Origin of the sequence: Pseudoalteromonas sp. BSi20439, from assembly GCF_000241165.1 — a bacterium.
In the GTDB taxonomy this organism is placed as follows: domain Bacteria; phylum Pseudomonadota; class Gammaproteobacteria; order Enterobacterales; family Alteromonadaceae; genus Pseudoalteromonas.
The window spans coordinates 1-81632 of record NZ_BADW01000174.1; the positions used below are offsets into that span (position 1 = coordinate 1).

Genomic DNA, 81632 nt, shown 5'->3' on the forward strand with positions numbered 1-81632 from the left:
ATAGTTTTATGCAACAAATTGAAATATTTGATATTCCTAGCCCTTGTAAAGGTATTTGCTTGGTTAATAATCGGGGTTACTGCAAAGGATGCTATCGCAGTCGCGATGAGCGATTTTCGTGGAATTCGTTAACCAATGCGCAAAAAAAGAAAGTGTTGAGCTTATGCCAACAACGCTATAAACGTTATTTACAGCAAAAAAATAAAGCTGCGCAAGCCGCTTCGCCAGCACAGCAGCAAGGCTTTGATTTTTAAAACTGTAGCTTGTATTTTGATCTGAGTTTAGCGACTGTGCCGTTGTTGTGTAACTTCTCAAGTGTAGCCTCTAGCTGCTGGACAATACTCGCATGGCTGTTATGTAAATAATGATATAGCGGGTAGGTAGCAACCACTTGCTTTTCATAGCAGCCTAAAGCGGGAGGAATAGTTTTATTGGCCATTGCAAAATCAATCAGTAATGCGGCTTGTACTTTTTGCTGGATCAGTAAATTTAGCTGAGTGGTATTATTTTTTACTTCAATAACCTCGCCTTGAAAATCAATGCTGTCTAAATATCGCTGTTGTACAGGGTAGCTGGCTATAATGGCAACGCTATCGATTGTTTTAGTAGAGCTGGGCTCACAGTGTTTATAAAGCTCAAGGTTAAATTTAAATAACGGATAATTAACTCGAATTAAATTTTTGTAGGCACTTTCAATACTAATATCCCGAGCAAGCTGCCCAGCTAACATGCCATTATTTGCTGCAAATAATGCATTCTGGCGATTAAAATCGATAATATTTAATTTAAAGCCCATATCTGCATACGCTATTTGTAAAAGTTCAATAGTATAATTTGCTTGCTGGGTGTTCTGTGGGCGATTAAATGTATAGCTGTAACTATGACCAAATGACGGATTGCTAAACACTAAACATATTAATACCAGCAATCCTTTACAGTATTTAAACACGTCAGCACTTCCTGTCTTTTGGGGCAAATGGATAGGCGAGTATAATAACAAATTGGCTGTCTTTTGCCCAGTTTCTAGTCATAATCTAGCAGAGCCTATCATTAACAATTATTGATACCCTTAGATTATTTAAAGTAGATTCTTTTTATTCATTATAGAGTTAGTTTATTATAAGTTTAAACGTATAATCAGAGTTTTATCAGGCCAGTAAAGGAGGGAATATGAGTTATAACCTGTGTGATTTACCGCGAGAGCAAAAGTATCAAATTCAGCTAGATTACGAAGCTTCATTTTGGGCATATCAAATTAAGCGCGGCAAGAAAACGCGTGAGCAAGTTTATGACACCCTGCATAGCCGCCCGGTTGCAGAGCAAGGGTTTTTAAAGCAAAAGTTTGAGCAATATTTGGCACTTATGCTTAGTTAGAGTCTGCTTGCTATGATTGTTATTAAACAATTAGAACCAGTTAAAACTCCCTTAGTAAATAAGTTTTATACTTTGTATAAAGTTCGCGGTCGCGCCAATAAACAAGATCAACTGTGGGTCGCCTACGATAACCACACAATCATTGCGGCGTGCCGGTTACAACACAAACCGACTTTTTTATTTTTATCGACAGTTTTTGTGGCTCCTGCATACCGTTCCACTGGTGTAGCAACAAAGCTGTTAAGCACGCTTTTAAGTCAGCAAACCGACGCTGTTTTCACCTTCGCTTATCAACATATTACTGATTTTTATCAGACACTTGGTTTTAACCAGGTGTTAACATATACTCCTGCATTATTAACGCTATTTGATGCATATAAGCACCGAAATATTATCGCATTAAAATATCAGCAACCCTAAATCAGTAATAGGAAACACATGGGCATCAGTATTAATAGGTTTATCACAGCCATGTTTGTGCTATTTATGCTCATAAGCGTTGCTGCAACAGCGCAAGTAAAACGGCTATCCCCAAGCGAAGGGTTATCTCAAAGCTACGTCAATACTATGCTTATCGATAATAATGGCTATTTATGGCTCTCTACTGAAGGGGGGCTAAATCGCTACGATGGCTATCAGGTTATTCCAATTAACGGCCCGAATGGTGAGTTAGAAGAAGCTATTATTGATCGCATATACCAAGATCCAGAAGGGCAAATTTGGATTGCTTCCTTATTAGCGGGGTTGTTCAGGTATGACCCGCAAACAGATACCTATCAGCAGTATTTAAAAAAACCAGTGACAGAAGAGCAAATTCTTCAGCAGTCTGTTTTTACCATGTTAGCCACAGATGACAAAAGCTTGTGGGTTGGACAAGGGCGAGTGTTTGCACAACTCGATATAGCCAGTGGCTTAATTACTCCTTTATTTAAGCTACCTGAGCAATTTGAAAATGCGTTTGTGCGTACCTTGTTTCATTACAATGGCTATATCTTTATTGGTAGCACAGACGGTGCTTATGTATTTAACATTGCAACGCAACAAGTACGTCCGCTAGATCATTTAAGCGAAACCGATGTGCATATTTATCAAAACAATGTGAAGTCATTTGCACTAGGTGGTAATAACCAGTTATTGGTTGGAGCGGTTAAGGGCTTATACGCTGTTGATATTAGCAATCTAGAGGCACTATTTAAGAATAGTGAGCAGGCATTTACAAATGAAAAGCTACTGGCTGATTTGAATGTTTGGGACATAGATAATCAGCAGGGGGTTGTTGATTTAGCAACAGACAAAGGCCTTCTCAGCTTTAATTTAACCACCAAAACGGTGGTTAAAAATAAACGTATTCAACAAAGTAAATACACCCTTGCCGATACCAGTATTATTGATATGGTAAAAGATAAATCAGGTGGTATGTGGCTTGCGACTAAAACTGATGGTGCTTTTTATTTATCGGGTGATAACTATAAATTTTATAATGTAGAGGGCAGTGCTCTGGGAGGAGATGGATTTTCACATCATTCAGTCTGGGCAATTAAACAATTCCAAGATAAGTTATGGCTGGGTACACATAATGGTTTAACAGCGGTTGATATAAAAAATAACACCTCAACGGTGTATTTAAAAGATTATAAAGTAGATTTACTAACCACTGAATTTACCGTTTTCAAAATTATGCCTTACAAAAATAAACTCTGGTTACATTCAAACCGAGGACTATTTATTTTTGACCCAGAAACTCAGCAGCTTACCAAGCCTGAAACTGTCAGCCCCGAGAACCAAGTTTTTTTAAATGACTGGATGCATGGCATTACCTTGCTGGCAAATGGCGATTTATATTTTGTTCACCCTGATCATGGCATGTTTAAATATAATATTGATAGCCGGATTTTAACCTCATTAAAAGGCGAGTTTTCCCAATTTGACCCATTTTTAGCGCATGGCTTTTTACCGCCATTACCCTCACAGCCGCAGTGGCCGTTATTTTTTAGCGGTGGAGTGTTATACCAATTTAACCCTGATGAGCGCAGTTTAAACACCCTTTATAAAGTCCCCAAGCATCATGACAATGTTGCTGTGAGTATTCTTTCTTACGTTGAAGATAAGCAAGGGATACTGTGGCTTTCTTTATCTAACTTTGGTTTGATTGGAATTGATGCCAGCACTTATGAATTAGTACACACTATTGATTTAGATAAAAATAAACTAGGTACTCTATTATACGATATGGTGCTTGATGAAGAGGGAATGATTTGGATGAGTAGCCATAAGGGAATATGGCGATTAAACCCGAGCACCATTCATTTTCAGCAATTCACTACATCAGATGGGGTGCTTTCTGCTGAATTTAATAGTGGTGCTATGGCTAAATTAAATGATGGACGAATTGCCTATGGTAGCCTTAAAGGCTTTACCTATTTTGATCCTAAAGATAATAAAAATAGCCAAGGTTTATTAGATCAGGTCAATATCACGCGCATCAACTTAATGTCTCGGGACTTGTCTATAAATTTACAGCAGCCATTAAAAAATATTATTTTAAATCATGATGATATAGGGCTTGAAATTGCGTTTTCAGCGATGTCATTTAGTTTTCAAGAACGTATTATTTACGAGTATCAGCTCGACAAGGGTAAAAAAAGTTATACCCGTAATAATCGCGTGGTGTTTCCTAAATTAAATCCCGGTAGCTACCAGTTAAAGGTCTGGGCAAAGGATCCGCTGACGGGGGAGTATACCCCACCAGCAACGTTAAACATTAAAGTGAAATACCCGTTATGGCGCGCCCCTTACTTTTTAGCACTGTATGCTATTTTATTGATCACTGTAGTGACTGCATGGGTGATGAGACGTAATAAAATACAGCGTATTTTATTAGCTGCACACAAAGAAAGCCAAAACAGTGAGGCGCGTTTAAAGCTTGCACTAGAGGGAAGTGAGTCCGGGGTATGGGATTGGCAGGCGAGCCAGTTAAATATTTATCAGCCTAGATTAGTCAACGAATTAGGTTATGAGGACGACTCAGTCAGTTTAGATGACTACTTAGACAAAGTTCATCCACAAGAGCGTGCCATTTTTAGGTTGGAGTGGTTAGAATTTTTATCAACCGACAAAGGATACTTTAACTGTACTTACAGACTACGTCATGCCAAAGGTCATTGGCGCTGGTACAAAGACTTTGGCAAAGTGGTTGAATGGGATGAAACAACACCGCAAAAAGTAGCGGGTACGTATACTAATATGACACGCGAAAGGGTGTTTGAAGAGCATGCGCGGTTATTTACCGCCGCGTTTGAACAAACCCGAGATTGGGTGTTTATCTTAGATAAAAACTTTAATATACGTGCTTCAAATAAATCGCTGCAAAGCGCTTTTGGCTTATCAGCAGAGCCTCGTTCAACCCGTGCGCTTAATTTGGGAATGTCCCGCAGTAGCTATTTTGATTATTTACGAATTATGCAAAAGCTTGAAGTGGGCGAACATTTTTCATGTGAAGACACTGTCGTTCTGGCAAACAAAGAGCAACGCCATGTACTGGTTAAAATAAGCGCCGTAGCTGATGAAAGCCAAAGGCTGAGTAGTTTCGTGATTATTTTAACGGATATTCATGCACAAAAGTCAGCTGAGAGCGAACTGCATATACTGGCTAATTACGATTCACTTACTGGGCTGCCAAACAGAACCTTGTTTAACGACAGAGCTATACATGCCATCGATCAGGCGCGCCGCCATCAGTGTAAAGTGGCTTTGTTACACGTTAATATAAAACGGTTTAAGTATTTTAATGATTCATTTGGCACAGAAAACGCCAATGAGATAATAAAGCTGGTGGCGAACCGCTTGAAAACAGCATTACGTCCTTGTGATAGCGTCGCGCGTTTAGGCGGTGATGAATTTGTAATTCTAGTTGAAGATATTCAGCAAATAGAAGAAGTATTACTTATATGCACCAAACTAATGGATTGCGTGAGTAAAGACATTGTTATGAATCAGCAAAGCGTCAATGTACACCTAAGTATTGGTGTGGCTATTTTCCCTGATGATGCCGTGCATTATAAAGCACTATTGAAAGCATCAAATGTGGCGCTTTATTATGCTAAAGATGGCTTAGAAGGGTGTTATAAGTTTTACAAACAAGAAATGAATCAACGTGTTGAAAGAGCGATGCATTTAGAATCACAGTTGATCAAAGCTTATCATGAACATGAATTTTGTAATTATTATCAACCCATTATTAATGCGTCTACGCAAAAAACAGTGGGCTTTGAGGTGTTACTACGCTGGCCTTATAATCAGTTAGCGAGTACACAAGAGTTTGCAAACGTAGCTGAAAATATAGGTTTAATCACTAAAATAATGCTACAAACATTTAAGCGTGCTTTGGTGCAGTTAGCTCGTTGGCGTAAAGTGTGTCCTGATCTATACCTATCAATTAACCTCTCAGCACTGGATTTTGAATTTATCGGACTCGTCCCTGAAATATCCCAAGCACTAAACAATGCAGCACTGCCGCCCGAGGCTATTGTATTTGAAATAACAGAGTCTATTTTAATGCGAGACTCAGAACGTGCGCTTAAAAATATGGACTTATTAAAGCAACTAGGCTGTAAGTTGTACATGGATGATTTTGGAACAGGGTATGCCTCGTTAACTTATTTGAAGCGCTTTCCGATTGATGTATTAAAAATAGATCGCAGCTTTGTGCAAGATATTGGTATTGATTCGGATAACGAAGCGATTATTCAATCAACACTAACTTTAGCAAGCAGTTTAGGTAAAGAGTGTATTGCTGAAGGGGTTGAAAGCGCACATCAGTTGGCTTTTTTAAAAGCGCAAGGTTGTAGCTACTTTCAAGGTTACTTGTTTAGTAAAGCGGTGCCTAAAGAGCAGGTGCTTGAGCTTATTGAGCACGATTGGCATCCTGTATTCTCACAAGCTTAAAGCGCCGCTTAGTACATTATTTTATTAAGGAACCTGAACTCTGGATAATAAATCAATCTCAAGCAGCTATTTTCAGCGCTAACTGCGTTGAATTTACTTGCAATAGGCTAGCTATTGACGCGTAATTTCGCCTTGTTTTCACTGGAAATCTCTGGCTAGAGAAAAATAAACATAAATATCATTTTTGATTCAATACGTTAGTAAATCTCTTAACCAGAGTTCAGGTTAAGGACGCTTACCACAGTGACGGCAAAATAAGTGTGAGCTGCGTTTATTTAGCTCCGCTTTTATTGCTTTATTGGCCTCTAGTTTACTTAGCCCTAGTTTGTAGCGTAACTCCTCAAGGTGATGCATCTGCTCATCAGTGAGCTTACCATCGGTTATTTTCTCGTGGGTGGCATCTTCAAATAGCTGGCGACGTTTGCGTACTTGCTCTGAGAAACTCGACGCTAATAAACCGGTTGGTATGGCAACCATCCCCATACTCACCAAAGTGATTACGCCACCAAATAGTTTACCAATAGGCGTTATAGGTACAACATCGCCATAACCAACCGTAGTTAGGGTTGCCATTGCCCACCACATGGCTGCAGGAATAGAGCCGAACTTGTCTGGTTGAATGTCGTGCTCTAATAAATAAATACCGCAAGAGGCTAAAATAAGTACTACTGCCATAATAAAAAATGCAGCCAGTAATGAACTCGATTCATCAATAAACGCCTGCAATAACAATTGCATTGCTCGAGAATAACGGGTGAGCTTAAATACCCGCAACAACCGCAGTACCCGTAAAAACGTAAATCGATAGCAAAGACAAACATTAATAAACTAGGCAAAATGGCAATTAAATCGATAATTGCCAGTGGTGATAAAATATATCGAATCCGCTTTTGCGTATTGGAGCAATTCATAGAGGCATACTTTACTCTATCTACACAGGTCCAAGCGCGTATTAGGTATTCAGCACTAAATATGGCAACCGATACCAGTTCTAACATCAAAAACTCGTTATAGTATGCGGTAGCAATGCTGTGAACTGATTCGAGTACGATGGCCACTACATTTATCATAATAATAGTGATTAGTAGGGCATCTAAAAAATGACCGGCCCGTTGGTACTTTCCTGACGCTTCAAATACTTGATTGATGGTTTGTCTGAGTTTTTGCATAATAATTATTACAATGTGAGCAGCATGTTGATACTGCCTTCTTCAAAATCACGACTAATTTTAAACCCGAGTTTACGAGCTAGCTCAATCATGCCGGTGTTTTCAGGGAGGGTGATCCCCTCAACAGTTTTCACCCCTTGGCGTTTACAATGAGAAATTGCTGCATTCATTAAAATACGCCCTAATCCAAGCCCTTGGCAATCAGAACGTACTACAATAGCAAACTCTGCTTGTAAGTTATCAGGATCCATAATCACTCGCGAAACCCCTAATGTCTGTTGTTGCTCGTCTTGTGTTTGGGTAACAATAAACGCCATTTCGCGGTCGTAATCAATTTGTGTCATTTTAGCGAGTTGATCGTGGTTAAACTGAGGTAACTCACCAAAAAAGCGCTTATACCTATCTTCTTTGGTTAATGACTGATCAAACGCTTGATGTGCTTGCTCATCTTCAGGTTTAATTGGTCTGAGCGTTGCTAAGGTGTCATTTTTTAGGGTAACCGTTTCAACCAGCTCAATAGGGTAAGGGCGAATAGATAAACGTTTTCGGTGTGCTTGAATTTGATATTGGCTCAAATTCATGGTGGCATCAAGTACTAAAAACTGGCCATTACTAGCTAGAATAGGGTTTAGCTCTAATGAGGTGATATCCGGTTGATCTACAACCAATTGAGAAATTCGGGTTAGTAGTGAACACAAACGATATTTATCAACTTTTTCAGGTAGTACGCGATCTTTAAGCACGCCTTTATCATGGGCGGCGGCAATTAAATACTTGGCTAGGTTCATATTCAGTGGTGGCAAAGCGACTGCAGCCTGCGCATATTCCAGCCCTGTACCGGCTTCACCTAATAAAATAACCGGCCCAAAATTAGGCTCTGTTTTAATGGCTATACGCAGCTCGTTGGCGCCTGCTCGAGGTGCCATTTTTTGTAATGAAAAACCATCTATAATGGCATCAGGGTAGGTGTTTTTTATTCTTAACAGCATGGCAAATGCGGTTTGTTCTACCTCTTGCGCATCATTGAGGTTTAGTACGACACCCCCGACTTCAGACTTAGAGGGAATACTGGGACTCATCAGCTTTAATGCCACCGGAAAACCTAGCTCTATTGCTTGTTCTTTGGCCTCAGTTGGAGTGTAGGCAACTTCAGTTTGAATACAGTCAATGCCGTAACTACTTAAAATATGACTCGCCTGATGGGTCGATAAGTAATGCTGCTCATCAGCTAAAAACTCTTTTATAGTCGCTTTCGCTGCCGCTTTATTAATAGTGGCATCGTCAGTATTTGATTCTGGTGTTTGAGTTAAATGCTTTTGGTTACGACGGTAGCTTACTAGGTGCATAAAGGCACCTACCGCACCTTCTGGGGTGCGGTAGGTAGGGATGGCATTATTAGCGCAGATGCGTCTGGCTGCGAAGGCGGCATCTTCGCCCATAAAGTTAGTAATCACATAGGGGCGTGCCATTTTCGGTAATTTATTTAGCGCCTCAACAATAACCTGAGCGTAACTTTCACTTGGGGCCAATGCCGATGGAGTGTGGATGATCAGTAAGTTTTTAACTTCTTTAGCATTTAGTAATATTTCCAACGCATGCTTGTAACGCACTGGCGCCGAATCACCAAATATATCAACCGGATTGGCTGCAGTGTCTGAATGCGGGATCACTTTATTGAGTGCTTCGCGAGTTTCATCACTAAGTTGAGCAAGTTTACCTGAGCTTTGAATAAGTTCATCAACGGCCATTACTCCAGGGCCGCCACCATTGGTTAATATGGTAAGTTGCTCTACTTGCAGCAACTTAGGATGCATGGCCAAGGTTTGAGTGGCGGCAAAAAGCTCACGTAAGTCGTTTACTCTTAGCATCCCCGCGCGTTGAAACATGGCATCATATACTGCATCGGAGCTTTGTTTTCCGCCAGTATGTATTTCAGCAGCGAGAGCCCCTGCACTGGTTCTGCCGGTTTTAATAGCAATAACCGGTTTAGAAAATGCGGCTGCACGAGCCGCAGAAATAAAGCTGCGAATATCATTAATATTATCGATGTACAGTAAGATAGCTTTGGTTTTAGCATCACGGCCTAAAAAGTCGAGTATTTCGTCAAACTCAATATCTAAACAATCCCCCATAGATACAAAGTATGAAAAGCCAATTTCTTTATTTTTAGCCCAATCAAGAATCGTTGAGCAAACAGCCGCTGATTGCGACACAAAAGCCAGTTTACCTGGCGTGGCAACGGTGTGCGAAAAACTCGCGTTTAAGCCTATATGCGGAATAAGTAACCCCAAGCAATTTGAGCCAAGTAGGGTAACTTTATGCTTCGCCGCGCTCTCTTTAAGTGCCTGTTTTTGAATTGTAGTTAAGCCATCCGCAATAATAATGGCGCTATGACAGCCAAGCGTTCCTAGTTGCTCAATAATTTTCATTAAGGTGTTTTTATTGGTACAGATAACCGCTAAATCAGGCACTTTAGGTAAGGCTTCAATACTAGGATAAGCCAGCACGCCATGCACAGCTGTATGATTGGGTGTAACGGGCATAATTGGCCCTTTAAAGCCACCTTGAAGTAAGTTTCGCATAACCACATTACCTGCACGAGTGGCGGTGTTTGATGCCCCAATAACAGCGACAGAGCTTGGGTTAAAAAACTGGCTAATACGTTTTAGACTCATTGCGTTTCCTTGGCTGATTAAGTTTTGCGTTCTGTACTGCCTCAATGTAACCTGTTTATAGTGTTTTTTCGAGCGTGAACGTGCTTATTATTGATATCGGTCAAGGAGAGTGAAGTGAATAAAATATCGAATGTAACCGTTGTTATGGCAGCGGCGTGTTTAAGCATTGGCCTAATTGCATTGGGTTTTATTATAAAAGGGGCTGCGCTTGATATTAAAGGGATGGAGCGCACGGTGCAGGTAAAAGGGTTAGCTGAACGTGAAGTTGTGGCTGATACCGTTATTTGGCCTTTGCAGTTTAACGATGCCGACAATAATCTTGAAAAGCTTGTTGAGCGAGTTGAGCAAAAAAATGATGCGGTGATTGCTTTTTTAAAGCTACACGGCTTTGATGATCAAGAAATATCGACAGGTACTCAATCTATTATTGATAAGCAAGCCCGTGAATACGCGAATGATAACCAAAAGTTTAGGTATGTTATTAGCTCAAATATTATTGTTTACTCCAATGCTCCTGATAAAGTTAAAAACGCACTGAGCAAAGTGAGTCAGCTAGCTAAACAAAATATAGCTATTGTGCAAGACAACTATCAAACCCGTATTGAGTATATTTTTACTGGGCTTAACGATATAAAACCAGCCATGGTGCAAGAAGCCACAGAAAAAGCTCGTGAAGTGGCAGATAAGTTTGCTAAAGATTCAAATTCACGCTTAGGTAAAATTAAAACCGCTCGCCAAGGGCAGTTTAGTATTAGCGATCGGGATTCAAACACGCCGCAAATTAAAAACGTACGTGTTGTTACCAGCGTAGAATATTACTTATCAGATTAGAGCCGCCACTTGTTCAGTAGAGCGCTGTAAATAAGCGGCGCTCAGTAGCAAGGTTATCTCGCTTGGGGGATTATTTTTTAATGCCTCAAGTATTTGTAATTTTGCTGCAGGATTTTGTTTTTGCTCTATTTCTATTAATGCGAGCAAGGCCGAAAATTCATGTTTTACCGGAATGTTTGGCTTATGTGCATAAGCGATATAATTGGCCACCGGAGTCAGCCCGTGCTGATTGGTTTGCGCCAATGCATGCAGTAACTCTTCATTCGATTCAAATAACATTAACGAGCGAACATAGTTAAAAGGCAATTGGCTCGGCGCTGCGTGCTTAAACACATTATGCAACACGTTATTGCCGTGCTTATCTGTACTGATAAAGCCTTTATTTAATTTAAGCGCAGGGGTAAAAAAGCTCAATGCATCTAAACTGGTTAGCTGTTCAATAAACAGCGCTGGTGGCGTATTGCTCGCTAAAATTCGCACGGCAATGTTTTGCATAAAATCGTATTTAATACTCATGCGTAACGCGCTCTCAAACAAGTAATTAAGCTGCATCACTTGTTGTGCGTCAGTGAGCTTTTTAAAGTCGTTATCAAGCTCATCAAACTGTTGTTGTTTAATACGCGCATTGAGTAGCTGTATGCTTAGATCCATTCTGTTCTCCTTGAATACCTACTTTATCCTAGCTTAATTCTTTGCTTTATAAAACAAAAGGCCGCAATTGCGACCTTTTATATGTTTAAGTAGTTACTAGGGTCTGTTTACCTTTGTGGATTAAAATTTGTTCAAACTAGTGGCGGTTTAATCGCGGCGCGAGGTTTGTAACCTAGTGGGCTAAGTAAAAACCGAGCAACAAAGAGTAAATTGCCCCTAGGCAGAACCCTTCGGGCAGCGCATGTTTGGCATTGATGCTGCGTTATCGCCTATTTATGGGGAATAACCACACCACATAGGCGCTGCCTTGCCTAAATACCAAACAGACTGCTGCAAATTTAACCTTAAAAGGTCAACAGACCCTAGATAATTAAGCTTGTTTGCTAGCAACCCACTCATCAACAAAGTTTTCTAGTACGTTCAATGGTACAGGGCCATTTTTAAGCACTACGTCGTGGAACTGACGAATATCAAACTTGTCGCCAAGCTGCTTTTTAGCTGCTTCACGTAGTTCTAAAATTTTCAGCATACCCACTTTGTAAGCCGTTGCTTGTGATGGCATTACAATATGACGTTCAACCATTTTCACACCGTCAGAAGTGGCGTTAGGAGTATTGTTAACGTAGTAATCAATACCTTCTTGGCGAGTCCACTTCATTGCGTGAATACCGGTATCAACCACTAGACGACAGGCGCGCCATAACTCCATAGCTAAACGACCAAAATCTGAATACGGGTCTTCGTAAAGGCCCATTTCTTTTGGTAGTAACTCTGAGTATAAACCCCAACCTTCAATGTAGGCTGTGTAACCACCAAACTTACGGAACTTAGGCACGCCTTCTAATTCTTGTGAAATAGCAATTTGCATGTGATGACCCGGAATACCCTCATGATAAGCGAGAGCTTCCATTTGGTAAGTTGGCATTGCTTCCATGTCATAGAGGTTGGCGTAGTAAATACCTGGGCGTGAACCATCTGGCGCAGGTTGTTGATAAAACGCTTTACCCGCCGCTTTTTCACGGAAAGCTTCAACACGTTTTACTATCATGTCGGCTTTTGGCTTTACAATAAACAGCTCATCTAAGCGTGTTTTCATGTTATCAATTAAGCCTTTAGCTTCACTTAGGTACTGCGCTTTACCCGCTTCAGTATTAGCAAGGTAAAATTGCTTGTCGGTTTTCATAAACTGCATAAAGGCGTTTAAGTCGCCCTCAAAGCCAACTTTATCTTTAATGGCACGCATTTCATCATGAATACGTGACACTTCGGCAAGGCCAATGGCATGAATTTCTTTTGCAGTCAGGTCTGTCGTTGTCGTACGTTTAAGCGCGTTATTGTAAAACGCTTCGCCATCAGGGTATTTCCAAGCACCGTCACGGTTATCAGCACGTTTTTCTAGCTGTGCAATGTAGTTAATTAACTTAGAGTAAGCAGGTTTAACTGCCGTTTTTAATGCTTCAGTCGCTTTACTAATAAGTGCATCTTTTTCAGCTTGGTCGATTTTTAATGCATTTACTTTGCGTTTAAAGTCAGCTAAAAGCGTAGAATCTTCACCTTGTTCAAACGGCGCACCTTTAATGATGTTTTTGCTTGAATCAATCACGTGTGGAAATACAAATTTAGGCGCGATGATGTTTTTATCGGCGCGAATTTCTAAGCCGGTAATAAGTTGATCAAATACACCCGGCACGCCATTTAAACGAGCAATATAATCGTTTGCTTCTTTTACGTTGCTAATTTGATGCTGGTTAATTAAAAAAGCCGGCACCATAGAGTGCGTACCAAACATTTGGTTTACTGGGTAGTTATGGTAACGCCATTTAAAATCAGCAATGCTAGCTTCTAAATCTTGTTTTTTAAATCATAACTTACTTGAGTAGCTGCATCTAATTGCGCACGGTCAATGCTGTTGAGCGTGACCAAATCGGCTTTAGTTTGTGCCAAGTCTTTAAGCGCTTTTTCTTCGCTGTTGTCATCCCATTTATCGTAATCTTTTTTGATGCCCATGTAGGTTTGATAGACTGGGCTGCTCATTACATCACGATTAAAAGTGTCTTCAAAAAAAGCATTCGCTTTATCAATTTCACTTTGTACAGGTTGAGCTTGAACCGCAGGTGCAGGCGTTGATTGTTGTGTTGCTTGTTGGCAACCTGCAAGCAGTGCCACGCTTACCGTGGCAGCAATTAGAGTAAGTTTACGCATTCGTTTCCCTTTTGTTGTTAGAAACCCATTAGGGTATTTTAATTTTTCATGTATTTACTTTACATGCGCATAACGCCAAAAGCGTTATACGAACAATTCTAGCAGGTCATTTAAAAAGCGATGGCCTTTAAGGCTTACTTGCCAATGGCCGTCTTTTTCTATTAATAAACCTGTGTTAATAGCTTTATTTAAAGCCGCTTGTTGGCTTTGTAATGGCTGATTAGTCAGTGCACTGTAGTCTTCAATCGGACATGGCTCTGTTAAACGAAAGCGATTCATAAAAAACTCAAACGCTAAGTCGTCTTGTTCTACTTGCCAGCTTTTGTACAAGTAGGGCTTAATAATGTCCATGTAGCCCCGTGGGTGTTTAACCTTTTCAGTGCGTGTTATCACCCCCGTTTTCGCATCAGTAACCTTACCATGGGCGCCACAGCCAATACCAAGATAATCGCCAAACCGCCAATAATTCAAGTTATGTTGGCATTGAAAGCCCGGTTTTGCATATCCTGAGATTTCGTATTGCTGATAGCCTGCTTGTGCCAATAATGCTTGGCCTTGTTCTTGAATATCCCATAAGGTTTCATCTTGTGGCAACGTGGGCGGTTTTGAAGCAAATTGCGTATTAGGCTCAATGGTGAGCTGATACCAAGAAATATGTGGAGGGTTGAGGGCAATGATTTGTTTTAAATCACTGAGTGCGTCATCGAGTGACTGCCCTGGTAAGCCATGCATTAAATCAAGGTTAAAGCTATTCAACCCTGCTTCACTAGCTTGTTGTGCTGCATAACTGGCTTCATCGGCACCATGAATTCGGCCTAAGGCTTTTAATTTATCGTTTTGCATGCTTTGCACGCCGATAGAGATACGGTTAATGCCTGCTTTTACATAATCTTTGAAACGGCCAGTTTCGACTGTGCCGGGGTTTGCTTCAAGGGTTATTTCACATTTATCGGCTAGGCCTATGAGGCTATCTACTTCATTGAGTAAACGGGTGTATGCCGCGCCGGTTAATAGGCTTGGCGTGCCGCCGCCAATAAAAATGCTGTGAATTTTTCGCCCCTGCACTAAGTGTAAATCAGCTTTTAAATCGTCAATTAAATGCTGCACATATTCAGCTTCAGGGATGTCACCTTTTTGTCCGTGGCTGTTAAAGTCGCAGTAAGGGCATTTTTGCACGCACCAAGGTACGTGCACATATAAACTCAGTGGAGGAAGGTTCACAGGCCGCCTTTGTGTTGTAGCTCTTGTAATAATTTATTAAGTGCTTGCCCACGATGACTCAGAGCATTTTTCTGCTCTTTAGTCAGTGCGGCACTGGTGCAATTTTCTGATGGTACAAAAAAGATAGGATCGTAGCCAAAGCCGCCTTCACCATGTTGGCTAAGGGTAATCTCACCTTCCCAGCTAGCACTGCATATTAGCGGGGTAGGGTCGTCGGCGTGACGCATTAGTACCAATACGCACCAAAAACGGGCAGTGCGATTAGGGTTGTCGCCTAAGTCAGCCAGTAATTTATCGATATTATCTTGATCACTTGCGCCTTTACCTGCAAAGCGGGCTGAGTAAACACCGGGTGCGCCATTCAAGCCATCAACCTCTAAACCTGAATCATCTGCAATAGCGGGCAGTCCGGTGATTTTAGCTGCATGACGCGCTTTAATTATCGCATTTTCTACAAACGTGGTGCCTGTTTCGGCAACGTCACTGACATTAAAGTCGCTTTGCGGTACAACATTAATATTAAGTGAGCTGAGCATGTTAGCCAGCTCGTTTACTTTTCCGGGGTTGCCGGTTGCAAGTACTAAGGTGTTGGTCATATTTAATCTACGTAAAATTTTTGCTTAAACTTTAATGTTTGAAACTGATTACCTTGTTGGATTTCAATTTCAAAACGTAAAATCTCTTCGTTGGTGTAATCTACTTGTGCTAGGTAATAAACAGAATCGCCTTCAACGACTTCCTTAAAGTTAAGGGTTTGCTTGTTACCTAATAAGTTTTTAGCGGTGCCTTGTAATGTCGCTTTTTGAGCGGTTTTATCGGCATCATTTTTTAATATTGAAATATTAACAATGCCTTTATAGCCACTACGCTCAAGGTCATACGCTTTAGCTATTTGAGGTTGAATAAACGTAGATGGGAAAGCAATATAGTGAACTTGCCAAGCGCCTAGTTCTTTGTATTGGGCACCTTGTTCTTGAGCGCTGTGTGCATTAAATGCTAAAGCGAGACAAGCAATAAAACAAAACTTGATTAAATGTTGCATGGTTAACTCCTGAATATGTAAAAAGAGGCGCTAGGCCTCTTTTATATTACGTTATGCTTAAGCTAAAAGGTCCATTAGCAGCATTTGTAAAAACTGAATGCCGATAATCAGTACCAATACCGATAAATCTAATCCCCCCAATGGCGGTAAAATTTTACGGATTGGCTTTAACATTGGCTCAGTTAGCTGATGGAATACCGCTTCAATAGGGTTATAGCCTTGGCTTACCCAGCTTAAAATAGCGCGAATGATTAACACCCAAAAAACTAAGTTTAAACCTTCTTTTAAAACAGTTATTAGCGCCTGTATAAGTACAGGTTGAATAGCCCAAGAGCTATAAATAAGCCACATTAATGTACTTATTTTTGCAGCCGCTACTATAAATGCCAGTAACAAAGAGGCTAAATCAAGCCCGCCCAGCCCTGGAATGATTTTTCGCAGTGGATTAACTGCAAACGAAGTGGCTTTGACCACAAATTGGCTCATTGGGTTGTAAAAGTCGGCTTTTGCCCACTGTAGCCAAAAACGCAGTAGTACCACCATCAAGAATAGATCAAACAAGGTGCTAATTAAAAATTGCATGGCATTCATAGTATAACCTTCAATAAAAAATGGTTTTAAAGTTCTTGTTCCATTTGCACTGCGCGCGCAATACACGCATCCATTGCATCACCCACAGTTTGGGTTAAGCCTTGCGCTTTTAAATGCTCAACAGCTGCATGCGTGGTGCCACCTTTTGAGGTTACATTAGCGCGCAGTTGCGAAATGCTAATATCTGGTTGGCTAAGTGCCATTTCAGCTGCGCCTAGCGCTGTTTGCTGTACTAAGCGACGCGCGTCTTCATCATTAAAGCCCAATGCTTTCGCTTTTTCTTCAATCGCTTCCATAAATAAGAAAAAGTAAGCTGGCGAAGAGCCGGTAACAGCAATCACGTCATTTATTTGTGACTCTTGCTCTACCCATACTACAATGCCGGTACACTCAAATACTTGTTGTACAAATTCATGTTCGCTTTGCGTTTCGCCAGCGCCATACAAGCCCGATACGCCACGGCCAAGTAACGACGGTGTATTTGGCATACAACGCACCATTTTCACATCTTGGCCAAGCATTTCACGTAAGCGTTTAACGGTTAGGCCCGCAGCAACTGAGATAAATAATTTATCACTAAAGTCGATGCCTGAATCTTGAAATGATTGGCATAAGTCGCCCATCATTTGTGGTTTAACAGACAGAACAATGACATCTGCATCGCGCATAGCTTCGTTATTGTCACTGGTGGTTTGCACTTTGAAATCCGCGGCTACCTTAGCTAGTTTTTCTTGGTTGCGGTTAGTTGCAATAATATTGTTTGCGTTAAAGCCGTTTTTTACCATGCCACCAATGATGGCGTAGCTCATATTACCTGTGCCTATAAATGCGATTTTTTTATCTGACATATGTCTGTTATCACCTTTTAAGTTCGTGTTCCAAAAATATCTGTGCCGATCCTCACCATGGTTGAACCTGCCGCTATGGCAGCTTCTACATCGTTACTCATCCCCATCGACAACGTATCTATATGAGGATATTGGGTCTGTAGTTTATCAAAGCAAGTTTGTAATTGCTCAAAATATTGAGTTTGCGTGTTTTCATCGTCACTTTTTGCAGGAATAGCCATTAGTCCGCGCAGTTTTAATTGCGAGCATTGACTTATAAATTGTGCTAATTGGTCAATTTCTTCTACTGCACAGCCCGACTTTGCTTCTTCTGCGCTAATATTAACTTGTATTAGCACATTAAGTGCGGGTAGTTCCTGCGGACGTTGAGCATTTAAGCGTTTTGCTATTTTGAGCCTATCAACACTTTGCACCCAGTCAAAGTGGTTAGCCACTAAGGCGCTCTTATTTGACTGAATGGGGCCAATGAAATGCCAAACAATATCGCTAAATGTGCCTAGTTGCGCTATTTTATCTACAGCTTCTTGAACATAAGATTCACCAAATTGGCGTTGCCCTTGCTCATAAGCTGCCATAATATCAGAGACGGGTTTGGTTTTAGATACTGCAAGTAACGTAATGTCGTTACTGTTACGCTGCGCATTTTGCGCTGCCTCTGCAATTCTAGCGTAGGCGGATGTGAGTCGTTCTGCTATTGTAACCATATATTTATCAGTTAGTTGTGGAGTCATAAATGGATATCACCGAATTATTGGCATTTAGTGTGCAACATAAAGCATCAGATTTGCACTTATCATCAGGGGTGTCACCTATGATACGTGTTGATGGTGATGTGCGACGTATTAATATACCAGCACTTGGAGATAAAGAAGTCAGCAGTCTGGTTTATGACATTATGAACGATAACCAGCGTAAGGACTATGAGCAAAATCTCGAAGTGGATTTTTCTTTTGAAGTCCCTAATTTAGCACGTTTTCGTGTAAATGCCTTTAACTCTAATCGTGGTCCTGCTGCCGTATTCCGTACCATACCTAGTGACGTACTGACACTTGAAGATTTGGGCGCGCCGGAAATATTCAAACAAATTTCAGATAATCCACGAGGTCTGGTATTAGTCACGGGTCCTACGGGTTCAGGTAAGTCGACTACACTTGCAGCCATGGTTGATTATATAAATCAAACTAAACATCATCATGTACTGACCATTGAAGATCCTATCGAATTTGTGCACGACAATAAACTCAGCTTAATTAACCAGCGTGAAGTTCACCGCGATACACATAGTTTTTCTAACGCCCTGCGAAGTGCGTTGCGTGAAGATCCCGATGTTATTTTGGTCGGTGAATTACGAGATTTAGAAACTATTCGCCTTGCTATGACTGCCGCTGAAACTGGTCACTTAGTGTTTGGCACTTTGCATACCACCTCGGCACCTAAAACCATTGACCGTATCATTGACGTATTCCCAGGTGAAGAAAAAGACATGATCCGCTCTATGCTCTCAGAATCATTGCGTGCGGTTATCTCACAAACACTGATCAAGAAGGTCGGTGGAGGGCGAGTGGCTGCACACGAAATCATGTTGGCAACGCCTGCTATTCGTAACTTAATTCGTGAAGATAAAATTGCTCAAATGTACTCATCAATTCAAACCGGTGCGTCGCAGGGCATGCAAACTATGGATCAATGTTTAACAAACCTTGTTAACCGTGGCATCATCACTCATATTGCGGCGCATGCAAAAGCGCAAGATAAGACGCAGTTTAGCGCTTAAGGAATTATTATGACTTTATCTTTGAATCATTTTTTACAAATAATGATCGACAAAAAAGGCTCTGATCTATTTGTATCAAGCCAGCTGCCTATTAGCGCCAAAATTAATGGCGAGCTCACCCCTCTTAATGATGACAAACTAACCGATGAGCAAGCGCTGGCGTTGGTTGAGTCGGCAATGAGTGAAAAACAAAAAGCTGAGTTTCATAACACTAAAGAGTGTAACTTTGCGATTGCGACCAGCGAAGGGCGCTTTCGTATTTCGGCATTTTGGCAACGTGATAGAGCGGGGATGGTTATTCGCCGGATTGTGACCAAAATACCCGATGTAAAAGAGCTGGGGTTACCCTCGGCACTAACCGATGTCATTATGTCAAAGCGAGGCCTGGTATTATTTGTAGGTGGTACGGGAACCGGTAAATCAACATCACTGGCGGCACTGGTTGGTTATAGAAATCGCCATCAGCGCGGGCATATTCTAACCATAGAAGATCCAATCGAATTTGTGCATGAGCACCAAAAAAGTATTATTACCCAACGTGAAGTGGGCTTAGATACAGAAAGCTTTGAGTCAGCACTAAAAAGCTCTTTACGCCAAGCGCCAGATGTTATTTTAATTGGTGAGATTCGTTCGCAAGAAACCATGGAATATGCGTTAAGCTTTGCCGAAACTGGTCACTTATGTGTTGCCACTTTGCACGCTAATAATGCTAACCAAGCGATTGACCGTATTATGCACTTAGTGCCAAAAGAAAAGCACGACAAGCTTAAATATGACTTAGCATTAAACTTACGCGCTATTATTGCCCAGCAGCTGATCCCGACCTCTGACGGTGAAGGGCGCGTTGCAGCTATTGAGGTGTTATTGAATACGCCAATGGTGAGTGAGCTGATTAAAAACGGCAATATTGGTGGCATTAAAGAGACTATGGCCAAATCAACTGAAGTGGGCATGCAGACCTTCGACCAAGCTTTATTTGAGCTATATAGACAGCAACGGATTAACTATGCCGATGCACTGCATCATGCAGACTCACCAAATGATTTACGCTTAATGATAAAACTGCGTAATAACGAGCAGCAGGGAGCAGGCTTTTTACAAGGTGTAACCATTGATGGCCTTGATGATAAAGGTAATATGACCTGATTTTTTGCCTACATGGATGTAGGTAAGGGGCGAGAGCAGGGCGCAAGCTTTACTTATTCTTACAGTAGAATAACGCAGGAGCAGTTATCGAGCCCACTAGGTTGCAAAGCTCGCTCAGTGATTAAATTGCCCCTAGTGTAAATCCACGCATAAAAAAAGCGCCCAAGGCGCTTTTTTTGTTAAAGCAATTTATTCACCATAACTGGCTTCAAAAAAACTCTCTAAAATGATCACCGCAGACATATTATCTACGTTGCCTTTACCTAAGTTTTTATAACCGCCACGTTCAAACAACCGTGCTTTAGCATCAGCGGTCGTGAGGCGCTCATCTTGAGTATGAACCGCAATACCGTAATGGTTATGCAAACGGTTGGCGAACTTCTTAGCCTTAAATGTAACCTCTTGTGAGGTGCCATCCATATTAAGCGGTAGGCCAACCACCATTAAATCAGGTTGCCACTCTTTTACCTGCACAGCAATGTCATCCCAATTAGGGATGCCATCTTGAGCTTTCACCGCTTTTAAGCTGGTGGCGCTGCCTGTCAATTCTTGACCAATTGCAATACCAATACTTTTGGTACCAAAGTCAAATCCCATTACAGTGCGTTCACCCTGCGGTTTTAGAGTTTTTTTAGTCATGTTTATCTTTTATGTTATTAGGGTCTGTTTTTACTTAGTCCACAAGGTTAAAAACTTCGCGCCGCGATTAAACCGCCCCTAGTTTGAACAAATTTTAATCCGCAAAGGTCAACAGACCCTAAGCATGTCCAGCTTCTGGGCTTAGTTGGCCAATATCAAAACCAAGCATAGAAACTGCCATTTCCCAGCGTTTTTCTACGGGAGTATCAAAAATTATTTTAGGGTCGGCTTTTATAATCAGCCAACTATTATCAAGTAGTTCTTGCTCTAATTGGCCTTGCTCCCAACCAGAGTAACCTAAGGTAATTATAAATTGTTCGGGTGCTTGGGCGGTAGTTAACGTGGCTAACACATCTTTTGAGGTGGTGATCATAATATCACTGCTCAGCTTTTGGCTTGCCGAGTACCCAGGTTTTGGTGAATGTAGCACAAAACCACGATCAGTTTTAACTGGGCCACCAGCATACACTGTGACTTGCGCAGCTTGTTGAGACTTATCGTTGTCAATATCAATCTTGTCGAGTAATTCACCTACGGTAACATCAATCGGTTGATTGATAACAAGTCCCATAGCGCCTTCTTCATTGTGTTCACAAATATAAGTGACAGCACGTTTAAAAAAAGGGTCTTGCATTGATGGCATTGCGATTAAAAAGTGATTTTCTAATGACTGCATAATTTTTACCCTTTTAGTTATTGAATCTTGAGTATGGCATAGTCCCATGTTTTAACACTAAAAATTTATTCAACTTTAAGCGGTGATTATAGAAGCGCCACCGCTTAAAGTTCGGTATGGCTTTAATATTATTTGCTAAGCTTTCTCTCTATGGCATCAAATAAAATACCGGTAATAGAAATATCGTAAGCGGCTTCAATTTCTTTAACACAGGTTGGGGCTGTTACGTTAATTTCAGTTAACTTATCGCCAATAATATCTAAACCAACAAATATTAAGCCTTTTTCTTTCAATGTAGGGGCAACTGCTTGAGCAATTTTAAAATCTGACTCACTAATTGGCCGTGCCTCACCACGTCCGCCGGCGGCTAAGTTACCGCGCGTTTCGCCGTTTTGTGGAATACGCGCTAAGCAATAAGGAATAACTTCACCATCAACAACCAATACGCGCTTATCACCTTGAGTGATCTCTTCAATGTAATTTTGCGCCATAGCAAAGCGACTGCCATGCTCAGTTAAGGTTTCGCATATTACCCCAATATTGGCATCATCTGCTTTCACTCTAAAAATAGAAGCACCGCCCATACCATCCAATGGTTTTAAAATAATATCTTTGTGCTGGGCTAAAAATTCACGGATTTGCTTTTGGCTGCGCGTAACTAATGTATCAGGTGTGTGCTCACTAAACCAAGCTGTAAATAGTTTTTCATTGGCATCACGCAAGCTCTGCGGCTTATTAATAACTAAAGTACCGGCTTGCTCTGCACGTTCTAAAATATAGGTTGCGTAAATATATTCAGTATCAAAAGGCGGATCTTTACGCATTAAAATAACGTCTAAATCAGCCAACGCAATGCTGGTTTTTTCTTCAAGCTCATACCATTTTTCTGTGTTATCAAAAACCTGTGCTTTGGCTGCTGTGGCGTAGGCATTACCTTTACGCAGCGATAAATCATCCATTTCCATATAGTAAATTTCGTAGCCACGGGTTTGCGCTTGCAGCATCATTGCAAAACCGGTGTCTTTTTTAATGTTAAATCCACTAATAGGATCTGAAATAATACCTAACTTAATTGCCATGCGCTGTGCCTTAATTTATGTGTTTTTTACAACTGTAACCTTGATATGTGGGTGCTTTTAGTTATTTCAATTAGCTAAATCGCCAAATTGTAATTGTAGTGCGCTTAAAACGGTTAATGCCGCTGTTTCTGTACGAAGAACGCGCGGGCCTAAGCGAATATCTACAAACGCTTGTTGTTTTGTTTGCGCTATTTCATCGTCGGTAAATCCGCCTTCAGGACCCACTAAAAAGCGCACGCCGTCATCGGGAACGGTAATGGTTTTAATGCTGTGTTCGGCGCGTGGGTGTAAGGTTAATTTAATGGCAGCTGTTTGCTGTTCAAGCCAGCTTTTTAAATCAACGGGAGAGTGTACTGTTGGCACAAAGTTGCGCCCAGATTGCTCTGCTGCGGCAATCGCTATTTTTTGCCATTGCTGGTGTTTTTTTTCTAAGCGGTCGCCACTTAGTTTTACGCCACAGCGCTGGCTAAAAATAGGGGTGATTTCAGTGATCCCTAATTCAACCGACTTTTGAATGGTAAAGTCCATTTTATCACCACGAGATACGCACTGGCCTAAATGAATTTTTAATGGTGATTCAACGTCATGAGAGTTAAATTCAAGCGGCATAACAACCACGCTCTTTTTACTTACCTCAATAATTTCACTGAGGAATTCTCCGCCTTCACCGTTAAAAATAGAAACCTGTTCGCCCACTTTCATGCGTAACACACGACCTATATGCCCTGCAGCATCATCGTCAAGGCTTAAAGGGGTATTAACAGTAATCGCAGATGATTGATAAATATGAGGCACTCGCATGGCAAATCACTTTTTTACATAGAAGTTATATCCCTCTATGGTAAGTAAGCAAAGGCTTGGGTGCAATTATTTATTTTTCAGATTCAGGGGGAGCAAGCTCAGCTAGCGCTTGTGCGGTTTGAGCTATATCGGTATGACAGGACAAATGATTTGAATGACACTCTTCATTTATAGGCTTAATGTCATAACCATGATTGGTTTGACTGATAATATAGCGTTTTTCATGTAATGAATTATAAATAAAGCGTTGTTTATCATCGGCGAGCAAATAATCTGTTTGATTAAATAACACGCCTTGAACATTGTGGTGTTCGTGGAGATAGCTGGCGAGCTCTGAAATACTGATTTCGTTCTCAATATCGCAATAGCAATAATCTTTAACGAGTTCATCAAACATCATTTTAACTAGCTTTTGCGTATTCGCACCGGCGATTACAATGTCTTTTTTAGCAGCATCATTGGTATTAATATACTGATTTACAAATGATCGGCTGAACTCGTTATCTATATCAATTAATAGATAACTTCCTGTTTTAATTGCCATATGCCTAAAGTCCCTGTTAATTTTACCAAACTATTAAATAGGGACGTTTAGCAACGGCTAAATTTAACGTGTTTGGTACTAAATTGAAAACATACTTATCAATAAGTAACCAATAGCACAAAATACAGCAAATTCAATACAGGCAATGCCAATATTATCCTGATGATCGACTTCAAGTGCGGTATCGATATTTGGCATTGAGATAATTTTTATTATATACGTTAAACAGTATAGTAATAGCCACATCACACCGCAATGCATTACCAAAGTAAATAAGTTTTCGACCATTTTACCGTTTTGAAACGCCGCACTTGATAAACCAGCATACGCGGCAAGTGCCAAGCCTATTGACTTACCCGCATAGCGAATACCAATTGAGGTATTTTCTAAACCAAAGTTACTTTGCAACGAAGCCCCTTGATTGGCTTTAGCAAAGCGGTTTTCGCGTATTTTACTGTCTAGGGCAAATAGGCCTTGTAAAACAAAAAAGCTTACTGAGGCTATTAATAAATTACTAAAGCCCTGAGTGTGTGTCCACGTATACAAACCCAGTACTAAAATACAGTTAGCAATCAGCATCCCTGAATCAACCAGCGCCGCACAAACGTTTTGTTTTAATATGGCAGCTTCTTCATTAAAGCGGCGTAATATCCATTTACGATGGATTAAATGCCCCATTTTTATAAACGAAAATAACAGCACAATTAACAAAATTACTTTTAGTGGATTTGATTGAGCCGTGCTAATACTTATTTCATCAAACAAAAATGCCATCGTGGCGATCACTACTGATATTTCAGAGGCAAAACTAATCCCCATTGCAAAGTTATCATGTTGCGCTAATTCTTCTTTAAGTGCTTGTTTTGCTTTTATTTGAGTAACAATTCTTAAACTAATGATAATGATACAAATAACCACAAAACTAATAGCAATCGCAACTAAACTAGTGTTAGATAATGACAAATATGACATGGTGTTCCTAAATAGATTTACCTTGATAGGTTTTTAACCATTCTAGTATGGTTATTGGTGAGATAAAAGAGGGTATTGATGAGTAACGACACGCAGCTTCCTATTGAATTACAAAAACTGGGTGAAACGCGTTTTGCCGCGCTGTATCCCGAACAACAAATCCAGCAGCAAATCGTGCGTTTATTAGCGTTAAGTGATTTTGCTTGGCGCAGCTTAAGCTCTCAACCTTCGCTGTTATCTTGGTTGCTGTGCGACGTTGAAATTAACAATAGAGAAATTTCAGATCCCTTTGCAACGCTTAATATAAATGAAGTAGAAGAGCAGCAATGTCATCAATTACTGCGCCAATATCGCGAAAAATACTGGCTAAAAGTCGCATTTTTAGACTTATGTTGTGAAAACTCAATCGCGGATAGTATTGAATACATTAGTGAACTTGCCAATAAACTAATAGACAGTGCTAATCAATGGGCCTACAAAAATGTTGCTAAAACTAATGGTGAACCATTAGATGAAGACAAAAATTCTTTACCATTAATGGTACTAGGCATGGGGAAGTTAGGTGGGCAAGAACTCAATTACTCATCTGATATAGACCTTATTTTTGCATACCCCCGCAACGTTAAAACCCAAGGGGGACGTCGCTCGCTCGAAGCATCTGTTTTTTATACTAAAGTGGCTCAAAAGTTAATTACAGCCCTGAACCAATGCACCGTAGATGGCCAAGTATTTCGGGTTGATATGCGCCTGCGCCCATTTGGTGAAAGTGGCCCGTTGGTGATGAGCTTTAATGCCATTGAAGATTACTACCAAGAGCAAGGACGTGATTGGGAGCGCTACGCGATGTTAAAAGGGCGCTTAATTGGCACGCCTAACATTTATTGGCAGGAGTTTAATACCTTGCTGAGGCCTTTTGTATATCGCCGTTATATTGATTTTTCAGTGATTGAATCGCTTAGAAAAATGAAACTCATGATTGCCCAAGAAGTGCGTCGTAAGCGCTTAACTAATAATATTAAACTAGGCGGTGGCGGCATTCGCGAGGTTGAATTTATTGTCCAAGCATTGCAAATGGTCAGAGGCGGCAGAGAAGCTAACTTACAAACACAATCTTTATTAACTGCATTAGAGCAGCTAACAGTTAGCCAAGTGATTGATGAATATGAGGCCAGCGGGCTTAAAAATAACTACCTTTATTTACGTAGGGTAGAGCAATACTTGCAAATTTTTGATGATCAGCAAACACAAACTCTGCCTGATGATGAGCTAAATCAGCAACGGTTGAATGTGTTATTGAACCAAGGTGATTTTGGCTCAGCGATTGAGAAAATAGAGCAGGTAATGGCGCAAATTCATAATGAGTTTATTCAGGTAATTGGTGAAGAAACCGAACCACTTGATACCTGTGAAGGCGCGTTTATAAGCACTTGGGATCATGGCGATGTTAGCTTTTTAAATGATCCCAGAGATGAGTGGCAAACACCATTAAATGACTTTAAACAACGGCTATCTAAAGCCAAAGTGGGTAATCGTGGACGCGATATTCTTGATAAATTAATGCCTGCATTGCTCAAACAATTAAACGACTTTAATGCCAGTGCCAGTGCATTTACAACGGTATGCCAAATATTAAATAAAATTATTTCGCGCACCGCATATTTAGAGCTGTTGTATGAAAATCCTGGAACGTTAAAACAGTTAGTTTTACTCTGCTGCCATAGCAAGTGGATTGGTGAGCATATTTCATTGTACCCCATTTTGCTCGATGAACTTATTGACCCTGCAGTACTATATAAACCGACCCCATTAACAGCGTACAAAGATGAAATAAGACAGTATTTTTTACGTATTGAACATGACGATCTTGAACAACAAATGGAAGCATTACGTCAGTTTAAACAAACCCATCAGTTACGGATTGCCGCCGCAGATGCCACTGGTGTTATTGATGTGATGAAAGTAAGCGATCACTTAACTGCACTTGCAGAAGCAATAGTTGATCAGGCTGTTAATATTGCTTGGTATCATTGTGTTAAACGTTTTGGCATGCCACCTAATACTGACGATGAGCATAAAGGCTTTGCCGTTATTGCGTATGGAAAAACCGGTGGTTTTGAGGTGGGCTATGACTCTGATCTCGATTTAGTTTTTGTCCATAACCATGACGGTACCAGCTATACCAGCGGCGACAAGGCAATTGACTCAAGGCAGTTTTATTTAAAGTTAGCGCAGCGGTTAATGCATTTATTTAATACTCGTACTGCCTCAGGTATTTTATATGAATTAGACACTCGCCTTCGTCCAGAGGGCGCATCAGGGTTATTAGCGATTAACTTAGAGAGTTTTAATCATTATCAACAAACCCAAGCTTGGACGTGGGAACATCAAGCTTTAGTAAGGGCGAGGTTAATTTTAGGCCAAACTGAACTAGTGACGCGCTTTGCACAAATTCGCGCCGAGATATTGTGTCAAAAACGTGATGTTGAGCTGTTAAAAACCGACGTAATTAAAATGCGCGAAAAAATGCGTGGTCATTTAGCCAAAGGCAACGAGCAGCAGTTTGATTTAAAACAAGACGTGGGGGCGATGACCGATATTGAGTTTATGACTCAATATTTAGTATTAAAGCACGCTCATGAGTTTACCCATTTATGCGATAATTCTGACAATGTCAGAATTTTAACGGACGCGGCTAAAATTGGGTGCATTACAGATACACAAAAACAGCAACTTATTAAAGCCTATATAGATTATCGTTCACGCTATCATGTGTTGAGCCTAGATCAGCAAGGTCGCTGCGTAAAACGTGAAGAGTTTAGTGAAGATATTAAAAATGTAACGTCGATATGGCAGGCTATTTTTGAATTAAATTGAATTAAATTGAATAAATACGTAGGCGCTCGATTATTATTGAGCGCCTATGTATCCTAGTTAATTACTTAGCTTTAAACAGTTTGTACGTACAAATTCAGACGGTAGCTCGGTAATGACCGCTGCACGTTGTTTAGGGCAAAAAAACGCATACACTTCATTTGAAAAATCATCATTTATAGAGCGGCTAACGCGGTATAAAGCGGAGTTAAAACTGCTATCTATTCGAAAGTGATCTTTAACAACGTAATCTTTGTCTAAGTACCACATTAAAGTAATACCTTCGTTATTAGCATATTGGGTTAGTACGGTACGTAAGGTTGAGTCACGTTGGAAGCGACGCGGGCCTACTTCTCCACTCCAATTTAAAGGCATAGGCTCTACTACAAAAGAGCGTTGGTTCAGTGCTCTATCGAGACTAAGATCGGGTTTCTCAAGTTCAATTACAAACTTTTCGTTATCTTTATTAACGCTAATTTTATCGCGAATTGACGCATAAAAACGAGACAACCCTTCAGCTGCCGCGTTAGTGGTTTGTTGATAATTAAGTGACGACGTACCATTTAGTAAAAAGTAAATGGCTGCACCAATTAACAATAAGGCTAAAAGTATGTATCTAATCCAAAACCACATGGCTGTCACTCATCTTTGTTATTTTAATAACCCATCTTTAATAAAAAGACGGGGCGTCTTTATTGGGGCGCGTTTTAAAACGTCTATGTAGCCACATATACTGTTCAGGGGCAGCATTTATTGATTGTTCCATGCGCTGATTAACACGTGTTACATCGGCTTTATCATCACCGCTTGGAAAGTGCTCAAGCTCAGGCACGATTTCTAAATGATATTGGCCTTTCTCATCACGACGAGTAATTAGGCTCATTGTTTCGCAGTTTTTACTACCCGCAAACATCAGTGTGCCAGTGGTCGTTGCTGTGTCGGGAACTGCGTAAAAAGGCACAAATTCACAACGGTTACGGCCATAATCTTGATCAGGTAAGTAATAACAAACTTTTTTGTTCTTTAATGCTTTTAATAGACCTTTGACGTCTTTTTTACCAATTAAATATTCATTCGAGCGCAGGCGTCCGTTAGTGGTAAAGTATTCCATCAGCGGATTATTGTGTGGGCGATAAAAACCTATACCTTTACACCCAGTCCCCATTAAACGGCCAGCCATTTCAAGGTGAAGCACATGAGGAACGAGTAATAAAACGCCTTTTCCTGATTGTTGCACGCGTTCAAAATGCTCAAGCCCTTTTAGTGACCCGAGTACCTTTTCTACCCGCCACTGTGGCCACCACCAAGCCATGCCGGTTTCGACCATAGCAATACCGGTATTTTCCATATTCTTAAGTACTAGCTGTTGTTGCTCGGCTTCGCTCATTGTTGGAAAGCAGTGCTTAATATTAACCTCAGCAATGTGCCTTCTGCGTTTCATATACTTATAAACCAAGCGTCCGAGCTGCTTACCCATGGCTAATTGTAGTTTTTGTGGTAACCATGAAATAAGATATAAAAACAAAACACCAATCCAGGTTAGCCAATAACGAGGACCTAAAAAAGAGGCTTTAAAAGGGGATGAGTTAACCACAAAAATTTTTCTCTAAAAATAAAAGGCAAGGGTCTGTTGACCTTTGCGGATTAATATTTGTTCAAACTAGGGGCGGTTTAATCGCGGCGCGAGGTTTGTAACCTAGTGGACTAAGTAAAAACCGAGCAACAAAGAGTTAATTGCCCCTAGGCAGAACCCTTCGGGCAGCGCCTGTTTGGCATTGATGCTGCGTTATCGCCTATTTATGGGGAATAACCACATTATACCCAAATTGCCTCAATATGCAGAATTCAGCGTTTCACAGGGACTTAATATCAAGGCGTTCCCTTTGCAATAATGGTCGTCCCTTTTAAAAAGGAACAACAAAGGGAGTAAGTTTCTGTGAAACGCCCTGCGGGTTGGTTTAAAAGCTATTTATACTGCGTTATTGATTTTAACAAGGGAATAACCATTATTTTCAATCAATGCCTTGTCAAAATAGCTTTTAATTCCAACTGAAACTCGCAGATTAAGGCAACTTGGGTATAGATAAGCTCTGTCTTGCCTAAATACCAAACAGACTGCTGCAAATTTAACCTTGAAAGGTCAACAGACCCTAGTTTAACGCTATGTGTTAAAAAATACAAAAAGCCAGCAAAAAGCTGGCTTTAGTGATTATTTATATGAAGTCGTTTGCTTAGTTAACGGTATTTAAACCTTGGTTTATACCCACTAAATCTTCACGGCTCAATGTTCCTGTTGCTTGTTTTAAGCGAAGCGTTGATACAACATAACGATAGCGTACATCGGCAAGGTTACGCTTTGCATTGTACAAGTTTTGCGTACTGATCAGTACATCAACGATTGTACGTGTACCTACTTCAAAACCCGCTTCAGTGGCTTTTAATGCACTTTCTGCTGAAATAACAGCTTGTTCAAGCGCTTTAAATGTCGCAATGTCAGATACCACTTGATTGTAAGAAGTAATGACAGAGCGAGTTACTGCACGATAATCGGTTTCAAAATCTTGGCTTGCAGCAACGTAAAATGCACGTGCTTGATCAGTTGCAGCAACTGTTGCACCCCCTGAATAAAGTGGGACGCTAAAGTTTAGTCCAATAGAGGTTGAATCTGAACGAGGCTGGTCGTCAAAACTAGCGCCATTTAACTCACTATCTGTTAATGAGTCGCCGTAGCTAGCATTTAACGTTAGTTTTGGGTAATGACCTGCTTTTGCGAGTTCAATTTGTTCTTTAGCTATATCAACCGTTATTTTTGATACTTGCAGATTTAAGTTTTTGTCTTTAGCTATTTTAACTAAATCAGTTGCAGGCGTACTTGGCTTAACAGTAGAAAATGTTTTAGTGTTTAACATATCTAGTTTTGCGTGGTACTTACCGGTGATCTCACGTAGCTGCTCACGGGCTGTTTCTACCGCATTATTAGCAATGATCTCTTGCGCTACTGAGTTATCAAATTGTGCTTGTGCTTCATGTACATCGGTAATAGCCGTTAAACCTACAGCGTAACGCTGTTTAGTTTGTTCAAGTTGGCGCTCAATAGCACGTTTTTCAGCTTGTACAAATTCAAGGTTATCAATAGCGCTTAATACGTTAAAATAGCCTTCAGCCACACGTACTATTAAATCTTGTTTAGCAAAATCGTACTGGCCACTAGCTTGCAGTGCTTGTTTGTCAGCAATGCCGAGTGAATTCCACGCGCCCAAATCAAATAGCGTTTGGCTTAAGCTAATACCACGTCTGAATTGGTCCGTTTCACTTTCGACTTTAACTTGGTTTGATAAATCGCCTATGCTTTGAAAAGAGGTCGAGTCACTTTTTTCATAACTCATGCTTAAACCAATTTGCGGTAATAGTGCGCTCATAGCGCGATCGCTTTGGTATGATTGTGCATCAGCTTGGGCTTTTGCTTTTAAAACGGTAGGATCGTTGGCTGTTGCGATTTCAAAAACTTGAAGTAAATCTTCTGCATTGGCTACGGTTGAGCCCAATGCGCATGATAAACTAACCAGTGCAGCAAGGATGTTCTTTTTCATGTGATGTTCGGTCCTTAGACAATTTTTGTACTAGTAGCATGTTAACCTGTTTTAACTAATAACTAAAAAAAAATTAGTAAAACAGCGTTCTCAAGTGTAACAGAATATATACCTAAATGACGTTGATGTATTTGCACCCTCAAAAAGGAAAGAATAGATGGCGAATAAAAGTCGTATTAAATTTACCCATGACGATGTGAGATTAAAACCAATTGAAAATTTGTATGATGGTTTTTTTAAAATAAACCTTTATCAATTTAAGCATGCCTTATTTGCGGGTGGAGAGTCTGAGGTAATTCGTCGAGAAATTCTTGAACGCGGAGATGCGGTCGCAGTTTTACCTTATGACCCAGTAACTGAGCAAGTGCTGCTAATTGAACAAATTCGAATTGGCGCAATTAAAAGCAAACACACGCCTTGGCTGTTAGAATGTATAGCGGGCATGACCGATGGCAGTGAAGATTACGAGTCGGTTGTTAAAAAAGAAGCGTTTGAAGAAGCCGGACTTAATTTAACAGAACTTGAGTTTATGTTGTCTTACCTTTCAAGCCCCGGCGGTACTACAGAGCGTTTATATTTATATTTAGCTCACGCCGATTTAAGCCAAATGACTACTGGTATATACGGCTTAGACACCGAAGGTGAAGATATTAAAACCCATATTATGCACGTAGACGAAGCACTACAGCGACTTAATAGTGGTGAAATAGATAATGCGGCTACGGTAATTTGCTTGCAATGGTTAGCACTAAATCGCGACAGAATACGTAAGAAGTGGGCATAGTTTTTAATTTTTTAATAGTAATGGCGGTATTTTGACAGCACTTTTAACCACTAATCGATACATTCAAAGCCTTCCAAAGTATTTAACACTTTGTGAGCATAATTACGTACGCCTTTTAAAATTACTACCTCGTGAACGAGCGATTGGCAGTGTTAGAGAAATCAAACTGGGCCACAGTGAATTTGCCATCAACATAGATGACAATGCCAAGTACACCCTTGATGTATCTATTAAACAGTTATCAGGAATGGTACGTGGTATTTCGCCTTTGTATTTAACAGTGCGCTTATATAATGATGCTAAAGTAGCCGAAATTGTCCATCATGATTACCACCAACGAATCAAACCTTCCTATGGCTACCCTAATCCTAAGATGCATCAAAAAGATGAAAAGTATCAGTTGAATGCTTTTTTATATGATTGGTTGGTTGCCTGTGTAGAGCGAGGTCAATCAACACTTAATTGGGATGTAAATAATGGCTTGGTTTGATGATACGTATTATTTTGAGCAAGCCCAGCTTCGTATAGCCCATATAACGGATTGTCACCTTTTTAGCGATAAGCAGGGCGAGTATTTTGGGGTTAACACCGCAGAACATTTTACTAGGGCACTTACAGATATAGCAAAACAGCAGCCTGATGCCTTGATATTTGGTGGCGATTTAACCCAAGATCACAGCTTTAATTCCTATTTATTATTTGCTGAACTGATTCATAATAGTGACCTTGATTGCCCCGTATTTTGGGTTCCCGGCAATCATGATGAAATTGATCAGCTCAATTTAATTAGTGGCGGGCAAATACAACGCGCTAAACATATTGTGGCCCAAGGGTTTGAGCTTTTATTACTTAATTCTAAAGGAAATACCCCTGCTGGGTGGGTGACGCCCTCGCATTTAGAGGAAATTATGGCGTGTTTAGTCGATTCAGATAATCGTCATATTGTATTTTGCCATCATAACCCATTGCCTATTAATGGCTACCTAGATAAACACATACTAGAAAATGGGCCGCAGCTATTAAATTTATTAGTTAATAATGGCTGCGTTGATGCGCTGTTTCATGGGCATGTTCACAATGACTACCAACAGCAATTTAGAGAGCTTGATATTTACGCGACACCGGCCAGTTCCGTGCAGTTTACAAAGCACAGTGCTACTTGGCAGCAAGAAGATAAAGGGGCGGCTTATCGTATGCTGCACTTAAATGCTGAGCAACAAAAGGTGCATATACGCACGGACGTGGTATGGTTAAACGAGTAATTTATATTCACGGTTTTAATAGCTCTGAAAAATCATATAAAGCTGTGCGCTTTGGTGAGCTTATGGCACACTATGATGTTGATTATTGTGTGCCACGCTTAAATCATGAACCTATAGAGGCGATTATAGCGCTTGAACAACTATTAACACCGAATACCGTATTATTGGGCAGCTCGTTAGGTGGTTTTTTTGCCACGTATTTATCGCAGCGTTATCAAATTCCTGCGGTGGTAATTAATCCTGCCGTTGCCCCATATACATTATTAGAGCCTATACTTGGGCCTAATTATAATCCGTATCAAGATTATAATTACCAATTACAATCTCGTCATATAGATGCGTTAAAAGCATTAACGGTGACAGAGTTAAAACACCCTGAACTGTTGTATTTATTACAGCAAACAGGGGATGAAGTGTTAAATTTTCAGCACGCAATAAAGTATTACTCACAATGTAAACAGTTAATTGAATTTGGCGGCGATCATAGCTTTAATGGCTTTGAGCGAGCTTTTTCAAGCATTGTCGATTTTCTTAAAATCAGATATTAGCGTATATAAAGATAAAAACTATGACTCAACAAAATTATAACGCCGAAGCTATTGAAGTACTTAATGGATTAGAGCCGGTAAAACGCCGCCCAGGCATGTATACAGACACATCGCGCCCCAATCATTTAGGCCAAGAGGTTATTGATAACAGTGTTGATGAAGCAATGGCCGGGCATGCGACGCGTATTGATGTCATTTTGCATGAAGATAACTCACTTGAAGTGAGCGATGATGGTCGGGGGATGCCGATAGATATTCACCCTGAAGAAGGTATTCCTGGGGTTGAACTAATATTCACCAAATTACACGCAGGTGGTAAATTTTCAAATAAAAATTACCAGTTCTCTGGTGGTTTGCATGGGGTAGGTATCTCGGTCGTTAATGCGCTATCTACCCGCGTGGAAGTAACGGTTCGCCGTGACGCACAGCAATTTAGAATGGCTTTTGAGCATGGCGATAAAGTTGAAGATTTAAATATTATTGGCTCAGTGGGTAAACGCAATACCGGTACTACCGTGCGCTTTTGGCCAGATACCAGCTATTTTGATTCTGCTAACTTTTCACTGACTAAGCTTAATCATTTATTAAAAGCCAAAGCGGTACTATGCCCAGGTTTGCGTATTAAGTTTGTAAATAAACAAACGAAAGAAACCCAAGAGTGGTTTTATGAAACCGGCTTAAAAGATTACTTAGTAGAAGCAGTTAAAGGCTATGAGATACTGCCTAAAGACCCATTTGTAGGTGAGTTTTCAAGCTCTATTGAAGGCGCTGATTGGGCGGTAGTATGGATGCCAGAAGGTGGTGAGTCGATAGCCGAAAGTTATGTAAACTTAATTCCTACCGCGCAAGGGGGCACCCATGTAAATGGTCTGCGCCAAGGACTTTTAGAGGCGATGCGTGAATTTTGTGAGTTTAGAAATTTATTACCACGTGGCGTAAAGCTTACACCAGATGATATTTGGGAGCGTTGTAGCTATGTGTTGTCGGTTAAAATGCAAGACCCACAATTTGCAGGGCAAACCAAAGAAAAACTCTCATCACGTTCATGTGCTGCGTTTGTATCGGGTGTCGTAAAAGATGCCTTTAGCTTATGGCTAAATGAGCACACTGACACCGCAGAGTTACTTTCTGAATTATGTATTTCAAATGCACAGCGTCGCTTACGCGCGGCTAAAAAAGTAGTTCGTAAACGTGTTACTTCAGGCCCTGCATTACCAGGCAAACTGACCGATTGTAGTGCTGCTGATAATGACCGCACAGAATTGTTTTTAGTAGAGGGTGATTCAGCGGGTGGCTCAGCTAAACAAGCGCGAGATCGTGAGTTCCAAGCAATCATGCCACTAAGAGGTAAAATTTTAAATACTTGGGAAGTAGAATCAGGGCAAATTTTGGCCTCTCAAGAGGTGCATGATATTTCAGTGGCATTGGGTATTGACCCCGATTCAAGTGATTTATCAGGGCTGCGTTACAATAAAATATGTATATTAGCGGATGCTGACTCGGATGGACTGCACATTGCCACTTTATTGTGTGCCTTATTTGTGCGCCACTTCCCACAATTGGTAAAAACTGGGCATGTGTATGTTGCTATGCCACCGCTGTTTAGAATTGATATTGGTAAAGATGTTTATTACGCGCTTGATGAAGATGAAAAAACGGGCATTTTAGCGCGTATAGAAGCAGAGAAAAAACGCGGTAAGGTAAACGTGCAACGCTTTAAAGGCTTGGGTGAAATGAACCCGCTACAATTGCGTGAAACAACCATGGACCCTAATACTCGTCGTTTAGTGCAGCTAACACTTGATGAAGAAGAACAAACAATGGAAATGATGGATATGTTACTTGCTAAAAAGCGATCATCAGATCGCCGCCAATGGCTTGAAGATCACGGTAACAAAGCACAAGTTTGATAAGCCTTTGGGCTACAGGAGAGGCAAATGAAAAGACTATTTAGCACACTGTTGTTACTCTGCTTTATGTCATCGCCAGTGATGGCGAAAAATATACTCGACAAGCTGACCGCTGCACCGGGTTTTGAAATCAGCTTATTTGCTGATGATGTTGAAAATGCACGGCAAATTGCAGTATCAAGCAGAGGTATAGTGTATGCAGGGTCGCGTAATGCGGGTAATGTGTATGCATTGATTGATCATAACAGCGATGGTGTGGCAGATAAAAAAATAGTGATTGCAGAGGGACTGAATATGCCCTCGGGTTTAGCAATTAAAGGCGGTGACTTATATGTTGGTGAAGTGCACCGTATTATTCGTTTTAAAAATATCGATAAGCACCTCAAAAACCCTGAGTATGAAGTGTTTTATAGCGATTTACCGTCAGAGCGCCACCATGGCTGGAAGTTTTTACGCTTTGCGCCAAACGGCGAGCTGATTATTCCGGTGGGTGTTCCCTGTAATATTTGCGAAGAAGATCCTCGGTTTGGTCGTATTTTTTCGTTAAACACCGACACCAAAGAAATAACCACTTTAGCCAAAGGTGTGCGCAATACTGTAGGCTTTGACTTTCACCCTAGCACGCAAATGCTATGGTTTAGCGATAATGGCCGCGACATGATGGGGGATGATATTCCACCCGATGAGCTAAACCGCATCACTAAAGAAGAAGAACATTTTGGTTTTCCATACGTGCATGGTGGCGTTATTGTTGATCCGGAGTTTGGTGAAGGCAAAAAGATTGCTGACTACACTCAACCTGCATTGGCATTAGGTGCGCATGTTGCGCCATTAGGTATTCATTTTTATACCGGCAAGCAGTTCCCTGATAGCTATAAACAACAGTTATTTGTAGCTGAGCATGGTTCATGGAACCGCTCTAAAAAGGTTGGTTATAAAGTGGCTGTGGCAACCATAGAAAATGCCAAGGTAACAAAGTATACGCCACTGATCACCGGCTTTATGCAAGACGAAACGACATTTGGACGCCCTGTTGCATTTGCACAATTAAATGATGGCAGTCTATTGGTAAGCGATGATTACGCAAACGTAATTTACCGCGTAAGCTATAAGAAAAACTAGGTAAGCTTTAATGAGTGATACAGATACCTTGCTAATGCAAGGAATTGAACAGCAAACAATGGGGCGTTTTACCGAAGACGCCTATTTAAATTATTCAATGTACGTGATCATGGATCGTGCCTTACCGCACGTTGGTGACGGCCTAAAACCCGTTCAGCGTCGTATTATTTATGCGATGAGTGAACTGGGGTTATCGGCAAGTGCTAAATACAAAAAATCAGCCCGTACCGTGGGTGATGTATTAGGTAAATACCATCCTCACGGTGATAGTGCCTGTTATGAAGCCATGGTACTTATGGCGCAGCCGTTTTCTTATCGCTACCCCTTGGTTGATGGTCAAGGTAACTGGGGTGCTGCAGATGATCCGAAGTCGTTTGCGGCAATGCGTTATACCGAAGCGCGTTTATCTAAATTCTCTGAAGTATTACTTAAAGAGTTAGGCCAAGGGACTGTTGATTGGACGCCAAACTTCGACGGCACCATGGATGAACCATTAGTATTGCCATCGCGCTTACCGCATATATTACTTAATGGTGTCACCGGTATTGCGGTAGGTATGGCAACCGATATACCACCCCATAATGTGCGTGAAGTAGCCAGTGCCTGTTGTTTATTACTTGATAAACCAAAAACAGAACTCGAAGAGTTATTGGATTTAGTGCATGCGCCAGATTACCCAACTGATGCTGAAATAATTACGCCTAAAGCTGATATTCACAAAATTTATAAAACTGGCCGTGGCTCAATTAAAATGCGCGCTGTGTATTGTGAAGAGCAGGGCGATATAGTTATTACTGCGCTACCGCATCAATGTTCGGGTGCAAAAGTACTTGAGCAAATTGCAGCGCAAATGAACGCTAAAAAGCTGCCGATGGTGGCTGATTTACGTGACGAGTCTGATCACGAAAACCCGACCCGTATTGTGATTGTGCCGCGTTCAAACCGAATTAAAGCTGAGCCATTAATGGCGCACTTATTTGCCACCACCGATCTTGAAAAAAATTACCGCGTAAACTTAAACATGCTCGGCTTAGATGGCCGTCCACAAGTTAAAGATTTACGCAGTATTTTAACCGAGTGGTTAACCTTTAGACGCGAAACGGTACGTCGTCGCTTGCAATATCGACTTGATAAAGTGCTGGCACGATTACATATTTTAGAAGGTTTACTGGCTGCCTTTTTAAATATTGATGAAGTTATAGAAATCATCCGCTCTGAAGATAAGCCCAAACCTTTATTAATGGAGCGCTTTGATTTAACCGATATTCAAGCAGAAGCCATTTTAGAATTAAAACTTCGTCATTTAGCAAAACTTGAAGAGTTTAAAATTCGTGGTGAGCAAGATGAATTGGCGAAAGAGCGTGACAAATTAGAGCAAACACTGGGCTCAGACCGTCGCATGTCGACCTTATTGAAAAAAGAAATTCAAGAAGCCGCAGAAATGTATGGTGATGATCGCCGTTCGCCAGTGATTGAGCGTGTAGAAGCTAAAGCACTAAGCGAAAAAGATTTAATACCATCAGAGTCAGTCACCGTGGTGTTATCAGACAAAGGCTGGGCACGGGTTGGTAAAGGTCATGACCTTGATGTAGAAGGATTAAGTTATCGCGCTGGTGACGGCTATAGGGCATCTGCTCGAGGTAAAAGTAATCAACCTGCGGTATTTTTAGATTCAGCAGGGCGTGCATTTGCCACTGATGCTCATAGCCTACCTTCAGCGCGAAGCCAAGGCGAGCCAATGACAGGGCGCTTTAACTTAACCTCGGGAGCAAGCTTTGAGCACGTAGTTATGGGTGAAGACGCTCAAGTGTTGTTAATGGCCTCCGACGCTGGTTATGGCTTTATTACAGACTTTAAAGATTTAGTGAGTAAAAACAAAAACGGTAAAGCGTTGGTGAGTGTACCAAAAGGTGGGGTATTACTTTCGCCAATTCGCGTTAACGAAGTGGCTACTGACTACTGTATGGCGATTTCCAATGAAGGACGGATGTTGTTATTCCCACTGCGTGACTTACCTAAGCTTGGTAAAGGTAAAGGCAATAAAATTATTTCTATTCCGGGTGCGAAAGTGCAAGCCCGCGAAGAGTTTGTAAAAGTATTAGCCGTTGTACCGCAAGGCAGTAGTGTAACGCTGCATGCAGGTAAGCGTAAATTGACGCTTAAGCCGAGTGACCTTGAACATTATCATGGTGAGCGAGGCCGAAGAGGCAATAAGTTACCTCGTGGCTTGCAGCGCGTTGATGAAGCCGTTGTAGAGTTAACACCTCAGCAAGTAGATGAGCCAAGCTCAGACGCAGAGCAAAGTTAATACACTCGAAAAATTAGACTAAACTAGACAACGGCTTACTCAGGTAAGCCGTTTTTTTATGACTGTTTTATTTCAGCGCACGCTTGTGCGCTATTTTCTCGTCTGCGCAATAAAATAACGTTATAATAAAGCAATACATAATTGTGGTTATATTGGAGAGGCGCACTTGCTAGCTGTTATACGTATTTTAATAATGCTGTTGTTTATATTATTAAGTTGTTTTTTGGTTTGTTATTATCAATATTTAGACCATTTCACCCTAATAATGTGCATGTTATTGCAAGTTGGTTTGGCTCAATGGCTAAAATGCTTGGGGTTAAATTAGAACTAAAATATCATCCCGATGCGCTTAAGGTGGGGCCCGCTGTGTATGTAGCGAATCATCAAAATAGCTATGATTTATTTACTGTTCCAGCTATGGTGCCAAAAAACTGTGTGAGTGTTGGCAAAAAAAGTCTGAAGTGGATCCCATTTTTTGGTCAGCTGTATTGGTTGTCGGGTAATATTTTAATCGACAGGGCGAATCGTTCAAAAGCGGCAGGCACTATTTCTAAAGCAGCGGCTAAAATACGACAAAAAGGCTTATCGGTGTGGATGTTCCCTGAGGGGACGCGCAGTTATGGTCGAGGTTTACTTCCCTTTAAAACTGGTGCGTTTCATACGGCAATGAGTGCAGAGGTGCCTATTGTGCCAGTATGTATGAACACAACCGATAAAACCATTAAACTAAATCGTTGGGATAATGGTACAATTTACATCGAAATGTTAGCCCCCATAGCACTTGATAAAAGTATCAGTGCCCGTGAACATGCTAAAAATGTGCACAGCATTATGGCTGCTAAAATAACAGAATTAGATGCTCAAGTGAGAGAGAAATAATGGAAAACTGGCGTGAAATAAGCGAAGACATCGTAACTTCATTACTTGAAGATGGGTCCGATCCGGAAATTCTTTATGAAGTAGAACACCACTTTGTATGTGAAGACTTTACTAAGTTAGAACAAGCTGCACTTGCTGCGTTTAAACTAGGTTACGATGTAGAAGAGCCAGCAGAACTTGAGCTTGAAGACGGCGAAAAAATTTGGAGCTTTGACATTGTTGTTGAAGCCGAATTAGATGTTGACGTTATAATGGAAGACGTTGATAAGCTTGCGCAGCTTGCGGTTGAATGCGATGTAGAATACGACGGTTGGGGCACTTACTTTCAAGAGTAAGGGTGTCCAATGCAAAAGGCGAACAATAATGTTCGCCTTTTTTGTGTCTTGTTGGAGCTATGCTGCAATTACAGCCACTTTTTATTTTTAAAGTAAATACTAATGCTACCAGTCAAAACAACCAAAAAAACGACAAATGCAGTGAATGCATAGGGGCTGTCTGTCCCTGGTATACCGCCGACGTTGACACCTAATAATCCAGTTAAAAACCCCAGCGGTAAAAATAAAGCTGCCACTACCGACATCACATACATACGCTGATTTAATTGCTCAGACACTTGGTTAGTAATGGTTTGTTGAATAACTTGCGCGCGCTCTATTGAGCTATCGAGCTCTTCTAAATAGCGAATAAGTAAGTTGGTGGTTTCATTTAGCTTGGCTTTATTTTCGTCAAAAAGCCATGGGTAATGATGATTAACCATGTTGCTTAACGCTTCTTTTTGTGGTTTTAAGTACCGTTTTAGCGCGATTGTTTGACGGCGAAGTTGCGACAAGCCTTGGTTATCAAACTTTTTACTGGGTTCATCAATTTCTTCTTCAAACTCATCTAAGCTTTCATCTAGTTCATCTATTACCGTTTGCATACGTGAAGTGAGTTTCTGCGCTAATGTACACACCAGTTCAGAAATACTGCTTGGCCCCTCATTATTATTTAATGAGGTTAGAATATCTTGCACTGATAATAATCGGCGCTTGCGGGTAGTGATCACCACATCTTTATTAATAAATAAGCGAATAGACACCATGTCTTCAGGGCTTTGTGCTGGATTTAAATTAATTCCACGTAAAAACAGCATATGGCCATTCGTTGTAGGAGTAATACGAGGGCGTGTTTCATCTGCGGTCAGTGATTCAAGTTCGTAGTCGTTTAACAGCCCGCAATTTTTTAACCAGTCAACGGCTTCTTTTTGACTGTAGTCCATATGCACCCACAGCTTTCCATCAGTGGGTTGCCATTGGCGTAATTGTTTACTGTTTTCTATCGGGCGAGCACCGCCTTGTTCATCAAGAATAAGCGCATGAAGTAAGCCGTTAATCATAATAATTTCTCATAAATGGTATATTTTTAATACAGTTGACTGTAATGTATTTAATTAAGTAAATAAAATTTAGCTTTACTTTGCGTATGTTAAATTGAGTTAAGCAACAAAAAATTGTTTTTTAGCCTATGGTTAAGTGCATCCGCTAAGGGTGCATTGTTAAACGAGTTAACTTAAAAGGTCAATCAAATCGGCTTATCGAGTAGATGAATTTATTTTGTTGGTATTTTGTTGGCTGTAGCGTATAAAACACTTTTTTTACTAAGGGCACATTTATGACGACAAAAATAACAGTTGGTTGGCGTGAGTGGTTAAGTTTACCCGAGCTAGGCATCGAGCAAATTAAAGCAAAAATAGACACTGGTGCGCGTACTTCCTGTATTCATGCAATTAATATTGAAGAGTACGAAGTAGATGGCGAAAAATGGGTTAAATTTACAGCCCAACCATTGCAAGAAGACGAGCAAACGCAAATTACCTGCAATGCTAAAGTTAAAAAGATGAAGTACGTCACCAGTTCTAGTGGCCAGAGAGAATTACGTTATTTTATTGAGACCACATTACATGCAGGCGAATATAGCTGGCCAATAGAAATAACATTAACAAGTCGTGCGTCAATGAAGTTTAGAATGTTGTTAGGGCGCACAGCAATGGAAAATCGTATAGTCGTTGATCCGGCTTTATCACATTTATTATAAGAATTCGTTGAGCAGCGTTAAGTGTTAACGTCATGCTTAACATCATTTAGTTAAGGCTTTAATGATGAAAATTGGTATTTTATCTCGTAACAAAAAATTATATTCAACGCGTCGTCTAATCGAAGCTGCTGAGGCGCGCGGACATGAAGTGAAAGTAATTGATGCGTTACGCTCTTACATGAACATAAACTCAGAACAACCTGAAATTCATTATCGTGGTGAAAACCTAAAAGATTTCGATGCTATCGTGCCACGTATTGGTGCATCGGTTACATTTTATGGTTGTGCTGTATTACGCCAATTTGAAATGATGGGGGTGTTCCCTGTTAATGAATCTGTGGCTATTTCTCGCTCTCGCGATAAATTACGTTCTTTGCAGTTACTATCACGTAAAGGTGTGGGTATGCCGGTTACAGGCTTTGCCAGCAAGCCAGATGACGTAAAAGATTTATTAGAAATGGTAGGCGGCGCACCGGTTGTTATTAAGCTACTTGAAGGCACGCAAGGTATTGGTGTGGTATTGGCCGAAACACGTAAAGCAGCTGAAAGTGTTATTGAGGCATTCATGGGTTTAAAAGCCAATATCATGGTGCAAGAGTACATTAAAGAAGCAGGCGGTGCAGACATTCGTTGTTTTGTATTGGGTGATAAAGTAATTGCTGCGATGAAACGCCAAGCGCAAGAAGGCGAGTTCCGCTCTAATCTTCACCGTGGTGGTAGTGCTACACTGGTGCGTATTACTCCAGAAGAGCGTAAAACAGCAGTTGCAGCGGCAAAAGCAATGGGCTTAAACGTTGCTGGCGTTGACCTACTTCGCTCATCTCGTGGTCCTTTGGTTATGGAAGTAAACTCATCGCCAGGCCTTGAGGGAATTGAAGTGGCAACAGGTAAAGATATAGCGGGTATGGTGATTGATTTCATCGAAAAAACGGCCTCAGTGAAAGGAACAGCAACACGTGGCAAAGGTTAAAATTAACCGTCCTTTTACCTTATTAGGTGAAAGTATTGGCGTAGGTGAGCGAAAAACACTGGCGCTGGAAGCTGCAAAGCTTTATACCCATTCTCCGCTTAATATCCCTATTGAAGTGGTCAATGGTGTAATGGAAGGTCCTGTCTTGATGGTTTGCGCCGCAATACATGGTGATGAGCTAAATGGTGTTGAAGTGGTGCGCCAATTACTGGCTAAAATCGACCCTAGCCAGCTACGTGGAACCCTTATCGCAGTGCCGATTGTGAATGTGTTTGGTTTTATTCATAAGTCGCGTTACTTGCCTGATCGCCGCGATATGAACCGAAGTTTTCCTGGGTCTGAGCGTGGCTCGTTAGCGGGTCGCATGGCGTATATGTTTTTTAACCAAGTCGCTGTGCACTGTACGCATATTATAGATTTGCATACGGGTGCGATTCACCGTACTAACTTACCGCAAATACGCGCTAATTTAGCCGATGAAGCAACAGCGCAAATGGCTAAAGCCTTTGGCACACCAGCAGTAATTAACGCGTCGTTGCGCAATGGTTCACTGCGAAGCGAAGCGGCCAATTTGGGTATACCCGTTATTACCTACGAAGCAGGTGAAGCGTTGCGCTTTGACCCGATTGCGATTGCAGCGGGTGTACAAGGGGTTGATTATGTTATGCGACATTTAAAAATGATACGCGGTAAACGCCCTAAAAAACTGCCTGATCCTGTGATTGCAAGTTCAACTAGTTGGGTGCGTGCTGAAGTAGACGGCATAGTGAGAGCGCAAGTATCGTTAGGTGAGCGAGTAATGAAAGGCCAAGTGCTTGCTTATATTAGCAGTCCGCTTGGCGATTCAGAACTTGAACTCCTTGCTCCTCGAAGCGGTATTATTATTGGCCAGCAAACTATGCCACTGGTAAATGAAGGCGATGCCGTATTCCATATTGCTTACTTTGCCCACTCAAATAGTTTGGTAGAGCAACAGCTTGAAAGTTTTATTGGTGAAATAAGCGATTTAGACGATGAGCTGAAAACAGCTGAGCTAAATAACTAACTTATTAACAGCTACTAAAAAGCCGTTTTAGTTAATAAAACGGCTTTTTTTATGCAAAATTTATGATTTTTTAGGGCCAATAATGCGTTTGATTTTAGGTGCTTTTGTTGGTTTTGGCTCTGTATTGAGTACTAACACGGGGCGGGTAACAAATAAGTTATTAGGGTAAATCACTCTGTGACCATCAACGTGTTCGAGTAAGACATTCATCAGCCCCATTTCAATAATACGCCCTTCAATGGCGTTAGCTCCATCCACAATTCTCACCCAATAACCTACACGGCAGTCATTTTGAATAAACATCAGTAAAAAAGCAGTTAAGTTGCTCAATAATGACCAAGCCGCAAACAGCGCAACACCTAACATGGCAAATAAGGAAGAGCCTAATACTAGTAAACCACGCAGCTCTATTCCCCAAAAAACTAACACTAAACACAACATAACAAAGGCGAGTATTATTTTTAATAGTAACTCTGCTCGGTATTTTCGGTGTAAATCGATTTTACCTCTAATGGCTTTTTCGAGTAACTTTTTAGTGAGCTTTAACAATAACGGAAAGCTCAACAGCGCAATCACGGTTACGATTAGCTTATATTGTGTGCCCACAAGCTCTAAAAGAGAGATTAATTCCAAAACGTATTCTCACAATAATGATAGGCGTAAAGTGTAACGCGTTAACTTTGTGCGCAGTAGTGATTTAAAAAGAATTTTTAACGCTCAGTAGCCACTGTACCGAGTCAACATCGTTGTATTTATTTAGTGGCGCAGCAATATCAAGGTGGATCATGGTACCTGCATTGGCGCGACTTGGCGCAAGGCGCAAACCTAAGCCCACATTTTTTAGCACTGGGGTGTTCTCAACTTGATACTGAGTGTTCGAGTCGCTGTTATACCAAGCTCGACCGATATCTAAAAAGGCCGCCCCTCCCACTTTAAACAGCTGTAGTAAGTCATATTCCCAGTAATAGCGCTTTTCTAAACTGACTAAAAAACTCCGATCCCCATGTTGAAATTCCATAGGATAGCCACGAAGTCCAGTTTCGCCCCCTAGGGTGAGCTGTTTATCATTAGTGAGGTTTTTTGCGTATTGCAGCCTTGCTTTTACATACCAAGATTGATCAATACTGGTATTTAAATAATATTGAATTTGGCTAGTAGTGAGCAAGTTTTCGAGCTGTTTTTTCTCGTTATTCCAATAGCCTTGAATATCTGCATGAAAACGCCAAAGGGTATGGTTAGTGCTAAAATGGGCTTTGTTAAAATTAAACGAGTACACAGCGCGGCTATCGTCGTTACTTATTGATTCATCGGAGTAGCCCAGGGTGGCTTTGATATTCCAGCCTAAATTTAAATCCTCAGTACGATAAATACTGTCAAAGTTACGTACTTTTATAAAGTTATCTTCAAACCAATGGCCGCTGATGTAGGGGTAACTTAAGCTTCTGTTTTCAGCCACTGCTGTAGTGGTAGAATCAATCGCTTTGAAAGTGTGTTGCTCATCAATATAACCAAGGCTCAAGCGCTGGGTCCAGTTATGACTAAGGGCTTTAGAGTGGCCAAAAAACACCTGGTTTAGGTCGGTTTTTTGTTCAAACTCACTAAACTTTTCACCTCTGATGTATAAGGCTTCTTCTCGTTGGGTTGAGTAACTCAGGACGCCATAACTATAGGGCGTATCGATGGCATAAAACGGGTAGGTTAGTTCAACTAAATGACTTTTGCCGTCGCTGTTGTCGGCATACTCTAAACGCCCTCGGTAGCGAGTTGATAAGATATTAGGATCATCGTAAACAAATAAATAACCATTTCGGTCACTGTCGGTTTTGCGAGCAAACGATAATCGTTTGCCCCAACCAAATAAGTTAGACTCGCGAAAGCCGATACTTGATTTATTTTCGCCACCACTGCGGCTAAAGCTAAGCTCGGGTAGCAAAGTCCACAAATCGCGAGTCACCACGGTTACATCAATATCGCCATCGCAGTTTTCGTTGGCAACAATTTGTGCGTCATATAAATAGTTTTGTTTACGCAGTAGCCGCTCAGATTCAGCCAAGGTTTTTTGATTAAAAGTATCACCCGCTTTAAACAATAAAATGCTTTTAATAACCTCAGGCTCAGTTTGTATATGTGCACGATTAGCAAAGCGAAACAGTGCGTTGTTTTCAGCTTCGAGTTCGGTATTAAAAACATTAAGTTGTTTAAGATTAATTGAGGCAATTTTAGTGTTACTATTTATCGTAAGCGGTGGAGGTTGAGACTCGATTTGTCGACGCAAATTACTTTCATGAGTTTGTGATGAGTCGTCACTAGGGCAGCTTTGGGCTAGTGGCGCTTCTTGCGCGCAAACGCTGAGCATAAACATACTCGAAATAGAAAGGCTAAAACAACTACGTGCAATCCATTTTCTATTTAACATTGACCCTCTTTAGCGCTATTTTGCAAAATAAAACACTTACTTTTAGCTTACATCATTGTTATTGATATGTAAGTAAAAGACAGATTTAGTTTTATTTTTATAGCGATTATAAGGTATTAGCTATGCATTTAAGTTAAATAAAATGTTAACGCTGCCAATAGGTTGTCGGCATCTTGCCCTTCACCATTAATCCACACACTTTGGCTGTAATGCTCAAAATTTAAATTAAATGTGTGGTTAGCATAGTTAAAACGCAGTTGATGACGATCTGCCCCAGCGGCATACTCATTAATGCTAATTTCATCGCTGTGCAAAAATAACGTTCCCCACAATTCAAAGTCTTCATCGTGCGGCAGCTCTGTCGGTTTAATAATAATACATTGATGTGTGTGATCGTATTCAAGTTCGGTCATAAGGGGCTTATTGCGTTGCTAGGTAATGTCGAATTGCGGTTAAAAACTCACCGCCATACTTGTTTAATTTAGTAAAACCAACCCCCGACACTTTTAAAAATTCACTGTCGTTGGTAGGCATAAGCTGCGCCATTTCGGCTAGCGTTTTATCGTTAAATACTACATAAGGCGGCACATCATCGGCATCGGCTAACTCTTTACGCAATGCACGCAGGCGAGCGAATAGTTTTTTATCGTAATTAAACTGCGCTAACTTATCCTGATAAACGTGTTTAGCTTGTAAGCGAGGCTCGGCCAATTGCAGCGCATATTCACCTTTTAAAATAGCGCGTGCAGCTTCCGTTAAACGCAATGAAGCGCCTTGGGTTATATCTTGGCTTAATAGCCCTTGATGAATAAGTTGGCGTAAAATACTAAGCCAAAATTCACTGCTTTTATCTTTACCTATGCCATAGGTACTAAGTTCATGATGATTGTTATCACGAATGCGGCTAGTATTCGCGCCGCGTAATAACTCTACAATGTAACCCAACCCAAATCGTTGTTGCGCGCGATACACACATGAAAGCGCTTGCTGTGCGACTAATGTGCCATCAAAACTTTTAGGTGGATTTAAGCAAATGTCACAATTCCCACACGGCTCTCGTTGGTATTCACTAAAGTAGTTTAATAATATTTGACGTCTGCAGGTCTGCGCTTCGGCAAAACTGGCCATGGCATTAAAGCGTTGCTCTTCTACACGACGGCGTTGTTCATCGTCAATATCTTCAAAAAAGCGTCTAACCCGCCCTATATCGGCAGGGTCAAAATACATAATGGCTTCTGCAGCCAGTCCATCACGCCCAGCGCGACCGGTTTCCTGATAATACGCTTCAATACTTTTTGGAATGTCGTAATGTAATACAAAACGTACGTTAGGCTTGTTAATTCCCATACCAAAGGCAACGGTGGCAACCACAATTTGAATATCGTCGCGGGCAAACCCGGTTTGCACAAATTGACGCTGTTCGTTACTCATTCCCGCATGATAAGCAGCCGCATTAAGGCCTGCATCGGCAAGCTTTTCAGCAATATCATCAACCCGCTTTCGACTGGTGCAATAAATAATGCCACTTTGATTTTTTTGCTCTTTCAAATAGCGCAGTAATTGCACCATAGGTTTAAATTTCTCTTCTATGGTGTAACGAATATTAGGGCGGTCAAAGCTGCCGGTATGAATATAAGGCTGCTGTAGCTTGAGTTGCTCAACAATATCAAAGCGGGTGGCTTTATCAGCGGTGGCAGTGAGTGCCATCATAGGTACATGTGTAAAACGTTGCTTTAATTCATTTAACCTAAAATAGTGAGGTCTAAAGTCATGTCCCCAATGAGAAACACAGTGTGCTTCATCAATAGCAAACAAACTGACATTTAAATGCGATAAGCGCTCTAAAAATTCCCTTTGTAGTACTTTCTCTGGGGCAACATAAAGTAATTTTATTAGCCCCTGATGCAACTGCTGATAGACTAACTGCTGTTCTTCACGGGCTAAGCTGTTATTTATATAAGCGGCTTTTACGCCTAGAGCTTGTAACTGAGTTACTTGATCTTGCATTAAAGAAATGAGCGGAGAGATAACAATGGTTACCCCCTCTAATACTAGTGCGGGTATTTGGTAACACACCGATTTACCACCACCGGTAGGCAATAATACTAACGAGTCTTGGCCGTTAATCGCAGCATCGATTACTGCACTTTGACCGTCGCGAAATTCGCTGTAACCAAACACTTGTTTGAGTACAGTTTCAGGTTTACGCACCAGCGTATTTGGAGAGGGAGTTAGTGTATTCATCGGCGCTATTTTAGTGGTTTTTTATCAGGATGTCTTTAGCTTTCATTATTTGGTGTAAACATCGGTAATGATAATTGAGGAGGTTACAACAGCTTTAAGTTGTGCTTTACTCATCGTACCACCTTAAAACATAGAGAATAATAATGAATAAAGAAATGTTGATTGAACAAGTTGGGGCGTTGTTTGTTAATAATATGCCTTTTAACCAATTTTTAAAAATAGCGGTGGAGTCACTTAGTACTGAACAAGCTAAAATCTCCTTTCCTTGGCAAGATGTATTAATAGGCAACCCCGCGCAAAAAATTCTCCATGGCGGAGTTATTTCGGCGGTACTTGATAATGTCGGTGGAATGCTTGCTGCTGCCAGTGTAATCGGAAAACTAGACGATGCAGATTTACCCAGTGTACATAAAAGGCTAGCCACACTGGGTACTATCGATTTACGCACCGACTATTTACGCCCAGGCAAAGGCGAGGTTTTTATTGCTAGCGCTAAGCTGATTCGCTCAGGAAATAAAGTATGTGTGTGCCGAATGGAGTTACACAATGAGCAGTCAGTACAAATTGCTTTTGGAACGGGCACGTATTTAGTTGGCTAAAAAGTGAGAGGGGGGTAAACTGACGGCCTTTTAAATCACCAAGTGGTTACTATGTCGATTGATACCGAGCAGCGAAAGGGCGCTATTTTTGCCTGCCTCGCTTTTTTTATGTGGGGCCTCGCACCCATTTATTTTAAGATGATCCAACATGTGTCAGCATTTGAAATTTTAATGCACCGTGTTATTTGGTCAGTGGTGTTTCTTATTGTGGTGGTGAGTGTGCTCAGCTACTGGGATAAAATTAAACGCATTTTAATCCAACCTAAACTTATTTTGATGTTAGTTGTTACCTCGACCTTACTAGGGTTTAACTGGGGATTGTTTATTTGGGCCATCAATAACAATCACATGTTGGATGCCAGCCTAGGTTACTACATTAATCCTTTATTAAATGTGTTGCTTGGTATGGTGTTTTTAAACGAGCGATTACGTAAGTTGCAAGGTGCTGCTGTTGCTTTAGCTTTTACAGGCGTGCTGTTACAGCTAATTAGTTTTGGCTCATTCCCCGTGGTAGCGTTTTCATTAGCAACATCTTTCGCACTATATGGCCTATTACGTAAAAAGCTACAAGTTGATGCTCTGCCTGGGATTTTAATTGAGGCATTAATATTGTTACCCGTGGCGCTTACCTATTGGTGGCTAATGGTACCGACTGAAACGTCAAATTTACCAGGGAATGATTGGCTAACCAATGTATTATTGGTGAGCGCGGGCATAGTAACTACGCTGCCACTGCTGTGTTTTACCGGCGCGGCTAAGCGTTTGCAATATACAACGTTAGGGTTTTTTCAGTATATAGGGCCTAGCCTAATGTTTATTTTAGCGGTGGTATTTTATGGTGAGGTGTTTGATGCTGAGCGCGTAATTACCTTTGCGTGTATTTGGAGTGCATTGGCTATTTTTAGTTGGGACTCATACCATCAATCGCGAAAACGCAGAAAAGCGGCCATTGTAGCCTCTGGTGTGGTTTAAAAACTAAACAACTTTATTACGACCCGACTCTTTGGCTTTGTAGAGCTTTAAGTCGGCTTGTTTTAATAGCTCGTCAATTTGATAGGTTTCACTGTGGCTGAAGCCTATCGATAACGTAAATTTGATGTTTGCTTGACTGAATTCATGACTGTTAAGCTCAATAAAAAGCCTGAAGCTCTCTAGTCGTTTTAGCGCTTCCTGTTCGGTTAGCTCAGTAAAAAATACCGCGAATTCTTCTCCGCCTAAACGGGCAACCAATTGGTTTTCAAAATATTTATTAAAGCATATCGCAAGCCCTTTAAGAACTTCATCTCCGGCATCATGGCCATAGGTATCATTAATAGCTTTAAAATGGTCAATATCAAGCATAGCTAACATGGCTGGTGCTTTTGCTTTTTTAAACTGCTTTAATGACTTATTAGCCTCTTCAAAAAAGTAACGGCGATTAGGGAGTTTAGTTAAATAGTCAGTATTGGCTTGGCGCTTTATAGTTTCGATATGCTCTAGCATATCGACGTTTTGGCTTAACCTGCAGTAAAATTCTTCACTATTAAAAGGTTTATACAAGTAGTCATTTGCCCCATTTTTTAAAAATAAGGCAGACAAATTAGACGATGTAGCGCCTGAGATACCAATAATAGCCTTTTCGTCATTACTATAAATGCGCCTAATTTCATTACACAGTTCAATACCGCCCATATTAGGCATTTCTTTATCTATGATAATCACAGAGATGTCAGGGGTATTTTCAAGCTCTTTAAGTGCCTCTAGGCCATCGGCTGCTTGTAATATTTGGTATTTATGACGCGTTAATAAATTACAAATATATTGGCGTGTAGACGCTGAGTCATCAACAACCAGTACTTTAACTTGCTTATTGCGAGGTAGGCGATAAAGCTGCTTTTCTAAATATTCGTAAGCTTGTTTATTGCCTTTGATAATGTAATCAATAATAGGGTACTTTTCGACGGTGTCGCGAGTTTGATTATCGATATTGCCAGTCATAACAATGGTAGGGATATCTGCTGCAATCGTGCAGGGAACCGCTTCCCCTTTCGGGGCATCAGGCAATATAAAATCAACGACTGCGCAAAAATAAGCATGTTTACTTATTAGCTCTTTAGTCTCAGCCAGCGACTGGGCAATATCAACTTCATAGCCAATTTTTTGCGCGATATGCTTTTGCACTCGCGCAATAGTGGGGGTGTCTTCAACAATAAGTATTCTGTGCGTCACGTGGCAGCCTGTTTAAATTTTGCAAAAATGTTTGCTTATACAAGTTGTAACTGCTAAAACGCCAAAAAGCAACTATTGTAATGACTTATAGATTGTCTGCCTCAGAGTAATAATCTTGACTGATTGGTGTTGGCCCTGAAATTTTTGAGCGACCAAATAATGTATGAAATTTTGTTTTGCAGGTTGTTAACTTTAAGTATTTAACCCATGCTCGCTCAATTGGGTTACTTGGCTCAATTATGCCACTGACCGCATTTACAAATTGTTGCTGATATTCGTTTTGTGGCTCAATTGTTTTGTTATACAGACTTTTTAAAACAACACCGTGCTGTTCTAAAATACTTGCCTCTAACAGGGTAAAATGCCCGCTGCGGCTAAATCCGCGTGGAAAGTTTTGATCATCATAAAACTGACGTTGACTAACAAATGCTTGACGAAGTAGTGAAATATCATTGCTCATAGCTGTACCCTCATACCAATTATTAGCTGGAGTATGGGACATAATTGCTATTTTTTTAAACAAAAAATTTTTATCGTGAGGATAAAAAATTGGACATAGATTTATTAAAAACATTTGTCGAAGTGGTGCGTACTCGCCATTTTGGTAAAGCGGCAGAAAACCTATACATAACGCAGTCTGCGGTGAGTTTTCGAATTCGTCAATTAGAGCAGGGCTTAGGCGTAAATTTATTTATTCGCCAGCGCAATAATATTCAACTCACCGCCCCTGGTGAGCGCTTGTTGCCGCATGCTCAAATGATTATTACTGGAATGCAAAGGGCCAAAGTGGATGTTGCACTTGCAGATAATATGCATAAGCAAATCAGCTTGGCTGGGACTCCTAATATTTGGGATGCGTTTTTACAGTTTGGTATTACAAATATAGTATCGGCTATGCCCGGTGTATCTTTGGTGGCAGAGGTAAAAGCACAACAAGAGAGCACTCGATTACTATTAGAGCGCACCCTTGATCTAGCCATTTTATTTGATCCACCAAAAGTAGACGAACTCGTTGTTGAACGAATTTGTGAACTACCTATTATTCCGGTTAGTGGCTACGACACCGCAACAGGCGATAACTTTTTTGATAATCAATATGTTTATGTTGATTGGGGAACTACGTTTTCTCTTTGGCATGCCCGTCAATTTACCGGTAAAACGCCGCCTTATTTTAGAACCAGTACCGGACGCATAGCGCTTGATTTAATACTGCAATGTGGCGGTAGTGCGTTTATTCCACAGGTATTAGTTAAAGATCATTTAGAAAAAGGCGAACTTTTTCATGTAAAAGGGGTAGAAAATACCTCAAGAGATGTATTTGTTGCCTACCATAGAGATAACGAACAGAAAGAGTTAATAGAAACTCTGGTTAATTTGCTGTCGCAAATGACACCGAGTTTATTGAAACAAAGTAAGTAGTCGTTAAGCGGTATATTTTAGATGTTATTTTGATTTCAGATTTAATGCAGTTTTATTAACTTAAAAAGACAAAAATGTGTCCTTTGTAATATTTTTGTCATTTAGTGGTGACACACTGCTGCTGTTTTAAAAATTAGTCTATTGTGATTATCGAGGAAATAACATGAAATTTGCAAAATCGAGCTTATGCTTAGCCTTACTTAGTGGTTTATCTTTTAATGCGCTTGCAGAAGTAGACATTTACGGTAAAGCGAATGTAACTGTTCAATCATCTGACGATGGTGAAGGGTCGTTTACTGAAATTAAAAGTAATGCATCTCGTTTCGGACTTAAAGGGTCTGAAAAAATTTCAGACGGTTTAGAAGCTGTTTATAAGTTTGAATTTCAGGTTGATGTGTCGGATGCTGACTCAAAAGGCGATAAAGATAATATTTCAGCACGTAATCAATATGTAGGTTTTAAAGGTTCATTTGGTCAGGTAGTAATAGGCCGTAACGATACAGCGTTAAAGCAGGCGCAAGGTAAACTTGATTTATTTAATGACCTTGAAGGTGATATTAAAAACACTTTTAAAGGTGAAAACCGCTTAGGTAACTCAGTATCTTACGCTTCAAACAGCTATGAAGGCTTTAAAGTATTAGCTTCATTTATTGCAGAAGATGATAAAGATGCCAAAAATGGTTACTCAGTGGCGTTAACTTATGGTGATGCTGGCCTTAAAAAGAGCGCTGTATATGCTGCTGTTGCTGCTGATAGTGAAGTAAATGGTTACGACGTAGTACGTGCAACAGTTCAAGGTAAAATTGAAGACTTTAGACTTGGTGCAATGTACCAAACACAAGAAAAAGTAGACGGTAGCGCTGAAGCTGACGGTTACTTAGTGAATGCAGCTTACCTAATGGGTAGCAACACTTTTAAAGTGCAATATCAAACAATGGATTTTGATGACAGCGATGATAAAAGTGCAGTATCGGTAGGTGTTGACCACAAGCTAAACAAAAATCTTAAGGTGTTTGGCTTTTACTCAAGTTTTGATATGGACAACAACGTTGACCAAGATTACCTAGCTTTAGGTATGGAATATAAGTTTTAACTAAACCTCAGTTAAAACACTCCCTTTTAACCGCACTCAGCTGAGTGCGGTTTTTTTTGCTTTAAATTATTTACTTATCTGCGCATAATAGCCAAGCATTTGGAATGAGGTGAAACTCCTCAACTATACCCGTAACTGTAATCAGTTTTACTGTAAGTCAGATACAAGTGCCTTAAAACTTCATATAACGAGCGGGTTAACTCATTTTCTTTTTGGTACTTGTGGTACTGAGTGTGGGTTTTCCCTGCCTAGGATAATTTTTTGCACACTCAAACCTCTAAACAAACAACGCTTTTAACCGTAAATAATGTCTCTTGGCGAGTGGGTAATACCTTAATCCTTAAGCATATTAATGTGAGTATTGAGCGTGGCAAGTTTGTTGGCTTAATTGGTCCTAATGGTGCGGGAAAATCGAGTTTACTGCGTTGCTTGTATCGATTTAATCAGCCGTCAGCGGGAGAGGTTAAATTTAATAACACCGATATTTGGCAACTAAAAAGCGAAGACTACGCCAAGCAAGTTGCCGTTGTGCTACAAGAAACACCGTCGCAATTTAACCTCTCGTTATTCGATGTTGTGGCTCTAGGGCTTACGCCACATAAAACGCTATTCAGTTCGACCACCCAAGCAGATAAACAAAAAATAGCTCAGGCTATTAGCCATGTGGGGCTTGAATCTCATAGTACTCAATTATTTGATTCGTTGTCAGGCGGTGAAAAGCAACGAGCCTTTATTGCCCGCGCTATTGTGCAGCAACCACAACTTCTTATTATGGATGAACCGACCAGTCACCTTGATGTGAAATATCAAATTCAACTTATGGAGTTGGCTAAATCTTTAGGGATTACGGTATTTGCGTCATTTCATGACTTAAATTTAGCCGCAGCAATGTGCGATGAGTTAGTGGTTATTAAAAATGGAAAAGTTGTTGATGCAGGTAAGCCAAGTAGCGTGGTCACTGAGCAGATGCTGGATGAGGTGTTTGGTGTTTGTGCTCAAGTGAGCACTCACCCTCAAGCAACAATTAAAGGTGAGGCTATTCCTCATATTACTTATTATTATGGATACCAATAATATGACGGCCTTTTCTAACCATGCCGTTGCATTAATCGCTGCGCTATTATGCGCACTATTGAGTTTATTTATCGCACTAAGTTTTGGTGCGGTACCTACGTCGCTCGCAGATGTATACCAAAGCTTAACCTTTTCAAACGAGGCTTCATTTACCAGCCGCATTATTATTGAATTAAGAATGCCACGTACTTTGTTGGCTTTTTTAGCCGGTAGTGGCTTAGCGATTGCAGGTTTAATACTACAAACAGTCACCCGTAATCCCTTAGCTGATCCTTATTTATTTGGTATTTCGTCTGGTGCTTCATTAGGGGTGGTTATATTAATGTCCTTGGTAGGAGCTGGGGCGGGTATTGCACTATCTGGGGCGGCATTAACCGGCAGTTTAGTTGCGATGGGGTTATTAATTTTAATTGCAGGTAGCCAGCGCAACGCTCAAGTTGAGTCGATGTTATTGGCAGGGGTGGCCTTATCATTTTTATTTAGTGCTTTTACTAGTTTGTTACTTTATTGGAGCGATCCACAAGCAGTCGCGGCTATTTTATTTTGGACTTTAGGTAGTTTTGCTAGAGCACAGTGGCAGTCGCTGCTGTTACCTGCCTTAGTCATTATGGCATGTACAATAATCATGTTGGGTTTTAGGCGCCAGCTTAATGCGATGTTGTTAGGCGATGAAAGCGCGACAACGCTTGGTGTTAGGGTGCATCGCTTTAGAATTTTAATGCTTATTTTAAGCTCGTTGATCACGGCCGTATTGGTTGCTAACTGTGGCGGAATTGGCTTTGTTGGCTTAATGGTGCCGCACATAGTGCGCTTTTTTATCTCTCAAGGTAGCCGTGTTGGGTTATTAATGACCGGATTAGTCGGGGGCATATTTATGGTATGGGTCGATGTGCTTGCTCGTTCACTATTAAGCAACCAAGAGCTGCCAATCGGGGTGATCACGGCGGCTATTGGCAGTCTATTCTTTTTAAGTATATTGTATTTTCGTAAGCGCCAGCTGGTGGGTAAATAATGAAAACATTAATGGTACAAGGCACTACTTCCGATGCGGGTAAAAGTACCTTGGTTGCAGCGCTTTGCAGAGTGTTTGCTAATCAAGGCGTTAATGTTGCGCCATTTAAACCGCAAAACATGGCGCTTAATAGTGCCGTAACGCATGATGGCGGTGAAATTGGTAGAGCACAAGCATTACAAGCCGTTGCAGCAAAAGTAGCACCTGAAATAGACTTCAATCCCATATTACTCAAACCCAATAGTGATACCGGCGCACAAGTAATTATTCATGGCAAAGTTATTAGCAATATGGAAGCCGACTCTTACCATGACTATAAAAAAGTGGCTATGGATGCGGTATTAACCTCACATAATCGTTTAGCTAAACGCTTTGATTTATTGCTGGTTGAAGGGGCTGGTAGCCCAGCTGAAATTAACCTAAGGGCAAACGATATTGCCAATATGGGCTACGCCGAAAAGGTCGATTGTCCGGTTATTATTATTGCCGATATTGATAAAGGGGGCGTGTTTGCTCACCTAGTAGGAACTTTGGCGCTATTAAGCGAGTCAGAGCAAGCACGGGTAAAAGGCTTTGTTATTAATCGTTTTCGTGGTGACATTAGCCTATTACAAGGCGGGTTAGATTGGCTTGAAGAGTACACAGGTAAACCTGTGTTAGGGGTGTTACCCTACCTACACGATTTAGCTCTTGATGCCGAAGATGCCGTTGCCATAGATAATAATGTGACCGAAGCCAGCATTAATATTGCGGTACTGCTGGTGCCTCATATTAGTAACCACACTGATTTTGATGCACTGCGATTGCACCCAAATATAAATATAAACTATGTGCGTCATACTCAAGCGATTCCATCCGTTGACTTAATCATTATGCCTGGCAGTAAAAATGTACTTAGTGATTTGGTATTTTTAAAAAATGAAGGCTGGGATCAGCAAATTAAACGCCACTTACGTTATGGTGGCAAAGTACTGGGTATTTGCGGCGGTATGCAAATGTTAGGTAATACTATTAGCGACCCCAATGCGGTGGAATCATCATTAGGGCAAATGGCTGGGTTAGCACTTAGTGATTTTGATACCACATTAGGTGAACAAAAAGTGCTAAGCCAAGTAAACGCCACTATTAGTTTAAACCAGCAGCAGGTTGCTTGTCAGGGTTATGAAATACATGCTGGGATCAGTAAAGGTAAGGCGCTCAATAAACCACTTATTCACTTTAATAAACACCCCAATGGCTTTACTACGGATGGTTTTATTAGTGACGATAATGCCATTGCCGGTACTTATTTACATGGCTTGTTCGACAACGCAGCTACTACGGAGCTGCTATTAAAGTGGCTAAAACCAGACAGTGACATTAATGCCATCAGCATTAATGAGCATCGCGAACGCCAGTTAGAACGGCTCGCTGAAATGTGCCAAACACATTTAAATATTGAACAAATTATTAAAATTTACCAAGGACATAACAATGACTGAATCAACAAACGACAAGCACCAACAGCGCCAGCAAAAAGTAAAAGAACAGGTTGATGCTCGTGTAGCAGCAGCACAGCAAGAAAAAGGTATTTTTCAGGTTATTACCGGTAATGGCAAAGGTAAATCAACCTCTGGTTTTGGTGTGGTTGCACGTTGTATTGGTCACGGTAAAAAGGCGGCCGTGTGTCAGTTTATTAAAGGTACGTGGGAATGTGGTGAACGTAATTTACTGCAAGGTGCAGGGGTCGAATTTGCTGTTATGAACACTGGTTTTACTTGGGATACGCAAAATAAAGAGGCTGATACCGCGGCAGCGCAAGCAACATGGCAAGAGTCAAAGAGGATGCTAAGCGACAGCAGTATCGACGTGGTATTACTTGATGAGCTCACCTATATGGTTACTTATGGCTATGTCGACCTCGATGAGGTTGTTGCTGCAATTAGCAACCGACCTGCAATGCAGTCGGTGATAGTGACTGGTCGTGCTGCGCACCGCACCTTAATTGAACTGGCCGATACGGTAAGTGAAGTACGAAATGTAAAACATGCATTTGAGTCGGGCGTAAAAGCACTAAAGGGCTTTGATTACTAATGTTAAAACGCATTGTTGTTGGGCTGTTATTGTTTGCAGTTAGTGCACCCCAAGCCTTAGCCGACAAGCCGCTTCGTATTGTGGCTCTAGCGCCACACATAGTCGAAAATTTATATGCCATTGGGGCGGGTGATCTAATAGTGGGCACGCTGGATTACGCAGATTACCCACAAGAGGCGACTAAAATTGAGCGTATCGGCGGCTATAATGGCATTTCTATCGAAAAGTTACTCATGCTCAAGCCTGACATGGTGATTGCGTGGAAAAGCGGTAATCAGGCAGAAGATTTGGCACAAATTAAGCGACTAGGGATTGAATTGCATTTAAGTAATCCACGCTCTATTGAAGGCGTTGCTAAGGAAATACTAAAATTAGGTCAATTAACCGGTCATATTGAGCAAAGTAAAAAAGTAGCTGAGGCATTTACAGCTAAGCTCAACGCAATTAAAGCCGCGCAGCATAATAAAACCACGCTTTCTGGGTTTTATCAGCTGTGGCCAGAGCCTATGATGACGGTATCAAAAAATACATGGATAAATCAGTTAATCGAAACCTGCCAAGTAACCAATGTATTTGCTGACAGCGACACAGATTACCCACAAATCAGCATTGAAAACGTAATAGTCACCAAGCCACAAATTATTATTATTCCCGATGAAAAATCCAAACAGGTAATACCTACAGTTAATTGGCAGCAATGGCCTGAAATTCCGGCGGTTAAATATAAGCAATTTATTAGCGTTAACGCGGATTTATTACATCGTTTTTCTCCTAGAATGCTTGATGGATTAGCACAAATGTGTGACAAAGTTGAGGTATCTAGAAAACTTATTAAGAGTCAATTATGAGCAACTGGTCATCTTTTTTAAACCATGAACTTAGCCAAGCATATATGCAGCAAACCCTTGAATATGTTACGAATAAACGAGCTGAAGGCATTGCTGTATACCCACCAGAACCGCAGGTGTTTAGCGCATTTGATGCAACTCCACTTAGCGACATTAAAGTGGTTATATTAGGTCAAGACCCTTACCATGGAGAAGGGCAAGCGCATGGCTTGTGTTTTTCTGTATTGCCTGAAGTTAAAAAGCTCCCGCCTTCACTTAAAAATATTTATAAAGAGTTAGTGACTGACATTAATGGTTTTATTACGCCAGAGCATGGCTATTTACAAAGCTGGGCAGATCAAGGTGTGTTTTTGCTTAATACCGTACTAACAGTAGAGCAAGGGCAAGCCCATTCCCATAAACATTTAGGTTGGGAGCAATTTACCGATAACGTAATTACTCATATAAATGAGCATTGCCAAGGAGTGGTGTTTATTTTGTGGGGCGCACATGCACAAAAAAAAGGTAAAAGCATTGATCGCCAGCGCCATCATGTATTGTCTGGGCCGCACCCTTCACCGCTTTCTGCGCATCGCGGATTTTTTGGCTGTCAGCACTTTTCAAAAACCAATGAACTGTTAATAGCGCAAGGAGCACAGCCCATTAATTGGCAAGTATAGGGTAATTGGTATTAAAAAAGGCTTTCATAAATGAAAGCCTTTTTAGTTGCTGTTGTTGATTAAAACTCTAATTCATCAATAGCAACACTATCAGCAAAATAGTCGAGCTCCTGTAGTTCTTTGCGCAAACGTTGCTTATCTTTTATTGCTTCTATTTCGCGCCATTTTCTTTTTTTATTTTTTTGAGAGGTTTTTTTCGATGTATCAGAACCTTCTAATATCTCTATTATTTCGTTTAGGCTATCCATTGATTATCTCCTATTGACCACTTTTTGAACCTCGGCAGTATCTATACCACAGCTATTAATAAAATAGAATATAAATGTGACGAAACTGTTACTGATGGGTGGTATTTTGATGAAGATCAATACAAAAAGAACGTAAATGGGGACAAGTCGAGTATTTAAAGTAAATCGCAGACATAAAAAAACGCCGCTAAAAGCGACGTTTTTAAACTCATTAAACAGCGATTAGTTACATCGCTTTAAAGCGTGCTTCTAGTTGCTCTTGCGCATCTGCAAATGAGCGAATACCTTCAGCTAGTTTTTCAGTCGCCATAGCGTCTTGGTTATGTAACCAACGGAACTGTGCTTCGCTAAGTGGCTCAGGTTTTGGCTCTTTAGCAATATCGCTCTCTAGTAAGTACTCTTGTGCGTCTTCTAAATTACCTAGCTCTTCTAAAAGATTAGGGCTAATTGTTAGCTTATCGCAGCCTGTAAGGGCAATGATTTCACCGGTGTTACGAAAGCTTGCGCCCATAACAACAGTTTTGTAATCGTGACGCTTATAAAACTCAAAAATACTACGCACCGATTGTACACCCGGGTCTTGAAGCGGGTCGGTTGGTTTTTCCATACCGTTTGCTACGTGCCAATCTAAAATTCGGCCAACAAATGGCGAAATTAAAAATACGTTTGCATCAGCACAGGCGCGCGCTTGGGCATCGCTAAATAAAAGCGTTAAGTTACACTTAGTGCCTTCTTTTTCTAACTGTTCTGCGGCTTTAATGCCTTCCCACGTTGACGCTACTTTAATTAAAATCTTGTCTTTGCTTACGCCTTCTTTTTCGTAAAGGCTCAATAGCGTGTGTGCTTTATTAATTGTTGCTTGGGTATCAAATGATAAACGTGCATCAACTTCAGTAGAAATATAACCCGGTACAATTTCACTAATTTCTTTACCAAGTAATACTGCAAAATAATCACAAGCCAGCTCTAGCTGTTTTGCAGGCTGCTGCTCGGTTTCTTTTGCATACTGCCATGCTTTATCTAGATAAGGTTTGTAAGCTTCAATCTCACTCGCTTTTAAAAGTAGCGATGGATTGGTAGTCGCATCTTCAGGTTGATGTTTTTTTATGGCTTCTATATCGCCCGTGTCGGCCACGATAGAAGAGTGTTGTTTAAGCCTTTGTAGAGCGCTAGTCATTTGCTTTTCCTCATTCCAAGCAAGTTAAAAGAAAATCTAAACTACCTTAATATAGCTATACTGCAACAGTGTGACAATGCTTGATAGGTCTTATGTCCTTATCAATAAAAAAACGGTAACGGTTGAGTTTTAGGTAGGATAATTTTAAACAAAACGTGCTTTTCGTTTCATTTAATGTTGAAATTGACATTAAATAATTTACAAGTCAATAGCTAACTATGATCACTGTTATTTCACCAGCAAAGAATCTTGATTACGACACGCCACCCGCAACAGATAAGTTCACTCAACCTGAATTACTTGAGCACAGCGAAGCGCTCATGAAAGTATGCCGTGAACTAACTCCTGCGCAAATTGGCAGTTTAATGAAAATTAGCGATAAACTCGCAGGCCTCAACGCAGCGCGTTTCAGTGAGTGGGCACAACCATTCACTACCGATAATGCTAAACAGGCCGTGCTTGCCTTTAACGGCGATGTATACGGCGGGTTAGATGCTAATACCCTCACTACTAAGCAGCTTGATTACGCTCAAGACCATTTACGTATACTTTCGGGATTATACGGAGTATTAAAGCCGCTTGATTTAATGCAGGCTTATCGCTTAGAAATGGGTACAAAACTTGAAAATAGTCGGGGTAAAAACTTATATGAGTTTTGGGGCAGTGTTATTGCTAATAAACTTAACGACGTATTAGCGGCACAAGATGCACAATACTTAGTAAATCTAGCCTCTAACGAATACTTTAAAGCAGTAGATAAAAAAACGCTTAACGCACACATTATTACACCACACTTTAAAGACTGTAAAAACGGCCAATATAAAGTGATTAGCTTTTACGCTAAAAAAGCGCGCGGCATGATGGCACGCTACATCATTGAAAATCAAGTGACTCAATTAAGCCAACTCAAAGAGTTTACTGTGGCCGGCTATTACTTTAGCTCAGAAGCAACCACTAAAGAACTTGAACCGGTATTTTTGCGCGAAGAGCAAAGCTAAATTTAGCGCTATTTGCAGCTAAACACATACCCAAAAAGCTATGCATTGCATGGCTTTTTTTATACTGGCGCTATTTTTGCAAACCTTAGATTACTAACCCTAACTAAGGTATAAAATAAATGCTCTCAATTCCCTCAATTACAGAAGCCGAAAAACTAATAGAAGAGAAGCTCGGCGGTTGGTTTGATGTTGTTATAAGTCATATCCCTAACTTTATAGTCGCGGTGATTATTGCGATTATATTTTCATTTATTGCCCGCCTTGCAGGCAAAGGAATGAAAAAAGTATTGCGTCGCTCGCTCGATTCTACTCAAATTGCTGACTTAATGGCCTCCATTTTTAAAGTTATTGTACTGAGTGTGGGGGTCTTTATTGCCCTTGATTTTATGGGCTTAAAAAGTACCGTTACGTCACTGCTTGCGGGTGCAGGTATTGTTGGTCTTGCCATTGGTTTTGCTTTTCAAGATATGACCGAAAACCTAATTGCGGGTATTGCTATGGGTATTCGTAAACCGTTCAAAGCGGGTGATGTTATCGAGACCGATAACGTATTTGGTTCAGTGCATTCAATAAACTTGCGCAACACACTAATAGAGAGCTTTTACGGGCAATTGATACTGGTACCTAATAAAATACTATTTAGAAATGTACTGCGTAATTACAGCACCTTAGGGGTAAGACGAATAGAAGTGCCGGTGGGTATTTCTTACGCTGACGACATAGAAAAAGCCGGTGAGGTCATCGTCGACAAAATTAACCAATTTGACTTTGTGATCCGCAAAAATGAAACCGCGGTATACGCAGAAGGCTTTGGTGATAGCAGTATAAACTTACTGGTATGGTTTTGGATTAAATACCCTGGCGAGCCCGATTTTATGACGGTGCGTCACAAAGGGGTTGTGGCTGTTAAGCAAGCGCTCGATGCGGCAGATATAAGTATTCCGTTTCCGATTCGTACCCTTGATTTTGGTATTAAAGGCGGTGAAAAACTCGATGCCATGATCAGCGATAAAATAAGCCACCACTCGGCTAAAAAGTGAAAGCAAGGACAACAATAGATCAAACTAGATTGAGTAAATTGAGTGGGAAATAATTTCCCACTTGCAGCGCGTTTTTACATTGCCTGCTGCGCTGCACTCTTTTATGTAAGCCATTATTTAAATTTATTTTTATGCAGATATTTATTTTGCACAATAAAAAACGCAGCGTGTTTAAGCAACACGCTGCGCTTACTAAAAATTTAATTCACAAAGGTCAACAGACCTTAAATAATAGCGATATTATTTTTAATGCGTTTAACCCCATCCATATTTTCTAAAAACTTTTGTGCAAGAGCACGTTCAAAACCGTTTTTAGCTTCGCCTTTGAGTTCAACGTCACCGTTATTAACGCGTACGTTTAAATTTTCTAATTCTAAATTTGGATTAGTACGTAACTCATGAGTAATAGATTGTTGTAAATTAGGTTGTGTGGCCACACTACTCACTACTGCTAAATGCGTTGCTGCACTGACGTTAAAAGCAGAGGCTAATAAAAATAAACAACAAAACGAAATAAAACCGATAGTAAATTTAATGCGACTCATAACTATATCCTTAGTGTGTTACTAAAAAGCAACGCCGTTACTCGGCGTTTTAATACTCATATACTGTTAGGGGTTACAAGTTTCATTCCAAATTTAACCAATTGAAATTATTGGTTATTTTGTTAAGTGGTTATTCAGCTAAGTAGTTTTTACATATTACTTTGAATTGCTTACTCACTGTTTTAATAAAATTAATATAAGTCATAAAAAAGCCGACAGACGTCGGCTAAATTAAACAAGTTAGAAAACAAAGGTTACTTTTTCTTTTTAACCTTGGCTTTTTTCTTTGCTTTCATTTTTACTGGATCTTTACGCTTTTTAACCGGTGGCTTAGCTTCTTTATGCTTCGGCTCTAATCCTTTAAATACACGGCGTTTAAGCTTCTGCTCTATGTAACGTTCTACTTTGTAAAGAATACCAATGTCGTGCGCTTCAATTAGTGAAATCGCTATGCCTTTTTTACCTGCACGACCTGTACGGCCAATACGGTGTACGTAAACATCTGCAGTGCGCGGCATATCAAAGTTAATTACATGGCTTATGTCCGCTACATCAATACCGCGCGCAGCGACATCGGTCGCGACTAAAATGCGAGTTTTGCCACTGTGGAAATTTTCCATCGCTTTCATGCGTTTATCTTGTGGCATTTCACCACGCAGCCACGCAGCTTTAACGCCGTTATTGGTTAGTTCACCAATAAGGATTTCAAGACGCTCACGGGTTTTTACAAACACAATCGCTTTACTAACATCAGGGCCATTTAAGGTGTTAACTAACAGCTCAAGTTTATGATGGTAATCGTCGGCTAAATGAACCCATTGGTGTATTTTAGCTTTTTCTTTGCGTGATGATTCGGCTTCAAGTAGAGCAGGGTCGTTTAAAATACGCTCTGCAAACAACTCTACGCTGTCACCTTCAAGGGTGGCTGAGAATAAAAAGCACTGACGGCGATTTTTAGCTTCATCACAAATACGCAGCATTTCTTTACGAAAACCCATGTCGAGCATGCGGTCGGCTTCATCAAGAATAAGCATTTCTACGTTTTCTGCGTGGAAGTTTTCAGTTTCCAAATACTCCATTAAACGCCCAGGTGTGGCGATTAAAATGTCGTTATTATTTTCAAAAATTTCTTTGTGTGTACCGTAGTTAATACCGCCGGTAACCACCCCAATTTTTAACTGGGTTTGTTTTGCAAGTAACTCACATTGTTCATGAATTTGATAAGCAAGCTCGCGCGTTGGGGTCATAATTAATACCCGTGCAAAGCCCGGATCACGACGCGGAAAATCCATTAAATATTGAATTGCCGGAATTAAAAATGCCGCCGTTTTACCTGTACCTGTTGGTGCCGACGCTAAAATATCGCGTCCTTGCAACGCCTCAGGAATGGCTTGTTGTTGAATGCTAGTGGGGGTTTCATAGCCCATTTTATTAATAGCATTGAGTAGCTTATCATCAAGATCAAATTCAGAAAATTGCATAGAGTGTCAAAAATAGGGGACAATTGCCGTTAATTATACGCACTTAAACCTGCTTGGTGAATGAAAAGGTGAAAAAATGTCTGGTTTTGCATTTAAACAATTTAAGGTTGAGCACGACCAGTGCGCCATGAAGGTCTCTACCGATGGTATTTTACTGGGCGCATGGGCTGATTTAAGCCACGCAAATACGTTACTTGATATAGGAACAGGTACAGGGTTACTGGCTCTAATGTGTAAGCAACGAGCGCCACATTTAAAGGTGAGCGCGGTTGAAGTTGATGAAGCCGCCTATCAGCAGGCTTTACAAAATTGCCAGCAAAGTCCTTGGCGAGATATTAGTATTTACCATCAGGCTATTCAGCAGTTTGAGGCTGCAGGTTTATTTGATTGTGTTATAGCTAATCCGCCTTATTTTAATCACAGTTTAAAAGGTGATAATGCAGCGCGAAATACCGCTCGCCATACCGATGGTTTAAGTTTTGCAGAACTGCTTGGTGCGTTTAGGCATCTAAGTCATCAACATTCGCGTTTTAATCTTATTTTACCCACCACTGAGGCGCAGTTATTTATAACATTAGCACAGCAGCAAGGGCTGTATTTAAATCGTCACTGCCAAGTACAAGCTATGCCAAATAAGCCCTTTAGCCGCAGTTTGATGACTTTTAGTTATGAGCAGAGTGAGATAAGTACAACTAAGTTATGTATTAGAGCCAATGATAATAGCTATACCACAGAGTATCAGGCGCTATGCCGCGCATTTTATTTAAAAATGTAGCGCGTTCTGGGTGTTTAAACAGTTTTGCATCTGGTTGTTTATTGTTACTATGGCTTAATTAATCGCTAATATAGTAACGCAATGAATTTATTGAATAAAAAAAGAGCTAACTCGCTGTTGATGGGATTTTTGGTCGGCAGTATTTTTGCCTCATTTAAGTTATTAGCTAACCCCACACCGGTTGGGCTTTGGAAAACTATTAACGAAGAGACCAACGAGGCTAAGTCGTACGTGCGCATTACTGAGCAAGATGGCGTGCTGACTGGTAAAATTGAAAAAATACTCAATAAAGCCAAGCAAGATGCACTTTGCACCGAGTGTGATGGTGATAAAAAGAATCAGCCTATGTTGGGGATGACCATTATTGAAGATGTGACCTATGCGGGTGACGGTAGTTGGGAAGACGGTGAAATACTCGACCCAAATAACGGTAAAACCTACAGCGTGCGTTTAACACCGCAGCAAAATGGCGAAAAACTTGAAGTGCGTGGTTATGTGGGCTTTTTTTACCGTAACCAATACTGGTTAAAAGTAGAATAGTTAAGAATTAAAAAGCGCTGCATGGCAGCGCTCTTTGCAATAGTGAGTTATAGGGTTTCAGCGTACTCTGTCATCACTTGTTCTACCCACGTGGCAATACGCTCGTCGCTTAGCTCGTACTGACTGTCTTCGTCTAATGCTAAACCTACAAACTGTTTACCGTCTTCGGTAAGTGCTTTTGATGCTTCAAATTCGTAATTACTGTCGTTCGGCCAAAAGCCTAATTGAGTAATGGCTTGGGCATTTATTTCGTCGTGAAGCATGCCTAATGCGTCTTGAAACCACTGGCCATACCCTTGCTGATCGCCCATGCCAAATAAGGCTATAGTTTTACCATTTAGGTCAACGTCTTTTATGTCGTCCCACTTTGATTCCCAATCTTCTTGAATTTCGCCAAAGTCCCACGTAGAAATACCAAAAATGATAAAGTCATATTGCTCAGCGTTTTTAAGCGGCTCGTCTTTAATATTATGTAAGCTGACGATATCGGCGCCAATAATGTCGCGTATTTTTTCTGCCGCCATTTCGGTATAGCAGGTAGTAGAACCAAAAAATAAACCAATCTGCATCGTATTTATCACTGTGTAATTGCCTGTTATGATAGGCTCAAGTTTACCGTAAGGTATTTTTAATTGATACCTTCTCCCGTGGTATTACCAACATGAGATCACAACGTGACAACGCTATCTGACGATTTACCTGAACAAAATACTGAGCTAAGCAGCAATAGCGACTTTTTAGAAACCTTTTTAGATAGCCTCTATTTAGAGCAAGGCGTAAGTGAAAACACACTGAGCGCTTATCGCAGTGACTTAGATAAGTTTTGCCAATTTTTAAAAGGCGAAAGCTTAATGACGGTAACCAGTCTAGATGTTGAAAGTTACCTAGCACACCGCGTTGATTTAGGGCTAAAACCACGCAGCACTGCGCGAAGTATCAGTGCATTAAAACGTTTTTATCAGTACTTTGTACGCGAAAAAATAATTAGCGACTCACCTATGGTCAATATTGCTCAGCCAAAGGCAGGGCAGTCGTTACCAAAAACGCTATCTGAGGCCGAAGTAGAAGCGCTATTAAGTGCGCCCAACATTGAAGAGCCAATGGGGCTGCGCGATAAAGCCATGCTGGAGTTACTGTATGCAACAGGCCTGCGGGTAACTGAGCTGGTGGGGCTTAGAATGGAGCAAATAAATTTGCGCCAAGCTGTGGTGTTTGTAAAAGGTAAGGGAAACAAAGAGCGGCTAGTGCCTTTAGGTGAAGAAGCTATGTATTGGCTCGAGCAGTTTTTAAAGCTCGGGCGCGCACAAATGATAAAACATGCCACCGATTTTGTATTTCCTTCTAAACGAGGGGTAGGCATGACACGACAAACTTTTTGGCATCGGATTAAACACTATGCTATTTTGGCATCCGTTGAGTCGCCGTTATCACCCCATACCTTGCGACATGCATTTGCAACGCATTTATTAAATCATGGGGCTGACTTGCGTGTGGTGCAGATGATGCTTGGCCACAGCGACCTATCAACTACCCAAATTTATACGCATGTAGCGAATGAGCGATTAAAATCGGTGCATGCTGAGCATCACCCTCGTGCTTAAGCGAATTTTTTTGTCACTAAGCCGGTCATATAGACACGATAAGATAAGTATTTTTAGGATAGAGAACCCGTTATGAAAAAATTAATGTTAGCAGGTGCCATGTTGTGCACTAGTTTGAGCGCTTTTGCTAATAGCGTTGCAGTCACTCCGGATGCTACAGATCCTATCGTGACGAAATTTGCCGCGCTAGGGGTGACCGTTAAACAAATTAATCCAAGCCCAGTTGCAGGCTTAAAAGAATTGATCACCAATAAAGGTGTGCTGTATGCAAGTCCTGACGGTCAATTTTTAATGCAAGGTACGCTAATCGATTTAAACAACCGTAGTAACTTAACCGAGCAAGCACTTAATGGTGTTCGCCAATCAGGGTTAAAAGAATACGAAGACTCAATGATTGTTTACAAAGCGCCTGAAGAAAAACACAGCATTACTGTATTTACCGATATTAGCTGTGGTTACTGTCGTAAATTACACCGTGAACTAGATGACTTACTTGATGCGGGTATTACCGTTAAGTATTTAGCATTTCCACGCGGCGGTCTGCAAGGTTCTGGTTATGCTGATTTAATGAATGTATGGTGTGCGAAAGATCAGCAAGAAGCATTAACTGAAGCTAAATCAGGTGCAGATACCCAAATTGTTAAAGGCTGTAGCGCACCTGTTGCTGAGCATTACCAATTAGGCCAGAGTTTTGGTATTAGTGGTACACCGGCTATTATTTTAGAAGATGGCACGATGATCCCAGGTTATCAGCCTGCTGCGGCATTAAGCGCAGCGCTTGAGGCTAACAAAGCGGGCTAAGCAATACCGCGAGTATGTGTTTAAAAAGGCCTTAATGGCCTTTTTTTGTCTTATATCATGAACATCATAAGTTAAAAACTAGCATGAAAAAAATGATCATTGCGCGAGAACCCGTTGACGACTCTCATCTGCCGAGCCATCTTCACCCTGTTATTAAGCAAATTTATGCCACGCGAAATGTGTCCCATGCCGATGAGCTAAACAATAGCGCAGCTACACTCCACGACTTCAAACTTTTTAAAGATATAGACAAAGCCAGCCAACTGTTAATTGAAGCCCTACACGCACAAAGCAAAATACTTATTGTGGGCGACTTTGACGCCGATGGCGCAACCAGCACCGCCACCTTAATGCAAGGGCTGGCCATGTTTGGCTTTACCCACTTAGATTACTTAGTACCAGACCGCTTTAGTTTAGGGTACGGTTTAAGCCCAGCATTGGCTGAGCAAATAGTGACGATGCAGCCCGATTTAGTGATCACCGTCGATAATGGCATATCGTGTATCGCAGGCATTGATATTGTTAAAGCCGCAGGCATTAAAGTGCTGGTAACAGATCACCACTTGCAGGGTGAACAACTGCCTAACGCCGATGCTATTGTTAACCCTAACCGCCACGATTGTGATTTTCCCTCTAAGTCGATAGCCGGTGTTGGGGTGGCATTTTATTTACTCATTGCCCTGAGAAGCGCATTGCGTGAACAAGGTTATTTTGAGCAGCATCCCATGCCAAATATTGCTGATTTGCTGGATATTGTAGCGCTAGGTACGGTGGCCGATGTGGTGGCACTTGATGCGAACAACCGCACGTTAGTGCACCAAGGCTTGGCACGTATTCGCAGTGGTAAAACTCGTCCGGGTATTACCGCACTGATTGAAGTGGCTAATCGCAATGCCGCGCGCTTGAGCGCCAGTGACTTTGGTTTTTCGCTTGCACCACGCTTAAATGCAGCAGGGCGCTTAGACGACATGAGTCTAGGCATAGCGTGTTTACTTAGCAACGACATAAATCAAGCAAGGCGCATAGCTGGCGAGCTTGATAGTTTAAACTTTGCCAGACGTGAAATAGAGCAAGGCATGCAAGTAGAAGCGCAAGCGGTGCTCGATAGGCTCGCCTTTAAAGAAGACAGTGTGCCCGATGCTATTTGTTTGTACCAAGACGATTGGCACCAAGGGGTAATTGGTATTTTAGCCGGGCGCTTAAAAGAAAAGTACCACCGCCCAACGGTGATATTTGCCGGTGGTGAAAACGGTGAAATAAAAGGCTCATGTCGCTCAATTGAAGGCTTGCATATGCGCGACCTACTTGAGGGATTAAACACCGCGCAGCCTGGTTTAATTAATAAATTTGGCGGCCACGCAATGGCGGCAGGATTAAGTATTAACGAGCAGCAATTTACTGAGTTTAAACGTGCGTTTGATAGTGCGGTCAGCGCGCAACTCAGTGAAGAAAGTAAACGCTGCATTGTATTTACTGATGGTGAACTACCTAACGACTGCTTTAGCATGGATTTTGCGCAATTATTAAAGCAATCAGGCCCGTGGGGGCAGCAATTTCCTGAGCCGATATTTGAACACACCTTTGAAGTGATACAGCAGCGCATTGTGGGTGAAAAACACCTAAAGTTAGTCCTTAAACACCAATCTGCACGTTTAGTTGACGCCATAGCTTTTGGCATTGATGTAAAAGCGTGGCCAGATACCGAGGCGCAGTTTGTTAAAGTAGCGTACCAGCTCGATATAAATGAATTTAGAGGTAAATTTAGCTTACAACTGATTGTAAGAGAGCTTGAAAAAGTGGGCTAAAAAATATCTTCAAACCATGCATAAAAGGCTAATAAAACGCGCGGTTTTTTGTTAAAATCGGGCGTTTTTATTATTTGATGATTTTTAATTGCGCTCAGTCTCTTTTTTAAGTGCGCAATAACCTAGCCATTTTGGAGTAATGTACATGTTTGAAGTGAATCCTGTGATTAATCAAATCAAGGAAATTCGCGAACGTACTGAACTGCTTCGGGGGTACCTTTGACTACGCTCTTAAACAAGAACGTTTAGAAGAAGTTAACGCCGAACTTGAAGATTCAGCCGTATGGAATGAACCTGAGCGCGCACAAGCCCTTGGTCGTGAAAAGTCAGCACTAGAGGCTGTTGTTGAAACCATTGACACCTTAGTGGCGGGTACTGACGACGTTGAAGGGTTAGTAGAGCTTGCTGTTGAAGCCGAAGATCAAGACACCTTTGATGAAGCACAAAGCGAACTGGCTGATTTAAATCAGCAGCTTGAAGGGCTTGAGTTTCGCCGTATGTTTTCAGGTTCTCACGATTCAAACGATGCTTACCTTGATTTACAGTCAGGCTCTGGCGGTACTGAAGCACAAGACTGGTGTAATATTTTACTGCGTATGTACTTACGCTGGGGTGAAGCAAAAGGCTTTAAAGTAGAGCTAGTTGAAGCGACCGATGGTGATGTTGCTGGTATTAAAGGCGCAACGGTGCGTTTTTCTGGCGAATACGCTTATGGTTGGTTACGCACTGAAACAGGCGTACACCGCCTCGTTCGTAAAAGTCCATTTGATTCAAGTGGCCGCCGTCATACCTCGTTTGCTTCTGCGTTTGTTTACCCAGAAGTTGATGACAACATTGAGATTGATATTAATCCGTCTGACTTACGTATAGACGTTTACCGTGCATCAGGCGCGGGTGGTCAGCACGTAAATACAACTGAATCAGCGGTACGTATTACTCACGTGCCAACTAATACTGTGGTGCAGTGTCAAAACGAGCGCTCGCAGCATAAAAATAAAGCCCAAGCAATGAAGCAGTTAAAAGCGAAATTATTTGAGCTTGAGCTACAACAGCAAAATGCAGAAAAGCAAAGCCAAGAAGACAACAAGTCTGATATTGGCTGGGGAAGTCAAATTCGTTCTTACGTACTTGATGACTCGCGTATTAAAGATTTACGTACCGGCGTTGAAAACCGTAATACTCAAGCGGTACTCGATGGCGACTTAGACAAATTTATTGAAGCCAGCTTAAAATCTGGTTTATAACCACCAAGCTAAAAAAGAGCTAAAAAATGACTGATCAAATCCAAGACGAAAATAAGTTAATCGCTGAGCGTCGCGGCAAATTAGACGCTATTCGCGCAAATTGCCCAGCCAACGGTCATCCAAACCAATTCCGTCGTGAGCATTACACGGCAGATTTGCAGGCTGAGTTTGGTGATAAGAGTAAAGAAGAATTAATCGAATTACAGCACGTAGTATCGATTGCAGGTCGTATTCTTGCTAAGCGTGGTCCGTTTATGTCTATTCAAGATATGAAAGGCCGTGTACAAGTTTATGCATCAAAAGACGTACAAAAAGATTTAAAAGCAAAATATGGCCAGCTTGATATTGGCGATATTATTGGTGTTAAAGGGCCGCTTAATAAATCGGGTAAAGGCGATTTATACGTAGACATGGCTGAGTACGAACTACTGACTAAGTCACTTCGTCCACTTCCTGAAAAATTCCATGGCCTATCGGATCAAGAAACGAAATACCGTCAGCGTTATGTTGATTTAATTACTAACGAAGCAACGCGTGAAACATTCCGTATTCGCTCACAAGTGGTTGAAGGTATTCGTCGCTTTTTAGCCGACCGCGACTTTATGGAAGTAGAAACGCCAATGCTACAGGTTATTCCTGGTGGTGCATCTGCGCGTCCATTCGTAACTCATCATAATGCGCTTGATATCGACATGTACTTACGTATTGCGCCTGAGCTTTACTTAAAGCGTTTAGTAGTAGGTGGTTTTGACCGTGTATTCGAAATTAACCGTAACTTCCGTAACGAAGGGTTATCAACGCGTCACAACCCAGAATTCACCATGATTGAGTTCTACCAAGCATACGCTGACTACATTGATTTAATGAACATCACCGAAGACATGTTACGTACAGTTGCAACTAACGTACTGGGCAGCCCAATTGTGGTTAACACCACTAAAGATGAAAACGGTGAAGTGATTGATTCAGTAGAGTATGACTTTGGTCAACCGTTCACACGTTTAAGCATGAGCGACGCAATCTTAAAATATAACCCTGAGTTTGATGCTGCGGTATTTAACGACCCAGAAAACCACTTTGAAGAATTAAAAGCGTACGCTAAACAAGTGCATGTTAAAATTCCTGAAAACTGCGTATGGGGCCCGGGTAAGTTTTTATGTGAAATATTTGAAGAAACGGCTGAGCATATGCTTATCCAACCTACATTTATCACAGGGTATCCGTGGGAAGTGTCTCCACTTGCACGTCGTAACGACGAAAACCCATTTGTAACTGACCGTTTTGAATTCTTTGTTGGTGGCCGTGAGCTTGCAAATGGTTTCTCTGAGCTTAATGATGCACAAGACCAAGCTGAGCGTTTTTCTCGCCAAGTTGAAGAAAAAGACGCAGGTGATGATGAAGCAATGCACTACGACGAAGACTACATTCGCGCGTTAGAGTATGGTTTACCACCAACAGCGGGTGAAGGGATTGGTATTGACCGTTTAGTCATGTTGTTTACTGACTCATCAACAATTAAAGATGTTATTTTATTCCCGCATATGCGCCCACAAGCAGACTAAGCTTGAAGGAATAAACTAAAAATTATCAACGCCGCTAACTAGCGGCGTTTTTTTTGCCCTATTGTTTGTGAGACATTGCCTAAACTTCACATTAGGGCTTTTAATTAATAAGTACTACACTGATAATGAAGTGTAAGTATAAAAGTAAATTAATCTTTAATTCAGCTTCATTATCATAAAGTTGCTTGACTGCTTAGCAACATTACAGCAGTGCTATAACTTTTTGGTATGATTGTTTTTTAAACATTATGTTGTATTTATGTGAATTTTTTAGCTAAAATGTGGCCGAAATTTATACACGGTCATTCTTAGTCGTAAAAAATAAAAATTTCTAAAGGACTTAGAGAAATAATATGAAAGCTAAACGAGTAGAATCTTTACCTGATGAGAACACTACAGAGCAACAGCGACAAGCGTATTACCGCGCGTGTATTGCCGAGTTTCAGAAGTTAGGCTATCAAGAGCAATACCTTGCTGAACTTACGGACGAACTAGTGCCAGTGATGGGTGTAAATTCAAGCACCCCAAACACCTAACCTGATTATTTTTCAAACTAATTACACTTTAAAACTAGGCATGTGTGCAATCTATAGCCATATAGTCACTTTTGTCAGAAAAGTGTTTGACATATTTTCTGAAATCTTTATTATACGCCCCACAAGACGGAGAGGTGTCCGAGTGGCCGAAGGAGCTCCCCTGCTAAGGGAGTATAGAGTTTGTAGCTCTATCGAGGGTTCGAATCCCTCCCTCTCCACCATTTTTTAAATGGCGCATCTTGTAAAATAAAGTATGGGCGCATAGCTCAGCTGGATAGAGTACCTGGCTACGAACCAGGCGGTCGGAGGTTCGAATCCTCCTGCGCCCACCATACTTTACTCTCTTTTAGAGAACGCTCTGCTTAGAGTTAAAAAAGCAAATATAGAAAGTGGGCGCATAGCTCAGCTGGATAGAGTACCTGGCTACGAACCAGGCGGTCGGAGGTTCGAATCCTCCTGCGCCCACCACTTTCATACATAAGCCGACACTGAGTCGGTTTTTTTGTGCCTGAAATAAAGTGAATATGGGAAAGTAGCAAGCTACGAACCAAGCGGTCGGAGGTTCACGCTTAGGAGATACGTCCTGCGCCCACCACTTTCATAAATAAGCCGACATTAAGTCGGTTTTTTTGTGCCTGGAATTTGAGAAAGCTTTCAGGTATTAGTTAAACCCAATTATGCACACCGCTAAATTTTACATTCAGCCACTTCTCTAAAAGCGCAGCGGCTCTTAACCTCTTTGTGAATAACGGCTTTAAAAACTTAAATATACAAAGAACTTGCTTATATTAGCAGCGCAGCTTCTCATTCCTAAAACCTAAAACCTAAAACCTAAAACCTAAAACCTAAAAGCTAAAAGCTAAAACCTAAAACCTAAGCTGCTCTTTAAACTCGGCTGTGTTATTTTGAACGTCTTGTTTAAAAGGATCTTGCTGTATGTTTAAAACCGTATTTTTTATATTCTTATTTATTTTAAGCGCACTTTTTACTGTTACCGCACACGTAAATGAGGCTAAACATTCAATAACTGTAGGTGCAGAGCAGTTTGCCATGTACTTACCGCAATTAAAAAACAAACGTGTCGGGCTGGTGGTCAATCAAACTTCTGTAGTGGGGCAAACACATCTGGTTGATAGCCTGCTTACTAAAAATATTAACATTACTAAAATTTTTGCACCTGAGCATGGCTTTCGAGGCGATCATGATGCGGGAGCGCATGTTAAAAACGCCGTTGATAGCAAAACCGGTATTCCACTAATTTCTATTTACGGAAAAAACAAAAAACCAAGCGCCAAGGTGCTAAGCGATATTGATATCATTATTTTTGATATTCAAGATGTGGGCGTACGTTTTTATACTTACATTAGCTCTATGCATTACATGATGGAGGCTGCGGCTGAGCAAGGCGTTGAATTTATTGTACTTGATAGACCAAATCCTAATATTAGCCACATTGACGGGCCAATTTTAGAGCCGCAGTTTAAATCGTTTGTGGGTATGCACCCAATCCCTGTATTACACGGTATGACGGTAGGCGAGCTAGCTAAAATGATCAAAGGCGAGGGCTGGATCAATCAAGCGGCTGAGTTACAGCTGAGCGTCATTGCTGTTGATCATTACACCCGCACAACACCATATAGTTTGCCAGTAAAACCAAGCCCTAATTTACCCAACGATCAGTCAATAGCGCTGTATCCCTCGTTGTGCTTTTTTGAGGCAACGCCCATTAGTATTGGTAGAGGTACCGACTTTGCATTTCAGGTTATTGGTTATTCACCGATAGCACTTGGGGACTTTAGCTTTACCCCTCGCTCAATAAAAGGCGCAGCGCTTAATCCTAAATTTAAAAACCAGCTAGTGAAAGGGATTGATTTACGCCATAGTGATACCACTGGCTTAAACTTAAATTATTTAATTAATGCTTACCAGCAACTGACTGAGGCTAAAAAGCTGTTTTTTGAGCGTGCCGACTTTATGGATAAGCTCGCAGGAACTGATCAGTTCAGACTTGCCATAGAAGCGGGGCGAACAGCTGAGGAAATTAAACAAAGCTGGCAAGCGGGGCTTGAGCAATTTAAACAGCAAAGAGCGCCTTATTTGCTGTATTAATAAAGGAATAAGTGTGTATTTAAATTTTTCCGTGTTAGCAAAGCGTACTTTTTTTAACGCGCTGACTATTGCGCTTTGTTTTATTATTACCGGTTGCAGTGGCGCAAGCAGTGCAATTAAATCTCAGCGCCCGTTTATTCCTAATCAAATACAGAGCCTCGCTAATGCGCAAGTTATTGCCACCTTTCCTGAGCCCAACCCCAGTAGCCGAGAATACGTAAATAATCGTGGCACCTTTAAAGCGTATAAAGGGCGCGGGCAATTATTACTACAAAATGAAAGCGCCTTAAGTGCCGATATTTATATTAATAATAAAAAGTTAGCGCTTGATACCCTGCAAAAAAATACTGAGTATGCCTTTAATTTAGGGCAGTACACTCACAACGGTGTTAACACTTTTAAGGTTGATAATATTCAACCTGCTGGCGGCAGTTTAACTCTGCGATTTGCCTTTGCTACTCTAAATAGCTCTGCGGCTAAAACTATTGATTTTAGTGCGGTAGATAAGCTAATAGAAAAAGATGTAAGTGCGGGCTTTCCTGGTGCGGTATTAGCGGTAATTAAAGCGGGTAAGGTATTAAAATTAACCGCTTATGGTGATGCCAAGCAATATCAGCAAAATGACTTAATGTTATTACGCCCAGAGCCCATGCAAACAAATACACTCTTTGATTTAGCCTCAAACACCAAAATATTTGCCACTAACTTTGCGCTAATGAAGCTTGTGAGCGAAGGGCGATTAAATATAAATAATAGGGTGAGTGATTACCTAACAGAATACCAAGGCGATGGACGAGAGCTGCGCCAAGTTAAAGATTTACTCACTCATAAAGCCGGTTATCCGCCAGTGTTCGATTTTCATCGAAAAGACACCCGCTATGGCGAAGCGTTTTTTTCACAAGCCAGCGACACCACTAAACAATTACTGCTCACCAGCGTGCCACTAGCCAGCGAGCCAAGCGCCCAGCATGTTTACTCTGATATTGATTACATGATTTTAGGGGTTTTAATTGAGCGCATTAGCGGCCAACCACTCGACGAATACCTAGAGCAGCATATTTACGCGCCTTTAAAGCTTAACAACACTTTATTTAACCCTCTTAAAAAAGGCTTTAATCGTCAGCAGTTTGCCGCTACAGAGCTTAGTGGCAATACCCGCGATGGGCGTATTCATTTTGATAATATTCGTACCAATGTGCTACAAGGGCAGGTGCATGACGAGCGTGCTTTTTATTCACTTGATGGTGTATCAGGTCATGCCGGACTATTTAGTAATGCCCCCGACTTAGCTATTTTATGCCAAGTGTTACTCAATAAAGGTGGTTATGGTGATACACAAATTTTTAATGCCAGCAGTTTGGCGCAATTTTTAACCCCACAAAGTACCGATGAAACCTACGGCTTAGGTTTTCGTCTTGCTGGAAATAATCAGGCGCGGCGCTGGCACTTTGGCCCGTATGCAAGTGCTCAAGCTTATGGGCACACAGGCTGGACAGGCACAGTGACTGTGATTGATCCCGCTTACGATTTAGCCATCATGTTACTTACCAATGCACGCCATTCACCAATTAAAGGTAGTGAAAAACGTTATCAGTTTGTAGGTAAAAACTATGAAACAGCTCAATACGGTTCTATTGTTTCATTAATTTATGAGGCGCTGTTAAATCAGTAAACTCAGTGAGTGACTTAATGGTGTAAATCTATTAAGTTAACTGCTTACTATTAACTAACCAAGGCTGTTAAAGCCGCGTTTATTATAAAAATTAAAAAGGTTTGTTTATGCATTGGTATTCTATTTTGCCACCGCTGATTGCCATTATTATTGTGTTTTGGCGCAAAGAAGTCATTATGGCGCTGCTTGTTGCGGTAATTTCATCGGAATTTTTACTTGCCCTACAAGGTGAAGGAAATAGCGTATTTACTACGTTTTTAAATAGCATTGAGCGCATAGTTGCTGTGGCCAGTTCTCCTGGTAATACCCGTATACTCATCTTTAGTATTTTAATAGGCGCATTACTGGCCTATATTCGCGAGTCTGGCGGTGTTGCTGCTACCGTTAATTTACTGATGAACAAAGGCGTTGCTAAAAGTAAGCGCCAAGTGGGATTTTTAACTATGTTTACCGGCGTAGCGGTATTTATAGAGTCAAACTTGAGTGTGCTTACCTCGGGTATTTTATCTCGCGGCCTGTTCGACAAATTTAAAATGAGCCGCGCGCGCTTAGCCTACATAATCGATAGCACCAGTGCCCCTGTGTGTATTTTAATATTACTAAACGGCTGGGGTGCATTTGTACTGGGCTTGTTAGGTAATTATGAATTAGGTGAGTCGGCCGTATCGGTGCTGTGGGGCAGTGTAGGCTATAACTTTTACGCCATAATCACCTTGGTTATTGTTTTTTACACTATTGCCTTTGATAAAGTTCATGGCCCAATGAAAGTGGCTGAACAAAAACTAGAGCTACAAACAACTGAACTAAAAGAAGAAGTAAAAGGCTCTAAAGCACGTTTTATGCTAGTGCCACTGTTAACGCTAATTGTTAGCATGGTTGGCTTTATGTTTTACACCGGTAACGGGGTACTTGCCGAGGGTAGCGGTTCAAAATCAGTATTGTACGCCACGGTTTTAGCTATTGTTGTAGCCTATTGTTTAATGATTAGTTCGCGCCAATTTACCCATCACCAACTTGTTGATACCGGCTTTAAAGGCATGGGCGAATTAATGCCGTTAGTGGCCATAGTGCTGTTGTCGCTTACACTGGGTGCAAGCTTAAAAGAGCTAGGTACAGGCGTGTTTGTCGCATCTTTGGTTGGCGATTACTTACCAATATATCTAATTCTGCCAGTGCTGTTTTTAACTGGCGCGGTTATGTCGTTTACTACAGGCACCTCGTGGGGCACGTTTGCCATCCTCATCCCCATTGGCGTACCGCTTATTCAAGCACTTGGTTTACCGCCATCGCTGGTGGTGGGCGCTATTTTAGGTGGCGGCATATTTGGCGATCACTGCTCCCCTATATCCGACACCAGCGCGGTATCGGCCATTGCATCAGGCTGCGACCTACTCACCCACGTTAAAACCCAGTTACCCTATGCATTAGTAGGCGGCGGTTTAACGTTTGTAGCTTACTTAGTAACGAGCTTAATTGTGTTGTAGGTTGGGTAGAGCGTAGCGAAACCCAAAAAAGTGAGTGAATTAAAAGCCTGCAAATCTGCAGGCTTTTTTGTTTAAGATTGATCACCACCGAGAACACCGAGGCGCTACGCGCTACACAGAGATAAATAATAATAGCTTTTTATTAATAGGTTACGTTTATTGAATGTTGTATGGCACTATATGAAAAAGAATGGTTTAAAGGGAAATTAAATGCACGATATTAAAGACTTCAACTGGAACAAGCCAACCAACCGTTCACTGGGGGAGTATTTTCCTGCTGATAAATTAGATCGTGCTCGTTATGCCACATTCTTATCAAGGCTATTGGCTCAAGAAGGTTTTGACGAAACCAGACCTGATGAAGACCAAAAGAAAAACTATGTATTAAATCTCAATGCTGAATGGGGGGCAGGTAAAACTTACTTCCTTAAGCGTTGGTCAAAAGAACTAATTGTAAATTATCCTGTTGTTTATATTGATGCATGGCAGCAAGACTATTCAGACGATCCGTTTTTAACTGTAATTGCCGGAATCATAAAGCAGCTACAGCTTCAGGCTAAGTTTAATATAACTATTCCTAAAAGCGCAGTTTCGATGTTTAAGGCAGTTGCACCGGCTATTGCACAAGGTTTAACTAAAAAAATATCAGGCATAGATTTAGATCAGCTACACACATTACTATTCTCTGATGAAGAAATTGAAGATGATCAAAAGCAAAATTCTAACAAGTTAACTGGGAGTGACTTTTCGCCTGCAGTAAAGGCGCTTGCGCAAAACTTAATTAAAGATCATGAGGCTAAAAATAAAAGCGTTGAAGTAATCAAATCTAAGTTAGCTGATTGGGTCAGTAAGTTTGAAAAGCAGGAAGATAAGTCGCTACCAATATTTATTTTTATTGATGAATTAGATCGCTGCCGTCCGAGTTATGCAGTTGAGATGCTTGAGACTATTAAACATATTTTTGACGTAAAAGGTATCGTGTTTGTTGTGGCTACAGATACTGAGCAACTGCAACATACAATTAAATCAATATACGGCGAAGGGTTTGATGCTAAGATTTACCTAGGCCGTTTTTTTAATAGTCGCTACAGCTTAAAGCGGCCTGTTTTAAAAGATTTTTTATCGGTACATAGCGATACAACTAAATTTGAGTCTGCGTATTTAAAAAGTAAAAATATTGAGCTACTCCCCCGCACAGAAACACCCGAAACTGCTTTAGCTAATATTTCTGTTGTATTAGATGCTTTTCACGTATCAGCAAGAACAGCCATTCAAATTACTGAGCGTATTACTGCCATTATTGCAAATTTACCAAGTGGTAAAAAAGTAGATGTACTCGTTCTCGCTGTTTTGTTTTGTATCTATGAAAAAGATCATCCTCTTTATGAAGAAATTATAAATGGTAGGTTTAAGAGAACAAAATTAAATAAGAAAGGTGAAACACAAAATATAAGGTTATCTGATTATTTATCAGAAAAAATACTACCCGGAGATTTAGAAAGAGATGTTATATTTTTTATTGATTCAAAATTATATAGCAAGGAGCCGAACTGTATAGTTAACCGCTACAAAGATACGGAGAACATAATTAAACTAAAACAGTATATTGAAAGTTTTTTTGTAAAATTTTTATTGAGGAAATTCCACTTATTTTCAGTGTATTCGGAAACACAGATACAAGGAAGTTAACTGAACTAGAGCAAGCTGAGAAAGAATTACGGGAAGGCAGTGATTCTAATCAGTATGAAGTGACTAAGTCTTTGATTAAATATATTTATGTGAAAGATGCATATAATCAAATTACCAAAGAGCACTACCGTGATTTTAT

General features: G+C 40.9%; 73 protein-coding genes, 3 tRNA genes, 3 pseudogenes and 1 riboswitch. Of the genes and pseudogenes, 47 read left to right on the forward strand and 32 right to left on the reverse strand.

Annotation, left to right across the window (positions count from 1 at the left end):
• Positions 1-8: 8 nt before the first annotated feature.
• Positions 9-254, forward strand: coding sequence for a DUF1289 domain-containing protein (locus P20439_RS13570; protein WP_036934167.1), 246 nt, complete (start codon positions 9-11; stop codon positions 252-254).
• Here the strand turns inward: P20439_RS13570 and P20439_RS13575 are convergent.
• Positions 251-949 carry a transporter substrate-binding domain-containing protein gene (locus tag P20439_RS13575; protein ID WP_008467701.1) on the reverse strand — a complete coding sequence of 233 codons (699 nt, stop codon included), beginning with the start codon at positions 947-949 and terminating at the stop codon, positions 251-253. The genes P20439_RS13570 and P20439_RS13575 overlap by 4 nt on opposite strands.
• Before the next feature lie 221 nt (positions 950-1170).
• Between P20439_RS13575 and P20439_RS13580 the strand changes: the two genes are divergently transcribed.
• The 3 genes from P20439_RS13580 to P20439_RS13590 are packed head-to-tail and all read left to right on the forward strand — an operon-like array spanning position 1171 to position 6318.
• Positions 1171-1374, forward strand: coding sequence for a DUF3283 family protein (locus P20439_RS13580; RefSeq protein ID WP_008113353.1), 204 nt, complete (start codon positions 1171-1173; stop codon positions 1372-1374).
• A gap of 12 nt (positions 1375-1386) precedes the next feature.
• Entirely contained in the window at positions 1387-1794 is a 408-nt protein-coding gene (locus P20439_RS13585; protein ID WP_008467703.1) for a GNAT family N-acetyltransferase, read from the forward strand.
• Positions 1795-1812: 18 nt separating this feature from the next.
• Complete coding sequence (locus tag P20439_RS13590) at positions 1813-6318, forward strand: EAL domain-containing protein (RefSeq protein WP_008467705.1); 4506 nt, start codon at positions 1813-1815, stop codon at positions 6316-6318.
• A 225-nt stretch (positions 6319-6543) separates the two neighbouring features.
• Here the strand turns inward: P20439_RS13590 and P20439_RS13595 are convergent.
• Together P20439_RS13595 and P20439_RS13600 are read right to left on the reverse strand one after the other, a co-directional pair.
• A pseudogene (locus tag P20439_RS13595) lies at positions 6544-7487 on the reverse strand (ion transporter).
• 8 nt (positions 7488-7495) lie between these two features.
• The gene (locus P20439_RS13600) at positions 7496-10162 is read right to left on the reverse strand and encodes a bifunctional acetate--CoA ligase family protein/GNAT family N-acetyltransferase (protein ID WP_008467708.1); all 2667 of its coding nucleotides are present in this window, start codon (positions 10160-10162) and stop codon (positions 7496-7498) included.
• A gap of 114 nt (positions 10163-10276) precedes the next feature.
• Between P20439_RS13600 and P20439_RS13605 the strand changes: the two genes are divergently transcribed.
• Complete coding sequence (locus P20439_RS13605) at positions 10277-10993, forward strand: SIMPL domain-containing protein (RefSeq protein WP_008467710.1); 717 nt, start codon at positions 10277-10279, stop codon at positions 10991-10993.
• On the opposite strand, the gene P20439_RS13610 is transcribed toward P20439_RS13605, so the two are convergent.
• The 8 genes and pseudogenes from P20439_RS13610 to P20439_RS13645 all read right to left on the reverse strand — a co-directional run bounded on the left by P20439_RS13610 (position 10985) and on the right by P20439_RS13645 (position 18279).
• On the reverse strand, positions 10985-11644 hold the full coding sequence (locus tag P20439_RS13610) for a hypothetical protein (RefSeq protein ID WP_008467711.1): 660 nt from the start codon (positions 11642-11644) through the stop codon (positions 10985-10987). The genes P20439_RS13605 and P20439_RS13610 overlap by 9 nt on opposite strands.
• Before the next feature lie 370 nt (positions 11645-12014).
• Positions 12015-13846: pseudogene (locus P20439_RS13615) on the reverse strand (DUF885 family protein).
• Between the two features lie 84 nt (positions 13847-13930).
• Positions 13931-15067: a radical SAM family heme chaperone HemW gene (gene hemW / locus P20439_RS13620; RefSeq protein WP_008467715.1), complete on the reverse strand. Its 1137-nt coding sequence runs from the start codon at positions 15065-15067 to the stop codon at positions 13931-13933.
• The gene (locus P20439_RS13625; RefSeq protein ID WP_008467717.1) at positions 15064-15663 is read right to left on the reverse strand and encodes an XTP/dITP diphosphatase; all 600 of its coding nucleotides are present in this window, start codon (positions 15661-15663) and stop codon (positions 15064-15066) included. The genes hemW and P20439_RS13625 overlap by 4 nt, the downstream gene beginning before the upstream one ends.
• Before the next feature lie 2 nt (positions 15664-15665).
• A complete protein-coding gene (locus tag P20439_RS13630) occupies positions 15666-16109 on the reverse strand; it encodes a DUF4426 domain-containing protein (protein WP_008467719.1) in 444 nt (147 codons plus the stop codon).
• A 57-nt stretch (positions 16110-16166) separates the two neighbouring features.
• Entirely contained in the window at positions 16167-16700 is a 534-nt protein-coding gene (locus P20439_RS13635; RefSeq protein WP_008113334.1) for a YggT family protein, read from the reverse strand.
• Positions 16701-16726: 26 nt separating this feature from the next.
• The gene (proC, locus tag P20439_RS13640; RefSeq protein WP_008113330.1) at positions 16727-17548 is read right to left on the reverse strand and encodes a pyrroline-5-carboxylate reductase; all 822 of its coding nucleotides are present in this window, start codon (positions 17546-17548) and stop codon (positions 16727-16729) included.
• A 17-nt stretch (positions 17549-17565) separates the two neighbouring features.
• On the reverse strand, positions 17566-18279 hold the full coding sequence (locus tag P20439_RS13645; protein WP_008113328.1) for a YggS family pyridoxal phosphate-dependent enzyme: 714 nt from the start codon (positions 18277-18279) through the stop codon (positions 17566-17568).
• A 2-nt stretch (positions 18280-18281) separates the two neighbouring features.
• Here P20439_RS13645 and P20439_RS13650 point away from each other — a divergent pair, with 2 nt between their 5' ends.
• On the forward strand, positions 18282-19322 hold the full coding sequence (locus P20439_RS13650) for a type IV pilus twitching motility protein PilT (protein WP_008113326.1): 1041 nt from the start codon (positions 18282-18284) through the stop codon (positions 19320-19322).
• A gap of 9 nt (positions 19323-19331) precedes the next feature.
• Positions 19332-20468, forward strand: coding sequence for a PilT/PilU family type 4a pilus ATPase (locus P20439_RS13655; RefSeq protein WP_008113325.1), 1137 nt, complete (start codon positions 19332-19334; stop codon positions 20466-20468).
• Between the two features lie 189 nt (positions 20469-20657).
• On the opposite strand, the gene ruvX is transcribed toward P20439_RS13655, so the two are convergent.
• The 6 genes from ruvX to P20439_RS13685 form a co-directional block, all read right to left on the reverse strand.
• Positions 20658-21107 carry a Holliday junction resolvase RuvX gene (gene ruvX, locus P20439_RS13660; protein ID WP_008113324.1) on the reverse strand — a complete coding sequence of 150 codons (450 nt, stop codon included), beginning with the start codon at positions 21105-21107 and terminating at the stop codon, positions 20658-20660.
• Between the two features lie 118 nt (positions 21108-21225).
• Positions 21226-21783: a YqgE/AlgH family protein gene (locus P20439_RS13665; protein WP_008467722.1), complete on the reverse strand. Its 558-nt coding sequence runs from the start codon at positions 21781-21783 to the stop codon at positions 21226-21228.
• A 128-nt stretch (positions 21784-21911) separates the two neighbouring features.
• Positions 21912-22862 carry a glutathione synthase gene (gene gshB, locus P20439_RS13670; RefSeq protein ID WP_008467724.1) on the reverse strand — a complete coding sequence of 317 codons (951 nt, stop codon included), beginning with the start codon at positions 22860-22862 and terminating at the stop codon, positions 21912-21914.
• Positions 22863-22928: 66 nt separating this feature from the next.
• Positions 22929-23663 carry a 16S rRNA (uracil(1498)-N(3))-methyltransferase gene (gene rsmE / locus P20439_RS13675; RefSeq protein WP_008467726.1) on the reverse strand — a complete coding sequence of 245 codons (735 nt, stop codon included), beginning with the start codon at positions 23661-23663 and terminating at the stop codon, positions 22929-22931.
• A gap of 70 nt (positions 23664-23733) precedes the next feature.
• Complete coding sequence (locus tag P20439_RS13680; protein WP_008467728.1) at positions 23734-24207, reverse strand: hypothetical protein; 474 nt, start codon at positions 24205-24207, stop codon at positions 23734-23736.
• Positions 24208-24285: 78 nt separating this feature from the next.
• Positions 24286-25179: a hypothetical protein gene (locus P20439_RS13685; RefSeq protein WP_008110578.1), complete on the reverse strand. Its 894-nt coding sequence runs from the start codon at positions 25177-25179 to the stop codon at positions 24286-24288.
• A 78-nt stretch (positions 25180-25257) separates the two neighbouring features.
• On the opposite strand from P20439_RS13685, the gene glnE reads away from it, so the two are divergent.
• On the forward strand, positions 25258-28053 hold the full coding sequence (gene glnE / locus P20439_RS13690; protein WP_008467730.1) for a bifunctional [glutamate--ammonia ligase]-adenylyl-L-tyrosine phosphorylase/[glutamate--ammonia-ligase] adenylyltransferase: 2796 nt from the start codon (positions 25258-25260) through the stop codon (positions 28051-28053).
• A 57-nt stretch (positions 28054-28110) separates the two neighbouring features.
• Here glnE and P20439_RS13695 read toward each other — a convergent pair whose 3' ends face one another.
• The 3 genes from P20439_RS13695 to tolC all read right to left on the reverse strand — a co-directional run bounded on the left by P20439_RS13695 (position 28111) and on the right by tolC (position 31640).
• Complete coding sequence (locus P20439_RS13695; protein ID WP_008467732.1) at positions 28111-28683, reverse strand: toxin co-regulated pilus biosynthesis Q family protein; 573 nt, start codon at positions 28681-28683, stop codon at positions 28111-28113.
• Between the two features lie 37 nt (positions 28684-28720).
• The gene (gene lpxL, locus P20439_RS13700; RefSeq protein WP_008467734.1) at positions 28721-29644 is read right to left on the reverse strand and encodes an LpxL/LpxP family Kdo(2)-lipid IV(A) lauroyl/palmitoleoyl acyltransferase; all 924 of its coding nucleotides are present in this window, start codon (positions 29642-29644) and stop codon (positions 28721-28723) included.
• Between the two features lie 637 nt (positions 29645-30281).
• Complete coding sequence (tolC, locus tag P20439_RS13705; protein ID WP_008467735.1) at positions 30282-31640, reverse strand: outer membrane channel protein TolC; 1359 nt, start codon at positions 31638-31640, stop codon at positions 30282-30284.
• A gap of 157 nt (positions 31641-31797) precedes the next feature.
• Between tolC and P20439_RS13710 the strand changes: the two genes are divergently transcribed.
• From P20439_RS13710 to rraB, 9 genes and pseudogenes are all read left to right on the forward strand, one after another.
• Positions 31798-32424, forward strand: coding sequence for an NUDIX domain-containing protein (locus P20439_RS13710; protein ID WP_008467736.1), 627 nt, complete (start codon positions 31798-31800; stop codon positions 32422-32424).
• A 31-nt stretch (positions 32425-32455) separates the two neighbouring features.
• A complete protein-coding gene (locus tag P20439_RS13715; RefSeq protein WP_008467737.1) occupies positions 32456-32914 on the forward strand; it encodes a DUF1249 domain-containing protein in 459 nt (152 codons plus the stop codon).
• Positions 32901-33686 carry a metallophosphoesterase gene (locus P20439_RS13720; RefSeq protein ID WP_008110590.1) on the forward strand — a complete coding sequence of 262 codons (786 nt, stop codon included), beginning with the start codon at positions 32901-32903 and terminating at the stop codon, positions 33684-33686. Before P20439_RS13715 ends, P20439_RS13720 begins: the two co-directional genes overlap by 14 nt.
• A complete protein-coding gene (locus P20439_RS13725; protein ID WP_008110593.1) occupies positions 33671-34234 on the forward strand; it encodes a YqiA/YcfP family alpha/beta fold hydrolase in 564 nt (187 codons plus the stop codon). The genes P20439_RS13720 and P20439_RS13725 overlap by 16 nt, the downstream gene beginning before the upstream one ends.
• 20 nt (positions 34235-34254) lie before the next feature.
• On the forward strand, positions 34255-36144 hold the full coding sequence (gene parE, locus P20439_RS13730; protein ID WP_008467739.1) for a DNA topoisomerase IV subunit B: 1890 nt from the start codon (positions 34255-34257) through the stop codon (positions 36142-36144).
• 27 nt (positions 36145-36171) lie between these two features.
• Positions 36172-37266: a sorbosone dehydrogenase family protein gene (locus tag P20439_RS13735; RefSeq protein WP_008110596.1), complete on the forward strand. Its 1095-nt coding sequence runs from the start codon at positions 36172-36174 to the stop codon at positions 37264-37266.
• A gap of 10 nt (positions 37267-37276) precedes the next feature.
• Positions 37277-39574 carry a DNA topoisomerase IV subunit A gene (gene parC, locus P20439_RS13740; RefSeq protein ID WP_008467742.1) on the forward strand — a complete coding sequence of 766 codons (2298 nt, stop codon included), beginning with the start codon at positions 37277-37279 and terminating at the stop codon, positions 39572-39574.
• Between the two features lie 166 nt (positions 39575-39740).
• A pseudogene (locus P20439_RS13745) lies at positions 39741-40453 on the forward strand (1-acylglycerol-3-phosphate O-acyltransferase).
• Entirely contained in the window at positions 40453-40788 is a 336-nt protein-coding gene (rraB, locus tag P20439_RS13750) for a ribonuclease E inhibitor RraB (RefSeq protein WP_008110603.1), read from the forward strand. Before P20439_RS13745 ends, rraB begins: the two are co-directional and overlap by 1 nt.
• A 68-nt stretch (positions 40789-40856) precedes the next feature.
• Here rraB and P20439_RS13755 read toward each other — a convergent pair whose 3' ends face one another.
• A complete protein-coding gene (locus P20439_RS13755) occupies positions 40857-41828 on the reverse strand; it encodes a zinc transporter ZntB (RefSeq protein ID WP_008467746.1) in 972 nt (323 codons plus the stop codon).
• A gap of 275 nt (positions 41829-42103) precedes the next feature.
• On the opposite strand from P20439_RS13755, the gene P20439_RS13760 reads away from it, so the two are divergent.
• The 3 genes from P20439_RS13760 to P20439_RS13770 all read left to right on the forward strand — a co-directional run bounded on the left by P20439_RS13760 (position 42104) and on the right by P20439_RS13770 (position 44541).
• On the forward strand, positions 42104-42526 hold the full coding sequence (locus P20439_RS13760) for an ATP-dependent zinc protease (RefSeq protein WP_008467748.1): 423 nt from the start codon (positions 42104-42106) through the stop codon (positions 42524-42526).
• 64 nt (positions 42527-42590) lie between these two features.
• Positions 42591-43496, forward strand: a complete 906-nt coding sequence (rimK, locus tag P20439_RS13765; RefSeq protein WP_008467750.1) for a 30S ribosomal protein S6--L-glutamate ligase — start codon at positions 42591-42593, stop codon at positions 43494-43496.
• On the forward strand, positions 43483-44541 hold the full coding sequence (locus tag P20439_RS13770) for a succinylglutamate desuccinylase/aspartoacylase family protein (RefSeq protein WP_008467751.1): 1059 nt from the start codon (positions 43483-43485) through the stop codon (positions 44539-44541). The genes rimK and P20439_RS13770 overlap by 14 nt, the downstream gene beginning before the upstream one ends.
• A 60-nt stretch (positions 44542-44601) precedes the next feature.
• Here the strand turns inward: P20439_RS13770 and P20439_RS13775 are convergent, their stop codons facing one another.
• The 4 genes from P20439_RS13775 to recQ all read right to left on the reverse strand — a co-directional run bounded on the left by P20439_RS13775 (position 44602) and on the right by recQ (position 49201).
• Complete coding sequence (locus P20439_RS13775; RefSeq protein ID WP_008467753.1) at positions 44602-45174, reverse strand: mechanosensitive ion channel domain-containing protein; 573 nt, start codon at positions 45172-45174, stop codon at positions 44602-44604.
• Between the two features lie 64 nt (positions 45175-45238).
• Positions 45239-46957 (reverse strand): POTRA domain-containing protein, encoded by a 1719-nt coding sequence (locus P20439_RS13780; protein WP_008467755.1) that lies wholly within the window; start codon positions 46955-46957, stop codon positions 45239-45241.
• A gap of 128 nt (positions 46958-47085) precedes the next feature.
• On the reverse strand, positions 47086-47370 hold the full coding sequence (locus tag P20439_RS13785; RefSeq protein WP_008110618.1) for a DUF3630 family protein: 285 nt from the start codon (positions 47368-47370) through the stop codon (positions 47086-47088).
• Positions 47371-47377: 7 nt separating this feature from the next.
• A complete protein-coding gene (gene recQ, locus P20439_RS13790) occupies positions 47378-49201 on the reverse strand; it encodes a DNA helicase RecQ (RefSeq protein WP_008467757.1) in 1824 nt (607 codons plus the stop codon).
• A gap of 143 nt (positions 49202-49344) precedes the next feature.
• On the opposite strand from recQ, the gene P20439_RS13795 reads away from it, so the two are divergent.
• Both P20439_RS13795 and rarD read left to right on the forward strand, forming a co-directional pair.
• Positions 49345-49800 (forward strand): thioesterase family protein, encoded by a 456-nt coding sequence (locus P20439_RS13795; RefSeq protein WP_008467759.1) that lies wholly within the window; start codon positions 49345-49347, stop codon positions 49798-49800.
• Between the two features lie 51 nt (positions 49801-49851).
• Positions 49852-50772, forward strand: a complete 921-nt coding sequence (rarD, locus tag P20439_RS13800) for an EamA family transporter RarD (protein WP_008467760.1) — start codon at positions 49852-49854, stop codon at positions 50770-50772.
• A gap of 3 nt (positions 50773-50775) precedes the next feature.
• On the opposite strand, the gene P20439_RS13805 is transcribed toward rarD, so the two are convergent.
• Together P20439_RS13805 and P20439_RS13810 are read right to left on the reverse strand one after the other, a co-directional pair.
• Entirely contained in the window at positions 50776-52008 is a 1233-nt protein-coding gene (locus P20439_RS13805; RefSeq protein ID WP_008467761.1) for a response regulator, read from the reverse strand.
• Between the two features lie 85 nt (positions 52009-52093).
• Positions 52094-52468, reverse strand: coding sequence for a DUF413 domain-containing protein (locus P20439_RS13810; RefSeq protein WP_008467764.1), 375 nt, complete (start codon positions 52466-52468; stop codon positions 52094-52096).
• 89 nt (positions 52469-52557) lie between these two features.
• On the opposite strand from P20439_RS13810, the gene P20439_RS13815 reads away from it, so the two are divergent.
• The 8 genes from P20439_RS13815 (at position 52558) to ung (ending at position 60186) form a co-directional block, all read left to right on the forward strand.
• Positions 52558-53427 (forward strand): LysR family transcriptional regulator, encoded by an 870-nt coding sequence (locus tag P20439_RS13815; protein ID WP_008467766.1) that lies wholly within the window; start codon positions 52558-52560, stop codon positions 53425-53427.
• A gap of 163 nt (positions 53428-53590) precedes the next feature.
• Positions 53591-54520 carry a porin gene (locus P20439_RS13820; RefSeq protein WP_008467768.1) on the forward strand — a complete coding sequence of 310 codons (930 nt, stop codon included), beginning with the start codon at positions 53591-53593 and terminating at the stop codon, positions 54518-54520.
• 57 nt (positions 54521-54577) lie between these two features.
• Positions 54578-54708: riboswitch (cobalamin riboswitch) on the forward strand.
• Positions 54709-54781: 73 nt separating this feature from the next.
• Positions 54782-55594 carry an ABC transporter ATP-binding protein gene (locus P20439_RS13825; protein ID WP_008467770.1) on the forward strand — a complete coding sequence of 271 codons (813 nt, stop codon included), beginning with the start codon at positions 54782-54784 and terminating at the stop codon, positions 55592-55594.
• Between the two features lies 1 nt (position 55595).
• Positions 55596-56606: an iron ABC transporter permease gene (locus P20439_RS13830; RefSeq protein ID WP_008467771.1), complete on the forward strand. Its 1011-nt coding sequence runs from the start codon at positions 55596-55598 to the stop codon at positions 56604-56606.
• Positions 56606-58087, forward strand: coding sequence for a cobyric acid synthase (locus tag P20439_RS13835; protein ID WP_008467773.1), 1482 nt, complete (start codon positions 56606-56608; stop codon positions 58085-58087). The genes P20439_RS13830 and P20439_RS13835 overlap by 1 nt, the downstream gene beginning before the upstream one ends.
• Positions 58080-58679 carry a cob(I)yrinic acid a,c-diamide adenosyltransferase gene (gene cobO, locus P20439_RS13840; protein ID WP_008467774.1) on the forward strand — a complete coding sequence of 200 codons (600 nt, stop codon included), beginning with the start codon at positions 58080-58082 and terminating at the stop codon, positions 58677-58679. Before P20439_RS13835 ends, cobO begins: the two co-directional genes overlap by 8 nt.
• Positions 58679-59527 carry a cobalamin-binding protein gene (locus tag P20439_RS13845; RefSeq protein ID WP_008467777.1) on the forward strand — a complete coding sequence of 283 codons (849 nt, stop codon included), beginning with the start codon at positions 58679-58681 and terminating at the stop codon, positions 59525-59527. Before cobO ends, P20439_RS13845 begins: the two co-directional genes overlap by 1 nt.
• Positions 59524-60186: a uracil-DNA glycosylase gene (gene ung / locus P20439_RS13850; protein WP_008467778.1), complete on the forward strand. Its 663-nt coding sequence runs from the start codon at positions 59524-59526 to the stop codon at positions 60184-60186. The genes P20439_RS13845 and ung overlap by 4 nt, the downstream gene beginning before the upstream one ends.
• 59 nt (positions 60187-60245) lie before the next feature.
• Here ung and P20439_RS13855 read toward each other — a convergent pair whose 3' ends face one another.
• Together P20439_RS13855 and tal are read right to left on the reverse strand one after the other, a co-directional pair.
• Positions 60246-60434 (reverse strand): DUF3545 family protein, encoded by a 189-nt coding sequence (locus P20439_RS13855; protein WP_008467780.1) that lies wholly within the window; start codon positions 60432-60434, stop codon positions 60246-60248.
• A gap of 226 nt (positions 60435-60660) precedes the next feature.
• The gene (tal, locus tag P20439_RS13860) at positions 60661-61611 is read right to left on the reverse strand and encodes a transaldolase (RefSeq protein ID WP_008110647.1); all 951 of its coding nucleotides are present in this window, start codon (positions 61609-61611) and stop codon (positions 60661-60663) included.
• 218 nt (positions 61612-61829) lie between these two features.
• Here tal and yaaA point away from each other — a divergent pair, with 218 nt between their 5' ends.
• Both yaaA and P20439_RS13870 read left to right on the forward strand, forming a co-directional pair.
• A complete protein-coding gene (yaaA, locus tag P20439_RS13865; protein WP_008110649.1) occupies positions 61830-62609 on the forward strand; it encodes a peroxide stress protein YaaA in 780 nt (259 codons plus the stop codon).
• Positions 62610-62728: 119 nt separating this feature from the next.
• Complete coding sequence (locus P20439_RS13870) at positions 62729-63649, forward strand: mechanosensitive ion channel family protein (RefSeq protein WP_008467782.1); 921 nt, start codon at positions 62729-62731, stop codon at positions 63647-63649.
• A gap of 224 nt (positions 63650-63873) precedes the next feature.
• Here P20439_RS13870 and P20439_RS13875 read toward each other — a convergent pair whose 3' ends face one another.
• Both P20439_RS13875 and srmB read right to left on the reverse strand, forming a co-directional pair.
• Positions 63874-64194, reverse strand: coding sequence for a BON domain-containing protein (locus tag P20439_RS13875; RefSeq protein ID WP_008467785.1), 321 nt, complete (start codon positions 64192-64194; stop codon positions 63874-63876).
• A 254-nt stretch (positions 64195-64448) separates the two neighbouring features.
• Entirely contained in the window at positions 64449-65675 is a 1227-nt protein-coding gene (srmB, locus tag P20439_RS13880) for an ATP-dependent RNA helicase SrmB (protein ID WP_008467787.1), read from the reverse strand.
• A gap of 76 nt (positions 65676-65751) precedes the next feature.
• Between srmB and P20439_RS13885 the strand changes: the two genes are divergently transcribed.
• Complete coding sequence (locus tag P20439_RS13885; RefSeq protein WP_008467789.1) at positions 65752-66450, forward strand: tRNA1(Val) (adenine(37)-N6)-methyltransferase; 699 nt, start codon at positions 65752-65754, stop codon at positions 66448-66450.
• An 81-nt stretch (positions 66451-66531) separates the two neighbouring features.
• Positions 66532-66990 carry a DUF2147 domain-containing protein gene (locus P20439_RS13890; protein WP_008467790.1) on the forward strand — a complete coding sequence of 153 codons (459 nt, stop codon included), beginning with the start codon at positions 66532-66534 and terminating at the stop codon, positions 66988-66990.
• A 47-nt stretch (positions 66991-67037) separates the two neighbouring features.
• Here the strand turns inward: P20439_RS13890 and fldB are convergent, their stop codons facing one another.
• Positions 67038-67559: a flavodoxin FldB gene (gene fldB / locus P20439_RS13895; RefSeq protein WP_008467792.1), complete on the reverse strand. Its 522-nt coding sequence runs from the start codon at positions 67557-67559 to the stop codon at positions 67038-67040.
• A gap of 105 nt (positions 67560-67664) precedes the next feature.
• On the opposite strand from fldB, the gene xerD reads away from it, so the two are divergent.
• The 13 genes from xerD (at position 67665) to P20439_RS13960 (ending at position 81493) form a co-directional block, all read left to right on the forward strand.
• A complete protein-coding gene (xerD, locus tag P20439_RS13900) occupies positions 67665-68591 on the forward strand; it encodes a site-specific tyrosine recombinase XerD (protein WP_008467794.1) in 927 nt (308 codons plus the stop codon).
• Positions 68592-68663: 72 nt separating this feature from the next.
• Positions 68664-69392, forward strand: a complete 729-nt coding sequence (dsbC, locus tag P20439_RS13905; protein ID WP_008467797.1) for a bifunctional protein-disulfide isomerase/oxidoreductase DsbC — start codon at positions 68664-68666, stop codon at positions 69390-69392.
• Positions 69393-69475: 83 nt separating this feature from the next.
• On the forward strand, positions 69476-71197 hold the full coding sequence (gene recJ, locus P20439_RS13910; protein WP_008467799.1) for a single-stranded-DNA-specific exonuclease RecJ: 1722 nt from the start codon (positions 69476-69478) through the stop codon (positions 71195-71197).
• Positions 71198-71342: 145 nt separating this feature from the next.
• A protein-coding gene (gene prfB / locus P20439_RS13915) for a peptide chain release factor 2 (RefSeq protein ID WP_096038752.1) occupies positions 71343-72441 on the forward strand; the annotation gives its coding sequence in 2 pieces (ribosomal slippage) (positions 71343-71417 and positions 71419-72441; 1098 coding nt in all).
• Positions 72442-72467: 26 nt separating this feature from the next.
• A complete protein-coding gene (lysS, locus tag P20439_RS13920; RefSeq protein ID WP_008467803.1) occupies positions 72468-74003 on the forward strand; it encodes a lysine--tRNA ligase in 1536 nt (511 codons plus the stop codon).
• A 353-nt stretch (positions 74004-74356) separates the two neighbouring features.
• Positions 74357-74539 (forward strand): hypothetical protein, encoded by a 183-nt coding sequence (locus P20439_RS13925; RefSeq protein ID WP_008467805.1) that lies wholly within the window; start codon positions 74357-74359, stop codon positions 74537-74539.
• A gap of 128 nt (positions 74540-74667) precedes the next feature.
• Positions 74668-74760 (forward strand) — tRNA-Ser (locus tag P20439_RS13930).
• Between the two features lie 34 nt (positions 74761-74794).
• Positions 74795-74871, forward strand: a tRNA-Arg gene (locus P20439_RS13935).
• Between the two features lie 59 nt (positions 74872-74930).
• Positions 74931-75007: transfer RNA gene (locus P20439_RS13940), tRNA-Arg, on the forward strand.
• Between the two features lie 468 nt (positions 75008-75475).
• Positions 75476-76648: an exo-beta-N-acetylmuramidase NamZ domain-containing protein gene (locus P20439_RS13945; RefSeq protein ID WP_008467807.1), complete on the forward strand. Its 1173-nt coding sequence runs from the start codon at positions 75476-75478 to the stop codon at positions 76646-76648.
• Positions 76649-76661: 13 nt separating this feature from the next.
• The gene (gene pbp4b / locus P20439_RS13950) at positions 76662-78320 is read left to right on the forward strand and encodes a penicillin binding protein PBP4B (RefSeq protein ID WP_008467809.1); all 1659 of its coding nucleotides are present in this window, start codon (positions 76662-76664) and stop codon (positions 78318-78320) included.
• A 107-nt stretch (positions 78321-78427) separates the two neighbouring features.
• Positions 78428-79804 carry a Na+/H+ antiporter NhaC family protein gene (locus P20439_RS13955; protein ID WP_008467812.1) on the forward strand — a complete coding sequence of 459 codons (1377 nt, stop codon included), beginning with the start codon at positions 78428-78430 and terminating at the stop codon, positions 79802-79804.
• Between the two features lie 210 nt (positions 79805-80014).
• On the forward strand, positions 80015-81493 hold the full coding sequence (locus P20439_RS13960) for a P-loop NTPase fold protein (protein WP_008467815.1): 1479 nt from the start codon (positions 80015-80017) through the stop codon (positions 81491-81493).
• The last annotated feature ends 139 nt before the right edge of the window (positions 81494-81632 follow it).

Bases quoted from the DNA above. Each gene is read 5' to 3' on its own strand.
- P20439_RS13810 (WP_008467764.1), bottom strand. From the start codon at position 52,468: ATGAGCAATGATATTTCACTACTTCGTCAAGCATTTGTTAGTCAACGT.
- P20439_RS13870 (WP_008467782.1), top strand. From the start codon at position 62,729: ATGCTCTCAATTCCCTCAATTACAGAAGCCGAAAAACTAATAGAAGAG.
- P20439_RS13725 (WP_008110593.1), top strand. From the start codon at position 33,671: ATGGTTAAACGAGTAATTTATATTCACGGTTTTAATAGCTCTGAAAAA.
- rimK (WP_008467750.1), top strand. From the start codon at position 42,591: ATGAAAATTGGTATTTTATCTCGTAACAAAAAATTATATTCAACGCGT.
- P20439_RS13855 (WP_008467780.1), bottom strand. From the start codon at position 60,434: ATGGATAGCCTAAACGAAATAATAGAGATATTAGAAGGTTCTGATACA.
- fldB (WP_008467792.1), bottom strand. From the start codon at position 67,559: ATGCAGATTGGTTTATTTTTTGGTTCTACTACCTGCTATACCGAAATG.
- parE (WP_008467739.1), top strand. From the start codon at position 34,255: ATGACTCAACAAAATTATAACGCCGAAGCTATTGAAGTACTTAATGGA.
- P20439_RS13655 (WP_008113325.1), top strand. From the start codon at position 19,332: ATGACTTTATCTTTGAATCATTTTTTACAAATAATGATCGACAAAAAA.
- glnE (WP_008467730.1), top strand. From the start codon at position 25,258: ATGAGTAACGACACGCAGCTTCCTATTGAATTACAAAAACTGGGTGAA.
- P20439_RS13650 (WP_008113326.1), top strand. From the start codon at position 18,282: ATGGATATCACCGAATTATTGGCATTTAGTGTGCAACATAAAGCATCA.
- tolC (WP_008467735.1), bottom strand. From the start codon at position 31,640: ATGAAAAAGAACATCCTTGCTGCACTGGTTAGTTTATCATGCGCATTG.
- P20439_RS13600 (WP_008467708.1), bottom strand. From the start codon at position 10,162: ATGAGTCTAAAACGTATTAGCCAGTTTTTTAACCCAAGCTCTGTCGCT.
- P20439_RS13665 (WP_008467722.1), bottom strand. From the start codon at position 21,783: ATGCAGTCATTAGAAAATCACTTTTTAATCGCAATGCCATCAATGCAA.
- dsbC (WP_008467797.1), top strand. From the start codon at position 68,664: ATGAAAAAATTAATGTTAGCAGGTGCCATGTTGTGCACTAGTTTGAGC.
- P20439_RS13685 (WP_008110578.1), bottom strand. From the start codon at position 25,179: ATGTCATATTTGTCATTATCTAACACTAGTTTAGTTGCGATTGCTATT.
- rraB (WP_008110603.1), top strand. From the start codon at position 40,453: ATGGAAAACTGGCGTGAAATAAGCGAAGACATCGTAACTTCATTACTT.
- parC (WP_008467742.1), top strand. From the start codon at position 37,277: ATGAGTGATACAGATACCTTGCTAATGCAAGGAATTGAACAGCAAACA.
- P20439_RS13735 (WP_008110596.1), top strand. From the start codon at position 36,172: ATGAAAAGACTATTTAGCACACTGTTGTTACTCTGCTTTATGTCATCG.
- srmB (WP_008467787.1), bottom strand. From the start codon at position 65,675: ATGCAATTTTCTGAATTTGATCTTGATGATAAGCTACTCAATGCTATT.
- P20439_RS13830 (WP_008467771.1), top strand. From the start codon at position 55,596: ATGACGGCCTTTTCTAACCATGCCGTTGCATTAATCGCTGCGCTATTA.
- P20439_RS13960 (WP_008467815.1), top strand. From the start codon at position 80,015: ATGCACGATATTAAAGACTTCAACTGGAACAAGCCAACCAACCGTTCA.
- P20439_RS13755 (WP_008467746.1), bottom strand. From the start codon at position 41,828: ATGATTAACGGCTTACTTCATGCGCTTATTCTTGATGAACAAGGCGGT.
- P20439_RS13590 (WP_008467705.1), top strand. From the start codon at position 1,813: ATGGGCATCAGTATTAATAGGTTTATCACAGCCATGTTTGTGCTATTT.
- proC (WP_008113330.1), bottom strand. From the start codon at position 17,548: ATGTCAGATAAAAAAATCGCATTTATAGGCACAGGTAATATGAGCTAC.
- P20439_RS13625 (WP_008467717.1), bottom strand. From the start codon at position 15,663: ATGACCAACACCTTAGTACTTGCAACCGGCAACCCCGGAAAAGTAAAC.
- P20439_RS13795 (WP_008467759.1), top strand. From the start codon at position 49,345: ATGAATAAAGAAATGTTGATTGAACAAGTTGGGGCGTTGTTTGTTAAT.
- P20439_RS13570 (WP_036934167.1), top strand. From the start codon at position 9: ATGCAACAAATTGAAATATTTGATATTCCTAGCCCTTGTAAAGGTATT.
- P20439_RS13820 (WP_008467768.1), top strand. From the start codon at position 53,591: ATGAAATTTGCAAAATCGAGCTTATGCTTAGCCTTACTTAGTGGTTTA.
- P20439_RS13885 (WP_008467789.1), top strand. From the start codon at position 65,752: ATGTCTGGTTTTGCATTTAAACAATTTAAGGTTGAGCACGACCAGTGC.
- recJ (WP_008467799.1), top strand. From the start codon at position 69,476: ATGAAAAAAATGATCATTGCGCGAGAACCCGTTGACGACTCTCATCTG.
- P20439_RS13955 (WP_008467812.1), top strand. From the start codon at position 78,428: ATGCATTGGTATTCTATTTTGCCACCGCTGATTGCCATTATTATTGTG.
- rsmE (WP_008467726.1), bottom strand. From the start codon at position 23,663: ATGCGAGTGCCTCATATTTATCAATCATCTGCGATTACTGTTAATACC.
- ung (WP_008467778.1), top strand. From the start codon at position 59,524: ATGAGCAACTGGTCATCTTTTTTAAACCATGAACTTAGCCAAGCATAT.
- P20439_RS13925 (WP_008467805.1), top strand. From the start codon at position 74,357: ATGAAAGCTAAACGAGTAGAATCTTTACCTGATGAGAACACTACAGAG.
- P20439_RS13845 (WP_008467777.1), top strand. From the start codon at position 58,679: ATGTTAAAACGCATTGTTGTTGGGCTGTTATTGTTTGCAGTTAGTGCA.
- cobO (WP_008467774.1), top strand. From the start codon at position 58,080: ATGACTGAATCAACAAACGACAAGCACCAACAGCGCCAGCAAAAAGTA.
- yaaA (WP_008110649.1), top strand. From the start codon at position 61,830: ATGATCACTGTTATTTCACCAGCAAAGAATCTTGATTACGACACGCCA.
- ruvX (WP_008113324.1), bottom strand. From the start codon at position 21,107: ATGACTAAAAAAACTCTAAAACCGCAGGGTGAACGCACTGTAATGGGA.
- tal (WP_008110647.1), bottom strand. From the start codon at position 61,611: ATGACTAGCGCTCTACAAAGGCTTAAACAACACTCTTCTATCGTGGCC.
- P20439_RS13710 (WP_008467736.1), top strand. From the start codon at position 31,798: ATGGCGAATAAAAGTCGTATTAAATTTACCCATGACGATGTGAGATTA.
- P20439_RS13580 (WP_008113353.1), top strand. From the start codon at position 1,171: ATGAGTTATAACCTGTGTGATTTACCGCGAGAGCAAAAGTATCAAATT.
- lysS (WP_008467803.1), top strand. From the start codon at position 72,468: ATGACTGATCAAATCCAAGACGAAAATAAGTTAATCGCTGAGCGTCGC.
- gshB (WP_008467724.1), bottom strand. From the start codon at position 22,862: ATGGCAATTAAGTTAGGTATTATTTCAGATCCTATTAGTGGATTTAAC.
- P20439_RS13645 (WP_008113328.1), bottom strand. From the start codon at position 18,279: ATGACTCCACAACTAACTGATAAATATATGGTTACAATAGCAGAACGA.
- recQ (WP_008467757.1), bottom strand. From the start codon at position 49,201: ATGAATACACTAACTCCCTCTCCAAATACGCTGGTGCGTAAACCTGAA.
- P20439_RS13835 (WP_008467773.1), top strand. From the start codon at position 56,606: ATGAAAACATTAATGGTACAAGGCACTACTTCCGATGCGGGTAAAAGT.
- P20439_RS13695 (WP_008467732.1), bottom strand. From the start codon at position 28,683: ATGTGGTTTTGGATTAGATACATACTTTTAGCCTTATTGTTAATTGGT.
- P20439_RS13890 (WP_008467790.1), top strand. From the start codon at position 66,532: ATGAATTTATTGAATAAAAAAAGAGCTAACTCGCTGTTGATGGGATTT.
- P20439_RS13785 (WP_008110618.1), bottom strand. From the start codon at position 47,370: ATGACCGAACTTGAATACGATCACACACATCAATGTATTATTATTAAA.
- rarD (WP_008467760.1), top strand. From the start codon at position 49,852: ATGTCGATTGATACCGAGCAGCGAAAGGGCGCTATTTTTGCCTGCCTC.
- P20439_RS13630 (WP_008467719.1), bottom strand. From the start codon at position 16,109: ATGCAACATTTAATCAAGTTTTGTTTTATTGCTTGTCTCGCTTTAGCA.
- P20439_RS13635 (WP_008113334.1), bottom strand. From the start codon at position 16,700: ATGAATGCCATGCAATTTTTAATTAGCACCTTGTTTGATCTATTCTTG.
- P20439_RS13875 (WP_008467785.1), bottom strand. From the start codon at position 64,194: ATGAGTCGCATTAAATTTACTATCGGTTTTATTTCGTTTTGTTGTTTA.
- P20439_RS13945 (WP_008467807.1), top strand. From the start codon at position 75,476: ATGTTTAAAACCGTATTTTTTATATTCTTATTTATTTTAAGCGCACTT.
- P20439_RS13720 (WP_008110590.1), top strand. From the start codon at position 32,901: ATGGCTTGGTTTGATGATACGTATTATTTTGAGCAAGCCCAGCTTCGT.
- P20439_RS13780 (WP_008467755.1), bottom strand. From the start codon at position 46,957: ATGTTAAATAGAAAATGGATTGCACGTAGTTGTTTTAGCCTTTCTATT.
- P20439_RS13760 (WP_008467748.1), top strand. From the start codon at position 42,104: ATGACGACAAAAATAACAGTTGGTTGGCGTGAGTGGTTAAGTTTACCC.
- P20439_RS13680 (WP_008467728.1), bottom strand. From the start codon at position 24,207: ATGGCAATTAAAACAGGAAGTTATCTATTAATTGATATAGATAACGAG.
- P20439_RS13585 (WP_008467703.1), top strand. From the start codon at position 1,387: ATGATTGTTATTAAACAATTAGAACCAGTTAAAACTCCCTTAGTAAAT.
- P20439_RS13610 (WP_008467711.1), bottom strand. From the start codon at position 11,644: ATGGATCTAAGCATACAGCTACTCAATGCGCGTATTAAACAACAACAG.